The organism is Subdoligranulum sp. DSM 23681 (genome assembly GCF_057005535.1).
On sequence record NZ_CM168050.1, the window covers coordinates 1,953,119 to 2,067,661 of the forward strand.

At 58.2% G+C, this 114,543-nt stretch carries 111 protein-coding genes and 3 pseudogenes (2 of these 114 only partly in view); 75 read left to right on the forward strand and 39 right to left on the reverse strand.

Going from position 1 to position 114,543, the window contains the following annotated elements; all coding sequences use genetic code 11:
* From AC127K_RS08985 to AC127K_RS09025, 9 genes and pseudogenes are all read left to right on the forward strand, one after another.
* Positions 1-337, forward strand: partial view of a DNA cytosine methyltransferase gene (locus AC127K_RS08985; protein WP_483720308.1) — the final stretch only. It extends 584 nt beyond the left edge of the window; the window shows 337 of its 921 coding nt (coding positions 585-921); the start codon falls outside the window, past its left edge; its stop codon occupies positions 335-337.
* Positions 334-2,355, forward strand: a complete 2,022-nt coding sequence (locus tag AC127K_RS08990; RefSeq protein WP_483720309.1) for a C40 family peptidase — start codon at positions 334-336, stop codon at positions 2,353-2,355. Before AC127K_RS08985 ends, AC127K_RS08990 begins: the two co-directional genes overlap by 4 nt.
* A 22-nt stretch (positions 2,356-2,377) precedes the next feature.
* On the forward strand, positions 2,378-2,632 hold the full coding sequence (locus AC127K_RS08995) for a DUF4315 family protein (protein ID WP_483720310.1): 255 nt from the start codon (positions 2,378-2,380) through the stop codon (positions 2,630-2,632).
* Positions 2,622-3,893 (forward strand): CD1107 family mobile element protein, encoded by a 1,272-nt coding sequence (locus tag AC127K_RS09000; RefSeq protein ID WP_483720311.1) that lies wholly within the window; start codon positions 2,622-2,624, stop codon positions 3,891-3,893. The genes AC127K_RS08995 and AC127K_RS09000 overlap by 11 nt, the downstream gene beginning before the upstream one ends.
* Positions 3,890-5,980 carry a DNA topoisomerase 3 gene (locus AC127K_RS09005; protein WP_483720312.1) on the forward strand — a complete coding sequence of 697 codons (2,091 nt, stop codon included), beginning with the start codon at positions 3,890-3,892 and terminating at the stop codon, positions 5,978-5,980. Before AC127K_RS09000 ends, AC127K_RS09005 begins: the two co-directional genes overlap by 4 nt.
* A 151-nt stretch (positions 5,981-6,131) precedes the next feature.
* A pseudogene (locus AC127K_RS09010) lies at positions 6,132-6,350 on the forward strand (hypothetical protein); the annotation flags it as partial.
* A gap of 198 nt (positions 6,351-6,548) precedes the next feature.
* On the forward strand, positions 6,549-10,448 hold the full coding sequence (locus AC127K_RS09015; protein WP_483722187.1) for an LPD25 domain-containing protein: 3,900 nt from the start codon (positions 6,549-6,551) through the stop codon (positions 10,446-10,448).
* Between the two features lie 3 nt (positions 10,449-10,451).
* Positions 10,452-11,396, forward strand: coding sequence for a hypothetical protein (locus AC127K_RS09020; RefSeq protein ID WP_483720313.1), 945 nt, complete (start codon positions 10,452-10,454; stop codon positions 11,394-11,396).
* 2 nt (positions 11,397-11,398) lie between these two features.
* Positions 11,399-11,599, forward strand: a complete 201-nt coding sequence (locus AC127K_RS09025) for a transposon-transfer assisting family protein (protein ID WP_483720314.1) — start codon at positions 11,399-11,401, stop codon at positions 11,597-11,599.
* A gap of 68 nt (positions 11,600-11,667) precedes the next feature.
* Here AC127K_RS09025 and AC127K_RS09030 read toward each other — a convergent pair whose 3' ends face one another.
* The 6 genes from AC127K_RS09030 to AC127K_RS09055 form a co-directional block, all read right to left on the reverse strand.
* Complete coding sequence (locus AC127K_RS09030; RefSeq protein WP_177310995.1) at positions 11,668-11,862, reverse strand: helix-turn-helix domain-containing protein; 195 nt, start codon at positions 11,860-11,862, stop codon at positions 11,668-11,670.
* Between the two features lie 274 nt (positions 11,863-12,136).
* Positions 12,137-14,641, reverse strand: coding sequence for an ABC transporter permease (locus AC127K_RS09035; RefSeq protein WP_483720315.1), 2,505 nt, complete (start codon positions 14,639-14,641; stop codon positions 12,137-12,139).
* 14 nt (positions 14,642-14,655) lie between these two features.
* Positions 14,656-15,321 carry an ABC transporter ATP-binding protein gene (locus AC127K_RS09040; RefSeq protein ID WP_483720316.1) on the reverse strand — a complete coding sequence of 222 codons (666 nt, stop codon included), beginning with the start codon at positions 15,319-15,321 and terminating at the stop codon, positions 14,656-14,658.
* A 119-nt stretch (positions 15,322-15,440) separates the two neighbouring features.
* Positions 15,441-16,472 (reverse strand): sensor histidine kinase, encoded by a 1,032-nt coding sequence (locus tag AC127K_RS09045; RefSeq protein ID WP_483720317.1) that lies wholly within the window; start codon positions 16,470-16,472, stop codon positions 15,441-15,443.
* On the reverse strand, positions 16,469-17,152 hold the full coding sequence (locus AC127K_RS09050; protein ID WP_483720318.1) for a response regulator transcription factor: 684 nt from the start codon (positions 17,150-17,152) through the stop codon (positions 16,469-16,471). The genes AC127K_RS09045 and AC127K_RS09050 overlap by 4 nt, the downstream gene beginning before the upstream one ends.
* Positions 17,153-17,913: 761 nt before the next feature.
* Positions 17,914-19,122: an IS110 family RNA-guided transposase gene (locus tag AC127K_RS09055; RefSeq protein ID WP_483720319.1), complete on the reverse strand. Its 1,209-nt coding sequence runs from the start codon at positions 19,120-19,122 to the stop codon at positions 17,914-17,916.
* A gap of 329 nt (positions 19,123-19,451) precedes the next feature.
* On the opposite strand from AC127K_RS09055, the gene AC127K_RS09060 reads away from it, so the two are divergent.
* The 7 genes from AC127K_RS09060 (at position 19,452) to AC127K_RS09090 (ending at position 25,395) form a co-directional block, all read left to right on the forward strand.
* A complete protein-coding gene (locus AC127K_RS09060; protein WP_483720320.1) occupies positions 19,452-19,886 on the forward strand; it encodes an RNA polymerase sigma factor in 435 nt (144 codons plus the stop codon).
* Positions 19,883-20,122, forward strand: a complete 240-nt coding sequence (locus AC127K_RS09065; protein WP_238317063.1) for a helix-turn-helix domain-containing protein — start codon at positions 19,883-19,885, stop codon at positions 20,120-20,122. Before AC127K_RS09060 ends, AC127K_RS09065 begins: the two co-directional genes overlap by 4 nt.
* A gap of 696 nt (positions 20,123-20,818) precedes the next feature.
* Complete coding sequence (locus AC127K_RS09070; protein ID WP_483720321.1) at positions 20,819-21,493, forward strand: response regulator transcription factor; 675 nt, start codon at positions 20,819-20,821, stop codon at positions 21,491-21,493.
* The gene (locus AC127K_RS09075) at positions 21,481-22,662 is read left to right on the forward strand and encodes a HAMP domain-containing sensor histidine kinase (protein WP_483720322.1); all 1,182 of its coding nucleotides are present in this window, start codon (positions 21,481-21,483) and stop codon (positions 22,660-22,662) included. Before AC127K_RS09070 ends, AC127K_RS09075 begins: the two co-directional genes overlap by 13 nt.
* A gap of 129 nt (positions 22,663-22,791) precedes the next feature.
* Positions 22,792-23,859: an ABC transporter permease subunit gene (locus tag AC127K_RS09080; RefSeq protein ID WP_483720323.1), complete on the forward strand. Its 1,068-nt coding sequence runs from the start codon at positions 22,792-22,794 to the stop codon at positions 23,857-23,859.
* The gene (locus tag AC127K_RS09085) at positions 23,856-24,509 is read left to right on the forward strand and encodes an ABC transporter permease (protein WP_483720325.1); all 654 of its coding nucleotides are present in this window, start codon (positions 23,856-23,858) and stop codon (positions 24,507-24,509) included. Before AC127K_RS09080 ends, AC127K_RS09085 begins: the two co-directional genes overlap by 4 nt.
* 4 nt (positions 24,510-24,513) lie before the next feature.
* Positions 24,514-25,395 carry an ABC transporter ATP-binding protein gene (locus AC127K_RS09090; RefSeq protein WP_483720326.1) on the forward strand — a complete coding sequence of 294 codons (882 nt, stop codon included), beginning with the start codon at positions 24,514-24,516 and terminating at the stop codon, positions 25,393-25,395.
* Positions 25,396-25,693: 298 nt separating this feature from the next.
* Here the strand turns inward: AC127K_RS09090 and AC127K_RS09095 are convergent, their stop codons facing one another.
* The 4 genes from AC127K_RS09095 to AC127K_RS09110 all read right to left on the reverse strand — a co-directional run bounded on the left by AC127K_RS09095 (position 25,694) and on the right by AC127K_RS09110 (position 28,315).
* Complete coding sequence (locus AC127K_RS09095; protein WP_483720327.1) at positions 25,694-26,062, reverse strand: cysteine-rich VLP domain-containing protein; 369 nt, start codon at positions 26,060-26,062, stop codon at positions 25,694-25,696.
* Entirely contained in the window at positions 26,059-27,393 is a 1,335-nt protein-coding gene (locus AC127K_RS09100; protein ID WP_483720328.1) for a relaxase/mobilization nuclease domain-containing protein, read from the reverse strand. The genes AC127K_RS09095 and AC127K_RS09100 overlap by 4 nt, the downstream gene beginning before the upstream one ends.
* Entirely contained in the window at positions 27,360-27,683 is a 324-nt protein-coding gene (locus AC127K_RS09105; RefSeq protein ID WP_483720329.1) for a plasmid mobilization protein, read from the reverse strand. The genes AC127K_RS09100 and AC127K_RS09105 overlap by 34 nt, the downstream gene beginning before the upstream one ends.
* A gap of 260 nt (positions 27,684-27,943) precedes the next feature.
* The gene (locus AC127K_RS09110; RefSeq protein WP_076778922.1) at positions 27,944-28,315 is read right to left on the reverse strand and encodes a helix-turn-helix domain-containing protein; all 372 of its coding nucleotides are present in this window, start codon (positions 28,313-28,315) and stop codon (positions 27,944-27,946) included.
* Positions 28,316-28,496: 181 nt separating this feature from the next.
* Here AC127K_RS09110 and AC127K_RS09115 point away from each other — a divergent pair, with 181 nt between their 5' ends.
* From AC127K_RS09115 to AC127K_RS09175, 13 genes are all read left to right on the forward strand, one after another.
* A complete protein-coding gene (locus AC127K_RS09115; protein ID WP_082669688.1) occupies positions 28,497-28,712 on the forward strand; it encodes an AbrB/MazE/SpoVT family DNA-binding domain-containing protein in 216 nt (71 codons plus the stop codon).
* 163 nt (positions 28,713-28,875) lie between these two features.
* A complete protein-coding gene (locus AC127K_RS09120) occupies positions 28,876-29,109 on the forward strand; it encodes an AbrB/MazE/SpoVT family DNA-binding domain-containing protein (protein WP_204444609.1) in 234 nt (77 codons plus the stop codon).
* A 17-nt stretch (positions 29,110-29,126) separates the two neighbouring features.
* Positions 29,127-29,870 carry an ABC transporter ATP-binding protein gene (locus AC127K_RS09125; RefSeq protein WP_483720330.1) on the forward strand — a complete coding sequence of 248 codons (744 nt, stop codon included), beginning with the start codon at positions 29,127-29,129 and terminating at the stop codon, positions 29,868-29,870.
* Positions 29,863-30,504 (forward strand): ABC-2 transporter permease, encoded by a 642-nt coding sequence (locus AC127K_RS09130; RefSeq protein WP_483720331.1) that lies wholly within the window; start codon positions 29,863-29,865, stop codon positions 30,502-30,504. The genes AC127K_RS09125 and AC127K_RS09130 overlap by 8 nt, the downstream gene beginning before the upstream one ends.
* Positions 30,505-31,019: 515 nt before the next feature.
* The gene (locus AC127K_RS09135) at positions 31,020-31,454 is read left to right on the forward strand and encodes an RNA polymerase sigma factor (protein ID WP_483720332.1); all 435 of its coding nucleotides are present in this window, start codon (positions 31,020-31,022) and stop codon (positions 31,452-31,454) included.
* Positions 31,451-31,690 (forward strand): helix-turn-helix domain-containing protein, encoded by a 240-nt coding sequence (locus AC127K_RS09140; protein ID WP_483720333.1) that lies wholly within the window; start codon positions 31,451-31,453, stop codon positions 31,688-31,690. The genes AC127K_RS09135 and AC127K_RS09140 overlap by 4 nt, the downstream gene beginning before the upstream one ends.
* A 500-nt stretch (positions 31,691-32,190) precedes the next feature.
* Positions 32,191-32,415 (forward strand): helix-turn-helix transcriptional regulator, encoded by a 225-nt coding sequence (locus tag AC127K_RS09145; protein WP_087257715.1) that lies wholly within the window; start codon positions 32,191-32,193, stop codon positions 32,413-32,415.
* On the forward strand, positions 32,415-32,738 hold the full coding sequence (locus tag AC127K_RS09150; RefSeq protein WP_087372152.1) for a hypothetical protein: 324 nt from the start codon (positions 32,415-32,417) through the stop codon (positions 32,736-32,738). The genes AC127K_RS09145 and AC127K_RS09150 overlap by 1 nt, the downstream gene beginning before the upstream one ends.
* Before the next feature lie 158 nt (positions 32,739-32,896).
* The gene (locus tag AC127K_RS09155) at positions 32,897-33,088 is read left to right on the forward strand and encodes a DUF6440 family protein (protein WP_087372155.1); all 192 of its coding nucleotides are present in this window, start codon (positions 32,897-32,899) and stop codon (positions 33,086-33,088) included.
* A gap of 693 nt (positions 33,089-33,781) precedes the next feature.
* Positions 33,782-34,216 carry a sigma-70 family RNA polymerase sigma factor gene (locus AC127K_RS09160; RefSeq protein ID WP_157888439.1) on the forward strand — a complete coding sequence of 145 codons (435 nt, stop codon included), beginning with the start codon at positions 33,782-33,784 and terminating at the stop codon, positions 34,214-34,216.
* Positions 34,217-34,222: 6 nt separating this feature from the next.
* Complete coding sequence (locus AC127K_RS09165) at positions 34,223-34,462, forward strand: helix-turn-helix domain-containing protein (protein ID WP_076778959.1); 240 nt, start codon at positions 34,223-34,225, stop codon at positions 34,460-34,462.
* 460 nt (positions 34,463-34,922) lie between these two features.
* Positions 34,923-35,186, forward strand: coding sequence for a DUF6870 family protein (locus AC127K_RS09170; protein WP_483720334.1), 264 nt, complete (start codon positions 34,923-34,925; stop codon positions 35,184-35,186).
* 57 nt (positions 35,187-35,243) lie between these two features.
* Positions 35,244-36,959: a recombinase family protein gene (locus tag AC127K_RS09175; protein WP_483720335.1), complete on the forward strand. Its 1,716-nt coding sequence runs from the start codon at positions 35,244-35,246 to the stop codon at positions 36,957-36,959.
* Here the strand turns inward: AC127K_RS09175 and AC127K_RS09180 are convergent.
* The 5 genes from AC127K_RS09180 to AC127K_RS09200 all read right to left on the reverse strand — a co-directional run bounded on the left by AC127K_RS09180 (position 36,878) and on the right by AC127K_RS09200 (position 42,781).
* Positions 36,878-38,515 (reverse strand): ABC transporter ATP-binding protein, encoded by a 1,638-nt coding sequence (locus AC127K_RS09180; protein ID WP_483720336.1) that lies wholly within the window; start codon positions 38,513-38,515, stop codon positions 36,878-36,880. The two genes, AC127K_RS09175 and AC127K_RS09180, sit on opposite strands and share 82 nt — an antisense overlap.
* The gene (locus AC127K_RS09185; protein WP_483720337.1) at positions 38,515-40,317 is read right to left on the reverse strand and encodes an ABC transporter ATP-binding protein; all 1,803 of its coding nucleotides are present in this window, start codon (positions 40,315-40,317) and stop codon (positions 38,515-38,517) included. The genes AC127K_RS09180 and AC127K_RS09185 overlap by 1 nt, the downstream gene beginning before the upstream one ends.
* A gap of 93 nt (positions 40,318-40,410) precedes the next feature.
* Complete coding sequence (locus AC127K_RS09190; protein ID WP_483720338.1) at positions 40,411-41,028, reverse strand: TetR/AcrR family transcriptional regulator; 618 nt, start codon at positions 41,026-41,028, stop codon at positions 40,411-40,413.
* A 132-nt stretch (positions 41,029-41,160) separates the two neighbouring features.
* Positions 41,161-41,970 carry a class I SAM-dependent methyltransferase gene (locus AC127K_RS09195; RefSeq protein ID WP_483720339.1) on the reverse strand — a complete coding sequence of 270 codons (810 nt, stop codon included), beginning with the start codon at positions 41,968-41,970 and terminating at the stop codon, positions 41,161-41,163.
* A 28-nt stretch (positions 41,971-41,998) separates the two neighbouring features.
* Entirely contained in the window at positions 41,999-42,781 is a 783-nt protein-coding gene (locus tag AC127K_RS09200) for a ZIP family metal transporter (RefSeq protein ID WP_483722188.1), read from the reverse strand.
* A 393-nt stretch (positions 42,782-43,174) separates the two neighbouring features.
* Here AC127K_RS09200 and AC127K_RS09205 point away from each other — a divergent pair, with 393 nt between their 5' ends.
* The 5 genes from AC127K_RS09205 to AC127K_RS09225 all read left to right on the forward strand — a co-directional run bounded on the left by AC127K_RS09205 (position 43,175) and on the right by AC127K_RS09225 (position 46,912).
* Positions 43,175-43,450: a metal-sensing transcriptional repressor gene (locus AC127K_RS09205; RefSeq protein WP_087180278.1), complete on the forward strand. Its 276-nt coding sequence runs from the start codon at positions 43,175-43,177 to the stop codon at positions 43,448-43,450.
* A 103-nt stretch (positions 43,451-43,553) separates the two neighbouring features.
* The gene (locus tag AC127K_RS09210) at positions 43,554-45,428 is read left to right on the forward strand and encodes a heavy metal translocating P-type ATPase (RefSeq protein WP_483720340.1); all 1,875 of its coding nucleotides are present in this window, start codon (positions 43,554-43,556) and stop codon (positions 45,426-45,428) included.
* A 355-nt stretch (positions 45,429-45,783) separates the two neighbouring features.
* Complete coding sequence (locus tag AC127K_RS09215) at positions 45,784-46,470, forward strand: class I SAM-dependent methyltransferase (protein WP_483720341.1); 687 nt, start codon at positions 45,784-45,786, stop codon at positions 46,468-46,470.
* Positions 46,471-46,476: 6 nt separating this feature from the next.
* Positions 46,477-46,722 carry a heavy-metal-associated domain-containing protein gene (locus AC127K_RS09220; RefSeq protein WP_193537366.1) on the forward strand — a complete coding sequence of 82 codons (246 nt, stop codon included), beginning with the start codon at positions 46,477-46,479 and terminating at the stop codon, positions 46,720-46,722.
* Positions 46,715-46,912, forward strand: coding sequence for a hypothetical protein (locus AC127K_RS09225; protein ID WP_483720342.1), 198 nt, complete (start codon positions 46,715-46,717; stop codon positions 46,910-46,912). Before AC127K_RS09220 ends, AC127K_RS09225 begins: the two co-directional genes overlap by 8 nt.
* Before the next feature lie 287 nt (positions 46,913-47,199).
* Here the strand turns inward: AC127K_RS09225 and AC127K_RS09230 are convergent.
* A pseudogene (locus AC127K_RS09230) lies at positions 47,200-47,599 on the reverse strand (metal-dependent transcriptional regulator).
* 261 nt (positions 47,600-47,860) lie between these two features.
* Positions 47,861-48,262 carry a metal-dependent transcriptional regulator gene (locus AC127K_RS09235; RefSeq protein WP_483720343.1) on the reverse strand — a complete coding sequence of 134 codons (402 nt, stop codon included), beginning with the start codon at positions 48,260-48,262 and terminating at the stop codon, positions 47,861-47,863.
* Positions 48,263-48,515: 253 nt separating this feature from the next.
* Between AC127K_RS09235 and AC127K_RS09240 the strand changes: the two genes are divergently transcribed.
* The 11 genes and pseudogenes from AC127K_RS09240 to AC127K_RS09290 all read left to right on the forward strand — a co-directional run bounded on the left by AC127K_RS09240 (position 48,516) and on the right by AC127K_RS09290 (position 57,593).
* Positions 48,516-48,728 (forward strand): FeoA family protein, encoded by a 213-nt coding sequence (locus AC127K_RS09240; protein ID WP_071432102.1) that lies wholly within the window; start codon positions 48,516-48,518, stop codon positions 48,726-48,728.
* A 136-nt stretch (positions 48,729-48,864) separates the two neighbouring features.
* A complete protein-coding gene (gene feoB / locus AC127K_RS09245; protein WP_483720344.1) occupies positions 48,865-50,871 on the forward strand; it encodes a ferrous iron transporter B in 2,007 nt (668 codons plus the stop codon).
* 388 nt (positions 50,872-51,259) lie between these two features.
* Positions 51,260-51,811: a DUF3793 family protein gene (locus AC127K_RS09250; protein ID WP_483720345.1), complete on the forward strand. Its 552-nt coding sequence runs from the start codon at positions 51,260-51,262 to the stop codon at positions 51,809-51,811.
* A 44-nt stretch (positions 51,812-51,855) separates the two neighbouring features.
* Positions 51,856-52,278, forward strand: a complete 423-nt coding sequence (locus tag AC127K_RS09255) for a flavodoxin (RefSeq protein WP_483720346.1) — start codon at positions 51,856-51,858, stop codon at positions 52,276-52,278.
* Between the two features lie 404 nt (positions 52,279-52,682).
* Entirely contained in the window at positions 52,683-53,309 is a 627-nt protein-coding gene (locus AC127K_RS09260) for a helix-turn-helix domain-containing protein (RefSeq protein WP_483720347.1), read from the forward strand.
* Positions 53,310-53,478: 169 nt separating this feature from the next.
* Positions 53,479-53,751, forward strand: coding sequence for a DUF6110 family protein (locus tag AC127K_RS09265; protein WP_006575244.1), 273 nt, complete (start codon positions 53,479-53,481; stop codon positions 53,749-53,751).
* A 52-nt stretch (positions 53,752-53,803) separates the two neighbouring features.
* Positions 53,804-55,918, forward strand: a complete 2,115-nt coding sequence (locus tag AC127K_RS09270; RefSeq protein WP_483720349.1) for a heavy metal translocating P-type ATPase — start codon at positions 53,804-53,806, stop codon at positions 55,916-55,918.
* An 83-nt stretch (positions 55,919-56,001) separates the two neighbouring features.
* Entirely contained in the window at positions 56,002-56,211 is a 210-nt protein-coding gene (locus tag AC127K_RS09275) for a hypothetical protein (protein ID WP_483720350.1), read from the forward strand.
* Positions 56,212-56,565: 354 nt separating this feature from the next.
* Positions 56,566-56,646 (forward strand): annotated as a pseudogene (locus AC127K_RS09280) (hypothetical protein); the annotation flags it as partial.
* A 136-nt stretch (positions 56,647-56,782) separates the two neighbouring features.
* The gene (locus AC127K_RS09285; protein WP_483720351.1) at positions 56,783-57,283 is read left to right on the forward strand and encodes a low molecular weight protein-tyrosine-phosphatase; all 501 of its coding nucleotides are present in this window, start codon (positions 56,783-56,785) and stop codon (positions 57,281-57,283) included.
* A gap of 37 nt (positions 57,284-57,320) precedes the next feature.
* Entirely contained in the window at positions 57,321-57,593 is a 273-nt protein-coding gene (locus tag AC127K_RS09290; RefSeq protein WP_483720352.1) for a hypothetical protein, read from the forward strand.
* A gap of 714 nt (positions 57,594-58,307) precedes the next feature.
* Here AC127K_RS09290 and AC127K_RS09295 read toward each other — a convergent pair.
* Together AC127K_RS09295 and AC127K_RS09300 are read right to left on the reverse strand one after the other, a co-directional pair.
* Positions 58,308-58,514 carry a hypothetical protein gene (locus AC127K_RS09295; protein ID WP_294542348.1) on the reverse strand — a complete coding sequence of 69 codons (207 nt, stop codon included), beginning with the start codon at positions 58,512-58,514 and terminating at the stop codon, positions 58,308-58,310.
* A 114-nt stretch (positions 58,515-58,628) separates the two neighbouring features.
* Positions 58,629-61,646: an AAA domain-containing protein gene (locus AC127K_RS09300; protein ID WP_483720353.1), complete on the reverse strand. Its 3,018-nt coding sequence runs from the start codon at positions 61,644-61,646 to the stop codon at positions 58,629-58,631.
* A gap of 243 nt (positions 61,647-61,889) precedes the next feature.
* Here AC127K_RS09300 and AC127K_RS09305 point away from each other — a divergent pair, with 243 nt between their 5' ends.
* Together AC127K_RS09305 and AC127K_RS09310 are read left to right on the forward strand one after the other, a co-directional pair.
* Positions 61,890-63,671: a S41 family peptidase gene (locus AC127K_RS09305; protein ID WP_483720354.1), complete on the forward strand. Its 1,782-nt coding sequence runs from the start codon at positions 61,890-61,892 to the stop codon at positions 63,669-63,671.
* 156 nt (positions 63,672-63,827) lie between these two features.
* Positions 63,828-66,068: a glycoside hydrolase family 95 protein gene (locus AC127K_RS09310; RefSeq protein ID WP_483720355.1), complete on the forward strand. Its 2,241-nt coding sequence runs from the start codon at positions 63,828-63,830 to the stop codon at positions 66,066-66,068.
* Positions 66,069-66,130: 62 nt separating this feature from the next.
* On the opposite strand, the gene AC127K_RS09315 is transcribed toward AC127K_RS09310, so the two are convergent.
* Positions 66,131-66,310: a DUF2798 domain-containing protein gene (locus tag AC127K_RS09315; RefSeq protein ID WP_483720356.1), complete on the reverse strand. Its 180-nt coding sequence runs from the start codon at positions 66,308-66,310 to the stop codon at positions 66,131-66,133.
* Between the two features lie 383 nt (positions 66,311-66,693).
* On the opposite strand from AC127K_RS09315, the gene AC127K_RS09320 reads away from it, so the two are divergent.
* Both AC127K_RS09320 and AC127K_RS09325 read left to right on the forward strand, forming a co-directional pair.
* On the forward strand, positions 66,694-68,826 hold the full coding sequence (locus AC127K_RS09320) for a M56 family metallopeptidase (RefSeq protein ID WP_483720357.1): 2,133 nt from the start codon (positions 66,694-66,696) through the stop codon (positions 68,824-68,826).
* A gap of 13 nt (positions 68,827-68,839) precedes the next feature.
* Complete coding sequence (locus AC127K_RS09325) at positions 68,840-69,232, forward strand: BlaI/MecI/CopY family transcriptional regulator (protein WP_483720358.1); 393 nt, start codon at positions 68,840-68,842, stop codon at positions 69,230-69,232.
* A gap of 63 nt (positions 69,233-69,295) precedes the next feature.
* Here AC127K_RS09325 and AC127K_RS09330 read toward each other — a convergent pair whose 3' ends face one another.
* The 10 genes from AC127K_RS09330 to hypA all read right to left on the reverse strand — a co-directional run bounded on the left by AC127K_RS09330 (position 69,296) and on the right by hypA (position 79,161).
* Positions 69,296-70,579, reverse strand: coding sequence for a hypothetical protein (locus AC127K_RS09330; protein WP_483720359.1), 1,284 nt, complete (start codon positions 70,577-70,579; stop codon positions 69,296-69,298).
* A 61-nt stretch (positions 70,580-70,640) separates the two neighbouring features.
* A complete protein-coding gene (locus tag AC127K_RS09335) occupies positions 70,641-71,336 on the reverse strand; it encodes a hypothetical protein (RefSeq protein ID WP_483720360.1) in 696 nt (231 codons plus the stop codon).
* Positions 71,333-72,742, reverse strand: a complete 1,410-nt coding sequence (locus AC127K_RS09340; RefSeq protein WP_483720362.1) for a sensor histidine kinase — start codon at positions 72,740-72,742, stop codon at positions 71,333-71,335. The genes AC127K_RS09335 and AC127K_RS09340 overlap by 4 nt, the downstream gene beginning before the upstream one ends.
* Positions 72,739-73,404: a response regulator transcription factor gene (locus tag AC127K_RS09345; protein ID WP_483720364.1), complete on the reverse strand. Its 666-nt coding sequence runs from the start codon at positions 73,402-73,404 to the stop codon at positions 72,739-72,741. Before AC127K_RS09345 ends, AC127K_RS09340 begins: the two co-directional genes overlap by 4 nt.
* A 126-nt stretch (positions 73,405-73,530) precedes the next feature.
* Positions 73,531-74,541, reverse strand: a complete 1,011-nt coding sequence (gene hypE / locus AC127K_RS09350) for a hydrogenase expression/formation protein HypE (RefSeq protein ID WP_483720365.1) — start codon at positions 74,539-74,541, stop codon at positions 73,531-73,533.
* 13 nt (positions 74,542-74,554) lie between these two features.
* Positions 74,555-75,670: a hydrogenase formation protein HypD gene (gene hypD / locus AC127K_RS09355; protein ID WP_483720366.1), complete on the reverse strand. Its 1,116-nt coding sequence runs from the start codon at positions 75,668-75,670 to the stop codon at positions 74,555-74,557.
* The gene (locus tag AC127K_RS09360) at positions 75,660-75,884 is read right to left on the reverse strand and encodes a HypC/HybG/HupF family hydrogenase formation chaperone (protein WP_294542030.1); all 225 of its coding nucleotides are present in this window, start codon (positions 75,882-75,884) and stop codon (positions 75,660-75,662) included. Before AC127K_RS09360 ends, hypD begins: the two co-directional genes overlap by 11 nt.
* Positions 75,885-75,917: 33 nt before the next feature.
* Positions 75,918-78,155, reverse strand: coding sequence for a carbamoyltransferase HypF (gene hypF / locus AC127K_RS09365; protein WP_483720367.1), 2,238 nt, complete (start codon positions 78,153-78,155; stop codon positions 75,918-75,920).
* Positions 78,152-78,817: a hydrogenase nickel incorporation protein HypB gene (gene hypB, locus AC127K_RS09370; protein WP_483720368.1), complete on the reverse strand. Its 666-nt coding sequence runs from the start codon at positions 78,815-78,817 to the stop codon at positions 78,152-78,154. The genes hypF and hypB overlap by 4 nt, the downstream gene beginning before the upstream one ends.
* 2 nt (positions 78,818-78,819) lie before the next feature.
* Positions 78,820-79,161 carry a hydrogenase maturation nickel metallochaperone HypA gene (gene hypA, locus AC127K_RS09375; protein ID WP_294542391.1) on the reverse strand — a complete coding sequence of 114 codons (342 nt, stop codon included), beginning with the start codon at positions 79,159-79,161 and terminating at the stop codon, positions 78,820-78,822.
* A gap of 205 nt (positions 79,162-79,366) precedes the next feature.
* Between hypA and AC127K_RS09380 the strand changes: the two genes are divergently transcribed.
* From AC127K_RS09380 to AC127K_RS09455, 16 genes are all read left to right on the forward strand, one after another.
* On the forward strand, positions 79,367-81,259 hold the full coding sequence (locus AC127K_RS09380) for an NADH-quinone oxidoreductase subunit 5 family protein (RefSeq protein ID WP_483720369.1): 1,893 nt from the start codon (positions 79,367-79,369) through the stop codon (positions 81,257-81,259).
* Positions 81,256-82,119 (forward strand): respiratory chain complex I subunit 1 family protein, encoded by an 864-nt coding sequence (locus AC127K_RS09385; RefSeq protein ID WP_483720370.1) that lies wholly within the window; start codon positions 81,256-81,258, stop codon positions 82,117-82,119. The genes AC127K_RS09380 and AC127K_RS09385 overlap by 4 nt, the downstream gene beginning before the upstream one ends.
* An 18-nt stretch (positions 82,120-82,137) precedes the next feature.
* Positions 82,138-82,581: an NADH-quinone oxidoreductase subunit B family protein gene (locus AC127K_RS09390; RefSeq protein WP_294542395.1), complete on the forward strand. Its 444-nt coding sequence runs from the start codon at positions 82,138-82,140 to the stop codon at positions 82,579-82,581.
* A gap of 2 nt (positions 82,582-82,583) precedes the next feature.
* On the forward strand, positions 82,584-82,931 hold the full coding sequence (locus AC127K_RS09395) for an NADH-quinone oxidoreductase subunit C (protein WP_294542396.1): 348 nt from the start codon (positions 82,584-82,586) through the stop codon (positions 82,929-82,931).
* A gap of 4 nt (positions 82,932-82,935) precedes the next feature.
* Positions 82,936-84,015, forward strand: a complete 1,080-nt coding sequence (locus AC127K_RS09400) for a hydrogenase large subunit (RefSeq protein WP_483720371.1) — start codon at positions 82,936-82,938, stop codon at positions 84,013-84,015.
* Between the two features lie 7 nt (positions 84,016-84,022).
* Positions 84,023-84,475, forward strand: a complete 453-nt coding sequence (locus AC127K_RS09405; protein WP_483720372.1) for a 4Fe-4S binding protein — start codon at positions 84,023-84,025, stop codon at positions 84,473-84,475.
* A 150-nt stretch (positions 84,476-84,625) separates the two neighbouring features.
* Positions 84,626-86,980 (forward strand): ferrous iron transport protein B, encoded by a 2,355-nt coding sequence (feoB, locus tag AC127K_RS09410; RefSeq protein ID WP_483720373.1) that lies wholly within the window; start codon positions 84,626-84,628, stop codon positions 86,978-86,980.
* A gap of 319 nt (positions 86,981-87,299) precedes the next feature.
* Positions 87,300-88,661 carry an ABC transporter substrate-binding protein gene (locus AC127K_RS09415; RefSeq protein WP_483720374.1) on the forward strand — a complete coding sequence of 454 codons (1,362 nt, stop codon included), beginning with the start codon at positions 87,300-87,302 and terminating at the stop codon, positions 88,659-88,661.
* Positions 88,662-88,754: 93 nt separating this feature from the next.
* Positions 88,755-89,606 carry a carbohydrate ABC transporter permease gene (locus AC127K_RS09420; RefSeq protein WP_483720375.1) on the forward strand — a complete coding sequence of 284 codons (852 nt, stop codon included), beginning with the start codon at positions 88,755-88,757 and terminating at the stop codon, positions 89,604-89,606.
* Positions 89,606-90,454 carry a carbohydrate ABC transporter permease gene (locus AC127K_RS09425; protein WP_483720376.1) on the forward strand — a complete coding sequence of 283 codons (849 nt, stop codon included), beginning with the start codon at positions 89,606-89,608 and terminating at the stop codon, positions 90,452-90,454. The genes AC127K_RS09420 and AC127K_RS09425 overlap by 1 nt, the downstream gene beginning before the upstream one ends.
* A 63-nt stretch (positions 90,455-90,517) precedes the next feature.
* Complete coding sequence (locus tag AC127K_RS09430; protein WP_483720377.1) at positions 90,518-91,531, forward strand: LacI family DNA-binding transcriptional regulator; 1,014 nt, start codon at positions 90,518-90,520, stop codon at positions 91,529-91,531.
* Positions 91,532-91,559: 28 nt separating this feature from the next.
* Entirely contained in the window at positions 91,560-93,038 is a 1,479-nt protein-coding gene (gene malQ / locus AC127K_RS09435) for a 4-alpha-glucanotransferase (RefSeq protein ID WP_483720379.1), read from the forward strand.
* Positions 93,039-93,166: 128 nt separating this feature from the next.
* The gene (locus AC127K_RS09440) at positions 93,167-93,490 is read left to right on the forward strand and encodes an ArsR/SmtB family transcription factor (protein ID WP_294541960.1); all 324 of its coding nucleotides are present in this window, start codon (positions 93,167-93,169) and stop codon (positions 93,488-93,490) included.
* Positions 93,491-93,586: 96 nt separating this feature from the next.
* Positions 93,587-94,591, forward strand: coding sequence for a permease (locus AC127K_RS09445; RefSeq protein ID WP_483720380.1), 1,005 nt, complete (start codon positions 93,587-93,589; stop codon positions 94,589-94,591).
* Between the two features lie 21 nt (positions 94,592-94,612).
* A complete protein-coding gene (locus tag AC127K_RS09450; protein ID WP_483720382.1) occupies positions 94,613-94,942 on the forward strand; it encodes a thioredoxin family protein in 330 nt (109 codons plus the stop codon).
* 1 nt (position 94,943) lies between these two features.
* Positions 94,944-95,351 (forward strand): arsenate reductase ArsC, encoded by a 408-nt coding sequence (locus tag AC127K_RS09455; RefSeq protein WP_483720384.1) that lies wholly within the window; start codon positions 94,944-94,946, stop codon positions 95,349-95,351.
* A gap of 3 nt (positions 95,352-95,354) precedes the next feature.
* On the opposite strand, the gene AC127K_RS09460 is transcribed toward AC127K_RS09455, so the two are convergent.
* Together AC127K_RS09460 and AC127K_RS09465 are read right to left on the reverse strand one after the other, a co-directional pair.
* Positions 95,355-96,095, reverse strand: coding sequence for a M23 family metallopeptidase (locus AC127K_RS09460; protein ID WP_483720386.1), 741 nt, complete (start codon positions 96,093-96,095; stop codon positions 95,355-95,357).
* A gap of 115 nt (positions 96,096-96,210) precedes the next feature.
* The gene (locus AC127K_RS09465; protein WP_483720388.1) at positions 96,211-97,269 is read right to left on the reverse strand and encodes a PTS sugar transporter subunit IIC; all 1,059 of its coding nucleotides are present in this window, start codon (positions 97,267-97,269) and stop codon (positions 96,211-96,213) included.
* A gap of 155 nt (positions 97,270-97,424) precedes the next feature.
* Between AC127K_RS09465 and AC127K_RS09470 the strand changes: the two genes are divergently transcribed.
* From AC127K_RS09470 to AC127K_RS09480, 3 genes are read left to right on the forward strand one after another with little or no spacing between them, the layout of a single operon-like run.
* Positions 97,425-98,195, forward strand: coding sequence for an alpha/beta hydrolase (locus AC127K_RS09470; protein WP_483720390.1), 771 nt, complete (start codon positions 97,425-97,427; stop codon positions 98,193-98,195).
* Positions 98,192-98,581, forward strand: coding sequence for a hypothetical protein (locus AC127K_RS09475; RefSeq protein WP_483720391.1), 390 nt, complete (start codon positions 98,192-98,194; stop codon positions 98,579-98,581). The genes AC127K_RS09470 and AC127K_RS09475 overlap by 4 nt, the downstream gene beginning before the upstream one ends.
* A gap of 27 nt (positions 98,582-98,608) precedes the next feature.
* Positions 98,609-99,166, forward strand: coding sequence for a DJ-1 family glyoxalase III (locus AC127K_RS09480; RefSeq protein WP_483720392.1), 558 nt, complete (start codon positions 98,609-98,611; stop codon positions 99,164-99,166).
* A 351-nt stretch (positions 99,167-99,517) separates the two neighbouring features.
* Here AC127K_RS09480 and AC127K_RS09485 read toward each other — a convergent pair whose 3' ends face one another.
* Positions 99,518-100,978: an alpha-N-arabinofuranosidase gene (locus AC127K_RS09485; protein ID WP_483720393.1), complete on the reverse strand. Its 1,461-nt coding sequence runs from the start codon at positions 100,976-100,978 to the stop codon at positions 99,518-99,520.
* A 227-nt stretch (positions 100,979-101,205) separates the two neighbouring features.
* Here AC127K_RS09485 and AC127K_RS09490 point away from each other — a divergent pair, with 227 nt between their 5' ends.
* From AC127K_RS09490 to AC127K_RS09500, 3 genes are all read left to right on the forward strand, one after another.
* Entirely contained in the window at positions 101,206-101,916 is a 711-nt protein-coding gene (locus AC127K_RS09490; RefSeq protein WP_294541746.1) for an L-ribulose-5-phosphate 4-epimerase, read from the forward strand.
* A 13-nt stretch (positions 101,917-101,929) separates the two neighbouring features.
* Positions 101,930-102,589, forward strand: coding sequence for a fructose-6-phosphate aldolase (gene fsa, locus AC127K_RS09495; RefSeq protein WP_483720394.1), 660 nt, complete (start codon positions 101,930-101,932; stop codon positions 102,587-102,589).
* Between the two features lie 146 nt (positions 102,590-102,735).
* Positions 102,736-103,482: a M23 family metallopeptidase gene (locus tag AC127K_RS09500; RefSeq protein ID WP_294541753.1), complete on the forward strand. Its 747-nt coding sequence runs from the start codon at positions 102,736-102,738 to the stop codon at positions 103,480-103,482.
* A 45-nt stretch (positions 103,483-103,527) separates the two neighbouring features.
* Here AC127K_RS09500 and AC127K_RS09505 read toward each other — a convergent pair whose 3' ends face one another.
* The 5 genes from AC127K_RS09505 to AC127K_RS09525 form a co-directional block, all read right to left on the reverse strand.
* The gene (locus AC127K_RS09505) at positions 103,528-105,393 is read right to left on the reverse strand and encodes a heavy metal translocating P-type ATPase (RefSeq protein WP_483720395.1); all 1,866 of its coding nucleotides are present in this window, start codon (positions 105,391-105,393) and stop codon (positions 103,528-103,530) included.
* 39 nt (positions 105,394-105,432) lie between these two features.
* On the reverse strand, positions 105,433-105,648 hold the full coding sequence (locus AC127K_RS09510) for a cation transporter (protein WP_294541759.1): 216 nt from the start codon (positions 105,646-105,648) through the stop codon (positions 105,433-105,435).
* 45 nt (positions 105,649-105,693) lie between these two features.
* Entirely contained in the window at positions 105,694-106,077 is a 384-nt protein-coding gene (locus tag AC127K_RS09515; RefSeq protein ID WP_294541762.1) for an ArsR/SmtB family transcription factor, read from the reverse strand.
* A 210-nt stretch (positions 106,078-106,287) separates the two neighbouring features.
* A complete protein-coding gene (gene glpK / locus AC127K_RS09520) occupies positions 106,288-107,778 on the reverse strand; it encodes a glycerol kinase GlpK (protein WP_483720396.1) in 1,491 nt (496 codons plus the stop codon).
* Positions 107,779-107,797: 19 nt separating this feature from the next.
* Positions 107,798-108,370, reverse strand: a complete 573-nt coding sequence (locus AC127K_RS09525; RefSeq protein WP_483720397.1) for a glycerol-3-phosphate responsive antiterminator — start codon at positions 108,368-108,370, stop codon at positions 107,798-107,800.
* A gap of 381 nt (positions 108,371-108,751) precedes the next feature.
* Between AC127K_RS09525 and AC127K_RS09530 the strand changes: the two genes are divergently transcribed.
* The 4 genes from AC127K_RS09530 (at position 108,752) to AC127K_RS09545 (ending at position 113,869) form a co-directional block, all read left to right on the forward strand.
* Positions 108,752-110,596, forward strand: coding sequence for an alpha/beta hydrolase (locus AC127K_RS09530; RefSeq protein WP_483720398.1), 1,845 nt, complete (start codon positions 108,752-108,754; stop codon positions 110,594-110,596).
* Between the two features lie 177 nt (positions 110,597-110,773).
* Complete coding sequence (locus tag AC127K_RS09535) at positions 110,774-112,222, forward strand: FAD-dependent oxidoreductase (protein WP_483720399.1); 1,449 nt, start codon at positions 110,774-110,776, stop codon at positions 112,220-112,222.
* Position 112,223: 1 nt separating this feature from the next.
* Positions 112,224-113,519: an NAD(P)/FAD-dependent oxidoreductase gene (locus tag AC127K_RS09540; protein ID WP_294541772.1), complete on the forward strand. Its 1,296-nt coding sequence runs from the start codon at positions 112,224-112,226 to the stop codon at positions 113,517-113,519.
* Entirely contained in the window at positions 113,516-113,869 is a 354-nt protein-coding gene (locus AC127K_RS09545; RefSeq protein ID WP_294541775.1) for a DUF1667 domain-containing protein, read from the forward strand. The genes AC127K_RS09540 and AC127K_RS09545 overlap by 4 nt, the downstream gene beginning before the upstream one ends.
* A 449-nt stretch (positions 113,870-114,318) precedes the next feature.
* On the opposite strand, the gene gdhA is transcribed toward AC127K_RS09545, so the two are convergent.
* Positions 114,319-114,543, reverse strand: partial view of an NADP-specific glutamate dehydrogenase gene (gene gdhA, locus AC127K_RS09550; protein ID WP_483720400.1) — the 3' portion only. It continues 1,122 nt past the right edge of the window; 225 of the gene's 1,347 nt are visible here — the last part of the coding sequence; its start codon lies beyond the right edge, outside the window; its stop codon occupies positions 114,319-114,321.

Here is a 114,543-nt window from a genome sequence, read left to right on the forward strand (position 1 = left end):
ACAACCCCAGCGGGGCCGCATGGACGGCGCGGCTGTCATGGGCGGTCTACCGATTGGTAGGGCGCCCGCCCGGCGACGTGAAATTAAATCCCGACTGGGTGGAATGGCTGATGGGCTTCCCCCAGAGATGGACGGACATACCATGTGGGCAGAAGAACCCAAGGACATCCCATACCTAATCAGCGACCCGCCGCAGAATGTGGCGAAACGATTAAAGACGTTAGGCAACGCCGTTGTCCCGCCGCAGGTGTATCCCATCCTGCGGTATATCTCCGACATTGAAACCGGGCGCTGCCTTAACTGGTGTACTTCATCGAAAGGAGGTGATTTACCATGAAGCCCTTAAAACCCCGTGACAAGGTGACGCAGCGCATGACCCGCGACGGCCTGACGCTGGATAACCAGACCACCGGCGAGAGCGTCAACGTGTCCAGCCGGGAAGCCGAGCCGGAATATTCTGCCGCCGAGCCGGGCGGCGCTGCGGAAAAGGTACTGGAACGGGCCGGGGACATCCGCGACCGCCGCAAGGCGAAACGGGCGGCCAAGGACGCCGGGGACGTGGTGACGGAGGCAGGCGAAGCCCTGCACCGGCCATCTTCCCGGCTGCAATTTACCGCCGAGGAACGGGCTGACCCCCAGCTTTCCAAGTACATCCACAAGGCAGAGAAAAAGGCGGATAAGCTGGACGCCGCCAAAGACGCGCTGCCCAAAAAGCGCGTTGTCACCACCGAAACCGTCTACGACGAGGCATCCGGCAGGGCCAAGACCAAGCTGCGCTTTGACAAGGTGGAGAAACCGGCCCCCAAGCTAAAGCCCAATCCCATGAGCCGCCCGGTTCAGGAAGCCGGGCTGTTCGTCCACGGCAAAATCCATGAAGTCGAGGGCGAAAACGTGGGCGTGGAGGGCGGCCACAAGGGGGAGGAACTTGCCGAACGGCAGGCGGGCAAGGCCATCCGCAGCGGTATCCGGCACCATAAGCTCAAACCCTACCGGGCCGCAGCCAAGGCGGAACGGAAATCCATTGCCGCCAACGCCGAGTATGTCTACCAGAAATCTTTGCGGGATAACCCGGAGCTGGCGCAGGCGGTGAGCAATCCCGTGTCCCGGTTCTGGCAGAAGCAGAAAATCAAGCGTGACTACGCCAGAGCAGCGAGGGCCGCAGGCCAGACGGCACAGGGCGCGGCGGGAGCCGCCACCAAGACGGCGCAGGCCAGCGCCGCAGCCGCCAAGAAAGCCGCCAAGGAAAGCAAAAAAGGAGCGTCGTTCCTTGTCCGTCACTGGAAAGGGGCGCTGCTGATCGGCGGCGTGGGCCTCATGCTTATGCTGATTATGGGCGGCCTGCAATCCTGTACCGCCATGTTTGGCAGCGCCGGGACGGGGCTTGCGGCCACGTCCTATCTGTCCGAGGACGACGATATGCTGGGGGCCGAAGCCGCCTACGCGGATTTGGAGGCTGACTTGCAGCATGAATTGGACAACTACGAAAGCCTGCACCCCGGCTATGACGAATACCGCTATGATCTGGACGACATCAGCCATGACCCCTATGTGCTGACTTCCATCCTGTCGGCGCTTCATGGCGGGGCCTATACGCTGGATGAAGTACAGGGCGACCTTGACCGGCTGTTTGGGCTGCAATACACCCTGACACAGACCATTGAAACGGAAACCCGCTACCGCACCGAAACCCGGACGGGGACGCGCACCGTCACCGACCCGGAAACCGGCGAAACCACCACGGAGGAATACGAGTACGAGGTGGAAGTGCCGTACACCTATTACATTTGCAACGTGGAGCTGGTAAACAACGACCTGTCCCACCTGCCCGTTTCCATTATGAGCGAGGAACAGTTGAGCTTGTATGCCGCCTATATGCAGACGCTGGGAAACCGGCCCGATTTGTTCCCAAGCGGCAGCTATCCCAATGCTTCCACCGTCAAGGAGCCGACCTACTATGAAATCCCGCCGGAGGCTTTGGAGGATGAAACCTTTGCGGCCATGATTGCGGAGGCAGATAAATACGTCGGTTATCCCTATGTGTGGGGCGGTTCCAGCCCGTCTACTTCCTTTGATTGCAGCGGATTTATTTCATGGGTAATCAATCATTCCGGCTGGAACGTGGGACGCCTGACGGCGCAGGGCCTTTACAACATCTGCACCCCTGTCACGGCGGAGCAGGCCAAGCCCGGCGACCTTGTGTTTTTCGTCGGCACCTACGACACCCCCGGCGTGTCCCATGTGGGGCTGTATGTAGGCAATTCCGTCATGTTGCATTGCGGCGACCCCATTTCCTACACGAACTTAAATTCAAGCTATTGGCAACAGCATTTTTACTGCTATGGGCGTCTGCCTTGACGCCAGAAAGGAGCGTTTTTCTATGGCAACCAACAAACTTGACCGTATCGAACGGGATATTCAGAAAACCAAGACCAAGATTGCGGAACTGCAAAAGCAGCTTCGGGAACTGGAAGCGGCAAAGACCGAACAGGAAAATTTGCAGATCGTCCAGCTTGTGCGGGGCCTGAACATGACGCCGGAGGAATTTGCCGCTTTTGTACGCGGCGGCGCATTGCAGGCACCCCCGGCACCGCTGCCGGATTTTGAACAGGAGGACAACGCCGATGAAGAATAAGTTTTTCCGCACCTTTGCCGTGACGCTGGCCGCCGTGCTGTGCCTCACGGCCTTTTCCACCACCGCATTTGCCGGGGGCGCTGACCCTGACCCGGCACCGCTGCCGGAGGAAACGGGAACCCCTACCACCGGCGGCATTGAGCTGGACACCGAGGACGCCGAGGGTGGCAACGGCACATCCAGCACCACCGAGGACACCGACGCCAGCGACAAAGAAAGCACCGGCGCGGCGGAAACCATGACCGACGAGGAAATGGCCGCCCTGCTTTCTTCCCTGCTGGGATCGCAGGTGGATGTTACCATCACCGACGAGGGCATCCGGCTCACCAACAAAGACGACGGCACCCCCAACCAGACCGGCACTGTCGTCACCAACGGCGGAAACCTAAACGTCCGTACCGGCGCGGGGACAGACAACCAAGCCTTTACCCAGCTTCCCAACGGGACGCAGGTGGAAGTGATCGGCACCGAGGATAACGGCTGGGTGAAAATTCTCCTGCCGGAGCGCGAGGGCTACGTCTGCGGCGACTATCTGACCGTGAGCGACGCCGCCACCGGCGACGGCGATTTTTCCCTTACCCTGAATGGGGAGGAACTTTCCGCCCTGCTGGAACAGTTTGGCGGATCAGTTGGCGGCAGCGCCGCCCTGACCCCGGACGGCAACCTATCGCTGATTGACGACATCGGAACCACCGGCGGCAAGCAGTTTATCACGCTGCAAACCAAGGCGGGCAACACCTTTTACCTGATTATCGACCGGGACGACGAGGGCGAGGAAACCGTTCATTTCCTGAACCAAGTGGATGAAGCCGACCTGATGGCCTTGACCGAGGATGGCGAAACCGCCCCGGCGACCTGTACCTGTACGACCAAGTGTGAGGCCGGGGCCGTCAACACCGCCTGCCCGGTATGCAAAAATAACCTGACCGCCTGCGTAGGCGCAGCGCCGGAAGCCGAGGAACCGGCAGAAACCACCGAGCCGGAAGAAGAAGCCGGGAACAGCATGGGCGGTTTGATTGTGTTCCTTGTGGTGCTGCTCATTGGCGGCGGCGCGGCTCTCTACTTCTTCAAGTTTAAGAAGCCCAAGGCCGACGTGAAAGGCAGCGACGATCTGGACGAATACGACTTCGGGGAGGACGAGGACGACGACGAGGACGAACCGGCCCCGGAGGTGGACGACGACACCGGCGAGGTAGAGGCCAGACCGTTAGACGACTATCTGCTGGATGAAGATGAACCGAAAAAGGAGGATGAAGTATGAGTTATCAGCTTGTAATTGCAGAGAAGCCGAGCGTCGCCCGCAGCATTGCGGGCGTGATCGGAGCCAACAAGAAACAGGACGGCTACATGGAGGGGAACGGCTATCTGGTGAGCTGGTGTATCGGCCACCTTGTTTCCCTTGCCGACGCCGGGGCTTATGACCCCCGTTATAAGAAATGGGCCTATGACGACCTGCCGATTTTGCCGCAGGAATGGCAGTACATTATCCCGGACGAAAAGAAAAAGCAGTTTGACATCCTGCGTTCCCTGATGGAGCGCCCCGACGTGGACGGCCTTGTGTGCGCCACCGACGCCGGACGCGAGGGAGAACTCATTTTCCGTTTCGTCTACCAGATGGCGGGCTGCCAAAAGCCGTTCAAGCGGCTGTGGATTTCCAGCATGGAGGACGCTGCCATCAAGGAGGGCTTTGCCCACCTGAAACCGGGGACTGACTACGACAACCTGTATCAATCGGCCCTGTGCCGGGCGCAGGCCGATTGGCTGGTGGGGATCAACGCCACACGGCTTTTCTCCATCCTCTACCACAAGACCCTGACGGTGGGCCGGGTGCAGACGCCGACCTTAAAAATGCTGGTTGACCGGGAGGCCAAGATCAGTGATTTCAAGAAAGAGAAATATCACATCGTCCATATCGCAGCGGGCGGCATGGAGGCGGCCAGCGACCGCGTTTCCAGTGCTGCCGACGCCGACGCCACCAAGACGGCCTGTGCAGGAGGGCAGGCCGTTTGTGTATCGGTGAAGCGTGAGAAAAAGACGGAGCAGCCGCCCCGCCTCTACGACCTCACCACCTTGCAGCGGGAGGCCAACCGCCTGTTTGGATTTACCGCCAAGCAGAGCCTTGACTATGCCCAACAGCTCTACGAAAAGAAGCTGCTGACCTATCCCCGCACCGACAGCCAGTATCTTACCGACGATATGCAGCCTGCGGCGGAAAGCATCGTGTCCGGCCTGTGGCCCCTGCTTCCCTTTGCGGCGGGCCTTGACATTGCCCCGCAGTTTGGCCGGGTGCTGAACAGCAAAAAGGTGAGCGACCACCACGCCATCATCCCCACGATGGAGTTTGTGCAAAAAGGCTTTGACGGGCTGACCGAGGGCGAAAAGAAACTGCTGTCCCTTGTCTGCTGCAAGCTGCTGTGTGCTGTGGCCGCGCCCCATGTGTTTGAGGCCGTCACCGCCACGTTCACCTGCGCCGGGAAAGAATTTATCGTCAAGGGAAAAACCATCCTGACGCCGGGCTGGAAAGAGATTGACCGTCGTTTCCGTGCTTCCTTTAAGGCCGACGCCGACGAGGACGCCCCGGAGCTGGCGCGGGAGCTGCCGGAGCTGGCCGAGGGCCAGACCTTTGACAAGGTGGAGGCTTCCGTAACCGAGCATTTCACCACACCCCCGAAGCCCTACACCGAAGATACGCTTCTGTCGGCTATGGAACGGGCCGGGGCCGAGGATATGCCGGAGGACGCCGAGCGCCAAGGTTTGGGAACCCCGGCCACCCGCGCTTCCATTCTGGAAAAGCTGGTACAGATGGGATTTGTGGAACGGAAAGGCAAGCAGCTTCTTCCCACCAAGGACGGCCACAACCTTGCCTGCGTCCTGCCGGATGTGCTGACTTCTCCCCAGCTCACCGCTGAATGGGAAAATACGTTGACGGCCATTGCCAAGGGCGAGGCTGACCCGGACGGCTTCATGGCTGGTATTGAGGAAATGACGCGGGGTCTGATTTCCGGCTATTCGCAGATCAGCGAGGACGCGCAGAAATTGTTTCAGAAAGAGCGCGTGGTTATCGGCAAGTGTCCCCGCTGCGGCGAAAGCGTCTACGAGGGCAAGAAGAACTACTACTGCGGGAACCGGGCCTGCCAGTTTGTTATGTGGAAGAATGACCGATTTTTTGAGGAACGGGGCAAGGCGTTCACGCCGAAAATCGCCGCCGCATTGCTCAAAGACGGAAAGGCAAAGGTAAAGGGCCTGCGTTCCATGAAAACCGGGAAAACCTACGACGGGACGGTGCTTTTAGCCGATACCGGCGGGAAATACGTCAACTATCGCATTGAACGGAGGGACAAAAACTAAAAAACAGCAAGCATAGGAAGTGTAGCCACACTTCCGGCAAATCCCTGACCCGGCCACCCCTGCCGGGCCGGGGATTTTGCTTTTTGGGGCATATCCCCAAACCCCTTGATTTTTTCAGAAAGGAGGGCTGCCGATGGCAAGTCTTAGGGACATGGTATCAGAGTATCAAGACGACCTTAGAAACGGAATTGCATGGCTGGCGTTCTGGCGTGAGGGCCGGAGCTGGCAGGCAGAGGCGTTTCACCTTGATCTGGACGACACCCTTTATCCAGAGGACAGGGCGCGGCTTGCAGAGATACAGGCCGCCGACCCACGGGCCGTTGTGGTAAACGGCTATTATTCCGGCTATCTGGGAGAGGAAATGAACGTGGCGGAGCTGGCTGCCGGTGTGCGCCACCACTACGACAACGGCCTGAACAATATTGCCTCATTCATGGAGGCCCACAGCGACGAGCTGCCGCCGGATGTGTTGGAGGCGGCGCGGGAAAAAGCCCATGCTGCCGGACTGCCGTTCTATGAGCGCCCCTACCGTGGGGACGACATCGACCCGTACACTTATGACGGCCACATGAGCATTGAGGACTACGAGCTAATGCAGAAATTGATGGAGCAAGACCAAGAAAGGAGGGAACCCGTGAGCGAAGTCTTTTCGATTATGATTGACAACCGCACCGAGGCGCAGAACGATGGGCCGCATGGTTATTGGCTGGATTTGCCGACCACCGCCGAGAAGTTACAGGATGCCATGCGGGAAATCCATATCAGCACTGACAATCCGCAGGATTTTTTCATTGCCGGATTTTCCTACCCGGAGGACAGACGCCTTGCCATCCCCTATGACATGGTGCTGGCCGCCGATGTGGACGAACTGAATTTCCTTGCCGCAAGGTTGGACACGCTGGACGCTGCCGCCCTTGCGGAACTGAACGCCGCCCTGCAAAATCCAAGGGGCGGCTTTGAAAATATCGGGCAGATTATCGACTACGCCGACAACGTGGACTACTTTGTGCATCTGCCGGATGTGCAATCCCCCGGCCAGTTGGGGGACTACTACCTGAACCGTTCCGGCATGGTGGATATGCCGGAAGAATGGAAAACCGGGATTGACGCGGCCCGGTTCGGGGAGCATATCGCCCGGCAGGAACAGGGCACGTTTACGCCTTATGGCTATCTGGTGCGAAGCGGCGACGAATGGCAGCGCGTCCATGAGGGACAGCCGGTGCCGGAGGAATACCGGGTGATGGGCTTTCCCCAGCCGGACGTGCTGCGGGAAGCTGTGCAGACCCGACAGGAAACCGCCCCTACCGCCGAGGCCCCGGCCCAGCCGCAGGTGATCCCCATTATCTTAAACAGCAAGAACAGCGCCGACCGCATGAAAGAGATTACCGACAAACTGGAAACCGGCATCATGGATTTGTTTGAAAGCGACCGCTTCCAAGCCTACCTTGACACAATGGCCCGCTTCCACAATTACAGCTTTAACAACACCATCCTCATTGCCATGCAGGGCGGCCAGCTTGTGGCGGGCTACAACAAGTGGCGGGATGAATTTCACCGCAACGTCAAAAAGGGTGAGAAAGGCATCAAGATATTTGCCCCGGCCCCCTATAAGGTGAAAAAGGAAGTGCCGAAGCTGGACGAACAGGGCCAGCCGGTCAAGGACAAGGACGGGAACACCGTCACCGAGCAGAAAGAAATCCAAGTCCCGGCGTTCAAAATCGTGTCTGTCTTTGATGTGAGCCAGACCGAGGGCGAACCGCTGCCGTCGCTGGGCGTGGAGGAATTGGCCGGGGACGTGGAGCGGTATCAGGACTTTTTCAAGGCGCTGGAACAGACTTCCCCCGTCCCGATGGCTTTTGAGGATATTCCGGGCGGTTCCCACGGCTACTACCACCTGACGGAAAAGCGGATCGCCATTCAGGAGAACATGAGCGAGCTGCAAACCTTAAAGACGGCCATTCACGAAATCGCCCATGCCAAGCTCCATGCCATTGACCCGGAGGCCCCCGCCGCCGAACAGCAGAACCGGCCTGACAGCCGTACCCGCGAGGTGCAGGCCGAGAGCGTGGCCTATACCGTCTGCCAGCACTACGGGCTGGACACGTCCGACTATTCCTTTGGCTATGTGGCCGGGTGGAGTTCCGGCAAAGACCTGAAAGAGTTGCGGGCGTCCCTTGAAACCATCCGGGCCACCGCCCATGAATTGATTACCACCATTGACGGCCACCTTGCCGAGCTTCAAAAACAGCGGCAGGCCCAGCAGGAACAGACACCGGCGCAGGAACAGCCGCAGGCCGCCGAGCAGCCAGCGCCGGACAGTGTGTTTTCCAAGATGCCCCCGGAACAGCAGCAGGAAATGGCCGACAGTGTGAAAGCCATGCTGCAAACCCTGATTGACGCCGATGTGAAATCCACCGGCGAGGTGACGCAAGGCACGTTGGACGCCATTCAGACACAGGGCTTTGTCCTCTCTGACGACGGGACGCTGCAACGGGCCGGGGCCAGCCAAACGCCGGAGCCGCAGACCGAAGCACCGGCCCTTGGCCCGGCAGCGGAGCCGGTTGTGACGATCCTGTTCAGCGAAAGCCCCCATCTGGAAACCGGCCAGCAAATGCCGCTGCATGAGGCCGACGCCCTCTTTGCCAAGCTGGACGCCGAACACCAAGGCGGCGGCTACTACGATAAGATCGACTTCCGCATTGACTTTACTTTTCAAGGTGAGGCCCACAGCTATTCCGGGCGGCAGGATTTTGGCGACCGGGACGGTTCCCTGATCGAGCATATCCGGGGCTATCAGGAATTTTACCTGCATGATGAACAGTGGAAAAACCATGTGCTGAAATACCGGGGGCCGGAGGCGTTGGCCGAGGATCAGGCCAGCCGGGAAGCCTTTGTATCTGAAATCATCCCGTACATGGAGCTGCATTGCAACCTGTCCCGGCTGGAACAGGAGGCGCAAACCCGTTTGGCGTCTGGCGATACCCTGACGCCGGAGGAAACAGCCTACTATGGGGCGCTGGAAAACTACGTCAAGGAGTGCCGCCCGCTTCTCAATCAGGGCCAGTATCAGTTGCCGGAGCCTGAAACGGCGCAGGAAGATGTTTCTGCCGACGAGCCGCAGGCCAAGCCAGCCGATAAGCCCCTGACCGATTTGCAGAAAAAGGCGGTGGAAATCGCTGACCGCTACAAAGACCTGCCCCTGCAAGGCAAGATTGATATAATCGCGCAGGCGTTTGGCTGCAAGACCGGCGAAATCCGCACGTCCCCCTGTACCGGCAAATGGCGCGGCACCAGCGATATGTCCATCCACTTTGACAACGGCGCATCCCTGTTCATCGGCAACCACCTGACGCCAAAGGCCAAAACCGTAAAGGTACAGACGGAATGTGTCAACAGTGCGTTGGTACGGTATAACCCGGAAATCGTGCAAGCCACCAAGGAAGCGGCCCTGCCCGTGCTGTTGCAGCGGGAGGCCAAGGACAACGAGATTGCCGCCCAAAAGGGATTGAAGCCCTACACGCTGCTGAATGTGGAGTTCAACGACGGAGCCGACGAGCAGACCGGCGGCTATATGGGCTGGTACTATGTGACGCTGGCCGTGGACGGGAAAATCTGCACCCATCTGGAAACAGGATTGAACTATGACATTGCAGACGGCAAGGTAAGCGACACCCACACACGGGCCGACTACTATCCGGCGGGAGCCTTGAAAGAAACCGATGTGGACTATGTTTTCAATAACGTGGGATTTTCCTCTGCATCCACCCTTTATACGGTGCCGCTGCGGGAGGATGTGCGGGAACGGGCGGAACAAACGCTGGCCCAGCGCAGCGCCGACCAGCCGGAACGGGATACCTTTTCCATCTACCAAGTGCCTGCTGGCCCGGATGGACGCGATTTCCGTTTCCGTTCCTATGAGGAATTGCAGGCCGCAGGGCTGGCCGTGGACAGAAAAAATTATGAGCTTGTCTACACGGCCCCGCTGGACGGTAAGACCACGTTAGAGAATATTTACCGCACGTTTAATACCGACGACCGGCCTGCCGACTTCCGGGGCCACAGCCTATCCGTTTCGGATGTTGTTGTGATAAATCGTGGCGGCAAGGAGGAAGCCCATTACTGTGACAGCATCGGCTTTACCCCTGTGCCGGAGTTTATGCGGGAAAGCCCGATTAAGACCGCCGAAATGTCCACCGAGCAGAATTACAACATGATTGACGGCACCCTGAACAATGCCCCGTCGATGGGCGAACTGGAAGCCAGAGCAAAGGCCGGGGAACAGATTTCCTTGTTTGATGTGGCCGAGGCAGCAAAAGCGGAGGCCAAGAAGCCGAAGCAGACCCGCCCTGTAACCAAGACCGCCCAGAGCCAGAAAAAGCCGTCTATCCGGGCACAGCTTAAAGCCGCCAAGGAGGAACAGGCCAAAAAGCCGCCGCAGCGGGAAAAATCAAAGGAATTGGAGGTGTAGGCCGTGAACAGATTTGAAAATGTGGATGTGCTGGCCGCGCTGGAACAACTTATGCGCCAGAACACCGCCTTTTACCGCAATGATTTTGAAATTGACAAAGAGATGATCCGGCAGGCCGCCGCCAGCGACAGGGCCGAGGACAAAACGCTGCTGTGGATGTCCCGCCCGTCCGGGACGTACTGTTTCCGGGAGCGCGACGTTTTCCTGCAAGATACCCGGCAGCATAACACATGGCGTTTTTATGGGGAGCAGACCCGTGACCGTATTCTGGCCTACGCCGTGGAGCTGACTGGCAAGGTGGGCGGAAAGATACGGGGCAATCTCTATGAGCTGGACTATCCCCAGCATTTCCGGCACGTCGCAGTCGAGGCGGTACAGGCCGACACCATCACCCTGCACTATGAAAAGGGCGACCGGGAACAGCCTGCCAAGCTGTACTTTGACGGTCATCCCGACCCCAAGCTGGGGGCGTTCCTGCGGTATGAGGCAAAACCCAATGAGCCGGAAAACCTGCGGGAAGTGCTGCGGCAGGAACAGAAAGGCCGGGAGCAGCTTCAACCGGGCGACTTCAAAGCCCATGTCACGGCGCTGCATGACAGCCTGATCCGGGACGAGGCGCAGCGCATTGTTGCGGGAATGAAAGAGCTGTCCACCCCGAACAGCCCCAACAAGACGCATTTCATGGTAGAATTATCCCCATACTTTACGCAGATCGCGTCCAGCAAGGATACTGACCGCCTCTTTTCCATGCTGCCTTATAAATCTCTGGTTTTTACGGGCATCAAGGACAGGCACGGGATATATGCCATGATAGGCAAAGACGAGAACCGGGACAAGGAAGTGCGGCAGCCCCGCGCTTCCATCCGAAAGCAGCTATCCGAAAATAAGCAGGCCCAAGTCCCGAAAAAGGCCCCGGCCCGCACCAAGAAAAACGAATTGGAGGTATGACAATGCAGTTTAATGTGGAGGAAGAAAACCTGATCTGCCTGTATCACAATGCCGACCGGCGCAGGACGATGGCGAAGCTCCATGCCGCGCTGCCGGATATGGACGGGGAAATGGCGGCGCTGGCCCGCCAGACCCTTGCCAAGCTGGATAGCATGACCGACGCCGACTTTGAAGCGCAGAAGTTCCATTTCACAGACGAGTAAATAAAGCATAACGAAGCGCCGGACGCGGGGGCTGTATGGCCTCTGCGTCCGGCGCTATTTTTTTGCCTTTATGCCTGCTCCATTGGGAAATTCGGCAGGGCTTCCAACAGTTTCATAATCAAGTGCTGTTTCATATCCTCGTCAACGGCCAGCTCGTCGATCATCGGGGCATAGTGTTCAATCACTTTTTCCGTAGCCCACTTCTCACCCGCGACGGCGGCCTTGATCGTGGCGCTGTCCAGCAACATTTCCTGTTCGGCCATCCCTTAAACACTCCTGTCATAGTTTTTATTCAGCATACCACAGAAGCGCCGGGAATACCACCATCAGAAAAATTTTCCTACGCATTTAGAAGCCCTCTCTGGCCGGGATTGGATAATCTGTCCCGCCTACTTGCCGACCATGCCGGAAAAGCCTTGAAATGGCTGGCTTATTACCGGCCTAAATGCGTAGAGAACGAGGCTTATTCCGCTGTCCGCAGGCGTTCTACGACAGTACCCTTGTTGAAGAAAGCGCAGGGGATTTCCTATATTGCTATCACTCTGTCTCCCTTAATCGCTCCGTTATTGTTTCTCTACTAAGAGAGCGATACATCCTCTCCGGTGTTATAAAACAAATTATCATTATTACCAGAATAATGCTGGCCGCCGGAATAAACGGATAGGTAAATACCGCGAAGCTCACTTGTTGCTGGAATAGTTTGAAGATACCGTATGCGATCAGATTGCCAGCGGATAAGACAAGAATCAGGGTGATTATTGCATAGTAAAGTCCTTCACTTATCAGCATTTTCCGAACCTGCTTATGGCTCATTCCAATAGATTCAAGCGTTGCCAATTCGCGCTTGCGGGCCACAACACTAACCGACATGACATTAACAAAATTGAGTATTCCAATAAGAGCGATGACAAACGAAATGCTTCCACCAAGAACCAGTACGGCCATTTTTGCACGATTCAGTTCTTCCATAGACTCAATTCTTGAGGTCAAAGAAATTCCAGAATTGTTTCCTATAATCTGCTTCAATGCAATGAAAGCATTTTTCTCATACCCGCTGGCAACATTCATGTCAAGCTGTTTTACGGCCGGTTCTCCAAACCATTCCTGCATAATAGTATTTGACACAATCACGGTTGGCGCAAGGCTGGAGCCAATGCCTTTATAGCTGAACGGAACAAAGCCACCAAGAACAAATTTGTATTCTTGCTGATTGGAAACGCTGTTTTCTTCTCGATAAGAAGGGGTAATATTCAGCTCTTGAACATTTGAGAATAATTCGGGATTATCGGTGGCAATCAAAGCAATTTCTCCTCGATCAAATGCTTCAATATCAATGGGGTTTCCAAGTCTGTCACGATATTTTGTTAGGGTTTCTCCATCAACTCCAATGAGAAATCCATTGAAATTGTCCTCAATATCTTGCTCTGACAAAGCGGAAATCTGCTCTTGCATGGGATGGTTAGCAATATATCCTCTAAACGCATCCGAGTAATCCAACCGCATTTCTTCCCACGTTGTAGCGTGTATATTTTCAACTCCGGGAATTAGCATGAGCTGTTCCACTAATGAATCATCCAACGTCTGCGCGGGCCAAGTCTCATTATCCAGTACCAAATCACTTTCAAAAGCAGAATCAATATACTTTGAAACATCCGTGCTAAAAACCAATGTTGTCACTGATAGAAAGGTCGTCACTCCTAAAAACAAACTGAACAATACCACTCCTGCACGTTTTTTATCCCGGAAAATATTCCGCCAAGCCATACGATACGGTTTGCCGTGTGCCAGTGTTCGGATGTGTTTCACAGTGCCTATAACTCCCGTATATTTTTGCGCTTCTATGGGAGAAATACTCGCGGCTTTTCTTGCAGGTTTTGATGCGGCTAATATAGCAGTAAGCAAAGGAAAGAACACTGCTCCTACATAGATAATCGGTGAGAATGATACAACGGCTTCTTCTGTGGAAATGGCTCCAAGTTCTGAAATCAAGAATGGAACCACCCCTAAAGAAAGCAGCAATGATAGGATAATGCCAACGGGTATTCCAATAAGGCAAAGGCGTATAACCTGCCGAATAACAATACGCTTGATCTGTTTTGGCGTCGTCCCAATCGTTTTGAGAAGCCCATAAAACTGCACATCATGGGAGATGGAAATATACAGGATATTATAAATCAGCAGATAGCCTGTAAAAATGAGGAAAACCACAATAGCACATAGGGAAATCAAAGCAGCAGTTCCCTGACCAGCATCTGCTTCATAAAGCTGTACCATTGCAACAGGTTGATTTTCTGCTAACCCTAAATCGGCCACTAATGCGTTACAATATTCTGAAACTCTGGACTCATCTGCAAACAGAATCGAAGCAGAACCATCTTTTTCCACGGTCTTTCCATATCTTTGTGATAACGCATGAGAAACGAAAATCACATCGGCAGTCTCCGTTGATTGGACAAACGCATAGCTTGTGAACCACCCCGACAAGGTAAAAGTTTCCTGAATTATGGAATCTCTGTTTTCGCTATCTGTGTAATAGTTGAGGGGTATCTCCATGCCAATAGATGGGGTATCAATTCCCATCCGTTCCAGCACTCCACGAGAAACCATGATCTCATTTTCTTTTTCAGGATAGTTCCCTACTATATCAACATAGGCGGGGGCGCGCAGTTCTTCCCATTCGGTCTTGTCGAAATAGTGAAGGGTCAAACTGATATTTCCCATATCTGCTGTATTTTGAACAACGCCAACGCTGTTACCAGTACCAACTTCTTTTACATAGTCCAATGTGTGAAGCCGCTTGATCTGCTCCGTCGTCGGATGACCTACGGCAGCGTGCGCCATTGTACCTGCAAATCTTATCTGCTCCATTTTTACAGACTCAACAAGGCTCATGCCAACGCTGAAAACAGAGCCGATCAGTAAGGTGGTAAGCATGATTGCCATAACAAGAAAAAAGTTTCGCCGTTTATTGGCTTTCAAACTTCTTTTTGTCAATTTTTTAAGAATCGGGCCATTATTGTTGCCAAATAAAATGTCGTTCATTCTTTTTCACCACCTTACTCTGAAATTCTGCCGTCCTCAATACGGATAATACGATCCGCAAGCTGGGCAATCTCGTTGTTATGAGTAATCATGATAAGAGTTTGATGAAATCTGTGGCTGGTAGCTTTCAGCAGGCCAAGAACATCATTACTCGTCCGGCTGTCCAGATTACCCGTCGGCTCGTCCGCCAAAACAATAGCTGGTTTTGAAATCAGGGCACGGGCAATAGCGACGCGCTGCTGCTGGCCGCCGGAAAGATTGTTCGGCATATTGCTTAGTTTATCGTCCAAAGCCAGCATACGAACTACATCGTCCATAAACGCTTTATCCACGGTATCTCCGTCCAGTTCAACCGGGAGAGTGATATTTTCATACACATTCAGAACGGGAACAAGGTTGTAATTTTGAAACACAAATCCGATTTTTCGCCTGCGAAAAATCGCAAGGTGTTCCTCATTCAATGTGGATAAATCTTTACCATCCACAATAACCTTGCCGGAAGTAGGAACATCCAGCCCGCCCATCATATTCAGCAGCGTGGACTTGCCGCTGCCGGATGTGCCGATAATGGCAACAAATTCCCCCGGCTCAATCGAAAGGGAAACGCCGTCCAGAGCCTTTGTAATGTTCGGCTTGACCCCATAGTATTTTTTCAAATCTGTTGTCTGTAAAATAGGCATAAGTTCTACCACCTTTCTTTTTGATGGTTCCATTGTAAAGGGGAAACCTCGCAGAAATGTCACGGCAGGCCTTGAAATTCCCCTTAAAATGCCTTGAAATGTCACAATCCTGTGACATTTCAAGAATGGGGCAGGAACACCGAAAAGGTGGAGCCGATGCCGACTTCCGAGGTAACGCGGATAAATCCCCCTTGCCGGGTAATAATTTCACGAGTAAGATATAGGCCGATCCCGATGCCGGGAGCGTCATGCACACTGTCCTCACGGTAGAACCGCTTGAAAATCGTCCCTTGATGTTGTTCTGGAATACCAATGCCTGTATCGGAAATATCAATCTTCACATACATTTCCCAGCACACCACAGCCACATGGATTTTCCCGCCCTCTGGCGTGTACTTCACCGCATTATCCAGAATGTTGAACAGGGCTTCGGTTGTCCATTTCCGATCATGGGCCGCAGATACCGTTTCCGGGCAATCTACCGTGACCGCAATCTTTTTCTGTTCTGTGTTCAGCAGAATACCGCCCAGCGCCGCAGCAAGGGTATCATAGATGGCCTGTGGCTTCGGCTCCAAAGCAATTACACCGGCTTCAAGCCGTGACGTTTTAATCATTGCCTGCATGAGAAAATCCAGCTTGTCTAACTGGCTGTCCATAGCCAGAAGAAATTCTCTCTGCTTTTCCGGCGATACATTTTGCTCCAACAAAGTGGCGTCCAGCATTTTCAGGTTTGCAATCGGCGTTTTGACCTGATGGGAGATGTCCGAAATCAATTCCTGCAAGTCGGCTCGTTCCTTTGCAATACTGCTTTTGCTTTCCCGCAGCACTTCATAGAGCCGGGAAAGCCGGTGCTGGATTTTATAAAACAGGTTTTCTTCCTCTGTGTACTGCGGCGGGGCCTGATCTGCTGACATCATATCGTCCAGCAGCTTGCACAGAGCGTCCGAAAACAGCGTTAATTTCCGGCGCACAAAGGCCAGAAAAACAGCCATGCACCCGGCGACGAAAACCGCATAGAGTAACCCACAGCATAGCGCCAATACGTTCTGCGTCAAAAAGTAAATGGTACATGACATGGCAACCGAAAGCAGGAAAAGGGCTGCACACACGACCATGCACACTTTATTGACCGAGAGTTTTTCCGTCCTCATTTGTTACCGCCCCCAATCCACATATAGCCCATGCCATAGACGGTTTTAATATAGGCATGATCTGGATTTTCAATTTTGTTTCGTACCCGGCTGATTGTAGAAGTCAGGGCGTGTTCATCAACAAAGTTCCCGTCAATATCCCATAGCTTTTCCAATAGCACCTGCCGGGTCAAAACGATCTGCGGATTTTTCGTCAGCACTTTCAAAAGCCGGTATTCCATCGGGGTAAAAGAAATGCTTTCCCCGCCCCGCGTTGCGGTCATTTCCGTAAAGTTGATAAACAGGTTGCCGTCATTGTAAAAGTCACCGCCAGATTGCTTCCTGATCCGGGCCAGCAGCGCAGCCACCTTTTTCTGAAATACGCTCATAGGGAAAGGCTTTGTCACATAATCATCGGCCCCCAGCTCGTATCCTTTGAGCATATCGCTTTCCATATCGTTTGCCGTCAGGAAGATTACAGCAGTGTCCGGGTGACTTTCCTTAATATCCCGGCAAAAATCAAACCCGTTGCCGTCCGGCAGATTGATGTCAAGGACAATCAAATCATATTCCTGTTTTCTGCAAAACCGTTCGGCAACGCTTTTCGTCAGGGCAGCATCTACTTCATAGCCTGCGGCAGACAGGTTATAGCAAAGGGTATTATTCAAAAGGCGGTCATCTTCAACCACTAAAATTCTCATTCGCTCACATCCTTTTCTTTATAGAGTATCAACCAAATGTCACAGAAACCTCACGATGAAGTGCTTTTTTGAATTTCTTTTATCATATCTTTTGCTGGCATGAGTGACAAGCTATCATTCGGAAAATTTGAAATGTCACAAACTTGTGAGATTTCAAGGGGTGTATTTTGTCAAAATTCGTTTTCCTGTGAGATTTCTGCGAGAATTGGGCCTTAAAATAATGACAGAATAGAGATACCACAAATCCTGCCGGACGACGGCAAAGAAAAAAAGCCGTCGTGCAGCAGCCCTTTTCCCGTGCCTGACTAAAACGCGGCGGCTTTGAACACATCAAGGCCGCCGTACTCTTTGCCCTCATACAGAACGACGCCCTGACGCTGGCGGGATCGGTGGCCCACGGAGGGAGCCGCCATGAAGCAAAGAGCGTTTCGACAAATTCAGACAGGCTATGTACTGTCAAAAAAAGCCTGTTCCTAAAGGCGGGGAAAAGCGCCTATCAATATGTATTATACCATGTAAATCAAGTGCATAGCACTTCCTGTTTCGCCCGGTGGGTCTGCGACCTACCGGGCGAAATTTGTTGTTTTCTGCGGTTTCCCGGTGCGGGCCGGGGCCGCTATATTGCTGCCAGTGAAAGACCTGCTAACAAAAGTCAAGTAGAAATTTCAGATTTGTGGGAGCGGCAAAAAGGCAACACAAAATCAAGCCGCTGAGCATCTCAAAATCGAAACGGCGGCCAGCCAGATGGTATGACACGAAAATTAGTTGTGCTCCAGAGAATCCAAGTAGGCTTTCACAGAAGCGTAGTAGATGCGCAGGAACTTGTTGGCGGATGCCATCATGTAGACACGGTATGGCTTGCCCTCAGAGCGTTTCTTGTTCATGAACTGGTAGACCGGCTCATCCATTGGAGCGCATTGCAGGAGGACGCCCATCACAAGGAATAGTGTCCGGCGTAAAGCAGCGGAACCACGCTTGGAGATGCTGCGGCTACGGACATCCATTTGTCCGGATTGGTAAGGTGGGGCGTCAATGCCCGCAAAGGCGACCAAAGCCTTCTTGGAGTGGAATCGGCGCACATCGCCGATTTCAGCCATGAGTTGAGGTCCGAGGGTTGGACCAACACCAAACATCTCCATCACCACAGGATACTCCGGCAGAGAAGCCGCCAGGGACTGCATCTCCTGCTTGAGAGCAGCTAATGCGGCAGAAGTTGCCCGGAGTTGGAAAATGGCCTGTTCTACCAAAAGTTTTGCTGTATCCGTTTTCGGCATAACTCCGAAGTGTCCACAGGCGGAGGCATAAATGTCCAGCGCCTTATCTTCGCTGAAATGGTAGCCGTGCTTTCTGCACCACTTCTGGTACTTGGCGGCAAAGGCCTTCTCAGACAGGCCACAGACGCACTCGCAATGCCAAAAAGCAGCCACAAAGTCTACCCATTTCTCACTGCCATCGGTGCGGGGCGGACTGGTAAACAGGCGGTTTGCATCTGGAAAAGTAGTGTCCAGCAGGGAGATTAAGTTATTCTTCAGCATGGTCTGTACTTTGGAATACTGCTGGTACTGCCGGTAGCAGGTCTTCAGCATGAGCCGGGTGTCCTCTTCCGGGACATATCTCGGCAGTGTGAGCCAGTGGTCAAGGCCGTAGTTGGCCAGCTTCACGGCATCCTTCTTGTCGGTCTTGCCACGTCTTAAACTGTTGTTCCCGTAGTCATGCACCAGCATTGCATTGACTACGGAGACATAAAGCCCCGCGTCGTGGAGCAGCCAGGCCACCGGCGCGTGGTAATTACCCGTGGATTCCATCACCACACGGGTCTCACCGTCCAGGCTTTTGAGCAACCCTGCCAGCTTGCTCAGTTCACTGGCGGTGTGGCGCACTTCAAAGGGTGAAACCACTACCTCTCCGAAGGGCCGCATGACTGCAATCATGCTCTTACCCTTGGAAACATCGATGCCAACGCAGTTCATTCACATTCCTCCAATACAAAGAATCTGCAACCGGAATCCATCTTTTCTCGCTGCCGATTCAATCTATTGTGTGACACGAACTCTCCGACATCCGGTGGTTCAACCTGCTTAAATCGAACGCTGCAACGAGAGGATGGCTAACAGTCTTTCACACGGACATACAAGCCCAAGGAGTGATTGGTCAGCCAGTTGCTCCTCTCATTGTAGCTTAGGCACGAGATGGAGGGAAAGCCGGACTGGCTGTCCGGCTTTCCTGTCCAAATTTATTGTAATAGGAGTGGAATAAGCAGCTTTTACTTCTCACTCTCCCGCAGATCGGGGGTGAGAAGATGAACGAATACACCTTTGACTATGTGGAACGGAACCGGCTGGACGCTTTCTGCAAAACCGTTCTCCGTAACGAGGCCATCAACTACCTGTCGGAGCTGGCCCGCCGTCGTGACCGGGAAAAGCCGCTGGACACCTTGCCGCAGGCGGAAATGGACAAGCTCTGTACGCTGGACGAGTACCCCAGCGACAGCTTTAAGTTCTCGGCCTTTAGCTATGACCTACATATCCGGGACGAGCTGGTGGCCGGAGCCTTTGCCACCTTGCCGGAACAGGAGCAGCAGATTTTAATTCTGCACTTCGTTGTGGCTATGGCGGACGGCGAAATCGGCGGCCTTGTGGGGATGTCCCGCAGCGCCGTCCAGCGCCACCGCACAAAGACCTTGAACGAATTGCGGCAGAGATTGGATGATAATGGAGGGAGGAACGCGAAATGAAGCAGCCCACATTCCACGGCAGGGTGCTTCTGCCCCTGTCTGTATTTGCCGATGCCCGCGCCGGTGATCCGCTGGCAATGGAGCGCATCTTGCGGTACTATGACGGCTACATGAATAAGCTGTGTACCCGGACACTCTACGAGCTGGATGGTACGCCTCATGTGCGGGTGGACGAGTACATGAAACACCGCTTGCAAAACAAGCTGATCCGGGCCATCCTAAAGGACAGCCTATGAGAAAACGCGGGCGCAGGGCCAGCAGGCCGCCGCGTCCGGCGCTTTCTCACGGGTTTTCCTCTACGCATTTAGAAGCCTGTTTTGGAGGGGATTGGATAATCTGTCCCGCCTGCCTGCCGACCATGCCGGAAAAGCCTTGAAATGTCTGGCTTATTACCGGCCTAAATGCGTAGACAGGAGGCATATTCAACCGGGCCATACCCGGCTACCACAACAGAATTGTGATTTGAAAGCACAGGCGGAAACGCCTTTTCCATATCTTCACGCTTTGTTACCCCTTTTCCGGCCTCTATTTTGCGTACTTCCGCAACGGCCTTGCGTGCATTATACGGAATTGTTCGTCGGATTTGTAGGACGCTCATTAACCAAACCGGCGTAGATCGTTGACATATTTTTATCTGCATGGGATTTTTCATGTGTGTTCATTTCCGGGCGGCCAAAGGCAGGTATCTTTGTTGCTGCCGTTCTGCCTCTTTCTTCTGGTGCATGGCTGCCTCTGAATACGACCTGTACTTACACTCTATTATTCATATTTCCTGCCTTGTGTTCTTTGGGCGAATGAAATATAATAAAAAATGTTATCAGAGGCATGAACATGGCTGGTGTCTGGCTGATCCACAAGGAGGAAGCCAAGCCCGCTGATGAACGATGTAACCCCAAATTTGCAAAATCAGAAAATAGGTAAAGGTATTAGAAATGGCTTATAAAATATTGATTATTGATGATGATAGCGAATTGCAGAAAATGTTGAAAAGCTATCTGGAAATAAAAAAATATGAAGTGATTAGTGCGGAAAATGGTATGGATGGCTTAAAAAAGGTTGAGGCAATGCCGGATATTATTTTGCTGGACATAAATATGCCAATGTTGGATGGTATCGAAGTATGCAGAAGAATACGCGACAAGGTATCCTGCCCTATCCTATTTCTTACCGCAAGAGTGGATGAGCAAGATCGAGTGAACGGCCTTATGTCAGGCGGTGACGATTATATCCTAAAGCCTTTCAGCTTAAAAGAACTGGAAGCAAGAATTATCGCCCACCTGAAACGTGAAGAACGGCATCGGGGAAAATCCACCTATCGCTTTCAGGGAGATTTATCTATTGATTACACATCCAAAACTATTCAAATTGGCGGCGTAAATATTGAATTGACTAAGTTAGAATACGGAATTGTGGAGTTTCTTTCTATGCATCCGGGCCAAGTTTTTGATAAAGAACGGATTTATGAAAAAGTCTGTGGGTATGATGCCGAAGGGGATAGCCGGGTTATCACAGAACTTATTCGGAGGATACGGAGAAAAATCCAAGAACATACGACAACAGAATATATTGAAACGGTTTGGGGGATGGGATATAAATGGATAAGCTGAGAAATCTATCTTTAAAAAAGACAATTATACTTTATTTATTGACATCGCTGTTGATTAGTTTTTTGCTTTCTGCTTTTCTCATTCAGATTGCCACAAATATACAGCAGCAAATTACATGGAAGTATGTAGACGAAACGGCATATTTGCAGGAAATGAATATAGAAAATCAGAACTATGAACTACCAATGCCAAAAGTCAAAGCAGATCGGTTGAATACTACGGATCGTTACCTCTATGAAATTTGCGATTTTTTAGACACCTATATTATTTTGATTTTTTCTGTCTGTGGAAGTGGTCTGGCGGTAGCCTTTTTTTATCGCAACAAACTAAAGCCGCCCATTGAGGAACTTTCTAAGGCTGCGGATTTAGTAAGTAAAGAAAAATTAGACTTCCATGTGGTTTATGAAAATAAAGACGAGTTGGGACAGTTATGTAAAGAGTTTGAAAATATGCGGAAGCAATTAGAAGAAAATAACCGTGTTGTCTGGCACATGATGGAAGAAGAAAAAGCGTTACGAGCTGCAATAGCCCATGATATTCGCTCTCCCTTGTCCGTTCTGAAAGGGTATCAGGAAATGTTGTTGGAATTTGTGCCGGAAGATACGCTGGACAAAGCGCAGCTCCTTTCAATGCTTGAAAAAGGCATGGAACAAATTGAACGGATGAATGGTTTTGTGGAAACGATGCGGCAAATGAGCAGTTTGGAGCAAAGAACAATCCACGCAGAAAATATCCAGCTCTTAGACTTTGTAGAACAGGTTGACAATGAAATTCGTATACTTAGTAAAGCATCGGAAAAGAAGTATAAAATTCAGACAGAATTAGTGGAAACTTCTTTCAGCGGGGATAGGGATATAATTTTAGAAGTGATGGAAAATCTGCTATCCAATGCGTTGAGGTATGCGAAAGAGGCAGTAAGTATAAAAATATCTTGTAGCAATAAAGAACTTGACATTACCATCTCCGATGATGGACAGGGTTTTTCAGACAGTGCAGAAAAAGTAACACAGGCATTTTATCATTCAAATCCACAGGATGATTTAAAACATTTTGGATTGGGAATGTATATCAGCAAACTGTATTGTGAAAAGCATAACGGAATACTTTTATTAGGAAATCAGAAGAACGGAGGCGCTTTTGTTAAAGCTGTTTTCAAAGCGGTCAAATAGCCCGGAAGCCGGATGATCCAGAGAATGGATTGTCTGGCTTCTTTTTTTGAGGAATTTTTTACCCATTGTCTTTTTGTTGTGAATTGGCAGGTATCCTATTCTTAACAAAGATGAAAGGCGGTAGTGATTATGAAAGCGATAATCAAGCGGGAAATCAAAAATTTTTTGAAAAACCCTGTATTTTGGGCAGGTCTTATCATTATGTTAGCTGGAATTTACCAAATCTTACAGCCCTATCTGAACCTCCACTATTTTGCTTCCAACGAGGAAATTCAAAATATTTCTGTTGCATCTTTGGAGGACGCAGATGTAATGGACGGTTATATTCCCATTAGTGATGAAGAACGCAGGGAAAATGGATATGCGGAAATCCACCAAACAATGACAGACGAAATGCAACTGACGACAGAAGAAGCGGATGCGGCAATCAACGCGATCCGAGGAATGACTACGGAAGAAGCCTGTTCCTATTTGGAAACAGAATACAGGTATTTTGGCGCAGAATATAGCCTTGAAAATTCCAGATATAAGCAAGGTGATGTCAGTGAAGTGAATACTTATATTCAGGAAAAGATGCAGGAGCATACGTATTCCTATTACTTTGCGAGAAAATACGCCGACTTTGCCGGACTTTTTATGGCATTTTTCGCCACGATCCTTTTGGCATTTCTCTTTTTGAGAGATACAAGAAAAGATACCTATGAATTACTTCATACAAAGCCCATTTCCGCATGGCAATATATTTTGGGTAAAGTTGGAAGTGGTTACATCATATTGATGATGGTCTTAGCTGTTTTGACAATCGTTTTCGGAGGACTTTGTATTGCAAATGGAGTGACGCAGGGCTTTTCTGTAAACCCGTTGGATTTTCTTATCGCAGATGTACTTTACATTATGCCTAATATGCTGATGATCGTTTGTGTTTATGCCATTGCAGCACTAATTTTTAAAAATCCTTTGCCTGCAACTCCTTTGCTGTTTCTTTATATCATTTATTCCAATATGGGAGGAACGGCGGCAAACGGTCAATATGGCTATCAGGGCAGGTTATTGTCAATTATAGTACGTTTTCCGGGAAGATTTTTTGATACGGAAATGCCGCCCATGCTGTTGCTCAATCAGACATTTTTGATTTTGGCATCTGTTAGCATTATATGTATCGCAATTTATGTGTGGAACAGGAGGCGAGTATATTGAAAAAAGAAATAAAAATCTGCCTTCCCATTTACAAACTTATTTATTCCATGAGCTTTATCCTGATATTGAGCTTTGTAAGAGGAATTGAGTCCGTAAATGAGATTGGGGCAGTTATTCAGGCTCCAATAGCATTATTAGCTGTTATTTTTTGTGCGGATACTTATTTGACAGAAGTGCAGAACCACAGAGCAGAGATTTTTCACCTGTATGATACAAAACGTAAAAGTAAAGTCATTATCCGTCGGCTCATGCTGCAAAATATATATTTATTCGGCATTTCCCTTATTGGGTATGGCTTCTTTTATCTGCAAAAACCCATTGTTTTAAATGGAACCCCACAGGGCCTTTTGTTTTTCTTATTTGCTTTAGCAATGATTGGAACGCTTCTATTTTGGAGCATATTATCTATGACGATTTGCAATTTATGGAAAAATATGTGGGCTGGGATTGGTACAACATTGCTTCTATGGATTTTTTTCAGTTCCCAGTTTGGGGCACAAATATTCGGTAAATGGAATGTATTTTCCTATACGTTTCGTCCTATTGAATACATCAGTGATATGGGATGGCTATGTGGGGAAATGTTGAGTGTGGCATTGGCGATGTTGATGGTAGCTTTGGTTCCAGTAATTATAAAGAAAAGAGGGTAATAATATGAGTATTAAGATTAGTGATTTAACGGTTTCTTTCAAAAATGGTGTAACAGCAATCAATCATGTGGATTTGGAAATTCCCAATGGCATCTTTGGACTTTTAGGAGAAAACGGAGCCGGGAAAACAACATTGATGCGGGTGTTGACAACCGTATTAAAGCCCACCAGTGGAGCCGTAACTTTAGATGGCATGATTTACAGTGAGTGCAATTATCCCAAAATTCAGAAGAAAATTGGATATTTGCCGCAGGAACTGGATCTATATCCTAATTTAACGGTGGAAGAATGTCTGGAATACATGGGCGAACTGGCGGGAATTGAAAAGAAAGGATGTCAACAGCGTATCAAATACTATCTTGAAAAAACCAGTTTGACGGAACACAGGAGAAAGAAAATTCGGCAGCTTTCCGGTGGAATGAAGCGTCGAGTGGGCCTGATCCAAGCCCTTTTAAATGAACCTGAATTTCTGATTGTGGATGAACCCACAACTGGCTTAGACCCAGAGGAACGCATCCGTATACGCAACCTTCTGGTGGATTTCTCTGAAAACCGTACTATCCTGTTTTCAACTCATGTTGTTGAAGATTTGGCGGCTACCTGCAATCAACTTGCCGTAATGAAAAAGGGGCAGTTTCTCTATTCTGGAAGTATGCAAGAATTACTGAATATAGCAAAAGGCCATGTATGGATTTGCAAGGTAAAGGATGAATTTCAGGCAAGAGAATTGGAAAAGATGTATCACGTTTCAGCAAAGCAATATGTAGATGGTGGTCTGCAAATGAAAATTCTCTGTGAAACACAGCCGGATGTTCCGTGTATTCCTTGCGAGATTACATTGGAAGATGCTTATATCTATATTTCCAATAATGCGAAAACTAAGTAAATTGATGGTTTCATCTTAAAGCGCCGGACGCGGCGGCCTGCTGGCCTCGCGCCCGGCATTTTTCAACCGGGCTATCCCCGGCTACCACAACAGGATTGAAATTTGAAAGCACAGGCGGAAACGCCTTTTCCATATCTTCACGCTATGTCACCTCTTTTCCGGCCTGTGTTTTGCGTACTTTTGCAACGGCCTTGCGTGCATTATACGGAATTGTTCGTCGGATTTGTAGGACGCTCATTAACCAAACCGGCGCAGATCGTTGACATATTTTTATCTGCATGGGATTTTTCATGTGTGTTCATTTCCGGGCGGCCAAAGACAGGTATCTTTGCCGCTGCCGTTCGGCCTCTTTCTTCCGGCGCATCCGCACCGCGCAATCCGGGCAGTATTTGGCCCGGTTGGATTTCGGCGTGAACACGGCTCCGCATACGGCGCAGCGTTTCACCTCGTCCCGGCTCTTGCTGATCTCGGCGTACAGGGCCGCGTCCAGCGGGAGGACGGCGGCCTTAAACCACCGGCATAGCAGCGAATAGGAAATGCTCTGGACGCACACACATTCCTCTCCATCGTCCAAAAGCAGGCAGTTCCCGTCACAGTAATTGCAGCACTCATGCGTCAGCTTCCGGGCCTTGCGGTACTGCCGGTAATTCATTCTCGGTATGCTCATAGCTCTTGTGTCCTTTCTTGATGGGGCGTCACCCGCAAAATGCTGTCCACATTCTGCTTGATGATACCGTAGTCGGCCAGTTCCTTTTTCACTTCGCCATACTTCTGGTACAGCCGTTCCTTTTCCTCGTCCAGCTTTCGGTATTCGGCTTTCAGGGCGGCCAGATTGGGGAGCTTCGTCACGCCCGCGTCCTTGATGGCCTTTGCCGCCGCCTCGTACAAGATAAGCTGGCTTTCATGTTCGCGCCGGTACGCAGCCTTGTCTTTGGCCGTTCTGTATTCCAGCGCCACGGGCCTTGTCTGCCGGTAGGTGGAAATATTCTTTATCAGCACCGCCATGTCGGACAGGCGGCGTTCCACCGCTTTCAGCGCAGCGGCGGCCTCGTCGTTGGCCGCACTGATCTCAGCCACCTTGCTTTCCAGCGCCGCATAGTCGTCTATGCCGTGTTCGGTCAGGAAGTTCAGCGTCCGGGCGGCCTGCTTCAAGTTGTGGACTTTCGCCCACTTTGCATATCCCGCGCTCTGCTGGGCCTTGATGCTGTTCTCCAAATCAATCCGCAGGGTGATTTCCTTTGTGGCTTTCCGTTTCGGGCCTCTGTCCACGGCCAGCCCCTTGATCCGGCGGGTAATGGCTTCTTCCGTGTAGTCCTCACCCAGCGTCTTGCAGCGGGTGAAGCGTTCCTGTCCGGGGGCGCGGAAAGAAACGAATTTGCCCTGTTTGATTTCATAGCCCTGTGCCTGCATGAGCCGCAGGAAGTCGTCAAAGTCTTTGGCCTGCGGGATGGCCGCGTCGATGGCGATTTTCAGTTTAGCTTTCCAGCTCTTGCCTTTGCGCTGGGCGTCCCATTCGGCGTAGGACTTGCCCTTGTCCTTGCCCGGCTTCACGACAGACAGGCCGTTTTCCTTGCACAGCCGGTCACTGGTTCGCCGGATATAGGCGTAGCTGCGCCGGTTGGAAATGTACTTGCGCTGCTGTACCATATCCACGGCGCAAAAAATGATGTGGTTATGCAGATGGCCCTTGTCTATGTGGGTAGTCAGTACATAGGGGTATTTGCCTTGCAGCACTTCGTCGGCAAGCTGTCGCCCGATCTCATGGGCCTGCTCCGGCGTGGTTTCCCCCGGTTCAAAGGCTTGTATCAGGTGATGGGCCAGATTGTTGCCTTTGTTGAACGCCTGCGCCAGCAGCATTTGAAATTCAATGTCCGCCGTTTCGTAAGAACAGCCAAAGGACGATACCAGCATTTTATCGTCCGTCTTGTCCGGGTTTTCGATGTAGTCAAGGGCCGCTTTCAAATTTACCTTGATAGGATGGATCTTTGTAACTGCCATATTTGTGTAAGCGCCCCCTTGATGTCCTCAACGTCCTGCGCGTACACAGCCCCGGTACTGTTGATACGCCGCGCAATCTGGTTGATGTTGACGCCGATTTTTTGCAGCTCTGCGGTCTGCGCCCGGATGTCGCTGGTGTCCATGTGGACGATATACCCGTCAATCAGCATTTTCCGGGCATAGGCCGAGAAATTCCTTGTGCCGAGCTGGGCCATTTTCTGCTGGATCAAGGCCCTTTCTTCCGGCGTCACCGGGACGCGCAGCACGATTTGACGCTTTCGGTTTGCCATTGCGTTTCACGCTCCTTTCCGGCAAAGGGGTTTGGGGATTTCCCCAACAAGCAAAACGGACGGCCCGCAGGGGCGGGACGGTGCGTTTTTCGGAAGTGTGGCTACACTTCCTATGCTTGCTGTTTTTGTTCTTCTCCGCTATAAGTACCTTCGCAAACCCTCAAACTACCCGCAAAACAGGAACTTTCCAGAAAAAAAGCGTAAAAAAATAAAGGACGCTTCCGCGTCCCTCGCAAACAAAAGAAAACAGAGGATGGTTTTCAGGCATCCCCCGTTTCTTTCTTCTTTGGCTGTTCAATTTTTATAGCCCCGTCAATCGCGCCCTCGATAATCGGCAGGTATTCTTCGGGACAGAGTTTCAGCTTGTGGCCGACCCGCTGGCGCTGCTCACTTTCCGAGCGCAGCACTTCGGGATTGAAATACCGTTCCACAGGAAGCCCGCAGGTCTTGATAAGCTGGATCACGACCGGGAGGCTGGGGATCGTCCCTTTATTCTCAATGTTGGCGAGATACCGCCACTCAATACCTACCATTTCCGCCAGCGCCTTACGCGCCAGACGCCGGGCTTTCCGCGCAGCCTTTACATCCGCGCCGAAAGTTTCAAAGCCGGGGCAATCTTCTACTTTTGCCATATAACATCACCCATTTACATTGTATAATTCATATTTGCCCGATGGAATGTTGCTATATGCAGGCTTCTTACATTTTATAATTCATATTCAGATCGGACGGCGCGATTGACTTTGCGTGAGTTGTGTGGTAAAATTTTTTCTACAAGTAAAACTACGTTCCCCCCGGAAAGGAAGTGAAACAATGGGAAAGGAAAAGCCAGTAGAGGGAAAATTTGTTACTTCGGTCAAAGTCGGGCCGAAAGGACAGATCATTGTCCCGAAAGAGGTTCGGGATATGTTTAATATCCAGCCGGGAGATATGCTGTTGATGTTGGCCGATGTCGAACAGGGTATTGCTATCCAAACATTCAATACCACGAATGAAATGTTTGAAAATCTGTTTCCGGGAAAGAAATAATTATGGAGAATATATTACCGCGCTTCATTTCGAGGCGCGGTGTTTTTTTGTCGCAAAAGTAAAACTTGTAAAACTTATATTGACTTTCACTACTTCACGCGCTATAATGCAAGTATGGTGTTACAAGTAAAACTCGTAACACTAATAAAAAGGAGGAAACCGGATGACAGAAGAAAAAAAGAATAGTACATCTGTCGGGAAAAACCGTTACATGGCTACCGTCAAAGTCGGTTCAAAAGGTCAGATTGTCATACCGCAAAAGGCACGACAGCTTTTGCACCTTAAACCGGGCGATATGCTCCTGATACGAGCTGATAGCTCCCTCGGTATTGCCATTCAACCGCTTGATATGGTTGGCGATTTGTTTGACGATCTTTTCCGCACATCACCTGACTAATTTTTAAGGAGGATTTTATGAGATTGCTTGAAGTAGAGGGGTTGACGAAGAAGTACCCCAAATTTACATTGAAGAATGTTTCGTTTTCTTTGGAACAAGGGCGAATTATGGGCCTGATCGGTAAAAACGGCGCTGGCAAAAGTACAACGCTTAAATCCATGCTCAACATGGTTTGCCCGGACAAGGGGACAATTAAAATGCTCGGTCACGATTTCCGGCAGGATGAAGAAAGCTGCAAACAAAATATCGGTGTGGTTTTAGGGAGTATTCAGTTTTACCAAGACAAAAAACTGCAAACGATTACCGGCGTGACGAAGCGTTTTTACCAGAACTGGGATGATGCTGCATACCGAAAATATATGTCCATGTTTGAACTCGACGAGCAAAAGCAGGTAAAGCAGCTTTCCGAAGGTATGAAGGTAAAATATTTAATTGCGCTTGCACTTTCGCACGACGCCAAACTGCTTATTTTCGATGAACCGACCAGCGGCCTTGACCCTGTGGCCCGTGAGGATTTGTTGGAGCTTTTTCAGCAGTTGGTAAAGGACGGGAAAAGAAGCATTTTATTTTCCACGCATATCACCTCGGATTTGGACAAATGCGCTGACGATATAACCTATATCAAAAATGGTGAAATTATCGCCAGTGCGGATAAGGCTTCTTTTGTTCAGACTTTCCAATCCCTGAAAGCTCCCGGCGAAGATAGCCTGAATTTGGAGGAAATCATGGTGAGAAATGAAAGGGGGACTTATAATGTCTAATTTACTCTATAAAGAGTGGCACCTTGCCGTACATTCCGTTGTTTACCTGTTCCTGTTGATCGGGGCGCTGCTTCTGGTTCCCGCATATCCGTATGGCATGATCTTTTTCTTTGGCTGCCTCGGACTATATTTTACTTCCCAATTTGCCAGAGAAAATTCCGACGCCTTTTACACAGCCACGCTTCCCATCAAAAAGCGCCATGTGGTAAAAAGTAAATGCCTGTTGTTCGTGAGCATCGAGATTGCACAACTTATCATCTGCATACCGTTTTCGATCATCCGCTTGTGGACGCTCCCTGACGGCAATCCTGTTGGCATTGAGGCGAATGTGGCATACTTTGGATTTGGCCTGATTGTCTATGCAATATTTAACTTTCTGTACCTAACTGTGCTTTTTCAGTCTGCATACCAAGTAGGCAAGGCGTTTGTAATTGCCATTATCCCGGCAACTGCGATAATCGCATTGATGGAATACAGCGTACATCTGCCGTCCTTTACATGGCTTGACAGCTTACAGACAGGCGATTTGATAAGGCAGCTTCCCATATTGGGCATCGGCATCTTGATCTACATTGTCGGCAACATTTTGACCTATCGCGTTGCATCGAAGCGTTTTGAACACGTTGACCTCTAATGCACTGACATCCATATTAGGATTTTGATTTAGGCCATAAACGCTTGATACACAATTCATTCCATAATCATCTGCCGGACGACGGCAAAGAAAAAAAGCCGTCGTGCAGCAGCCCTTTTCCCATGCCTGATTAGAGTGCGGCGGCTTTGAGCAAATCAAGGCCGCCGTTCTCTATGCCCTCATACTGACGACGCCCTGACGCTGGCGGGATCGGCGGCCCACGGAGGGAGCCGCCATGAAGCAAAGAGCGTTTCGACAAAATCCGACGGGGTATAAACCGTTAAAAAAAGCCCGTCCCCGGCAGCGGGGACAAGCGGCCATGAGTATGTACTATACCATATAAATCAACTGCATATCACTTCTTCTTTCGCCCGGTGGGTCTGCGACCTGCCGGGCGAAATTTGTTGTTTCCTGCGGTTTTTCGGTGCGGGCCGGGGCCGCCATGTTGCTGCCAATGAAAGGAGTGGCGTAAGCAGCTTTATCTTCTCACTCTCCCGCAGATCGGGGGTGAGAAGATGAACGAACACACCCTTGACTATGTGGAACGGAACCGGCTGGACGCTTTCTGCAAAACTGTTCTTCGCAACGAGGCCATCAACTACCTGTCGGAACTGGCCCGCCGCCGTGACCGGGAAAAGCCGCTGGACACCTTGCCGCAGGCGGAAATGGACAAGCTCTATACGTTGGACGAGTACCCCAGCGACAGCTTTGTGTTCTCGGCCTTTGGTTATGCCCTACATATCCGGGACGAGCTGGTGGCCGGGGCCTTTGCCAGCCTGCCGGAGCAGGAGCAGCAGATTTTAATTCTGCGCTTCGTTGCGGCTATGGCGGACGGCGAGATCGGCGGCCTTGTGGGGATGTCCCGCAGCGCCGTCCAGCGCCACCGCACAAAGACTTTGAACGAATTGCGGCAGAGATTGGAGGATAACGGAGGGAGGAACGCGAAATGAAGAAGCCCACATTCCACGGCAGGATGCTTCTGCCCCTGTCTGTCTTTGCAGAGGCCCGCACCGGTGATCCGCTGGCAATGGAGCGCATCTTGCGGTACTATGACGGCTACATAAACAAGCTGTGTACCCGGACGCTCTACGAGCTGGACGGTACGCCTCATGTGCGGGTGGACGAGTACATGAAACACCGCTTGCAAAACAAGCTGATCCGGGCCATCCTAAAGGACAGCCTATGAGAAAACGCCGGGCGCAGGGCCAGCAGGAGCAGGCCGCGTCCGGCGCTTTCTCATGGGTTGTTTTCTACGCATTTAGAAGCCTGTTCTGGCGGGGATTGGATAATCTGTCCCGCCTGCCCGCCGACCATGTCCCAAAAGCCTTGCTATGGCTGGACTTTCACCGCCCTAAATGCGTAGACAGGAGGTATTTCAACCGGGCCATCCCCGGCTACCACAATAAAATTTGAATTTGAAAGCACAGACGGAAACGCCTTTTCCATATCTTCACGCTATGTCACCTCTTTTCCGGCCTGTTTTTGCGTACTTTTGCAACGGCCTTGCGTGCATTATACGGAATTGTTCGTCGGATTTGTAGGACGCTCATTTTCCGGCGCATCCGCACCGCGTCCAGAGGGATGACGGCGGCCTTAAACTACCATAGACATATTGAAAATATCTTTTACAAATAGCAAGAAATATGTTATACTGAAAAGCAGATTTTCGAGGAAGGCGGTGAGTAGATGGCGGGAAAAAGCAAATACACTTTTGAGAGCAAAATCCATGTGTACCGAGCAACCAAGCGAATGACCCAGCAGGAACTTGCCGATTTAGTCGGTGTGTCCCGCCAAACCATTATGCAGCTTGAAAGAAACCGTTATAACCCATCTATGCTTTTGGCATATAGCATTGCGAAAGTATTTGATGTAACGATTGAAGATTTGTTTGAGTTTCGGGAGGGAGAATAATGCAGAATTTTCTTGAACTATTATTCGATAGTCAAATTGCTCTAAGAGGTAATGTCATATTGGGATGTATATTATTAGCTATTTTCATTTTCTATTTTTTCTCTAAAGAAGGCCGTGATGAACGGGGACGAAAAATTATTGCAATCGCGGCTCTATGTTCATTTGTAACGCTTTTTGTTGTTCTTAATATGATACCTTTTTTTGTTACATGGATGATGGATAATGAAATTCGCCTTGCCAATGTAATACAATCCGCTTATACGATAGTTCTTTTAGTCGCGGATATAGCTATATTGATCGTGCGAAAACTGAAATTAAACTAAGAATTGAAACGCACACCCATAAAATCGGATTATTGGGCGTGCGTTTTATTCCTTGCTTAAAGTATGAAATACTTGACATACGGAAAGAAATATGATATATTTTGGGTATGGCATGAAAGGCCAATCACGATTTTTGTTCAAGGAAAGGAGCGCACAAAATGGCTAAAGAGCGATTTGTAGAAACCTACTCACAAGGAGTAACCAATGTACGGAAAATCATCGTTGATACGGAAACCGGCGTGAATTACCTGCTGATTTCTTCCAATATGACAACTGGCTGCGGCATAGCCGTTCTTGTTGATAAAGATGGGAAGCCCATTGTTACACCTATTGACGCGGAAAATCAGTAATTTCAAAGAGGGTTGACGGTCATGGGGCGACAGCAAGGAGTGCTGCCGCCCCATGTGATTATAAATGCAACTCGTCTGCCATCAACGGCCTGTGTTGAGAAAAGGATTTGTTATCCTGCCTAACCCTAAAAAGTGCCGGGTGCGGCGGCCTGCTGGCCCTGCGCCCGGTACTTTTTGTAATTGAAGATACTACCAACCTGCCCCGCCTGACGGGGAAAGAAAAAAACCGTTGTCGGGCAGGTTGCTTTCGTGCGCTCATTCTATGTTTCTATCCAGCGGCGGTTTTGAACAAATTAAGGCCGCCGTTCTCTTTGCCCCTCAAACTGACGACGCCCTGACGCTGGCGAGATCGGCGGCTTACGGAGGGAGCCGCCATGAAGCAAAGAGCGTTTCGACAAATTAAGACAGTCTATGCACTGTCAAAAAAAGCCCGTCCCCAACTATGGGGACAAGCGGCCATGAGTATGCACTATACCATGTAAATCAACTGCATATCACTTCTTCTTTCGCCCGGTGGGTCTGCGACCTGCCGGGCGAAATTTGTTGTTTCCTGCGGCCCGCGCCACCGGCCAAAACTTTTTCAAGAAATTTCCCAAAAAGTGGCGTTTACCGGGTAGCTGGCGGCCTTTCATTTGTATCTTTGGCGGAAAGGGAGAGAACCACCGAAATCCCCCATAGAAAGGGGGTGAAAAGATGGAAACGATCCCCCGCAATGACTTTGATACGCGGAACCGCTATGACGCTTTCTGCAAGGCGGTACTCCGCAACGAGGCCAAAAACTACCTGTCGGAGATGGCGCGGCACCGCGACCGTGAAAAGTCGCTGGAAGCCCTGACCCAGCAGGAATTGGACAAGCTCTCCACCGTGGATCATTACCCCAGCGACAGCTACGTTTTTTCGTCGCATGGATATGACTTGCGGATCGACAACGAGCTTGTGGCCGAGGCTTTCGCCAGCTTGCCGGAACAGGAACAAAGCATTTTGATTTTGCACTGTGTTCTGGATATGGCAGACGGAGAAATCGGCAGCCTCATGGGAATGTCCCGCAGCGCCGTACAGCGCCACAGGACAAGTACCCTGAAACAGTTACGCGTGAAACTGATGGCGTTAATGCCGGGAGGGAGGTAAACGCGGATGAAGCAACCCACATTCAACGGCAAGGAGCTTCTTCCCCTTTCGGTGATGGAAGCTGCCCACGCTGGGGACGCAATGGCTATGGAACGAGTGCTGCGGTATTATGAGGGCTACATAAACAAGCTCTGCACCCGCACCTTGTACGACAGCAACGGCTTCCCTTATGTGTGCGTGGACGAGTACATGAAGCGCCGTCTGGAAATTAAGCTCATTCATTCCATCGTCGTTGCTTTAGAGTAACGGCACGGCTCCGGAAACGGAAATGTCTTTATTCTTCCTTTCCATGTTTCCGCTGACCCGGTGGCCGCTGGGTGTACCTTGACAAAAATGCCCGCAAGAGAACGGCGACGCATCATAGGGCAAAACGGACACTTTCCGTCTGTGCCGAGCCAAACGGCGGATGCGCCAAGAGGCTTTTCCCTACGGGAAAAGCGGAGCGAGCAACACCGCGCCGGAAAGCAAGTGTGGCAGCTTGCGGGCGACGACACACAGGCGGGCGATACTCCCTTATAGCCACAGTCCGAGCGTTAAAAGCGTCGCAGGCGATGGGTAGGGCCGCGTGAGAACCACGCGGGGGTGAAAGTCCCGTGGAGCTGCGCCAGCAGCCGTCCGTTATGGCCTATATTAAATGGCAACCTATTATTTTGGAAAACCGCTGTAAACTGTCTTTTTCAGGTACACAGTTTAGGAGGTTTGACCTATGGAATATGGTTTAGGGAAATTGGAAGAAATGAGCCGTATGGAATATGGGGCTGCGAACAAGGACGAACTGGTGGACATCGAAACCGTCCACATTGACCCTGACCTGCCCCCGGCTGAACGGCTATTGAATTATTTGGAACAGATTAAAAATCCGTACTGCTTCCGCTGTGGCGATACGGCGGTGCGGATCAGTTTTGCCGCTGATGGCGACAATCTGCAAAATATCCTGAAAAGGCACTTTGCAAGCGTAAAAGTAGGCTGATTTTTTCTTGTAACTATGGTATAATGATGCTGTGGTTATAGGGGATTGGAGGACAGTATGCCACGGAGAAAACAAAATCCACAATCCCTGAAACAGACAGTTAGCACAGCGATTAAAAAAATAGTTTGGAGGGTTGCAATCTATATCAGGCTTTCCAAGGACGACGGCAACGACGAAAGTTATAGCGTCAAGAACCAGAGGGAACGCCTGAACGACACATTAGAACAGCTCATGCTTGACGAGGACGGTATTGAATTTGTCGGTTATTATATCGACGATGGATTTACCGGAGTTGACAGCGACCGCGACGATTTCCAGCGGCTTTTGACGGATATTCACAATGGGAAAGTAAATTGTGTGCTTGTCAAAGACCTGTCCCGCCTCTCCCGTAATGATTGGGAATGTAAGTATTACCTGCAAATGCTCTTTGTGAAAATGAATGTCCGCTTTATCTCTTTGGAACTGCCGAAGCTGGACAGCTTCAAACGGCCCGAAGGAGTTTACGAGCTGGATGTTTCTTTCCAGAGTATGTATAACGAAAACCATTGCCGGGAAACTTCCATCAAAGTGCGGGGAACCTTAGACAAGAAACGCGAAAAGGGCCAGTTTATCGGAGCCTTTGCCCCATACGGGTATCTGAAAGACCCGGAGGACTACCATCACTTAGTTGTCAATCCAGAAACCGCCCCTGTCGTCAAAGACATTTTCCGCTGGTACATGGAGGGGATGTCAAAATCAGCAATCACAAAAGAACTGATTAGATTGGGTATTTCCAGCCCCTATGAGTACAAAAGGCAGCATGGAATGAAGTGCTTCAATCCACAGGCCGTAAAGAAAGGCGGTGTCGTCTATTGGTCTACCCGAACCGTAGACCAGATTTTGCACAATCCCACTTACATAGGGGATATGGTGCAGGGACGGCATAAGGTGACAAGCTACAAAATCCACGACATCATCCCCGTTGATGAAGCAGATTGGTTTTGGGTGGAAGGAACGCATGAAGCGATCATTGACGCCGATACCTTTCAAAAGGTACAGGATTTAATGAGCCGCAACACCCGCGTTTCTCCAAAGCGCAATAACCTGTATCTGTTTTCCGGCTTTCTCCGCTGCGCCGATTGTGGCCGGGGTATGGTACGGAACAGCGCACACGGCTATACTTATTATAGCTGCCGTACCTATCGGACACTATCAAAGGATTTATGCACCGGCGGGAGCCACAACATCAAAGAGGACATTATCGCAGAAGCGGCCCTGAAAGCCATTCAAGCCCAGATTGCCCTTGTGGAGAACATGGCGGAAGTGATTAAGGAAATCAATTCTGCCCCGACCCGTATCAGCCGGACGATCTTCATTGATAATCTTCTGAAAGACAAGGAACGGGAATTGCAGAAAACAGCCGGTATTTCCGACAGCCTGTATATGGACTGGAAGAACGGCGACATTACCCGCGAAGAATATCACCGAATGAAAGCCCGGTTCCAGACGGAAGCTGAACAGCTCAAAAAAGCGATTGCAAACCTGCAAGAAGAACGCAAAGAGTATGAAAAGGAAGTCACGACCGACGACCCTTACCTGACCACTTTCCTAAAATATAAGAACATCAAGGAACTGGACAGGAATATCGTGGTTGACCTGATCGACGTGATTTACATTCATGCTGACAAAGGCGTTGAAATCCACTTCAAATTTCAAGACCAGCATAAACGCCTGATGGAGTTTATCGACAACAACCTTGCCGCCGCACGGCGGTCAAAAATTAAAGCCGTCTGATTGGCGGCCTGCGGTTTTCTAATCTTTTTATTTCCCTTTTGTGTATAAATACATGAAGCGGTGGCCTCATCCAGCAACACGATGGGCGCATCCTTGAGCAACGCCCGGGCGATGGAGATGCGCTGCCGCTCGCCGCCGGAGAGCTTGGCGCCGTTTTCTCCGATGGGCGTCTGATAGCCCTGTGGCAGTTTACTGACAAACTCCTCGCAGTTGGCGGCCCTGGCCGCAGCCATCACCTCCGCGTCGGAGGCACCTCGCCTGCCCAGGCGGATATTCTCCATCACCGTGTCGTCAAACAGCACCACATCCTGAAAAACCATGGAGTAATCGGTCAGCAGCACCTCCGGGTCCACCGTGGCGATATCCACCCCGCCCACTTTAATCGTACCCCCGGTGATATCCCACAGGCGGGCGGCCAGCCGGGCGCAGGTGCTTTTGCCGGAGCCGGAGGGCCCCACCAGCGCAGTGATCTCGCCTTCTTTGGCGGTAAAGCTGACATCATGCAGGACGGCGTCTTTATCATAGGCGAACTCCACATGGTCAAAGACAATGTCGTGTCCCTTGGGCCGGAAGGTTTCCGCCCCTTCGGCGATGGGCGTGTCGAACAGAGCGTTCATCCGGTCTGCCGACACCTGGGAGACAAACAGCTCGGCGATCAGTGCCAGGCTCTGATCGAAGGGCGCATAGATCCGGGTGATGACCATCAGGAACAGAAACAGCAGCATGAAGTCGATCTGTCCGGACAAAATCAGCCCCGCGCCCACAAGGATCGTGGTGGCCACACCCAGCCGCATGATGACGCTGGCCCCGTTGACAAACAGGCCGGTGACCAGTTCGCCGCGGATCATGATCTGTTCATGCTCGTCGATCTTCCGGTACAGTCCGGCAAGGTAACGCTCCTCCTGATTGGTGGCACGGATCTCCCGCACATTTTCCAGCGCCTCCTGCATCCCGTCCGAGACCCGCACAGCGGCGCGCTTGGTCCGCTCCGCCTGACGCTCAGTGAGCTTCCGGCTCCCAAACAGCAGGCCGAAGGCCACCGGCACCCCCCAGAGGCAGGCAAGGGCCAGCCGCCAGTCATACCAGAGCAGGCACACCGCGATCACGGCGGTGGATATATAGGAGCCGTACAAGTAGCCCAGCACATGGCTCCAGACATGCTCCATGCGGTTGACATCGCCCATCAGGGTCTCCGTCAGGTCGGCCAGATCCCGCTTGCCGAAAAAGCCGAGAGGCAGCTTGCGAAGCCGCTCCGCCAGACGCAGGCGGGTGGCCTTGACCTCACCGTACACCAGGCCGTAGGTGGCCTTGTACTGCTGGAGATGCGTGAGAAAGGAGAGAAGTACAAATATCACGAGGCCAGCCAGCACCGGCAAAGCCGCAGGCAGGACACCGCCGGCCAAAGTTTCCATCAGGCCGGACATCACAAGGTACAAAATGCTGACTCCGCCCATGACTACCAGATTGACGATTACCGTCCAGAAGGTTCCCTTTTTGGTGTTCTGTACACCCTGATCCGTCAGGGCATATTTCCGTTGAAAGCTTGCTCCGAACATTACCGTTCCTCCTTGCCACTTTCCATTTTCCACTGGATTGCCCGATTGTAGTCGGCCCACATCCGTGTGTACAATCCTCCTGCCGCGATCAGTTCCTCATGGGTGCCTTGCTCCGTCACCCTGCCGCCCTCCAGAACCAGGATCTTGTCCGCGCCCACCACCGTGGAGAGCCGATGGGCGATCATGATGACGGTGCGGTCCTTTGTCAGCCGTGCGAAGGCTTTCTGAATCAGCGCCTCATTTTCCGGGTCGGCAAAGGCCGTGGCCTCATCCAGCACTACGATAGGTGCGTCCTTCAAAATGGCCCGGGCCAGGGCGATGCGCTGGGCCTCGCCGCCGGAGAGATAGGTTCCCTCGGTGCCGATCACGGTGTCCAGTCCCTGGGGCAGCTTTTCCAGAATGTCGCCGCACTGGGCGGCCTCCAGGGCGGCCAGCACCTGCTCCCGGCTGGCGTCGGGCCGGGCGGCCCGAACATTTTCCAGAATGCTGGCTTTGAACAGCCGGTTGTTCTGGAACACGAAAGCCACCTGCTCCATCAGAACATGGGGATCGAGCTGGCGCACATCCACGCCGCCCACCTCTACCGTGCCAGTATCCGCATCCCAGAACCGGGGGATCAGGCTGGCGGCAGTGGTCTTGCCGCCGCCCGAAGGCCCCACCAGCGCCACCGTCTCTCCGGGCTCGGCGGTGAAGGAGACATGGGACAGGGCGGGGGACTGCGCGCCGTCGTAGGTAAAACTCACATCCCGGAAAACCACCCGATTGTCCTTGGGCGTCTGGGGATGCTCCGGTACCGCCAGTGTCGGCGCGTCCATGACCGGCTGGATGCGGCCCAGAGCGGTGTCGGCCAACATCATGCCGGAGGCCGCAAACATGATTTTGGCCAGCGCGGTGGAAATGATAGCGGAGAACACGGCGTAAAAAGCAAAGTTCGTTACAAATCCCGCATAATCACCGGAAGCCAGCGCACCGGGAGCCAGGAACAGCACCACCGGCACCAGAAACAGAAAGGCACCCTCGGTGAATGTCAGGTTGATGGACTGGGGCACACGGCACACATCGCCCTGATAGTGCTCCGCCTTGGCGCTGTAGTCCTCGATGGCCTGCTGAAAGGCCTTGAAGGAGTAGACGGTCTGCTGAAAGATCTTGACCACCGGAATGCCGCGCACATACTCCGTGCCGGATTTGGTCATGCGGTCCTGAGCCGCCTGGTATTCCGCCATCAGTGCGGCATTCTTGCCGCCCATCATGCTGCACATGGCGAGGATGGAAATCACCGCCGCCAGCAGGCAGGCCGCGCCCATGCGCCAGTCAAACACAAACATCAGCACCAGCATGGCGAGAAACAATGTAATCGTGCCTACAATGTCCGCCAGATTGTGGGCCAGCAGCGTTTCCGTGTCGGCGGCCGCCGCATCCAGCCGGCTGCGGATCAGACCGGAGGCGTTGGCGTCAAAGTAGCCCAGAGGCGCCTGCATCACATGGGCCATGCCCTGCTTGCGGATGTTGGCCGCCGTGCGGAACGCCGCCAGATGAGTACACATCAGGCCCAGAAAGTAGATGAGGATACCGCCCACCGCAAAAGCGAAGGCGATCCAACCGTAGTCCGTCACGCTCCGGGCCTGCGTCCAGTCCGGCGCCACGGCAATCAGATCCCGTGCCGCCAGCCAGATGCAGAGGTACGGGATCATGCTGCACACCATGGACACCGCCGACAGCCCCAGCCCCAGAAAGGTGAGCCGCCGGTGGCTGCCTGCATATCCCAGCAGGACAGACAGCGCGTTTTGCTTCTTTTGCTTCACAAATACTCCTCCTTTTAAGGTTAGCGATCGCTAACCTGTTGTGTAAAAAGAAAGGGGGCAAGCCCCGATCTTACGAAAAAGATTGGCGGTACGTTACTGGCCGATCAGCTTCAGCCATCCGGCGGTGTAGAAATCCCGCAGCTGATCCACATAGCGCATGGCCTGCTCCTTGGGCATGTCGTGGACGACGATCTCAAAGATGCCGTTGAACATCCCGCTGGCGATGATGTGACACAGCTGTGCATCCAGCTGGGGGCATTCATGCCCCAGACGGTGCAGCACCTCCAGGTATTGGAGGGTGTATTCCACTTCGACCTCCACCATATTGTGAACAAAATGCTCGTAGCTGGTGCCCTCGGCCTTGCACAGCAGCAGCTTCACCGGCTCCCGGTGGTCGCAGATGTAGTCCACCATCCAATGGACGCACTGGCTGGACTCCAGCCCCATATGTTCCGGCTGCTCCTTCTCGGGCATCTCGGCAAAGGTAGTCTGAGCCTCCATGAACCGGCCCATCAGCGCGGCGGCGTGGGGCTCCACGATGGAGGCAAAGAGCGCCTCTTTGCTGGAAAAATAGCCGTAAAATGCGCCGGTGGTGACGCCGGCCTGTTTCACAATCTGCCGCAGGGAGGCACCCTGAAAGCCTTTCTCTGAAAACTCCTCCATGGCGGCCTGCTGGATCTTTTCCAGCGTGGCAGTCGTTTTCTCTTCCATAAGCGCACCTCATATAACGGTGTTATATATAACACTGTTATAATAGAGCCCGTGGGATGATTTGTCAAGGGGAAACGGCCGCCTCCGTGCAAAAGCCGACTGGAAAACACCGGCCAACTTTTGGCGAAGGCATCATTCGGCTGCCAGATGGACCATCTTGACCATCCAAAACTGGTCCGAAACTGACATACTGATCTTGGTGGACAGTTTCAATCCGGTTCGGGGGAGATGGTGGTAATAAGGCTCCTCAGCCAGCACCCTGACCCCACTGCCGATTTTTCCGGCCAGCACCGATGCGGAATCCACATAGAAAAACATCTGAGCATCCCCGTGGCCCACCTGTTTCATGTATTTCTTTCGCATCATGGCCATGCCGCTTTTACTCACGGAGTCAAAGATGATTTCGATTTCTCCAAACCCCGTGAGCATTCGCAGGAGTCCGACAACCTTGCTTTCCTCAAAATAGTGGAACAGACCGCCAGCTGTGACCAGGATGGGAGTCTCAGGCACATCCGCACGGATCTGCCTGATCCAGTCCCCGGCAAAGGCATCCCCGGCGAGGTAAGTCTCCCGCTCCGGCTCCGGCAGCAGCTCTCGCCGGTACTCCACCACATGTGGCAGATCCACGGCATACCAGTGCGACTTTCCATTGTCGCAGCGGTAATAGACCGTCTCCAGGCCACAGCCGAGCTGGACGATCACACCGTCCGGCCTGCGCTCCAGAAAGGCCCGGATGATCCGGTCCATATTGGCAGACCGAGCGGCGGAGGCCAGCAGGGTATACTGACTCAGGCGGCCCTGCGACAGCAACTCGGACGGCAGCTTCTCCTTCAGCTCCAGCGCCTTCCCATCGTATAAGATCTGCGGGCAGTGCTCGCTGGCATAGAGCCTGCCCAGCATGGGGATAAACAATGTGTCCTCCACAACGCCCAAGCGGGACATTTCAATTCCTCCTTCCAAGTCGCCTGCCTCAGCCCAGCGCCACATCCAGCGTCATCATAAGGGTAAAACCGACTGCAAACAGAATGGTTCCCACATTGGAGTGTTTCCCCACGGACATCTCCGGGATCAGTTCCTCTACTACCACATAGACCATCGCTCCGGCGGCAAAGCTCAGGGCGTAAGGCAGTACCGGAACCAAAATTCCCGCCAGAAGGATGGTCAGAATCGCACCTATGGGCTCCACTGCACCGGAAAGCGTCCCGTACAGAAAGGATCGGGATTTGGAGAATCCCTCCGCTTTCAGGGGCATGGATATGATCGCACCTTCTGGGAAGTTCTGAATGGCGATCCCCAGAGAAAGGGCCAGAGCCCCCGCCAGAGTGATACCGCTGTCTCCATAGAGCCACCCAGCATAGACTGCCCCGACCGCCATTCCTTCCGGAATATTGTGCAGTGCCACAGCCAGAGTCAGCATGGTCGTCTTTCCAAAATTGCTTTTGATGCCCTCGGCCTCCGCGCTGCCACGATGCAGATGCGGGATCAGCCGATCCAATCCCAGCAAGAAAAGGATGCCAACCCAGAAACCTGCAACGGCGGGGACAAAGGACCACCGCCCCATGTCCGCCGCCTGTTCCATTGCGGGCAGCAGCAGACTCCAGATGGAAGCTGCCACCATGACCCCCGCTGCAAAGCCGGTCAGGGCGCGCTGAACCAGCTCGCTCAAGTTGTTCCGCATAAAAAAGACACAGGCCGCTCCCAGCGTCGTCCCGGCAAAGGGAATCAGCAGTCCTTGCCATAGTTCAATCGGCATAATCTGCTCCAATCTAACCGCAGTGGTTTTCTGTAAAGTCTATCCGGATGCTCCGGAGGCACATAGGTCCGTCGTCCAGCAATACCAGGGCTGACGGAAATGATAGAACGCTGGATGAGGAACGCCTGTACGGAACCCATTTTGATTTCGCGCTTCTGCATAGTCCGACTTTTTAAGGGGAGGTACTCTATCTCAATTATAGTTAGCTATTGCTAACCGGTCAAGTCATTTTCTCTATTTATAAATCATTTTCCCTCTCAGTCGCTTTTCCAGATTTATGAGTACATGGAACCAATCGCTTTTTATACCCCTTCCGATCCAGCTGCAGATTGACAATACACTGCAAGTTCGATATACTTTACGTATACCCCTAATGGTATGGAGGCGACTATTGTGAGACAGTGCATGGATGCGGATAATCTGCACCGCAGACTCAAGAAAATCATTGGTCAGGTTCAGGCGATTGACCGAATGATAGATGAAGATGTCCCCTGTGAGGATGTTCTTGCTCAAATCAATGCTGCCAAATCTGCGCTTCACGGATGTGGAAAGGTGGTTTTGGAGGGGCATATTCGCCACTGTGTCCGGGATGGCATTGAGCACGGGGATGCGGATAAAACAATCGAAAGTTTTACAAAAGCTGTAGAACGATTTTCCAACATGGGTTAATACCAAATGAGGCAGCCGAAAGGCTGCTTTATTTCTTGACAAAATATACCCCCATGGGTATAATATACATATACCCCCTACCGTATGAAGGAGAGGAACAATCATGAAAGTGCTTGTCAAAAGGCTCGAATCGTTATTGGAATTGGGCGGCATCAAAAAGGATATTATCTTTTTAATTATCTCCGGAGCTGCAGTGCTGCTTAGCCTGCTGGATGTCCGTCCATTTCCTTTTGATATGGCATGGATTGCGATTATCCTGTGTGGTATTCCGATTATTTTAGAGGCGATTATTGGTCTGGTCACCTCCTTCGATATAAAGGCGGATGTGCTGGTATCATTGGCTCTGATTGCCTCTGTTGCGATTGGTGAAGATTTTGCCGCAGGTGAAGTGGCGCTTATCATGCAGCTTGGCAGCCTACTGGAGGAACTGACTGTAGCCAAAGCCCGCGCCGGGATTGAAAAGTTGGTGCATCTGACACCCCAAACGGCTCGGGTGCTGCGCAATGGAAAGGAAAACATTGTTCCTGCTGAACAGGTGCAGGTTGGAGATCTGCTCCGCGTTCTGCCGGGAGAAAGCGTGCCGGTGGATGGCAGAATCGTATCTGGGCAAACCTCGATCAATCAGGCTGTGATGACTGGTGAATCACTGCCCGTAGACAAGACAGTGGGGGACGAAGTGTCCAGCGGCACAGTGAATCAGTTCGGCGCTTTTGAGATGGAAGCCACAAAGGTGGGTGAGGACAGTTCGATTCAGCGTATGATCCGTCTGGTGCAGAGTGCAGATGCAGGAAAAGCCAAAATTGTAGGGCTTGCCGATCGTTGGGCAACCTGGATCGTTGTGATCGCCTTGAGTGCCGCAGCCATCACTTGGCTTATCACAGGGGAGATCATCCGTGCCGTAACCATTCTGGTGGTATTTTGCCCCTGCGCTCTGGTGTTGGCTACCCCTACCGCAATCATGGCCGCCATCGGAAACGCCACAAAACACGGCTTTTTGGTGCGCGAGGGGGATGCGCTGGAGCGGCTCGCAAATGTAAAAGTAATAGCCTTTGACAAAACAGGCACGCTTACATACGGGAAGCCAAAAGTCATGGATGTTGTAAGCGTATCCGATCAATATACAAAAGAACAGATCTATCGTTTGGCCGCTTCTGTTGAACTGCTGTCAGAACACCCTCTGGGCAAAGCCGTAGTAAACTGCTATAAAAGCGAATACGGTGCGGAACTGGAACCAGTGCATCATTTCCAGATGATTCCCGGCAGAGGAGTTTGCGCACAAACAGAGGCAGCAGAACTCCTGGCAGGTAATCTGGAACTTTTGAATGAACATGGCGTCTTTATGGAATCGGTTCCCACAGTGGATGAAACGATCTGCAAGGGCGGGACTATTATCTATCTTTCGGCAGACGGTATGCTTGCCGGCTATCTCACTCTCTCCGATACGCTGCGGAAAGAAAGCGCAGATATGATCCATACGCTTTTTGAACTAAATGTACAGCCGGTATTGTTGACCGGAGATCATGAGAGTGCCGCAAACGCCATTGCAGGTCAGCTGGACATTCATGAAGTACACGCCAATTGCTTACCAGAGGACAAGCTGAATTCCATTGGCGCATATCAGGAAACAGGGAAACCCGTGTGCATGATCGGGGACGGCATCAATGATGCTCCAGCCTTGAAAAAAGCAGATGTGGGCATCGCTATGGGCGGCGTTGGCAGCGACATTGCTGTAGACGCAGCAGATATTGCGCTGGTAGATGACGAAGTAAAGGAACTGCCGCATTTGGTTGCGCTTTCCAAGCGAATGATGACAACGATCAAGTGCAATCTGACATTTTCTATGACTCTTAATTTTTTGGCCATCATTCTCGCTATCAGCGGGACTTTGAACCCTGTAGTCGGAGCGTTAGTACATAATGCAGGCTCAGTACTTGTTATAGCAAACTCTGCAATTTTATTGAATTGGAAAAAAAGATAAAGCTATTTCAAATTAAAAAATATATTAATCCAAAAGAGACTCTTTACCGGTCGGACACAAAGACTCGATACACCCTCTCCTATGTCATGCGCTGGATATGGAAACCCTAAGTAGTGTATCTACCGCCGCTTCATCACCGCCCGCTCCAATCCCACCGGTTGGTGCCGGTAAAGGCAGAGGCGCGAAAGAAAAGAATGACCGGGATACATGTCCCGGTCATTCTTCGTTCCAGCCTCTTCTCGTGATTTATCCCAGAGAATATGCAAAACCAATATGGCGGCATCTTGCAATTTCATGCGACAAAGAGTATGATGTAGTTAGCAAACGCTAACCAACATTGAGGTGACCATATTTCATGGATGACAACAAGCAGTTTTGGGAGCGGTTTTCACGGCATTACACTGGCTTCATGTGCCGCTCTCGGGCGACCTATCGGCAGATCTGCAAAGCAATGCGCCCTTTTCTGAAACGGGATATGGATGTGCTGGAGTTGGCCTGTGGAACAGGTCAGCTGTCCGTCCCGCTGTCGCCGTGTGTCCGGAGTTGGGAGGCAACCGACTTTTCATCTGAGATGATCCGTCAGGCCAAAAAGCAGATTTGTTCGTCCCGGCTCCATTTCTCCGTCCAGGATGCCACCAAGCTGCCCTACGGTCCAGAGAGTTTCGATGCGGTTGTGATCTCTAATGCTCTCCATGTCATGCCGCACCCGGAAAAGGCTCTGGCGGAGGCCTGGCGGGTTCTGAAGCCGGGGGGATGGCTGTTTGCCCCCACCTTTGTCTGGGGCAAAAGCCGAAGCGCCAGACTCCGGCTCTGGTTCATGAGGCTGTCAGGCTTTCGGGTGTACCATGTCTGGACTGCCGGGGAGCTGATGGCATACCTGTCCGAGCGCGGCTATTCCATCGTTCGCCATCCGCTTCTCGGAAGTTCGTTGGCGCCGCTGTGCTGTCTGATGGCCAGGAAGATCCCGGATGAACGGACTGCGGCACGGCAGGCTACCGTCCGGTCCGCACAGCACGATGATCCAAAAGTCAAGAAGGAGTGATAGAACATGTGGAAGTACACAGTGGAAGTCAATGGAATGATGTGCGGGATGTGCGAGGCTCATGTCAATGACGCCATACGCAAAGCCTTCCCGGTCAAAAAGGTGAATTCTTCCCGCAGCAAAAACCAGACTGTGATTCTCTCTGAAACAGAGTTGGACACGGCGACTCTTATGAATGCCATTCGCAGCACGGGATATGAGGTCGGAGCGATCCAGAAGGAGCCGTACAAAAAAAGAGGATTATTTGGATGAGTTTCTTGGCGGCAGCGGTCAGAAAAGAGGCATGAACATGAACACGGCAATGCAGTCGTTTGGATATGGATTAGCAGCCTTGCTATTTTGCATCGCTATTCTTGGCGTGTGCCATAAAATCAAAAAAGCTGCCCGAAAAGCTTTGAAAAGCCAGCAGCCACATAAGAGCGATCTATCGCAAAAGTTTTGATTTATGGCACAGGATTGCTTAGTTGTGAACTTATCCCTATCAAAATAAGCGGTGGATGCGTTGTTGCATCCACCGCTTTATATGTTGCTTATCATCCTTCCCGGTGGCGTTATCCACGCGCTTGCCGGATGTTGCACTGCTGCCATTATCATTCCAGTAACTCCAGCGGCACCACGCAAAGCTAAAAAGCCGCCTTTGATCAATCTGTTCTTAATAGCCTCCTGATAAAAACATGATCGGTATCGAATGTCATTTCAACGCAGAGGACAAGCAGCCCTTTCCACAGTTTAATCGGCACAGGTTCCCCCAGTCAAATGGTTGGTATATTCTTTTTTGAGTCGCTTTAATCTCTCAAAGGATTCCGTGCTGATTGCGTGTTCGATGCGACAGGCTTCCTTTTCCGCGCTTTTGGGGTCAACACCAGCCTCCATCAGCATCGCAGAAAAGAATTGGTGCTTTTCCAGTGTGATTTCGGCGATAGAACGGCCAGCTTCTGTCAAAATCAGGAAACGACGCTCATCCATTCGCAGAAATCCTTTTGCACGCAGAGAGGCAACCGCGTGGCATACACTTGGCTTCGATACCTCCAGATGCTGTGCTACATCCACAGAACGTACCACCCCCCATTCTCCTCTGAAGGAGTAGGATAGCTTCCAGATAATCTTCCGCTGACGCACGCACTTCCAATCCCATCACTCCTTGTCCATCCGGCAACCGCTATGGTTTTGAGCCAAGTCCAGACCTTCTTTTCATGGGTAGGCTATTGTCTGAATTCAATGTAAGCAAAAGAATCCAAGTGGTTAGCAAATGCTAACCACTTGGATTCTATCATACCCCGATACTGTTATCAATATGTGTATCTCGTCCGCAACCCCTTGCCCTCTCGGCAGGGGGCGGCCTGTACCCTGAGCGCTCGGATCTCCTGTCGGCGGTGTAGCTTTCTGAAGATCAGTCCTGTGCTCCTGAGGACTCGACATCTGATGTTTTTGCCTGATTCAGGTGCGCCTGCATGGCGGCGAAGGATTTTTCGCTGATCACATGCTCGATCCTGCAGGCATCCTCTGCGGCTGTTTTTTCGTCCACGCCAAGACCCTTGAGCATTTCTGTCAGTACTGTGTGCCGGGTGTACATGGTCTCAGCAATGGCGAGACCTTTTGGCGTCAGGGTGATTGCGCCCTCTCCGTCCACCTCCACATAACCGTCTTTTTTCAGAATAGACAAGGCACGGCTGACGCTGGGCTTGGTATAGCCCATCTGTTCTCCCACGTCAATGGCCCGCACAAAGGAGTTTGTTTGCCTTAAAATATAAATGGTCTCCAAATACATCTGACCAGATTCATGGATTGCCATACAAGACCTCCATTGGATAAAGCATTTTGATTATTATAGCATAGTCCAGAAAAATGAACCAGCCTGTTTATCAGAAACGAAAATTTTCTTTGTTAAACATAGGTTCCCGCTTGACAATTGATTAGGCATGGTATATTATAGCAGAGGGTTAGATGTTGCTAACCTAATTTTTTCGCGGTCTGGTTTCCTATTGCTAACCAGACTGCGAGCAATGCGAGCAAATAATTGAATCAACTCTGAAAAGGTGATGGATATGACATTGTTGGATGCTCTGGACGGTCAGGAATATATCATCAAGCAAATCAATACGGATGATGAGGAGCTGAATGCGTTCCTTTTTTCTTTGGGTTGCTATGTGGGAGAGCCGGTGACCGTGGTGTCCCACCTCAAGGGTGGCTGCGTGGTTTCCATCAAGGATGGCCGCTATAATATCGATAACCAGCTGGCCTCAGCCGTTGAGATATAAGATCTGGAGCCTTAGTGCGCCCCGGAACCCCAGATCTAAGGTATTCATTCATGTTTATTCTGCCCGACGGTTAGCATAGGGCAACCGCTGAGTTGTGAATAAAGTACATCGCACACATAGAGAAGGAGGAAATGTCATGCGTATTGCCTTGACTGGCAACCCGAACTCCGGCAAAACCACCATGTACAACGCCCTCACCGGGCGAAATGAGAAGGTGGGCAACTGGGCCGGCGTGACGGTTGAAAAAAAGGAACACCACATTAAGAAAGCCTACTGCAGTGGAACGGAAGATTTGATCGCCGTGGATTTGCCCGGCGCCTACTCCATGTCCCCGTTCACATCGGAGGAGAGCATCACCAGTTCCTATGTAAAGCACGAACACCCCGATGCCATCATCAACATTGTGGATGCCACCAACCTGAGCCGCAGTTTGTTCTTCACCACCCAGCTGCTGGAACTGGGCATCCCCGTGGTGGTCGCCCTGAACAAGAGCGACATCAATGTCAAAAAGCAGACCACCATCGACACTGCCGCCCTCTCCGCCAAGCTGGGCTGTCCCGTGGTGGAAACCGTCTCCACCGCTGCGGAAGGGCTGAAGGCTGTGGTGGATGCCGCTGTTGCACAAAGCGGTAAAATCCAAAGAGCTCCCTATGTCCAGGGCGACATCGATCTGACTGACAAGAAGGTTGTGGAGGAGGCTGACCGCAAGCGTTTCGCCTTTGTCGATTCTCTGGTCTCCCAGGTGGAGAAGCGGAAGGTCCTGACCAAGGACAAGGGCACGGGGGACGCCATTGACGCCGTGCTGACCAACAAGTTCCTGGGCATTCCCATCTTTGCCGTGGTCATGTTCCTGGTGTTCCAGATCTCGCAGGTCTGGGTGGGTCCGCTGATTGCGGACACGCTGGTGGCCTGGATCGAGACCTTCCAGGGCTACGTCGGCGAGGTGCTGCTGGCTGACGCCAACCCTCTGCTGACCGCGCTGCTGGCCGACGGCATCATCGGCGGCGTGGGCGCCGTGGTTGGTTTCCTGCCCCTGGTGATGATCATGTATTTCCTCATCGCCCTGCTGGAGGACTGCGGCTATATGTCCCGCGTGTCCGTAGTGCTGGACCCCATCTTCAAAAAGGTTGGCCTGTCCGGTAAGTCTGTGATTCCTTTCGTCATCGGCACCGGCTGCGCCATTCCCGGCATCATGGCCAGCCGCACCATCCGCAACGAGCGGGAGCGCCGGGCCACCGCCATGCTGACCCCCTTCATGCCCTGTGGCGCCAAGATCCCCGTCATCGCCCTGTTTGCCGGCGCTTTCTTTGACGATGCCGGCTGGGTGAGCTTCCTCATGTACTTCACCGGCATCGTGCTTATTTTCCTGGGCGCCCTGCTGGTCAACAAGATCGCCGGCTACAAGAACCGCAAGTCCTTCTTTATCATCGAGCTGCCGGAGTATAAGGTACCCTCTCTCTGGTTCGCCTTCAAGGCCATGTGTGCCCGTGGCTGGGCCTACATCGTGAAGGCCGCAACTATTATTCTGCTGTGCAACACCGCTGTGCAGATCATGCAGACCTTCACCTGGAGCTTCCAGGTGGCGGAGACCGCCGACAGCTCCATTCTGGCCTCCATCGCTCATCCCTTTGCCTATCTGCTGGTGCCCGTCGTGGGCGTTCTCAGCTGGCAGCTGGCAGCCGCCGCCGTCACCGGTTTCATTGCCAAGGAAAATGTGGTGGGCACGCTGGCCGTCTGCTTTGCGGGCCTTGAGAACTTCATCGACACCGACGAGCTGGCCATGATGGAAGGTGCTGGTGCTGATGTGGCCGGTATCATTGCCATCACCAAGGTGGCCGCTCTGGCGTACCTGATGTTTAACCTGTACACACCTCCCTGCTTCGCCGCCATCGGCGCCATGCACTCTGAGATCAAGAGCCGCAAGTGGCTGTGGGGCGGTATCGGCCTCCAGCTGGGTACCGGCTACACAGTGGGCTTCCTGGTCTACCAGATTGGCACCCTGATCACCACCGGTTCCATTGGTGCCGGCTTTGTCCCCGGTCTCATCGCTGTAATTGTGTTCGCCGCAATTCTGGTGTGGTTGTGCCTGAAGGCGGATAAGGATCTGAAGCAGGAGTATGCGCTGAATGGAGCGAGAGCCTAATGATCGACTATATCGTAATTGGCATTCTTGTGGTAATCATTGCAGCCGCCGCATTCTATGTCTATAAGGCAAAGAAGAGCGGCAAGAAGTGTATCGGCTGCCCGGATGGATGCTCTTGCAGTTCCAAAAAGGCAGACCAGCATCACTGCTGCTGCAGTACCCATGAGAAATAGAAAAGATGCGGGGGCCTTCCGTTTGGATGGCCCCCGCTAATCATTTCATGCATCCATGAACTTTCCTATTGACAAACATGATGTGATATATTAAAATCAGAACACAGGTTAGCTATCGCTAACCTCCGGGAGAAATCCCGAATATTTTTTGAATATAAGTTAGCTATTGCTAACCATCTGCTTTGGGAGTGACTCACTATACAAGGAGGCGTGTTATGTCAGAGGATCTGCTGATTCGTCACTGCTCTCCCACCCTGGCGGGAATCAAGACGGGAAATCTTTTTTCCTGTGCCTGCCCCAGCCGGAAGGATCTGACGAAAGACTTGTGTCGGCTGAACAAGAAACTGGTGCCCAAGGGCATCCGCGTCCTTCCGCTTCGGGTTCGCAAAGGCCGCGCTTTGATCTACGCCTACCGGCCCAATGCACTGGAGAGCGATCTGACCGATTACCGCGCCAGAGCCTTGCTTCTCAAATACGGCTATGTGCCGGAAAACCCCAATGGCTGCGTGGTTCACCTGATCCACCGGCTCCGGAGCGAAGGGGAATTCCCCCATGAGATCGGCCTGTTTTTGAGCTATCCCCCTGAGGATGTGCTGGGCTTTATTTGCAACCGGGCGTGCAATCACAAATGCGTGGGCTGCTGGAAGGTCTACGGCGACGAGCAGGCCGCCAGAAACCTCTTTGAGAAATACGAGATGTGCAGCAAAATCTACTCCCAGCAGTGGCAGCAAGGGAAATCCATCGAGCAGCTCACCGTGGCTGGTTGATGTTTCTACCATATCAAATCCAGAAAGAAAGGTCGTTGAGTCTTATGAGTAAAGTTGCAGTTGTGTATTGGAGCGGCACGGGAAACACCGAGGCCATGGCCATGGCGGTGGCCGAAGGAGCCAAGGGCAAGGGCGCCGAGGTATCTGTGATCACCGCCGCAGAGTTTTCCCCGGAGCAGGTCAGCGAGTATTCCGCCATCGCTTTCGGCTGCCCCGCCATGGGGGCGGAGCAGCTGGAGGAGAGCGAGTTCGAGCCCATGTTCACCGCCTGTGAGGGCAGGCTGAGCGGGAAGAACATCGCTCTGTTCGGCTCCTACGGCTGGGGCGACGGCGAATGGATGCGCAGCTGGGAGTCCCGCTGCAACGACGACGGCGCCAATCTGGCCTGCGAAAGCGTGATCTGCAACGAGGCTCCGGACGATGACACTCTGGCGGCCTGCCGCGAGCTGGGCGCGTCGCTGGCCTGACAAAAGCACCGCAGAAGGCAGGAGGCGCTCGTCTCCTGCCTTCTGCCTGTATCCCCAGTCAGCATAGGCAAAACCATTTCCGAACCCAGAGAAACAGGTCGTGAGAAATCATGCTGAAAGAATATTTATCGAGCCAGGACTCCGGCACAGGCCGTTGGAGCAGCAGTATGCCAGGGGTGCAGATCTGCCGGTTTTCCCTGCCGGAGCCGGAGCAGGAACCTCTGCGGTCTGTCCCGGTGTGCGGCGCACCGCTCCAGTTTGAGGTGCTGTTCTGCCTGACCGGCCGCCTTACTGTCCGAACGTTACAAGGTACCTCCTGCACGGTGGAGGCGCCGGGGATTTTCCTGCTCTCCGACAGCTCCGCTCTCCGCTCGTGTCGGTACAGCGGAAACCTGAGCGGTGTTTTGATTGCCGTTGACGCCAAAGCCGCAAAGGAAAGCCTTGTGACGGTCTGCTCCACTTTGGGTATGAAGCTGGACACCAGGATTGTCAAGAAAAAGATGACGGCAAGAAACGGCTGCACGGCCCTGTGCAGCACACCTTGGACGCAGTCATTTTTTGAAACCGTTCGCTGTCTGACAGAACAGGAGCAGGAACGCTACTGTGTTTTCAAGTCGGTGGAACTGCTGTATCTGCTCTGCACCGAGGTATCTGAATCGAATGGCTCTCTCTCCGGCTCAGGCTGCCCAGTATCCCACAGTCTGTTGGAAGTCAAGGCATACATCCAGACGCATCTGTCTGATAAGCTTACCATTGCGTTCCTCTGCAAACAGTTTTCGCTTTCCCCGACCTTCTTGAAAGAAGGGTTCCGCCGCGCCTATGGCATGCCGATTCACAGCTTTTTGGTTCAACAGCGCCTCCGACGGGCACAAGAGCTGATCTGCACCACCCGGATGCCCATTCAGCAAATTGCGCAGGCTGTGGGGTATGAGGGGATGAGCCAGTTCAACGCAGTGTTCAAGCGGGAGTATGGCATGACTCCCGGCCAGTACAGAAAAATGTCGGAAACCGCAACTCCGCGTCCGTTTTGACAGCGACAAACACCCACGGTTTCTGCTACAATAATCAGACATTCCGAAGCATTCAGAAGGAGTGACAGCGATGAAACAGCATCGTTTTTGGGCCTGGGGCGCTGTGATCTGCATGATTATGGTCATGGTCACCGGCTACAAACGGAAATAAGGGAAAGGAAGGATCACAATGAGCGTTTATACGAAACTTGCCTGCTTTGCGGGTGGTGCGTTGTTTGGTTCTTTTGGCATCAAGCTGCTGTCCAGCAAGGACGCCAAGAAAGCCTATGTCCATGTCACGGCCGCCGGCCTGCGGATGAAGGATTCGGTCATGGGGACTGTGACCACGGTGCAGGAAAACGCCGCGGACATTCTGGCCTCCGCCAAGGAGCTGAATGAGGACCGGGCTGCGAAGGAAGCGGAGGAAGCCGCCGCTGCCAATCTGGAGAGCGAAGAAGCCTGATTGACCCAGAGGGAGCCGCCAGCGGCTCCCTCTTTTCGTGAAGGAGGAACCTATGAACGCAACCATATTGCACGAGAGCCGGGGGCGCATCCGGTTCCGGCTGCGGCAAAAACAAATGACACTCGCTCAGGCGGATCTGCTGGAGGCATGGATTCAGGGAAAATCATGGTGCCGGCAGGTCACCGTCCATGAGCGCACCTGCTGCGTCATCCTGTACTACGATGGGACTCGCCAAGCCGTGCTGAACGAAATTCGGCATTTTTCCTGGCAGGAGGCGGAGCGGACCACCGCACTGCCCGCCCACAGCAGCCGGGCGCTGAACCGGGAATTCGAGGAGAAACTGGTAACTAAGGTAGTGTGCAAAGCTGCCTGTACCCTGTTTCTCCCACCTCCATTGCGGATTGCCCGCATACTCTGGCACATGATCCCCTTTGTACGGCGGGGACTGCGCTGCCTGCTGCGCCGCCGCATCAAGGTGGAACTGCTGGATGCCCTGTCTATTTCCATTTCCGCCTGCAGAAGGGACTTTGGAACCGCCGGAATGGTCATGTTCCTGCTGGAGGTAGGTGAACTGCTGGAGGAGTGGACAAGGAAGAAATCTGTGGCGGATCTGGCCCGGTGTATGTCGCTGAATGTGGACCGGGTCTGGCTGCGCACAGCCCAAGGCGAAGTGCTGGTTCCTGTGTCCCAGATCCAGCCGGGGGATGCGGTAGTCGTCCGCGCCGGCGGCATCGTCCCCGTGGACGGGCTGGTGCTGGAGGGGGAGGTCACCGTCAATCAGGCGTCCCTCACCGGCGAATCCATCCCGGTACCCAAGCGCCCCGGAGGCGCAGTCTATGCCGGCACCGTGGTGGAGGAGGGCGAGTGTATGCTGGAGGTGAAGCAGGCCTCCGGTCAGAGCCGCTATGACCAAATCGTTCACATGATCGAGCAGTCGGAGCAGATGAAGTCGGAGGCTGAGAGCAAGGCTGCCAATCTGGCGGACAAGCTGGTGCCCTATACCTTTGCCGGGAGCCTGCTGAGTTTTGCCCTTACTCGGAATGTGACACGGGCTCTGTCGGTACTGATGGTGGACTTCTCCTGCGCACTGAAACTGGCTATGCCTCTGGCCGTCCTCTCCGCCATGCGGGAGGCGGGACGGGCCCATATCACCGTCAAGGGCGGCAAATTTCTGGAGGCCGTGGCCGCCGCCGACACCATCGTTTTCGACAAGACCGGCACCCTGACCCACGCCTGCCCCCGGGTGGCTCAGGTGGTGTCCTTCGGTGGCAAAGAGGAGGCCGAAATGCTGCGGCTGGCCGCCTGTCTGGAGGAGCACTTCCCCCATTCCATGGCCAACGCCGTGGTGGAGGAGGCCAAACGCCGGGGCCTGCGCCACGAGGAGTACCACTCCAAGGTGGAATATCTGGTGGCCCACGGCATCGCCAGCGCCGTAGATGGGGAGCGGGTCCTCATCGGCAGCGCCCACTTCGTCTTTGAGGATGAGGGCTGCGTCATTCCGGAGGGCGAACAGGATCGCTTTGACGCCCTGCCGCCGGAGTATTCTCACCTGTACCTGGCCGTAGGCGGGCAGCTGGCCGCCGTGATCTGCATCTCCGACCCGCTGCGGGAGGAGGCGGAGGAAGTCCTCTCTGCCCTCCGCACTTTGGGGATTACCAGCACCGTTATGCTCACCGGAGACAGTTACCGCACCGCCGCAGCCATTGCCGCCCAGGTGGGAGTGGATGACTTCCGCGCCGGAATCCTTCCGGCGGACAAGGCGGAGTATGTGGCACGGCTCCGCCGGGAGGGACACACCGTGTTGATGGTAGGCGACGGCATCAACGACTCACCGGCCTTGTCCGAGGCGGATGCAGGCATTGCCATCAGCGACGGCGCCGCCATTGCCCGGGAGATTGCGGACATCACCATTGCCGCCGACAGCCTCTGGGAGCTTGTAGAGCTGCGTCGGATCGCCATGGCGCTGATGGCGCGCATCCACTCCAACTATCGCTTTGTCATCGGCTTCAACGGCACCCTGATCGCTCTCGGCGTGGCCGGTGTCCTGCCGCCTGCCACCTCCGCCACGCTGCACAACCTCTCTACTCTGGGTGTCAGTCTGCGGAGTATGAGCCGGTTGACTACTCAGACACAGTCCGCTCGGGGCAACGATTCGCATAATGGATAAAAAAAGAATCCTTTCCGCTTGGTAGCTTGTGCTTTTTGCGCGGTTGCACATAGCTAACTCGATATGCTATAATTCACTACGAGATGGACTATGTGATCACACACTGCGCCCCAAACAGCATCGTGGACATACTGGGAAACGGTGGATATGTTCACGACCACCTGACCGACTTCCTGGAGGAAGTCAAAGAACGGGCCAAGTTCCACTACTGGCTGTTCGGACATTACCACGACAACAAAATCATCGACGACCGCTTCGTCCTGCTCTGGGAGCAGATGGTACAAGTGGTGTGAACAGGCCAAAGAGAAACGCAGGAGGCGCCTCCTGTGCTTCTCTTTGGCCTGTTTCTAAATAAGGCAGGTTCTGCCGGAAAGGAGAAGCCATGAACATCCGCAAAAATATCGATTATTCCGCCATGTTTGCGGCTCTGGACGCTGCGCTGAACGCTGAGCTGCCCCGGATGAAACTCTGCTGCGAACTGGGCCGCATCGTCTGCTCCAAGCCGGAGAAAGGCGCGGCTGTGGCCGCAGCCGAACACCTGCACAGCCGTTTCCCCGATGCTTCCGGCTTCTCCCCGCGCAACCTTCGCCGGATGCGGGAGTTCTATCGGATGTATGAGGACACCCCCCGAGTTGCTGACCCTGGCCATGGAAATCAGTTGGACGCAGAATGTAGTCATTTTGGAAGCAGACATGGAGCCGGATGAGCGGCGCTGGTATCTTCGTGCCGCTGGTCGTTTCGGCTGGTCAAAGGTGGAACTCCAGAGAAAAATCGATTCTGACGCCCATCTGGAAATCCAACTCGACGAATCTGAGATTCAGTGCTATACTGAGTGCGATAGCAACGAGTTGGAGTGTACGGAGCATGATCAGGATACTTTTTCTCTGCCACGGCAATATTTGCAGAAGCCCGATGGCCGAGTTTATCATGAAGGATCTGGTGAAGAAAGCCGGTCTGGAGCAGAGCATTCAAATCGAGTCGGCAGCTACCAGCACCGAGGAGATTGGCAATCCGGTGTACCCGCCGGCTCGCCGCAAGCTGTCCGAGCATGGCATCGACTGTTCTGGCAAACGAGCCCGGCAGCTCCTGAACAGCGATTACGAGAAGTACGACCTTCTGATTGGCATGGATCGGGCCAACCTGCGGAGTATGTACCGGATCTGCGGTGGCGATTTTGCCGACAAGATGCACCTGCTGATGGACTTTACCGACCGCCCCGGCGAGGTAGCCGATCCGTGGTACACCGACGATTTCGACGAGACCTGGCGGGATGTGGAGGAAGGTTGTCGGGGATTGCTCCAAAAAATAATCAGCAAAGAGGTTCGGACGAGCGGACAAGCTGGTTGTCAAGGGAGCGGAAATTAGTGTACAATGGAATTCCGAGCGAGATGACTTTATCAGCTTGACTGACATCGCCAGGCTGAAGGACAGCGACAATCCTCGCTACATTATCCAAAACTGGCTGCGGAACCGGAATACGATTGAGTTCCTGGGTGTTTGGGAATCTCTATACAACCCGTCTTTTAACCGTGTCGAATTCGATGCGTTTAGGAATCAGGCCGAGCGGCTGGCAAAGCTCAATGCCATCGCCATCAGCCAGATGGAAATCTTGATACAGGATCACCACATCGAAGCTCTGGAGGCTCATAGCGGAGAACTATCTCCTATGGAGTAAAAAATAATAGGCAGGACGCTTGCGAACGGGCGAAGGCCGTGGCATCTATAGTGTTGCGATGTTCCAAAAAGAAGCCTTGCTGGAAAGCAGGGCTTTTTTATTTGTTCAGCCTTCGGGAAAGCAGTACCCGGTGCGCCATCGGGGACGAGAACAGCACGTCCGGCCGGTCAGCGTCCCGGCCGGTTCCAACAGTCCAGTGGACTGTTGGAAAGTGCGCGGGTCCCTCTGGTGCCTGATTAGTAGGAAAGGGGGCTGGGGCCTCCCCACTGATGGTGCACCAAAGGCAGCCTTGCACAGTGTACAGGGCTGTTTTGCTTGCTGCATCCCGGGACGTTACGATCCGGTGTGCCATCGGGGACGAGAACAGCTCGGGCCTGCCGCTTGCTCCGGCGGGCAAAAAAGGTCCAGTGGACCGTTTTTAGAGCGCGGGTCTGGTGCCTGATTGGTCAGAAAAGGGGCTGCGCCATCCCCTGCGGGGCGGCTTCACGCATCACCTGCGGCTCGCGTTCAGCTCGCGGGGACTGGTCACTAAAAACGTTCCGCAGGAACGGTTTCTTAACGCTCCCACTGATGACGCACACAAAAAAGTCTTATGGAATTCTGTGACTTTATCCTTTTCGACAAAGAAAAAAACAGCTTTACACCGTGTGTAGAGCTGCTTTTTAATTACGATAATCCGAAAGCAAAGCCGGTGCGGTCGGGCTTCCGTCTACCTCAATGGGACCAGATGTTGTTTTCCAGATCCCGCAGACGGGCTTTGTAGTCTTCCACCATCTTGTCCGCGTTTTCTACATCGGGAAAGGTGAGAAGATAGTCGTCCCCTGCGGTGTGGAATCCAACCACCCCGGCCAGACCTGCCATTTCGGCCACCTTGACCAGGGTATGAAAGTCATACTCCATGGAACTGATCAGCACATTCATGGATAAGCACTCCCTTGCAATAAATCCTTTTATAAGGGTAGCACAGAATCCCGGCAAAGTGCAACGGGAAAAATGTTTCCAGATTTTGCGGTACGGTTCCCGGAGGAAAGAGCCTCACCGACGGTTGAAGTACTGGATCAGGATCTCCTTGATGTAGTGGTAACGGCGGGCGTAGGTGTTGTCCACCCGGATCAGCTCAAATCCGTGCTCCCGGCAGATCTGCGCTTTCTTGCGGTCCCGCTCCTGCACCACCGGGTCTTCCCGGTGTGCCTGTCCATCCAGTTCAATGGCTAGAATGGGGTCCAGGCGGCGGCCTTCCCGCTGGTACACCACAAAGTCGAACTGGTCGGTGCAGAACAGGTCGATGGCGCCGGGATTGTTCTCAAATACCTGGGCAATGGGTACTTCCCGGCGCACCACGCAGCGGCTTCCCGCCGTGAAGACGTTGTCCAGGGCGTGATTCAGATTTTCCAGAAACGCATCCTCGGTCCGGGCGCTGTAGGGTTTGATGCCCAATGCCCGGGACGCCGCCGGTTTGGGCACCACCTCCGACACGCCGCAGGTCTGCACATACCGGTACAGGTCGTACAGGTCGTCATCGGTCTGGCCGGTGTGCAGGCGTTCCAGGGCCTGGGAGCTGCACAGCAGGATCAGCTGTTCCCGGGCCCGGGAGGTGGCCACATTGATGAGCTCCTTGTTGTTTTTCAGCCACTGGTAGGTTTTGGGGCCGGTCTTGTCGGTGAGCGCCAGGGAAAACAGCACCACGTCCTTTTCGTCGCCCTGAAAGACATGCACGGTGCCGCAGCTGACGTTTTCGTAGCTGCGTTCCTTCAGCATCTCTTCAATCAGGTCGCGCTGCCTCACAAAGGGGGTGATGATGCCCACCGAAACGCCGGGATGTTCGGCCAGATACTGGTCGATGACCGCCACCTCGGCGGGAGCGGTGTTCTTTTCGCGGGTGGTGTCCTCGGGAATGTCCAGGTAGACCAGCGGCTGGGGATTCTCTCCCCGGCTGGCAATTTCCAGCTTGCCGTTGTAGTATTTCCGGTTGTTGAACCCGATGATCTTGGGATCGCAGCGGTAGTGGTAGCGCAGCAGGACCTCGTCGCTGACGGCGTCACAGGCCAGAAAACACTTGTAGATGGAATTCTGGATGTAGTCGTATTCCTCGCTCACATGGTAGCGGCGGCGCAGCAGGGCGTTGTCATGGGGGTCCAGCAGGATCACCGGCTGCAGCTGCTGGGGGTCACCCACCAGCATGAGGGATTCTCCCCGCAGGATGGGCACCAGGGACACAGCGGTGTTGCACTGGCTGGCTTCATCCATGATGACCATGTCGAACACCGGTTCCGGGGCGCCCAGGCGCTGGGCGGAAATACAGGTGGTGGCCACAAAAGGAAAGATGCGCAGGAACTTTTTCAGATTTTCGGTTTTGGACAGGTACTGGTTGAAAGCGTTGATCCGTTCCTTCCCGTCTGCCTCACTGTACACAATGTCCAGCAAATCCTTGTTCTTCGGCTCCCCCAGCCGGCGGATGTACCGGGCGGAGGTGTAGTACAGATATTTGAGAAACCCCTCGGTGTCCTGGTCCAGCAGGGCCAGGGCGTCCCCGGTGGTCACGGTCCCCCGGCTTTTGAGCTTCGCCTCCACCTGGGGCAGCTGTCCGGCCTGCAGCTCATACTGGAAATTCAGGTGGCTGCGGGCTTCCAGCAGGCGGCGGATGGTCTCCTTCCGTTCCTGCAGGTCCAGGATCTCCTCGTACCGTTCCAGCAGTTCGGTCAGGCGTCGGGCCTGCTCGGCCCGGCGGGCATGGTTGCGGTCCAGCGTCTTTTCGTAGATGGTCAGGTTCCGGCAGGCCTCATACATCTGCCGGATGTCATCCAGGGCCTTCCCCACACAGCCGCGGTTGCCCAGCCGTACCAGGGGAAAGGGGATCTTCTGGCCCCGGTAGGTCAGATTCCGCAGCTTTTCCACCACACCGTCAATGGGGTGGTTGTTGTAGGAGGCAAACAGCACGGTGCGCTCATTGAAAAAGGCGGTGGTCATGGTGTTCACGATGGTGCTGGTTTTGCCGGTACCCGGCGGGCCCTGCACATAGGCCAGGGGATAGCGCATGGCGTTGTTGATGGCCAGCAGCTGGTCCAGATTGGCCTGGTTGTTGAGCAGTGCCAGGGGAAAGGACTTGTGCCGGCGCGGCCGGACGGTCATCTGGCCGAAAAAGGCCCGGATGGGCGGGGTGGGGCCGGTGCCGTCGGCATTTTCAAACAGATCGGTGATGCCCTTGTATTCCTGTTCCAGGTCCACCAGACAATCCCGCCCGATGGCCAGCAGATAGGGCATGTCATTGACCCGGCAGCGGTTACGGCTGGTGCAGGTGATGCGGTCCTTGATGGCCTCGGCGTTGCGGTCGAAATCTTCCAGCAGGGCATAGTCGTCCGCGTCCAGAAAGCTGTGGGCGCTGATCTTGGCCCCGTCGATGGTGAACTCCCGGCAGATGACGGCGTCCTCGGCGGCCCGCAGCCGGCGGTTGGCCACGTCCAGCAGCAGCGGCCGGTACGCCAGCACATACAACCCCTGGGGTGTGTCCACGCTGAGCAGGTTCATGGCCAGCTGGCGCAGCTGCATGGGCTTGCCGTCCTTCGGGCCCTCCGGCCGGTGCTGAAACTGCCGGACAATGGCGGCAAACTGCGCATCGGTCAGGGCCATGTCCCCGGTGGCCAGCCTGTCCCCGTCCAGATACCGGATCAGGGCGTAGTCGGTCTGATAGGGGGTGTTGTCCAGCTTGTTGCACAGCGCCAGATAGTTCAGCACCCGCAGATTGGCGGCGTTGCCGAACCAGGCCTCATACCGGTGGGGATGTTTCAGGATATCCTTCACCAGGGTTTCGTTCACCGGACACCAGGACCCCTCGATCACCTCGGCCGACAGGATCCCCTCAATGCGCACCAGCAGTTCCTGCACCGTGTGCCGGCCCAGATGCAGCCCGTCCACCGTCATCTGGCCGGTGCGGGGGTTCAGCCCTTTGATGGCCAGCCAGTACCGGGTGGTCTGGCCGCTTTGGTTCCTGTATTCCACCTGCAGCCATTTTCCCTCATGGATGGCCTTGAAGATTGCCCGACAGATCCCGGTCACGGTTGCTGCCTCCTTTTCTGGATGAATCCACGGCAGGGCCGTGTTTCCTTCCATTATAGGAAATATCCCGGAATTTCACAAGGGCCGGCAGCCTGCATAAGAAGCTTTCCACACGGTTATGCAGACTGCCCATTGCCTGTGCCCGGAAAAGAGAATACACTGAAATTGCGGGAGAATCCCGGAAAAGGAAAGCCGGAACAGGCGCTCCGGCGTATACCATGCCCTGCCAAGGAGGGACCGACCATGAAAAAGACCATCCGCAAGTATCTCTGGCTGATTCTGTGCGGAGTGCTGCTGGCTGTCTGCATCGGGGTGCTGGCGGCGAAGGGAGGCGACCCCAACGCCGGGATGCTGCCCCGGGACCTGGACCGGGAATTCGAACACGGGTCCGGCTTTGTGCTGGATGACGCCACCGACTTCCAGAAAGACTCCCTGTACAAGCTGGCCAAGGTGTGGGGGTATGTGAAATACCGCCACCCCTCGGTCATTGCGGGGCAGATCAACTGGGACGCGGAACTTTTCCGGGTACTGCCCTTGGTGGTGCAGGCGGAAAGCGAGGAGGCGGTCAACGCCGTTCTGCTGGACTGGCTGAACCAGTTCCCCTTTGAGCAGGCCACCGCCGAGGCGGCCCGGCCGGAACTGGAGATGCTGGCCAGTGCCCCAGGCACCCAAAACGATATGAGCTGGATCTCCGACCGGGATTTTCTGGGCGAGGAGCTGTGCACCTGGCTGGAAAACCTGTCCCACACCCACGCGGGGGACTGGACCTACGCCTATACCGCCCAGCAAGACGGCCGGGTGGATTTCTCCAACGAAGATCCCTGGCCGGACTTTGACGGCACCGACGACGGCCTGCGGCTGCTGGGGGCCTTCCGGTTCTGGAATGCCTTCGAGTATTTCTCCCCCAACGTGGACATCACCCGCATGGACTGGGACCAGGCCCTGCGCAGCGCCATCGGCGACATGCTGGCGGCACAGGACAGGACCGGCTATGAGCGGGCGCTGGGCCTCCTCACCGCCCAGACCGGCGACAACCATGTGATGCTGGAGACCCCCAACCTGAGCCTCCTGCGCTTTTACGGCAGCTATTGCCTGCCCTGCACCTTCCTTTCCATCGACGGGGAAGTGGTGGTGAAAGCAGTGCCCGCGGACTGCACCGCCCTGCAGCCCGGGGATGTGCTGCTGGCGGTGGACGGGATGACCATGGCCGACCGCATTGCCGAACTCAGTGCGTATTTCCCCCTGCCGGAACCGGACAAGTTCGTCAACGCCCTGTTTTACCCCCTGATGAGCGCGGCGGGGGAGACCTCCCGGGTTACCCTGCGGCGGGACGGGGAGGAAATGACGGTGGAGGTGCCCAACCGGGAAAGCTATTACGGCGGCCCCGCAGACAGGGAAAGCGCCCTGATAGAGGATGGGCGCATCGGCTACATTGCCCCCGGCACCCTGCAGGAGGGGGATCTGGAACAGCTGATGGACACCTTTGCCCACACCGACGGCCTGGTGGTGAACCTGCGGCAGTATCCGTCGGTGGACATCCGCTTCCTGCTGGCCGAATACCTGAACCCCACCCCCACGGCGTTTGCCGTTCTGGAAATCCCCAGTCTGGCCGACCCGGGGCGTTTTTCCCGGATGACCTTCAGCAGCGGGGCGGGGAGCATGGCCCAGCTGGGCTTGTCCGACAGCACGGAACCCTATCCCCTGTACACCGGCAAGGTGGTGCTGCTCATGGATGAGACCAGCCAGAGTCAGGCGGAGTTCACCATCATGTCCCTGCGGCAGGCCCCCGGGGCGGTGGTGGTGGGCAGTCCCTCGGTGGGGGCGGACGGCGATGCCCTGTACATCAGCCTTCCCGGCGGATGCCGCACCCGGTTCACCACCATTGGGGTGCTGACCCCCGAAGGGAAGGAGACCCAGCGGGTGGGATTGCAGCCGGATGTGCTTTGCTATCCCACCGTGGAGGGCATCGCCGCAGGCCGGGACGAACTGCTGGAAAAGGCGGTGGAACTCATCCTGGAACGCTGAGAACAGCTGCTCTTCTTGCCCTGCAAAAAAATGTTGCAGGCCTCGTTGACAAGGGCTGTGCGGCGGCTTATACTCGAATCAAAGGGACAGAACCGGTCGGGCAGGACAGGAGGCCCGACCGGTTTTTTGTGAAAATTCCACCCAAGGAGGAAGCATATGGAACTTTGGTACCGCCAGCCTGCCCGGGTCTGGGAGGAAGCCCTGCCCTGCGGCAACGGGCGTCTGGGCTGTATGGTGTTTGGGCATCCGACGGAAGAGCGGGTGCAGCTGAACGAGGAGAGCGTCTGGAGCGGTCCGCCCATGGATCGCCTGAACCCGGACAGCAAGGCCGCGCTGCCCCAGGTGCGCCGGCTGCTGCGGGAAGGCCATGTGCACCAGGCGGAACAGCTGGCCCTGCAGGCCTTGTCCGGCACGCCGGAGAATGCCCGGGCCTACCAGACCCTGGGGGACTGGTTCCTGGACTTTGCGGACCTGGAAGAACCGGTGGAACAGTATCGCCGCGCCCTGGACCTGGACCGGGGCGTGCAGACGGTGTCCTTTGTCAGCGGCGGCACCGCCTATACCCGGGAGATCTTCTGCAGTGCGCCGGACAACGTCATCGCCCTGCGGCTGAAAGCCGAAGGGGAGGGCCGGCTGCATTTCCGCTGCCGCCTCACCCGTCCGGCGGGGCTGGACAAGGTGGGCCGGGACAAGGCCGCCATCTGGATGGAGGGCAGCACCGGCAACGGTGCCGTGACCTACTGTGCCATGCTCACCGCCGCCGAATGTGACGGCCGGGTGGGGGTGACCGGAGAGTTCCTGACGGTGGAGGACGCTGCCACAGCGGTGCTCTACCTCACCGCCGCCACCGGTTTCCGCACCCCGGACCCCCGGGCTGCCTGCGCCGGGACCCTGGCCGGTGTGCGGGAAAAGGGCTTCGGGAAAGTGGAGGCCGACCACATCGCCGACTACCGGAAATTCTACGATACCATGCACCTGTACCTGGGGGACGGCATCCGGGACGCCATCCCCACCGACGAACGCCGGCAGGCCTGTGCCGACGGGGCCTGCGACCCCGGGCTGGAAGCGCTGTACTTTGCCTACGGGCGGTATCTGCTGCTGTGTTCCAGCCGACCGGGCAGCCTGCCCGCCAACCTGCAGGGCATCTGGAACGAGGAGCTGACCCCGCCCTGGGGCGCCCGGTTCACCATCAACATCAACATCGAAATGAACTACTGGCCGGCGGGCCCCTGCGGCCTGGGCCCCTGTGAGCAGCCTCTGTTTGACCTGCTGGCCCGGTTGGACGCCGACGACACCGGCCGCCGCATGGCCCGGGAAATGTACGGCTGCCGGGGCTTTGTGGCCCACCACAACACCGATCTGTACGCCGACGCCGCGCCCCAGGACCAGTATATCCCCGCCTCCTACTGGGTCATGGGGGCCGCCTGGGCCTGCACCCACATCTGGCGGCATTATGCCTATACCCGGGACCGGGCCATGCTGGAACGGTATTATTTCATTCTGGAAGATTCCGCCCGGTTCTTTGCGGACTTCCTGGAGACTGACGAGGAAGGGTACGCGGTGACCAACCCCTCCGTCTCCCCGGAAAACACCTACATCCTGCCCGACGGCACCCACGGCTGCATGTGCATCGGTCCCACCATGGACAACCAGATCCTGCGGGACCTCTTTGACGGGTTCCTCAAGGCCAGCCGGACCCTGGGCCGGGACAATGACCTGACCCGGCAGATCGCCGGCCTGCGTGACCGGCTGCGTCCCACCCAGATCGGCCCGGACGGCCGCCTGCTGGAATGGCGCCGCCCCTGGGACGAGGCGGAACCCGGCCACCGGCACATCTCCCACCTGTATGGGCTGTACCCCGGGCAGGAGATCACCCCCGATACCCCGGACACCTTTGCCGCCGCCCGCAAGACCCTGGAGACCCGCCTTTCCTACGGCGGCGGGCACACCGGCTGGAGCCGCGCCTGGATCATCGGGCTGTGGGCCCGCCTGCGGGACGGGGAAAAGGCCCACGAGAACCTGCAGGTGCTGCTGAAGAACTCCACCTTCCCCAACCTGATGGACAGCCATCCCCGGCGGGACGGCGCCACCTTCCAGATCGACGGCAACTTCGGCGCCACCGCCGCCATGGCCGAGATGCTGGTCTACAGCGCCGAGGACAAGGCGGTGCTGCTGCCCGCCCTGCCCGCCGCCTGGGCGGACGGCCGGGTGGATGGTCTGCGCCTGCGGGGCAACGCAGGGCTGTCCATGATCTGGCAGGCCGGAACCCTGCAGCAGGCCGTGCTCACGGCGGATTCCCCCCTGCATCTGACCCTGTGCTGCCGGGACAAGACCCGCACCGTGGAACTGGCCGCAGGCCAGACCCTGCGCCTGAACGGGGAACTGGAGACCCTGTAACTCCCACTGACAAACAAAAGCCCCGTACCGTGGCGGTACGGGGCTTTTTGTTTGGCTTTCCCTCAGTGCTTGGCGGCGGATTCGGCCAGCTGCTTGCGGAAGATGGCGCGGAAGATCAGCCGGGTCAGGGGACCGGCGAACAGCAGCTGCCAGATCAGGGCGGTGGGCATGTTCAGCCCCCAGGTCTGCACCCAGGTGCCGAAGCTGGGCTCCTTGAACAGCAGGGTGGTGATCGGGCTCACCCCAGGGAACTGATGAACAGCCCCACCAGAAACACAAGATACCGCTTTGCTTTTTCCAACATCTGCATCTACTCCTTTTTTAACCACACGTCTCGTCTCGTCGGAAAAAAGAGCGCAAAAAAACAAGCCGGCAAAAACGCGGCGGGCCGCGAATTTGTCTGACTTGCAGTTTCAGAAACCAAATTTGTTGCGCTCTGAAAAATATATTTTTATTGTAACGCCGCCGTCCCGGTGCTGTCAAGGGAAAAATTGGCATCCTGACCAAAAGAAAGAGGACTTTCTTGGGCAAAGAGCGGATTGACAGAGGATTCTCTACAAATGTAGAATGAAACCAAGGAAACCTTCTACTGTTGTAGAATATACCGGAAGGGAGGCATCCCCCTATGACATCCGCACTCCGCCAGCTGTTTTTGAATTACCTGGTCCAGGGCTGTGTACTGGGCCTGGGGGCGCTGGCCCTGATGGGGGCAGCCCCCGGGCTGCTGCGGCGGTATTCGCCCCGGTGGTTCTGCCGGGTGTGGGCCGTGCTGGCTGTGCTGCTGGTGCTGCCCCTGGGCAGTCTGCCCGTCCGGCGCCCGAGCGCCCCGGTACAGCTGCATACGCCCGCAGTCTGGCAGGAACCGCTGGCTGCCCCGGCATCCCCGGTGCAGCAAGACTTACACACGATGGAAGCGGTGGAACCGGCCCCGGCACAAGCTGGCGAACCATCCGCCCCGGCGGCCCCCAAGGTTCCGTCCCTGCCCGACCCCCTGACCCTGCTGGCCGGGGTCTGGCTGGGCGGTGCAGGCCTGTTTCTGGTCTGGCAGGGGAGCGGCTACCTTGTCTGGCGGCGTCGGGCTTTGCACGCCGCTCGTCCGGCGGAGGGCAGCTGGGCCGATGCCTGGGCCCTTGCCTGTGAAGCCGTGCCCCTGGGCCGCCCGGTGCCCCTCTGGTGTACGCCTATGGTACGGGGGCCGGTCACGGCGGGACTATGGCGGCCGGTGGTGCTGGTGCCGGAGCAGGACCCCGGGCCGGCCGCCGCCGGGATGATGCTTCTCCATGAGCGCACCCACCTGCAGCGCCGGGACCTGTCCCTGAAAGCCCTGCTGCTCCTGGCCCGGGCGATCCACTGGTACAACCCGGCGGTGGGCTTTCTGACCCGGCGGGCTGTCCGGGACATGGAGGCTGCCTGTGACGCCCAGGTGGTGGCAGGGCGTGACGCGGTCTGGCGGGGGGCCTACGGCGAAGCCCTGCTGACCGCTGCCCGCATGGAAAGGACCCCGGCCCTCACCACCGGGTTTTCCTGGAATGGCCGGGCGCTGCGCTTCCGGTTTGCCCGTCTGTGGGACCGGGCACCCCGCCGCCGGGGCCGGCTGGCCCTGGCGGCCGTGGGGCTCTGCGGGGTGCTGGGGGTGGGGCTCATCGCCTGTACCCCCGCCGAGACCGAATCCACCGCCGCTGAGACCGCCCCCGCTGTTGTGTCTGCGGCCACCCCGGCGCCCACCCCCACCCCGGTGCCAGACCGCAGCGGCCGGGTGGAGCGGGACCCGGCGCTGCTCTCAGCCACCCGGACCTTGCTGGCGGCCCCGGTGCCCGGGGAGCTGGAAAAGGTTTCCTACCGGCTGTACAGCGGCACCCAGCTGGGAGACCGGGTGGACCTGGCCATGGCGGACGGGGAAGGGGGCGTCAGCTTCTGGCACAGCGAGGACCGCGGCGCCAGCTACACCCAAAGCTCCCTGGACCTGACCCCGCTGCTGGGGGACGGGCCTTTCCGGGTGGCCAACTATGAGTGCCTTGCCCCGGACACCGCCTTTCTGGTGATTGCCCGGGAAGCGGAACCTACCCCCGGATATATAACCGACGTCAACCTCTGCTTTTTGCGGAAAAACGGCGGGGACTGGCAGCTGATGAGCGAACAATCCTGTCCGGCGGACACCGACCTGGGCGGGTGGCACACCCAGCCTTTCTTCTGGATGAACGAGAATGTGGGCTTCTGGACGCCCCACACCGACTACCACGCCCTGGACCTGTGGCGGACGGTGGACGGCGGGGCCAGCTGGGAGCGGCTGGACCTTTCGGCCCTGGAATCCGCCATCCCTTATACCGATATCCCCGGCCTGCACACCTGCTGGGCGGGGGCGGACCAGGAAAATCCCGGCCCCGGGCATCTGCGGGTGCACTGCAACGCCGTGGAAGGCAACAACACCATCGACCAGCTCTTCTGGCTGGTGAGTGAGGACTACGGCGAGACCTGGCAGATCCGCCCCGACGGCGAGCAGGCCACGGCCGAAGCCACGCCCGCCGCGCTGCCTGCCCTCTGCCCGCTGTGCGGCGGCCCGGTGGAGACCCGGGCGGTGGATACCCGGGAAGGCGGTCTGGAAAAGCGCCCCTGCATCCATAAGGTGTACGGGGAGGATTATATCTACCCGAATTACACCGTATATCAGGGAATTTGTACCCAGTGCGGTGAGTGGCAGAGCGACACCTGGCAGGAGCCCAACGGCAGCCAGCGGCTGGTCTGCCACGGATACCAGTGAAAGGAGCATCAGCATGAAACAGCAGCCCAAGCGTCTGCCCGACGCGGAACTGGAAGTGATGAAAGCCCTGTGGCAGGCACAGTCCCCCCTGACCCGGGCGGAACTGGAGGCGGCTCTGGCCGCCAACGGCTGGGCGGGCACCACCCTGCTGACCCTGCTTTCCCGCCTGGAAGGCAAGGGATATGTGACCCGGGAGCGGGAAGGCCGGGGCTACCGGTACAAAGCGGCCCTGACCCGGCAGGACTACCTGCCGGTGGAGAGCCGCAGTGCCCTGGGCCGGATGTTTGCGGGCAGCGCCCGCAACCTGGTGGCGGCCATGGCCGAAAGCCACGACCTCACCGACGCCGACATCGACGAGCTGGCGGCCTACCTGGCGGAACTGAAACAGCGCCACGCCGCCGACTGAATCTTGCATAAAAAGGCCAGCCGCCCCCGCCGGAAACCCCGGCAGGGGCGGTTTTTGTTTCTGTTACAGGGCCATGGGCATGGCGCAGGTGATCTCCTCATAGTTGGGGTTCCCGGCCCAGAAATCGGCCAGGGAGAGCAGCCCGATGCGGGCCTGGGCCTGCTCCATCTCCACGGCGGTGCCGTCTTCGGCCACCGAGCTCACCGGCACATAGTTCACCGCAAAGGTGCACAGCACCTTGTCCCCCACCACGGCGGCCAGGTCCAGGGGGCGTTTCACATCTCCGGCCATGTAGGAGAGGGGCAGGGGCGTCAGGGTCCCGGTCTCCGGGTCCAGGGCGTAGCGGTCGGTGACCATCTCCGTGTGCCATCCGATGGCGTTGACCAGCAGCTTGCCGTCCAGCACCGGCATCCGGCTGTCCAGGCTCACCAGCTTTTCCTCGTCGCCGCTGCCCACCGCAAAGGGCCACTCCAGGCTGACCTGCCCGGAACTGCCGTCTGGTTTCAGCCATCCGGCGGCGCCGTTCTCTGCCATCCACAGGATGCGGTCCCCGTCCACCGCAAAGCTGCGGGCGGGGGCGGCGTCGGTCCAGCTCATCAGGTCGGTGTAGCTGCCGTCGGTGGCGTACAGCCGCAGGTGCCGGGCCCCGGCGCCGGAAGGATCGGTCAGGTCGTAGCAGACGCAGAGGATGCCCTCGTCCATCACCCCCACCATGGTGTGGTTGGTGGTGGTGAACAGCCGCTGGGCCTCGCCGCCGGTCACCGGGATCCGGTACAGCCCGCCGGACAGGGCCGGGTCCTCCGGGTCTTCCTCGGTAACGCAGAAATACACATACTCTCCGTCCCCCATGAGCAGGGTGTCCCCCACCGAGAGGTAGGCGGTGGCGCTGCCCTCATACAGCAGCTGCCGGTCGGAACCGTCCCGGGCGGTGGTGTACAAGACCGGCCAGTAATCCGGGGAACGGGCCGCCATAATAACCAGACGGTCCTCATTGAAGATCTTCACCCCGTACAGGGTCTGGCCTTCGGGCAGGCAGGCGGTGCAGGTATCGGAATTGTGGGTGCACGCCGGATCGGCGCACAGGGGCGCGGCGGTCAGGGTGGCGTAGTCCACATAGTTCAGCCGGGACAGCCCCGCGTCCAGGGAGGACCCGGCGGAGTAAAAGCCCTGGGCGTCCCCGGAATCCAGCACATGCAGCCCGGTGGAGGCAGCGGTTTCGGTGACCGTTGCCTCCTCTCCCTGGCCGGAGGTGGCTTGGGCGGTGTCGGGGGTAGTCCCGGATGGGGCGGCCCCGCAGCCGGTGAGCAGGGCGGCGGCCAGGACCAGACAGAACAGGCGTTGTTTCATGGGTGAACCCTCCTTGTGTTGATCTGCCCTTATTCTGACGCGGCCATGTGGCGAAGTTCTTTCAGAAGGTGGACTGTCCTTTCCGAAGTTCCAGATACACCCAGTCCTCCCCAGAGGTGCAGCAGACGGTGGCCCGGGCTTTGGCCGAATACAGGGCAGTGGTGTCCGGGACGTCGGTGTCCGCCGGTTCCCAGTCCCCCAGACCGTCCATCCCCAGCAGGGCCAGCCAGGTCCGCAGGCGGGTCTCGCCGTCCAGGTCCCCGCCCACCGGCAGAGAATAGGAAACATACACCCCGGTGGCCGCCTGCCGGGTCAGGTACAGTCCGGCGGTGGTGTTTTCCCCGAACCACAGCAGGCTCAGGGTCTGCTGGCTTCCGTCCGCCCCGCGGGAATATTGGTCCGGGGTCCGGGCCAGCAAGGCGTCCAGACCGGCCTTTTCCCGGTCAGAAATCACCCCCGCCTCCGCCAGCGCCGCCAGGGGTTCAGCGGCTTCGGCGCACAGTTCGGCGGGGTCCGGCTCGGGCAGCTCGGCAGGGGCGTCCGGGTCGGTGCAGGTACTGCCGGCGTGAAGCTCGTACAGCACCGGGATGGCCCGGGCGTCCTCGTCCAGGGCCCCCGCCGTCACCGGGCGGGCGGTGACCAGCTGGGTCCGGCGGGCATCCCCCAGTCGGGCCCACAGGGCCGGCCCACCCAGCAGGGCGGCGCAGACCAAAAGCGCCCCCACCGTGGGCAAAATCCCTTGTTTGTCCCGTCTCATTCCCGTCCCTCCTTCAGACAAAGCCCCACGGTGGTGCCCCGGCCCGGTTCGCTCACAAAGGTCAGGGTGCTGCCGTGGAGGCGGGCGATCTCGGCGCACAGGCTCAGCCCCAGGCCGCTGCCTCCGGCCCGACGGGCCCGACTCTTGTCCACCATGTAAAAGGGCTCGGTGATGCGGGGCAGTTCCTGGGCCGCCATACCGCAGCCGGTGTCGGAGACGGTCAGTTCCCAGCCGTCCCCCTGTCTGCGGCAGCCCAGATGCACCGCCCCGTCCTTGGGGCCGGCGTTGGCGGCGTTGAGTACCAGATTGCGCACCAGGTCCCCCAGCAGGGACCGCTGGGCCAGCACCACCGCCTGGGGGTCACAATCCGTGCAGATGGTGGCCGGAAAATCCTCCGGCAGGCTGCGGCGCACATCCCCGAACACCAGCCGCACCGCCACCGGGGCCAGGGTGATCTGCTCCTGTTCCAGGCCCAGCAATTGCAGCAGGCTGCGGCTCAGGGTCTCCAGCCGTCCGGCCTCGTGGTAGATGTAATCGGCAGCCTGCCGGCGTCGCTCGGCGGGCTGTTCTCCCATGCGCAGCAGGTCGGCGTACCCCAGAATGGAGGTCATGGGGGTCTTGAGTTCGTGGGTGAAGGCTGCCACGAACCGGCTCTGGCGGGCGGATTCCTGCCGCAGGGCTTCCATGCGGCTTTCCACCGCGTCGGCCATCTGGTTGAAATCCTGCCCCAGAGCGTCAAATTCCCGCTGCCCGCAGGGGAGCACCCGGCGGTCGTAGGCGCCTTCGGCCATGGAGCGGGCCGCCGTCTGCAGCGCCCGCAGGGGCCGGGTCATCCGGCGGGAGAAAAGGGCTGCCGCCGCCCCCGCCAGCACCAGGGCGGCGGTTTCCAGAAGAAAATACTGCCGCAGTTGCCGGTCCCGCTCGGCATACAGGGGGGCCACATCGTAGGCGCTCACCAGCCAGAGCCCGTCCAGGGACCCCTGCAAAGGGGAGGCCAGCAGCATGTAGCGGGCGCTGCCTTCGGCGGTGTAGGAAAGGCGCCGGGGACCGGCGGCGATGGCAGCCCGCTGGGCAGCGTAGCGCACCGCCGCGGGCAGGCTGGAATAGAGGGTGGTGCCCTGTTCGTCCAGCACCGAGAAGTAGAAGGGCTGGGCCCCCACGGCGCTTTGCAGCTCTGCGGCATAGTCCAGCACCGACCGGGCGGCGGCCACGGTGTCGCGGGCGCCGTCGGTGCGCAGGGCCTGTTCCAGGGCGCTGCGCTCCCGCTGGTGGAGGGCGGCGTTCTGGGTCTGGGCCCGCTGCAGGGCAAAGTCCAGGTTGCGGTCGATGGTCCACCCGCCCCCGAAGGACAGGGTCAGGCAGAGCAGCAGCAGTATGCCCAAAGTCAGTTTGCGGGAAAAGGTCATGGCGTTTCCTCCTCTTCCAGCATATAGCCCACCCGGGGCACGGTGCGGATGCGGTCGTCCCACCCCAGCTTGCGCCGCAGCCGGGACATGTGGATGTCCAGCGTGCGGTTGGAGGGCTCGGCGTCCATCCCCCACACCAGTTCCAGCAGGGCGCTGCGGTAGAGGGTGATGCCCCGGTTGTGCAACAGGGCCAGCAGCAGGTCAAATTCGTGGGGCGTCAGGGGTACCGGCACCCCGTTTTTGGCGGCGGTGCGGGCTTCCGGGTCCACCACCACGTCCCAGGCGCGGAGTTTCGTGTCCCGCCGTCCGGCGTGGCGCAGCACCCCCTCCACCCGGGCCAGCAGTTCGGGGGCGGCAAAGGGCTTGACAATGTAGTCGTAGGCCCCCAGTTTCAGCCCCCGCACCCGGTCGTCCACGGCGGTGCGGGCGGTGAGAAAGATCACCGGGGTGCCGGTGGGGCAGATATAGTCCATGAGTTCGAACCCGTCCACATCGGGCAGCATCACGTCCAGTAAGATCAGATCGAATTTCCGGGTCTCGATGAGGTCGGCGGCCTCGCTGCCGCTGTGGGCCTGCACGCAGGGCAGCCCGATCTGGGACAGGGTAATGGAGATGAGCTCCGCAATGGGGGCTTCGTCGTCCACCACAAGCACCGGGTACATGGTCATTCCTCCTTGTCGGGATAGGTACACCCAGTATGGGCGTGGGATGTTGCGGGAATCTTTCGGGCCGATAACAAAAAAGAGGGAACAGACCTGGGCAGGGTCCGTTTCCTCCTTGATGCAAATTCAGCAGATGCGGGGCAGCTGGGCGCCGGTGAGCTTGCCCAGGATCCGGCTGCCGCCCAGAGCGGTGTGCAGCACCACCTTGCCCGGGCGCCCGGTGCCCACGGTGCCGATGCGGCAGGCGCCTTCGCCCCCGGGCAGGGCCCGCAGGGCCCCCAGCACGGCCTCGGCATCGCCGGGGGCCACCACTGCCAGCATCCGGCCCTCACAGGCGGCGTACAGCGGGTCCAGGCCCAGCAGGTCGCAGGCGGCGGCCACCGGCTCGTCCACCGGGATGGCCTCTTCCTCCAGGTCGATGCACAGCCCGCTGCCCTCCACAAATTCGTTCAGGGTGGTGGCCACACCGCCCCGGGTGGGGTCCCGCAGAATGTGCACCTCCCCGGCTGCCAGGGCGGCGGCGCTCAGTTCATGCAGGGGGCGGCAGTCGCTGCGCAGGTCTCCTTCCACCGGCAGGTCTCCCCGGGCCATGAGCACTGCGGCGCCGTGGCAGCCCACGCTGCCGCTGATGAGCACCGCATCCCCCGGGCGCAGGGCCCGCCGGCCCAGACCGGGCGCCCGCAGTACCCCGATGCCTGCCGTGTTGATGTACAGCCCGTCGGCGCTGCCCCGTTCCACCACCTTTGTGTCCCCGGTGACGATCTGCACCCCCGCTTCCCGGGCGGTGCGGGCGATGGAATCCACCACCGTGCGCAGATCGTCCATGGGCAGGCCTTCCTCCAGAATCAGGGAAAGGCTCAGGTACAAGGGCTTGCCCCCGGCCATGCACAGGTCGTTGACGGTGCCGCACACCGCCAGCTTGCCGATATCTCCGCCCGGAAACTTCCAGGGGGTGACCACAAAGCTGTCGGTGGAAAACACCGGCTGACCGCCCAGGTCGGGCAGCACGGCCCCGTCTCCCAGGTCGTTGAGGGCGGCGTTGCCGAAAGCGGGCAGCAGAATCTCGTCAATGAGCTGGGCGGTGCGCACCCCGCCGCTGCCGTAATCCATGGTAATGATCGATTGCATGGGGTTCATCTCCTAAACAAAATCAGACATCGGCGGAAGGGTATTTCCAGGCCGCCGCACAGGCGCCTTCGCCGGAAACCATGCAGGGGCCCACCGGGTCCTCCGGGCGGCAGAGCCTGCCGAAGAGCGGGCACTCTTCCGGGTGCAGGAGTCCCCGGATGACCTGCCCGCACCGGCAGCCCGGGGGCTCGGTACCTGCCCGGCAGGCAAGGCTGTACCGGGCGGCGGCGTCATAGCGGGCATACTCCGGCCGCAACACAAGGCCGCTGTCCGGGATTTCCCCCAGCCCCCGCCACAGGCTGTCCGCAGGCTGAAAGACGGCGTTTACAGCGGTCCGGGCGGCGGCGTTGCCGCCGGCGGTGACCAGCCGGACATACTCGTTTTCCAAAGCCGGGGTGCCGTCGCAGACCATGCACACCATCCGCCAGACGGCGTACAGCACGTCCCCGGCCTCAAACCCGCCCACCACGGCGGGCAAGCCGTATTCCCGGGGCAGAAAGGCAAAGGCGTCCGCCCCGGTAATGGCGGCCACATGCCCGGGGCAGAGCAGGGCGTCCACCCCGCAGTCGGGGGCGTTCAGCAGAGCCCGCAGGGCAGGCTCGGTGCGCTTGAGCAGGCAGAACACCGAAAAATTGTCCAGACCGTCCCCGGCGGCATCCAGCACGCAGGCGGCGGTGCCGGGGGCGGTGGTCTCAAACCCCACCCCCAGAAACACCACCTCCCGGTCCGTGTTGGTCCGGGCCAGGTCCACCGCGTCGGCGGCGGAGTAGACGGTGCGCACATCCGCCCCTTCGGCCCGGCGGCGCAGCAGGGTATCCCCCCGCAGGCTGCCCGGTACCCGCAGCAGGTCCCCGTAGGTGGCCAGGGTCACACCGGGGCGGGCGGACAGTTCCAGGGCTGCGTCAATGTCCCCGGCGGGGGTCACGCACACCGGGCACCCGGGGCCGGAGATCAGCTCCACCCCCGGGGCCAGCAAGCTGCGCAGCCCCGCCTTGGCGATGGCCATGGTGTGGGTACCGCAGATCTCCATGATCCGAACCGGGGCACGGTCCTGGGTGCGGCGGCGGATGTCCTGTACCAGCCGCGCGGCTCCGGCGGGATTGCGGAAGGCTTTCAGCCAGGAATCCTCACAGGGCATGGATGGCCTCCTCAATGCAGGCCAGATTTTCGGCGGCCTGCTCCGGGGTGAGCTTTTCAATGGCGAAGCCCGCGTGGACCATCACATAGTCCCCCACGGCGATGTGGGGCAGAAAATCCACCCGCAGATTCTGGGTCAGTCCGGCGGCTTCCCCTACAGCGTGTTTGCCGTCTCCTTCCAGGGAGACGATCTTCAGCGGAACTGCAAGACACATGCAGCAACCCTCCTTCATATATAAAGAAACCGGTCATGTCCCGGCGGCAATGGCCAGCTGGCCCAGGGCCAGCCCTTCGTCGGAAGGGGAGACCCGTTTGTGGGTGTATACGGTGTACCCGGCCTCTTCCAAAAGGGCGGTCACCCCTTCCAGCAGGGCCCGGTTGAGAAACACCCCGCCCGAAAGCACCACCGGCAGCCTGTCCGGGTTCAGGATCCGGCACTGGTCCAGGGCCATGCGGCACAGGGCCTGCTGGAACCCGGCGGCCAGTCCGGCAGCCCCGGCCCCGGCGTTTTTGCGCTGCCACAGGGCGCGGATCAGGGGCCGGGTGTCGAAAAAGCGCACCCCGTTTTCCTCGTAGAAGGCGGGGGTGTATACCTCCTCGGGGGCAGCGCCCTCGGCCAACGCTTCCAGCAAGGCGGGGGCCTGACCGTCGTACCCGGCCCGGGTGCAGCCGGTGAGCAGGGCATACACCCCGTCAAACAGCCGCCCCATGCCGGAGGACCGGGGGCAGCGCAGGCCGCTGTCCAGCAGCGCCGCCACGGCTTCCCGGCGGGCAAAATCGGGGGCAAAGGCGGGACATCCGGCATCCCTGGCCAGAGCCAGGGCGGTGCGGCCGATCTGAGCGGTGCACACATCCCCGCCCGCCAGAGGGATGGGCCGGACCGACCCCACCCGGCGGTAAGAACGGAAATCGCCCACAAGGCATTCCCCGCCCCAGACGGTCCCGTCCTCCCCCAGGCCGGTGCCGTCCCAGACCAGACCAAACACCGGCCCGATCAGCCGGTTGTCCGCCATGCAGGCGGCCATGTGGGCCCAGTGGTGCTGCACCTGCCGCAGGGGCAGGCCCCGTTCCCGGGCCATCTCCCGGGCCTCCCGGGTGGAGGCATAGTCCGGGTGCAGGTCGCACACCAGGGCCCGGGTCATCAGCCCGAACAGGTCCAGGGTGGTGCGCAGGGCGGTGCGGTAGTGGTCCAGCGTCTCGGCGTTTTTCAGATCGCCGATGTACTGGCTCACAAAGGCGTGACGGCCCCGTCCGGCGGCAAAGGCGCCTTTCTGTTCCGCCCCGAAGGCCAGAATCCCGGTGGCGTCCCGGTCCAGCAGGATGGGCTGGGGGGCGTACCCCCGGCTGCGGCGGAAAAAGACCGGGGCACCCCGCCAGACCATGGCCAGGGAATCGTCGCACCGGTTGGCGATGGGCCGGTCGTGGAGCAGAAACCCGTCCGCCACCCCCTGCAGCACGTCCACGGCCTCCTCATTGTCGGTGAGCACCGGGCAGCCCGTTCGGTTGGCGCTGGTCATGACCACCAGGTCCGGCCCGCCGGAATGTCCGTCCAGCAGCAGGATGTGCAGGGGGGTATAGGGCAGCATGACCCCCAGCCGGGTGGTGGCGCTGAGCCAGCTTTGCCCGGTGGGGTCCTTTTTGTCCAGCAGCAGGATGGGCCGGCGGGGACTTTGCAGCAGGGCGGCCTCGTCCCCGGTGATCCTGCACAGCCGTCCGGCGGCGGAAAGGTCCCGGGCCATCAGGGCCAGGGGCTTGTCCGGCCGCTGCTTGCGGCGGCGCAGGCGGGCCACCGCGTCGGGGTTGTCCGCCCGACAGGCCAGGTGGATGCCTCCGGTGCCCTTCACCGCCACGATCTGTCCGGCGGCCAGGGCCTGCTGGGCCAGGGCAAGGGGGTCCCCGTCCTGCACAGCTCCCCGGGCATCCCGGTACTCAGCCCGGGGCCCGCATACCGGGCAGCAGTTGGGCTGGGCGTGGTAGCGGCGGCTGGTGATGTCGGCGTATTCGGCGGCGCAGTCGGGGCACATGGCAAAACTGGCCATGGTGGTGGCGGGGCGGTCGTAGGGCAGGCGGCGGATGATGGAAAACCGGGGCCCGCAGTCGGTACAATTTATAAAAGGATACCGGTACCGCCGTCCCTGCGGGTCGTTCATCTCGGTCAGACAGGCGCCGCAGGGGGCCAGGTCGGGGGAGATGAGGGTGGCCGCCGCCCCCTGGCGGCTGGGCAGGATGGCAAAGCCGGTCTCCCCGGTGGGGGCCAGCTCTTCGGTGCGGATCTCCTCGATCACCGCCAGAGGCGGCGGGGCGGTGCGCAGGGTATGCAGAAAGTCGTCCAGGGCCGGGGCGGAGCCTTCCAGCTCCAGATCCAGGCCGGCGGCGGTGTTGCGGGCCCAGCCGTTCAGGCCCAGGCGGGCGGCCTGCCGGTGGACGAAGGGGCGGAACCCCACCCCCTGGACGATGCCCTCAATGAGAAACCGCCGCCGTGTCATGCGTCGGCAGCCAGGGCTTCCCGGATCTTGCCGGCCAGATGGGCGGCAAGATCCTCCACCCCGTCCCCGGTGCGGCTGGACACCCGGAACAGCGGGCCTTCCGGGTTCACCCCCTTGTAGTCGGCGGCGGCCCGGTCCACATTGAAATCAAAGTAGGGGAGCATATCACACTTGTTCAGCACCAGGCAGGAGGTATCGGTGAACATCAGGGGATACTTGGCCACCTTGTCGTCCCCTTCGGGGATGCTCAGCACGGTGATGCGCAGATTCTCCCCGATATCAAACTCCGCCGGACAGACCAGGTTGCCGATGTTCTCCACAAACAGCACATCCAGGCTGTCCAGGTCAAAGTCGGGCAGGATGTGCTGGATGCTCATGGCCTCGATGTGGCAGGCGCCGTCGGTGTTCAGCTGCACCGCCGGGATCTTCAGCGCCGCGATCTTCTCGGCGTCGATCTGCCCGGTGATGTCCCCCTCAATGACCCCGATGGCAAACTCTTCCCGCAGTTTGGCAATCAGGGCGGTGATCAGGCTGGTCTTGCCGGCACCCGGGCTGCCCATGACGTTGATCAGACAAACCTTGTGGTCTTTCAGGGTGCGGCGCACCTCGGCGCTCACGTCCTCGTTCCATTCCATGACCTGATGCAGCACTTTGATCTCCATATTCAGTCTACCTCCAGACTTTCCACCATGAATTCCTTGCCCGAAAGCCGCTTCAGCCGCAGGCTGCCGCAGTAAGGGCAGGCAATGTGGGCGCGGTCGATCTCACCCTCCCGGCCGCAGTCCCGGCACAGCACCTTCAAAGGCACCGTGGTCACCTTGATTTTGGCTCCTTCGGCGGGGGTGCCTTTGGCCAGCACGTCCAGGTACATCTGCACACACTCCGGCACCACCCCGGAAAAAGGCCCCATCCGCAGGCGAATTTCCCGAATATGGGAAGCGTTCTGCTGGGCCGCGGCCTGCAGGGAGATGTCCAGGATGCTCTGGGTGATGGATAGTTCGTGCATGGCAAAACCCCCGTTTCCGAAAGGGACAGAAACTGTCAAAAAGGGCGGTATTCCACCGCCGCACCATCTCATTGTAGCACCATCCGGCACAAAAATCCACAAAAGAGACGGACTTGTAAATCGGAAACAAGAGGACTATAATGATACTAATTTGTCAAAAAATCTGTATGATTGTCCGGGAATATTCCCCGAGGAGGTTGAAAATATGGCAATCATTCCAATTTTGATCGGGTGGCCTGCCCTGATGGCGCTGGTGATCCCCCTCCTGCGTGACCCCCGCGTGCGGGGGCGCGTGGTGTACGGGGGCGCCGCCGTTCTCATGGTGCTGGCCGCCTTTTTGCTGGGGGCATGGCTGCAGGGCGGCGGCGGGATCGTCAGCCTGTGCGGGTCGGTGCCCCTTATCGACCACCTGATGCTGGCCGGTGAGTTCGCCCTCATGATCCTCATCGTGGTGCTGAGCATCAAATACAAAAAGTACCCGGTGGTGCTGCTCTCGGTGGGGCAGACCGGGCTCATGGCCTGGTCGGAACTGACCTGCCCGGTGGAATCTCCCACCCACATCCAGCTGGACTGCCTGTCCATGCTGATGATCCTCATTGTGGCTTTGGTGGGCGGGCTCATCTGCATCTACGCCGTGGGCTACATGCAGGCCTACCACCAGCACCACAAGGACTACCAGGACCGCAGCGGGTTCTTCTTCTCCATGCTGTTCTTCTTCCTGGCGGCCATGATCGGCCTGGTTCTGTCCGAAAACCTCGTCTGGATGTACTTCTTCTGGGAGATCACCTCGGTCATCTCCTTCCTGCTCATCGGCTACACCCGCACCGAGGAAGCCATCAACAACAGCTTCCGCGCCCTGTGGATGAACCTGCTGGGCGGCTTCGGCTTTGCCATCGCCATTGTGGTGGCGGCCCATACCCTGCACACGGTTCAGCTGGGTGAACTGGTGGCGGCCAAGGCCACCATCCCGGTGGTGCTGCTGGCCATGGCCGGACTGACCAAGTCCGCCCAGCTGCCCTTCTCCAGCTGGCTGCTGGGCGCCATGGTGGCGCCCACCCCCTCCAGCGCCCTGCTGCACAGTGCCACCATGGTCAAGGCGGGCGTCTACCTGCTCATCCGGCTGGCCCCCGCCATGGCGGGCAACATGACCGGCATGACCGTGGCCTTCATCGGCGGCTTCACCTTCATTGCGGCCAGCATGATGGCCATTGCCCAGAACGACGGCAAAAAGGTGCTGGCCTTCTCCACCGTGTCCAACCTGGGCCTGATCGTGGCCTGCGCGGGCATCGGCGCCGAGGAGACCATCTGGGCCGCGGTGCTCCTGATGATCTTCCACTCGGTGAGCAAATCCATGCTCTTCCAGGCTGTGGGCTCCATCGAAAACTCCCTGGGTTCCCGGGATATTGAGGACATGCACGGCCTGCTGCTCCGCCTGCCCCGGCTGACCTACATCATGGGCATCGGCATTGCGGGCATGTACCTGGCGCCCTTCGGCATGCTGATCTCCAAGTGGGTGGCCCTGAAAGCCTTTGTGGATGCGGAAAACTACCTGCTGGTCATCTTTTTGGCCTACGGCAGCGCCACCACCATGCTCTACTGGACCAAGTGGCTGTGCAAGCTGGTGTCCTTGCACCACACCAAGGTGAAGGTCACCGACGCCACCCACCCGGACCAGTACCTGTCCATGTACATCCACGCGGCGGCCACCCTGGGGCTGTGCCTGCTGTTCCCCCTGGTGTCCTCCCGGGTGGTCACCCCCATCATCCAGGAACTGTACGGCACCGCCCATGAAGTGCTGTCCATGAGCGTGCTCACCACCATGGCCATCATGCTGGTCAGCGTGCTGTTCGTGCCCTCCCTGATGTTCCTGCTCACCCGGTCCACCCATCGCCATTATGTGCCCATCTACATGGGCGGCATCAATGAAGGGGACAACACCTACTTCACCAACAGCTTCGGGGAACCGGAACACCTGTATCTGAGCAACTGGTACCTGCGGTTTGAGTTCGGGCGCCGCCGCCTCATGCGGCCGGGTGTCATCATCTCTGCCGGGGTGCTCATCGTCATGCTCTGTGTGATCATAGGAGGTGCGGTATGATGCCGGTGGTTTCTGTTTTGGGGTATCTGCTGCTGGCGCCCCTGGTGGGCGGCCTGCTGGACGGGCTGGACCGCCGCGTCAGCGCCCGGATGCAGGGCCGTCAGGGCCCGCCCATGCTGCAGCCCTTTTACGATATCAAAAAGCTGTTTTCCAAACAGATGATCGCGGTCAACAGCGTGCAGATGCTGCTCAACCTGAGTTATCTGGTCTTTCTGGCCGTGGCGGGGTCCATGCTCTTTGCGGGGGCGGACATCCTCATGTGCCTGTTCATCCTGTCCACCGCCGATATGTTCCTGGTCATGGCGGCTTCCAGCGATTCTTCCCCCTTCGCCACCCTGGGCGCCGGACGGGAGATGATCCAGATGATGGCCTACGAACCCCTGACCCTGCTCATGGCCGTGGGCTTCTATCTGGCCACCGGCAGCTTCCATGTGGGGGACATCATCCGCATGCCCCACAGCGCGGTGCTGGTCATGCCCGGTTTCTTGCTGGGCTTCATGTTCATCACCGCCATCAAGCTGCGCAAGTCGCCCTTTGATCTGTCCACCAGCCACCATGCCCACCAGGAGATGGTCAAGGGCATCACCACCGAGATGGCCGGCCCCACCCTGGCCGTGATGAACATTGCGGAATACTACGAGATGGTGCTCATGCTGGGCATCGTGGCGCTCTTCTTCCTCAACGAACACTGGTGGAGCTGGCCCATCGCCATTGTGGCCTGCCTGGTGGTGTTCCTGCTGGAAATTCTGTGGGACAACGTTTCCGCCCGGGTCAAGTGGCGCACCCTGCTGGACGGCTGCTGGGTGGTCACCCTGCTCACCGGCGGGCTCAACGGCTTGATCCTCATGCTGGTACGCTGAAAAAGGGGGCAATACAAAATGAAAAAACTGGCAAAGTCCCCCTGGCTGCTGCATTACGACGCCAGCAGCTGCAACGGGTGCGACATTGAGGTGCTGGCCTGCACCACACCCAAATACGATATTGAACGTTTCGGCATCATCAACACCGGCGACCCCTTCCAGGCAGATATCCTGCTCATCACCGGCGGCGTCAACGCCCAGTGCGAAAGCGTGGTCAAGCAGCTGTATGAGCAGATGCCCAACCCCAAGGTGGTGGTGGCCGTGGGCATCTGTGCCTGCACCGGCGGGGTGTTCAAGGACTGCTACAACATCAAGGGCGGCATCGACACGGTGATCCCGGTGGATGTGTATGTACCCGGCTGCGCCGCGCGGCCCCAGGCCATCATTGACGGCGTGGTGAAAGCGCTGGAAATTCTGGAAGAAAAGCGCAGGAACTATCACGAAAACAAGGAGGAGGGCTGACAATGGAAGCTGCCAACACGATCGAGCCCATCACCATGGCCCGGTTCATGCCCCAGGTGATCCGCTTCAAGATGGACGGCTGGCGGGTGGTGCAGATCTGCGCCGCGCGCCTGCCCGACGGCTATGAGCTGAGCTACTCCTTCGCCAAGGGGTATGATATGCGCACCCTGCGCCTGACCGTGGCCACCGAGGAATCGGTGCCCAGCATCACCCAGGTGTACCCCGGGGCCTTCCTGCAGGAAAACGAGGCCGCGGAGCTCTTCGGGGTGAAGGTGGAGAGCATCCAGGGCGATTATCACGACAAGCTGTACCGCATCGCGCGGCCCACGCCGTTCAAGGAAAAGGGGTAAGACTATGGCAAAACGAAGCATTGTGCCTTTCGGTCCCCAGCACCCCGTCCTGCCCGAACCCATCCATCTGGACCTGGTCCTGGAGGATGAGGTGGTGGTGGACGCGGTGCCCAGCATCGGCTTTGTCCACCGTGGACTGGAAAAACTGGTGGAGACCAAGGATTTCAAGGAATACGTCTACATTGCAGAGCGGGTCTGCGGCATCTGCAGCTTCGGCCACGGGCTGGGCTACTGCCAGACCCTGGAACAGATCATGAACGTGGAAGTGCCTCCCCGGGCGCGGTATCTGCGCACCATCTGGATGGAGATGAGCCGGGTGCACTCCCATCTTTTGTGGCTGGGCCTGCTGGCCGACGCCATGGGCTTTGAGAGCCTGTTCATGGAAAGCTGGAAACTGCGGGAAAAGATCCTGGATATGTTCGACGCCACCACCGGCGGCCGGGTCATCTTCTCGGTGAACTGCATCGGCGGGGTGCTCAAGGACATGGACGAGACCATGCTCAAGAACATCGTGGACACCTGCAACGAGATGGAAAAAGAGCTCAAGCCCATCGCGGACGCCTTCCTGCGGGACTACACCACCGGCTCCCGCCTGCGGGGCCTGGGGGTGCTGACCCCCGAACAGGCCACCCTCATGGGGGCGGTGGGACCCATGCTGCGGGCCAGCGGCATCGCCTGCGACGCCCGCAAGCTGGGGTACGCCGCCTACGATGAGCTGGACCTGGAACCCATCACCTCCAACGATGGCGACTCCTACGCCCGGTGCGAGGTGCGCATCAGGGAGATCAGCCAGTCCTTCGACCTCATCCGGCAGGCGGCGGCCAGGATCCCTGCCGGCCCCATCGCCGTGCCGGTGAAGGGCTTCCCCAAGGGCGAGTACTTCACCCGCATCGAGCAGCCCCGGGGCGAGGCCATCTACTACGTCAAGGCCAACGGCACCAAGTTCATCGACCGGTTCCGCCTGCGCACCCCCACCACCAGCAACATTCCGCCCATGCTGAACATGCTCAAGGGCTGCCAGCTGGCGGATGTGCCCCTGCTGATCCTGACCATTGACCCCTGCATCAGCTGTACCGAGAGGTGAGACCAAGATGAGTTCATTGAAATTTATGCCCTTTGCGGGCACGGCGCTGCGCAACCTCTTCCGCAAACCGGTGACCACCAGCTATCCCTTTGCCCCGGCCCAGTACCCGGAGCGGATGCGCGGGCATATCGAGATCGACATCGAATCCTGCATCAGCTGCGGCATGTGTGCCCGCAGCTGCCCGCCCGGGGCCCTGACGGTGGACCGGGCCGCCGGCACCTGGACCATCCAGCGGTTCGACTGTGTCCAGTGCGGCAACTGCGTCAACGTCTGCCCCAAAAAGTGCCTGAAGATGGCTCCGGGCTACACCACCCCGGACACCACCCGCCACAGCGACACCTACACCCGCACCACCCCGCTGCCCAAACCGGCTCCCCGTCCGGCAGCCAAGCCCGCCGCCCCGGCTGCCCAGGCAGCCCCCGCCGCCGCGCCCCAGGCCCCGGCGGCAAAAACCGAGTAAAGAACCTTCGGCCGCACCCTGCGGGGTGCGGCTTTTTGCTTGGCCCCGTATTGTAGGAACAGGGGCTTTGTGCTACAATAAACTGGATTATAAGAGAAATTCCGTATTCTGCGGATTTGTGGGAAAGAAGCCAGGAGGCAAAGAGAAACAATGACATTGAAGGAACTTGCGATCGGCAAAGCCGCCACCATCGTGACGGTGGGCGGGGAGGGTGCTTTGCGCCAGCATCTGCTGGATATGGGCCTGATCCCCGGGGCCCGGGTCAGTATGGTGAAGTTTGCGCCCATGGGGGACCCTGTGGAGGTGCGCATCAACAGCTATGAGCTGACCCTGCGGCTGGCCGACGCCGAAAAGATCGAGATCAAGGACGTGGCCGACGCCGAAAAAGCCGCCGCAGCGGTGCGCCGCCGGGGCGTGCCGCTGCCCCACCCCGGCCTGGGCGAGAGCGGCAAATACCACAGCAAGGCGGACGAGAACCCCCTGCCGGAAGGCACGGTGCTCACCTTTGCCCTGGCGGGCAACCAGAACTGCGGCAAGACTACCCTGTTCAACCAGCTCACCGGCTCCAACCAGCATGTGGGCAACTTCCCCGGCGTCACGGTGGACCGCAAGGACGGCCCCATCCGCGGCCGTGCCAACACCAGCGTCACCGACCTGCCGGGCATCTACTCCATGTCCCCCTATTCCAGCGAGGAGATCGTCACCCGGAACTTCCTGCTCAATGAGCATCCCCGGGGCATCATCAACATCGTGGACGCCACCAACATCGAGCGCAACCTCTACCTGACCATGCAGCTCATGGAACTGGACATCCCCATGGTGCTGGCCCTGAACATGATGGACGAGGTGCGGGAGAACGGCGGCTCCATCCGGGTCAACGAGATGGAATCCGCCCTGGGCATCCCGGTGGTGCCCATCTCCGCCGCCAAGAACGAGGGCATCGACGAGCTGGTCTCCCACGCGTTGCATGTGACCAAGTACCAGGAACGCCCCGGCCGCCAGGACTTCTGTGACGTGAACGACCACGGCGGCGCGGTGCACCGCTGCCTGCACAGCATCATGCACCTGATCGAGGACCACGCCCAGGCCGAGGGCATCCCCCTGCGGTTCGCCGCCACCAAGATCGCCGAGGGCGACCAGCTGATCCTGGACCAGCTGAAACTCACCGACAACGAAAAGCAGATGCTGGAATCCATCATCCGCCAGATGGAGGACGAGCGCGGCCTGGACCGGGCTGCCGCCATCGCGGATATGCGGTTCACCTTCATTGAAAAGGTCTGCACCGGCACGGTGGTCAAACCCCACGAGAGCAAGGAACACCTGCGCAGCGTGCAGATGGACAAGATCCTCACCGGCCGCTACACCGCCATTCCCTGCTTCATCGGCATCATGGCCCTGGTCTTCTTCCTCACCTTCAACGTGATCGGCGCGGCCCTCTCCGCCGTGCTGGACTGGGGCATCACCGCCCTGACCAACGCGGTGGACGCGGGCATGACCGCCCTGCACGTCAACGAGGTGCTCCACTCCCTGGTCATTGACGGCATCTTCAACGGGGTGGGCAGCGTGCTCAGCTTCCTGCCCATCATCGTCACCCTGTTCTTCTTCCTGTCTTTGCTGGAGGACAGCGGCTACATGGCCCGGGTGGCTTTTGTCATGGACAAGCTGCTGCGCAAGATCGGCCTTTCCGGCCGCAGCATCGTGCCCATGCTCATCGGCTTCGGCTGCACCGTGCCCGGTGTCATGGCCAGCCGCACCCTGCCTTCGGAGCGGGACCGCAAAATGACCATCCTGCTCACCCCTTACATGAGCTGTTCGGCCAAGCTGCCCATCTACAGCTTCTTTGCGGCCACCTTCTTCCCCGGCAAGGCGGGCATCGTCATGTTTGCCCTCTATTTCGGCGGCATCGCCGTGGGTATCCTGGCGGCGGTGCTGCTGCGGGGCACCCTCTTCCACGGCGAGGCCGTGCCCTTCGTCATGGAGCTGCCCAACTACCGCCTGCCCGGTGCCAAGAACGTGGGCCAGCTGCTGTGGGAAAAGGCCAAGGATTTCCTGCAGCGCGCCTTCACCGTGATCTTTGTGGCCACCATCATCATCTGGTTCCTGCAGACCTTTGACACCCATCTGGCCATCGTCTCCGACTCCCAGCAGAGCATCCTGGCAGTGATCGCCGGCTGGATCGCCCCCATCTTCGCGCCTCTGGGCTTCGGCGACTGGCGCATCTCCACCGCCCTCATCTCCGGCTTTATGGCCAAGGAGAGCGTGGTTTCCACCCTGTCGGTGCTCTTCGGCTCCACCGAACAGCTGCTGGCCACCATCACCCCCCTGGCAGCCGCCAGCCTGCTGGCCTTCTGCCTGCTGTACACCCCCTGCGTGGCGGCCATTGCGGCCATCAGGCGGGAACTGGGCACTAAGTGGGCAGCCGCCGTGCTGGTGGGCCAGTGCGCCATCGCATGGCTGGCCGCCGGTGCGGTCCGCCTGGTGGGTCTGCTCTTCGGGCTGGTGTGATAGACCCCGCATCCTGAACCCCAAAAGGACATCCGCTGCCGGCGGATGTCCTTTTTTGTTGCGGCAGCGTAAAAGTTACAGAAAAGAAACGATTCTAATCAGCATTTCCCGGATTCCCGCAATAACTGCACAAAAGGGGAGTTGGCTCCTTGGCAATTTATACAAAAATCATGAAAAAGTGGAAAATTCCCTTGCAAATCTGGACAATGCGCGCTATGATATGGACAGAAAGAGGTTGGAAACGTTACCAACCGACAAAGCGGAACGACAGGGGGCAACGGAACCCCTTCCCAACGAAATTTGCAAGGAGGACAACACCATGAAAGCCAAGAAACTTCTTTCTCTGGGCATCGCCTGCACCATGGCCGCCGGCCTGCTGGTCGGATGCGGCGCTTCGTCCGGCAGCAGCGGCTCCGCCGCCACCGGCGATACCGGCACCGCTGCCACCGGCGATACCGGCACCGCTGCCGCCACCGACGGTGCTTCCGGCAAGGTCTATTACCTGAACTTCAAGCCGGAGCAGGATCAGCAGTGGCAGGACCTGGCCGCCGTCTACACCGAGCAGACCGGCGTGCCGGTCACGGTGGTCACCGCCGCTTCCGGTGAGTACGAGACCACCCTGATGAGCGAGATGGCCAAGAGCGACGCGCCCACCCTGTTCCAGGTCAATGGCCCCATCGGTCTGGCCAACTGGAAGGACTACTGCTACGACCTGACCGGCACCCCCATCCTCGGGGAGCTGACCAGCGACACCTACGCCCTGAAGGACGGGGACGCCACCCTGGGCATCGGCTACGTCATTGAATCCTACGGCCTGATCACCAACAAGACCCTGCTGGAAAAGGCGGGCTACACCATCGACGACATCAAGAGCTTCGCCGACCTGAAGAAGGTGGCTGAGGACATCACCGCCCGCCAGGATGAGCTGGGCTTTGCGGCCTTCACCTCCGCCGGCATGGATTCTTCCTCCGACTGGCGGTACAAGACCCACCTGGCCAACCTGCCCATCTACTTTGAGTACAAGGACGAGGGAATCACCTCCACCGACGCCATCAAGGGTACCTACCTGGACAACTACAAGAACATCTTTGACCTGTACATCAACAACTCCACCTGCGCGCCCACCGAGCTGGCCGGCAAGACCGCCGACGACAGCCGCAACGAGTTCCTGGCCAACGAGGCCGTCTTCTACCAGAACGGTTCCTGGGAGTACGTCAACCTGACCCAGGATGGCACCTTCACCGATGACGATCTGGCCATGATCCCCATCTACATCGGCGTGGGCGACGAAGCCAACCAGGGCCTGTGCACCGGCACCGAGAACTACTGGTGCGTCAACAAGGAAGCCCCCGAAGAAGACATCCAGGCCACCCTGGACTTCATCTACTGGTGCGTCACCTCGGAGGAAGGCACCAAGGCCATGGCCGACGACATGGGCTTTGTCATCCCCTTCAAGGGCGCCCAGGAATCCACCAACGTCTTCGTGAAGGAAGACCAGGAAATGACCGCGGAGGGCAAGGTGCCCGTGTCCTGGAACTTCACCACCATGCCTTCCGAAAACTGGAAGAACAACCTGGGCTCTGCTCTGACCGCCTACGCGGCCGGCACCGGCACCTGGGATGATGTGGTCACCGCCTTTGTGGACGGCTGGGCCACCGAAGCCGCGCTGAACGCGGGCTGATACCACCGTCTGTGACGGAATACGCGTAACCTAGCGGGAAGGGCGGGCGAGCACAGCGCCCACCCTTCCCGTTTCTTTATGGGGAACATCATTATGGAAAAAGCCATCAAAAAATACTGGCCGGTCTTTGTGCTGCCCACCCTGCTGGCCTTCATCATCGGTTTTATATGGCCGTTTATCTGGGGCATCGGGCTGTCCTTCTGCCAGTTCACCACCGTCAAGAACGTGACCTTTGTGGGCATCCAGAACTACATCAAGATCTGGGCCGACACCACCTTCCTCCACGCCTTCTGGTTCAGCACCGCCTTCACCATCGTGGCCACCGTGCTCATCAACGTGCTGGGCTTTCTGCTGGCGCTGCTGCTCACCCGGCATATGCGGGGTACCAACATCTTCCGCACCGTTTACTTCATGCCCAACCTTATCGGCGGCGTGGTGCTGGGCTATATCTGGAACACCCTGCTCAACGGCCTGCTCACCCTGCTGGAAAAGCCGTTGCTCCAGCTCAACGCCACCTACGGCTTCTGGGGCCTGGTCATCCTCATGTGCTGGCAGCAGATCGGCTACATGATGATCATCTACATCGCCGGACTGCAGAACGTGCCTCCCGACCTCATCGAGGCTGCCCGCATCGACGGCGCCACCGCCCGCCAGGTGCTGCTCCGGGTCAAGATCCCCATGGTCATGCCCAGCATCACCATCTGCACCTTCCTGACCCTGACCAACTCCTTCAAACTCTTTGACCAGAACCTGTCCCTGACCGGCGGCGAACCGGCCAAGCTGACCCAGGGGCTGGCCTACAACATCTACGATACCTTCTATGCCCGCAGCGGCGCCCAGTGGAAGGGCATCGGCCAGGCAAAGGCCGTGGTCTTCTTCCTGGCGGTGGTGGTCATCGCCCTGGTCCAGCTGCGGCTGACCCGCTCCAAGGAGGTGCAGCAGTAATGGAAAATTCCCAGAAGACCCGCCGCATCAACGGGGGCATCTCGGTCATCCTGGCCCTGATCTGCGTGGCTTATGTCTATCCCATCGTGCTGATCCTGCTCAACTCCCTCAAGACCGAGCGGGCCATCACCACCACCCGCATCTTTGAGCTGCCCACCGCCGAAACCTTCACCGGGTTGGCCAACTACATCTACGGCATCACCTCCATGAACTTCCTGGAATCCTTCTGGTACAGCCTGTTCATCTCGGTGTCGTCGGTGCTGCTGATCCTGCTGTGCTGCTCCATGTGCGCCTGGTACATCACCCGGGTCCACGGCAAGCTGTCCAGCGGCATGTACTACCTGTGCGTGTTCAGCATGGTGGTGCCTTTCCAGATGGTCATGTTCACCCTGGCCAAAACCGCCGATACCCTCAAGCTCAACAACCCCTACAACATCTGCATCATCTACCTGGGCTTCGGCGCCGGACTGGCGGTGTTCATGTTCACCGGCTTCATGAAATCCATGCCGGTGGAGATCGAGGAAGCCGCCATGATCGACGGCTGCAACCCGCTGCAGATCTTCTTCCGGGTGGTCTGCCCAATCCTGAAACCCACCATGATCTCCACCGCCATTCTGGAGACCATGTGGGTGTGGAACGACTACCTGCTGCCCACCCTGGTGCTGGACATCAAGAAGTACCGTACCATCCCCATGGCCATCCAGTATTTCCGCGGCAGCTACGGCAAGGTGGAGATGGGTCCCATGATGGCCTGCATCATGCTCACCGTCCTGCCGGTGGTTATCCTGTACCTGGTCTGTCAGCGCTACATCATCGAGGGCGTGGTTGCGGGTGCCGTAAAAGGATGATATACTTTTTAGCAGACTGAACACAATCCGGCGCTCCTGCGCCGGGAAAGGACGCTGTATGCCATGACCATCAAGGACATTGCCCGTGAATCCGGTTACGCGGTGGGGACCGTCTCCCGCGTGATCAACAACAACCCCAATGTCAGCCCTGCGGCCCGCGCCCGCATTCTGGAGGTCATCCGCAAATACAAGTTCCGTCCCAACTCCAACGCCAAACATCTGAAACAACAGGCCAGCCAGGGCATTGCCATGATCGTCAAGGGCACCCACAACATGCTCTTTGCCCCTATCCTGGAAAAGATGCAGACCGAGTGCACCGCCGCCGGCTACAGCGGCATGGTCTACTATATCGACGAGAACGACAACGAGGTGGACCGCGCCCGACAGATCTGCCGGGAACACAAGCCCTACGGGGTCATCTTTCTGGGGTCGGACAGCAACAACATCACCCCGGAACTCAGCGACCTGGGCGTGCCCTGCCTGCTCATGACCAACAGGGCCGCCAACGCCGAAATCGAAAACCTGTCCAGCGTCAGCGTGGACGACAGCGCCGCGGCGGCCCGGATGATCGACTATCTCTATGCCAAAGGCCACCGCCGCATCGGGCTTATCGGCGGCGACATCCGCCGCTCCCATCCCAGCTCCGCCCGTCTGGCGGGCTGCCTGGGGGCCTTCTCCCGCCTGGAACTGCCCTTTGACGCCGCCGCCTGCTACGCGGACGCCCGCTACACCATGCCCGACGGCTACAAGGCCATGGAACGGCTGCTGGACTCCTGCCCGGACCTGACCGCCGTCTTTGCCTTCAGTGATATCATGGCCATCGGGGCCATCCGGGCCCTGCGGGACCATGGACTGCAGGTGCCGGGGGATGTGTCGGTGTGCGGCTTCGACGGCATCGAGCTGGCCGATTACCTGAATCCCCGGCTGGCCACCATCCGCCAGCCCGCCGACCGTCTGGCCTCCCGGGGGGTGAGCATCCTCATCCGCTGCATCGAGGACGACGGCGACGCCGTTCATGAACTGGTCCCCTATGAGCTGGTGGAAGGGGAGAGTGTGCTGTGCCTGAACGGCCAATGACCATTTTTACCGAAAGGAGGAACTCTCCATGCGCGCAAGCGGTGTGCTGATGCACCTGTCCAGCCTGCCGTCTCCCTACGGCATCGGCACCATGGGCAGGGCAGCACGGGAGTTTGTGGATTTTCTTGCGGCGGCGGGACAGAGATACTGGCAGATCCTGCCCATCTGTCCCACCAGCTACGGGGACAGCCCCTACCAGTCCTTCTCCACCTTTGCGGGCAACCCCTATCTCATCGACCTGGACCTGCTGGCGGCAGACGGCCTGCTGCAGCGGGAGGAATACGCGGACATCGACTGGGAAAGCACCCCTGACCGGGTGAACTACGGCGCCCTCTACCGCAAACGGTGGGAGGTGCTGCGCAAAGCCTGCGGCCGTCTGCTGCAGGCGCCCCCCGCGGCCTATGCTGATTTCTGTGCCGAAAACGCCTTCTGGCTGCCGGACTACGCCCTGTTCATGGCCCTGAAGGATGAACACGGCGGCTGTGCCTGGACCCAGTGGGAGCCGGCCCTGCGCCGCCGGGACCCGGCGGCCCTGGACGCCGCCCGCACCCGCTGTGCCGGGGCCATCGGCTTCTGGCAGGCGGTGCAGTACCTGTTTTTTGCCCAGTGGAGGGCGCTGAAACATTATGCCAACCAGAAAGGCGTCTTCATCATTGGGGACCTGCCCATCTATGTGGCCGCCGACAGCGTGGATGTCTGGTCCGCGCCGGAAGCCTTCCAGCTGGGGCCGGACCTGCTGCCCACCGAGGTGGCGGGCTGCCCGCCGGACGGATTTTCCGCCACCGGCCAGCTGTGGGGCAACCCTCTGTACAACTGGGACGCCATGGCCCGGAATGACTATGCCTGGTGGGTGCGGCGCATCCGGGTGCTGTGCAGTACCTACGATGTGCTGCGCATCGACCACTTCCGGGGCTTTGCGGGGTATTACGCCATCCCCTACGGCAGCACCGACGCCTGCAACGGCCGCTGGCGCACCGGACCGGGCATCGCCCTCTTCCGGGCGGTGGAAAACGCCCTGGGCAAGCGGGACATCATTGCGGAGGACCTGGGCTTTCTCACCGACGATGTGCGGGAACTGCTGCGGGAGAGCGGCTATCCCGGCATGAAGGTGCTGGAATTTGCCTTCGACAGCCGGGACGGCGGGGACTACCTGCCCCACACCTACACCCGGCACTGCGTGGTCTACACCGGCACCCACGACAATGAACCGGTGAATGGCTGGTTCGATACCGCCCCCGCCGCCGATACCCGCAAGGCGGTGGACTACCTCAAGCTCACCCGGGAGGAAGGCTACCACTGGGGCATGATGCGGGCCGCCTGGGCCAGCGTGGCCGACCTGGCCATCGTCCAGGCCCAGGACTTGCTGGGACTGGGGCATGAGGCCCGGATGAACGTGCCCTCCACCCTGGGCACCAACTGGTGCTGGCGGGCGCTGTCCGGTGCCTTTGACGACGCTCTGGCCCGCAAGGTCCGCCACCACATGGAACTGTATGGCCGCCTGAACTGAACATCTTCCCCCGACCGGCCCCGCCCAAAAGCGGCGGCCGATTTTTTTCGGGAAAGGGCTTGACAGGGCAGGGGGGAGGGTGTATTATTTCACATAAAGAAATTTTGATGTGAGAGGAGGGCGCTTCCGTGGTACAGGACTTTCAGGCCGAGGCCAAGGTGTTCAAGGCCTTGTGTGACCCCAAGCGGCTGGCCATTCTGCAGCAGCTGCGCAGCGGGGAAAAGTGCGCCTGCGTATTGCAGGAGCCGTTGGACCTGACCCAGCCGGGACTTTCCTACCATATGAAGATCCTGTGTGAGTCCGGCCTGGTGGAAAGCACCCAGGTGGGCAAGTGGACCCACTACCGCCTGAGCGAGACCGGGCGGCAGCGGGCGCTGGACCTGCTGGCGGAACTGACCCGCCCCAACACCGAAGAAGAATCCTGTTCCGGCGGCTGCGCCTGCGGCCGCTGAACCCATGCGCCGTGTTGTGCGGCGCCCTTTTTTGGCAATACACATCAAAATATTTTTATGTATGGCTCTGCCGTACAAGACAAGGAGTGACCTGAAATGGCAATCTGGCAATGGATTCAGAACGAGCTGCTGGGCATGCAGTGGCTCAACCGGCTCATCGGCCGGGGACTGGCGGCCCTGGGGGTGGACGGTACCACCCGGCTGGGGGGCAGCCTGCAATTCTTCTTCTATGATGTGATCAAGATCACCATTCTGCTCTGTGTGCTGATCTTTGCCATCTCCTACATCCAGAGCTACTTCCCGCCGGAGCGGGGACGCCGGATCCTGGGGCGGCTCCACGGGCTGGGGGCCAACACCGCCGCCGCCCTGCTGGGCACCGTCACCCCCTTCTGCTCCTGCTCCTCCATCCCGCTGTTCATCGGCTTTACCGGGGCGGGGCTGCCTTTGGGGGTGACTTTCTCCTTCCTGATCTCCTCCCCCATGGTGGACCTGGGCAGCCTGGTGCTGCTCATGAGCATCTTCGGCGCCAAAGTGGCCGTGGTGTATGTGGTGTTGGGGCTGGTCATCGCGGTGATCGGCGGCTCCCTCATTGAAAAGCTCCACCTGGAAGACCAGGTGGAGGACTTTGTCCGCCATGCCGCCCGCCCGCCGGAACTGGACCTGCCCCGGCTGCGGGTGCGGGACCGGCTGGGATACGCCCGCAACCAGGCGGTGGGCACCCTGCGCAAGGTCTTCCCCTACATCCTCATCGGCGTGGGGGTGGGGGCCCTCATCCATAACTGGATCCCCGAAAGCTGGGTCACTGCCGTGCTGGGCAGCCGCAACCCCCTGGGCGTGGTGCTGGCCGTGCTGGTGGGCGTGCCCATGTACGCTGACATCTTCGGTACCATCCCGGTGGCCGAAGCCCTGCTGGGCAAGGGCGCCCAGCTGGGTACCGTACTCTCCTTTATGATGGCAGTCACCACCCTGTCCCTGCCTTCCCTCATCATGCTGCGCAAGGCGGTACGCCCTAAGCTGCTGGCCGTGTTTGTGAGCGTCTGTGTGGTGGGCATCGTCCTGGTGGGTTACCTGTTTAATACAATTCAAGTATTTTTAGTATAATATTACAAGGAGGAATATTTTATGGCATTTCTGTTTGGCAAGAAAAAATCCGAACCCGCTTCCTGCGGCTGCGCTTCCGGCTGCAGCACCCCGGCGGACAACACCGGCGCCGCCATTCTGATCCTGGGCGGCGGGTGCGCCAACTGTCAGGCCCTGGAGCGAGCGGTACGCGCTGCCATGGCGGAGCTGAACATCCAGGAAGAGGTGGGCCATGTGACCGACTTTGCCCAGATCGCCGCCTACGGCGTGCTGACCACCCCCGCCCTGGTGGTGGACGGCCAGGTCCTCAGCGCCGGCCAGGTGCTCAGTGTGGAGCAGGCCAAGGCCCTGCTGGCGAAAGCGAGGGGCTGAGATGGCGCACAAGCCTGTGGTGGCCTTTGTCTGCGTGCACAATTCCTGCCGCAGCCAGATGGCCGAAGCCCTGGGGCGGCATCTGGCCGCCGACGTGTTCACCAGCTGTTCTGCCGGCACCGAGACGGTGCCCCGCATCAACCCGGACGCCGTCCGCCTCATGCGGGACCTCTACGGCATTGATATGGAAAAGACCCAGTACAGCAAGACCCTGGACAAGCTGCCGCCGGTGGATGTGCTCATCACCATGGGCTGCAACGTCCAGTGTCCGGCCCTGCCCTGCAAACGGCGGGAGGACTGGGGCCTGGAAGACCCCACCGGCAAGAGCGACGCCGAATTCCGCCAGGTCATCGCCGCCATCGAGCAGAAGGTCCTGGCCCTGCGGGACAGCCTGCGGGGCGGGGCGTGAGGTTCAGCCCGCTGCTTCGCTTCTGAACAGCCCCTGGTCCACCAGGCCCAGGTAATCCGCCAGCAGGTAGGCCATCTGGGCATCCCCGGCGGAGATGCCGTCCAGCACCACCACCCGGGTGCCGTTGTCGTAACTTTCCACCGAGTACATCCTCAGCAGATTCAGCCACTCCGCAAACTTGCGGAAGATCTCCGCATCCCCGGCCGATACCGGCCCGATGACCACGGTCTTCTTCTCCACAGCGGGGGCGGCGGGGCGCTGCACCGGGCCCTCTCCGGGTCCGTAGGTGTACACGGCGGCGGACGCGGTGTTGAAATCCCCGTCCAGCCATACCAGCGGGTTGCGGCGCACTCCGTCCCAGATCACCTCAAAGTGCAGATGGGGACCGCTCACGTTGCCGGTCTGCCCGCTGTACCCGATGAGCTGGCCTTCCGCCACATTGGTGCCCGCGGCCACCGCCAGCCTGGACAGATGAGCGTACCGGGTCTGCAGGGTCTTGCCCTGGGCGTTGGCGTGGCGGATGCGCAGGGCGGTGCCGTAACTCTGGTTGCCGGTGGTGGTGCGCCCGTCCCACACCTGGGTCCAGTCCACCGTGCCGGGTTCCGCCGCGTACACGGGGGTGCCCACCGCCGCCCGCATATCAATGGCGCCGTGGTAGCTGCCGTTGTTGTAGTAGTAACCGGCTGTCAGGGTATGCTGTGCCAAAGGCCAGCTGAGCAGCACGGTGCCGTTGGAAAGTCTCATGGGACCATCGCCTCCTTGCCCCAGCATACGCAGGGCAGGGGAGCGGTGTGCATAAACCGACAAAAAAACAGCCCCGGCAGGCCGCAAGGCCGCCGGGGCTGTCCTTGTATGGTTGTCAGGAAAGGGTCAGGTCGCCGTCCTTGATCCAGCCGGCCCTGCGCAGGGGCATGGCCGCCAGCGGGGTGAGCACGGCGGGCAGGACGATGCAGATGAGCAGCAGCCCCGCCCAGTCAAAGGCGGACACCGCCGGACGTAGGCCGGCGGCCGCATCGGCCACCCAGCCGGTGTACACCCCGATGGGCCCCACCAGCCCGCAGGTGCCCATGCCGCTGGACACGGCGGGGCCGTTCTGCTCCAGCCGGAACAGGCAGGTGGCCAGGGGTCCGGTGATGGCCGAAACCACCGTGGGCGGGATCCACACCCGGGGATTGCGCAGGATGTTGGGCATCTGGAGCATGCTGGTGCCCAGGCCCTGGCTGACCAGGCCGCCCACGCCGTTTTCCCGGTAGCTCATCACCGCAAAGCCCACCATCTGGGCGCAGCAGCCCGCCACGGCGGCGCCGCCGGCCAGTCCGGTCAGGCTCAGGGCGGCACAGATGGCCGCCGAGGAGATGGGCAGGGTCAGGGCCACGCCCACCAGCACCGACACAATGATGCCCATGAGCAGGGGCTGGAGCTCGGTGGCCCACATGATGACGCTGCCCACCGCCGAGGCCGCCGCCCCGATGGCCGGGGCAAACAGCACCGAGAGCCCCACCCCCGCCAGGATGGTCACCGCCGGGGTCACCAGGATGTCGATGCGGGTCTCCTTGCTCACCAGCTTGCCCAGTTCCGCCGCCACGATGGCGATGAGGTAGACGGCCAGGGGGCCGCCCGCCCCGCCCAGGGTGTTGGCCGCTCCGCCCACCGCAATCAGGCTGAACAGCACCAGCTGGGGCGCCTTCAGGGCGTAGCCGATGGAAGCTGCCATGGCCGGCCCCGCCACCGCCGTGGCATAGGTGCCCGCGTCCACCAGAAAGGCCAGACCGGTCTGTTCGCCCAGCGTCTTGATGATGGTGCCGATGAGCAGGCTGGCAAACAGGCCCTGGGCCATGGCGCCCATGGCGTCGATGCCGTACCGGTGGGCCGAGAAGATCACGTCCTTGCGCTTGCAGAATTCCTTGATACTTGCCACAAAAATTCCTCCTGTTTTTGAGCGATTTCACCAAAACCCCAACAGGTTGAAAGCATTGTAGCACGCTCCCCGGCCCATTGCAACCACCTTGCGAAAAAACAGCGGTTGCGGTACAATGGTTCACGGAAGCCAATACAAAGGAGTCTGATCTGACCATGGTCGAAACCTTTACCACCCGCATCACCCCCTATGGGCTGGACCGCCGGGTGTTCATCCATCTGCCCGATGACTGGCGGACTTCCGGGAAAAAATACCCGGTGATCTACATGTTCGACGGGCACAACCTCTTTTTTGATGAAACCGCCACCTTCGGCACCTGCTGGGGCCTGAAGGCGTATTACGACGCCCATCCCAACTATATCGTGGTGGGGGTGGAGTGCAACCACGAAGGCAACAAGCGTCTGGAAGAATACTGCCCCTATGACAGCGACTGGTTCAACGGCATCCGCGGCACCGGCAAGGTGTATCTGGACTGGCTGTGCGGGGAGTTCAAGGCCTATGTGGACAAGACCTGGCCCACATTGCCCGACCGTTCCCACACCGCCATTGCGGGCAGCAGCATGGGCGGGCTGATGAGCCTGTATGCCGCTGTGGCCCACAATGATGTGTTTTCCAAGGCGGGGTGCCTGTCGCCCTCGGTGCGGCTGTGCATGGACCCCCTGATGGCCGACCTGAAAAAGGCCAAACTGCGGGGCTACACCAACATCTTCTTCAGCTGGGGCGAAAAGGAGTCCAAGGGCCAGCACGGTCTGGCCCAGTATACCGACAACGCCCTGCAGGTGACCCGCGCCCTGCAGAAAGCCGGTGCCGCCGTCTACCCCTACCTGCAGATGGGCGGGTCCCACTGTGAGGCCTCCTGGGCCCTGCAGGTGCCCTTGTATATGAATGTGCTTTTCGGTGAACCCTGCAAGGAGGACCAGGCATGAGCAGCCGCGCCAAACGCAAGCAGGCCGCCCGGGCGGCGGCCACCCGCCCCCCCGAACCCCAGCGGCCCCAGGAACCCGAAGTGCCCGCCGCCGCCCGGTGGATGGGCGCACTGTGCTATCTGAACATCCTCATTCTGATCCCTGCCTGCAGCCGGTGGCGGCACCATGACTTTGTGCGGTTCCATCTGAACCAGGGTCTGGTGCTGCTGGCCATGATCGTGGTGTTCGCGGCCATCGGGTTTGTGCCCTATTGCTACGAGTTCTCTGTCAGCTGCGGCATTCTGGTGGAAGTGATGTCTCTTGTGGGGCTGGTGACGGCCCTGCGCCGCAAAACCGATCCCTTGCCGGTCATCCGCAACGTGACCCGCAATTTTCATCCGTTCTGAACCCATTACCAAAAGGAGTGACAAACCATGAGCAAAGCTGTGATCTTTTTTGCCCCCGGCCTGGAAGAGTGCGAGGGCCTTCTGTGTGTGGATATCCTGCGCCGTGCCGGTGTGGAGGTGACCATCGCCGCCGTGGGCGGGGAAAAGGTGGTCCGTTCCGCCCGTCAGGTGAACGTGGTGGCCGATGCCCTGGCCGAGGAGCTGGATTATTCCCGGTTTGACGCGGCCATCCTGCCCGGCGGCATTCCGGGGGTGAACAACCTGAAAGCCAGCCAGACCGTCAAGGACGCCTGCACCCGCATGGCCGCCGACGGCAAAATCGTGTCCGCTATCTGCGCCGCCCCCACCGTGCTGGCCGCCTTCGGCCTGCTCAAGGGCAAGCGCGCCACCGTCTACCCCGGCATGGATGAAGCCCTCACCGCCGGCGGCGCCGAGTATACCGGCCTGCCCCTGTCGGTGGACGGCAACATCATCACCGGCGAAGCCCTGGGCGCCGCCATCCCCTTCGCCCTGGCCCTGGCTTCCCGTCTGGCCGGACCGGATGCCTCCGCCACTGTCAAGAACGCCATCGTCTACCGCTATTGATGCCCCTGTGAAACACAAGACCGCCCGCCGGACGCAGCTGCCCGGCGGGCGGTCTTTTCTTTTGTATGCTTTAGCGAAATGAGAACCCCCAGCTCTGCTGGGGAGAGTAAAAAAGCTTTAGCTTCAAGCATCGAGCGAAGCGAGAAGGGATCAGCAACTTTACCATTGTCAAGAAAGCTGATCTTGGATAGACAGCGCCCGTTTACGGGCTGTAGGGCAAGTGATGCAAGTGGCGGATTTTTCAGTGCCTCTTGAGAGGCTTGCCGGTACGATGCCCTTCTAGGGCTTACACAAGCCCCCGGCTTAGCCGGGGGTCTTGACTTTGCGCGGGAACAGCCGGCCGCGGGGCGGTTATTCCGTCCTGACCCGGAAGGCAGTCACGCTGCAGGGCGGCAGCTGGGCGGCAAACCCGCTGTCGGTGCAGCGGACTTCCAGCGGCAGGGGATGCACGTTGTCCGGGGTGGCAAAGGTGTTGTGGGCAGCGGGGGCTCCGGCCAGGGTCTCGGCGGTCACCGCGCCGGCTTTCCGGCCGCTGAGCAGGACCTGTGCCGGACAGACGTCGGTGTCACTCAGGTTCACCGCCGTCACCAGCAGGGTGCCGTCCGCCCCTTCGCTGGCCGATACATGCAGGTCGGGCACCGGCTCCGCCTCGCTGCCCAGCAGCAGGGTCTCGGCGTAGGTCTCCAGCTGGCGGGCGTCCTGGTGTTCCCGGTACATCCGGAACACATGGTAGGTGGGGGTCAGCAGCAGCTTGTCCCCGTCGGTGAGCACCATGGCCTGGAGCACATTGACCATCTGGGCAATGTTGGCCATGATTACCGTGTCGCAGTGATTGTTGAAGATGTTCAGGTTGACAGCCGCCACCAGGGCATCCCGCATGGTGTTCTGCTGGAACAGGAAGCCCGGGTTGGTACCCGGCTCCACATCGTACCAGGTGCCCCACTCATCCACCGCCAGACCGATGTCCCGGCCTTTGGCGAACCGGCGGATGATGCGGCTGTGGTTTTCGATGAGCTCCTCCATCCACAGGGTACGGTACAGGGTGTGGTAGAAGATGTCCCGGTCAAATTCGGTGGCGCTGCCCTTGACGCCCCAGTTGTCCCCGGGGATGGTGTAGTAGTGCAGGCTGATGGCATCTATGACCCGACCGGCGCTCTCCACCACCCGGCGGGTCCAGTTGTAGTCGTCCTCGCTGGCGCCGCAGGCGATGCGGAAGGGCTTCAGGTCGGGACTGTAGCTGCGCAGGAAGGAGGAATACTGCCGGCACAGGTCGGCGTAAAATTCCGGACGCATGTTGCCCCCGCCGCCCCAGGTCTCGTTGCCGATGCCCCAGTACCGCACGTTGAAGGGGGCTTCCTGGCCGTTTTTCCGCCGCAGGTCGGCCATGGGGGAGCGCCCGGGCATGTTGCAGTACTCCACCCAGTCGGAAAACTCCTGCACCGTGCCGCTGCCCACATTGCCGGAAATGTAGGGCTCGCACCCCAGTTCCCGGCACAGGGCCATGAATTCGTGGGTGCCGAAGGCGTTGTCCTCGGTCACGCCGCCCCAGTTGGTGTTCACGATGGTCTTGCGCTGTGCCTTGGGCCCGACGCCATCCATCCAGTGGTAGGTGTCCGCAAAGCAGCCGCCGGGCCAGCGCAGCACCGGCACATGCAGTTCTTTCAGGGCGGCGACCACGTCGGTGCGCAGGGTGCCGTCGGCATTGGCCAGCCCGCCGTAGATGCACCGGCCCAGGTGCTCGGAAAAATGGCCGTAGATGTTTTTGTTGATGACGCCCGCCGACCGGTTGGCGTTGACGATGATGTGGGACATGATAGGACCTCCTGACAAACGTTCCCGCCCTTGGCGCCACAGGCCCGGGGCGGGAAGACTTCTGTTTCGATTATACGGGAAGCGCGGCCCGCGCACAAGAGGCTTTTTGTGCACAGACCATAGAAAAAACACGGAAAAATCTGATTTATTTGACAAAACAGTGGAAATTGTCCGTCCGCTGCGCTACAATAAAAACCAGAAATATGAAAATGCACAGGGAGGGCCCCATGCTCAAACATCTGAAACAGCAAGTGTATGAAGCCAATATGGAACTGCCCCGCCGCGGGCTGGTCACCTATACCTGGGGCAACGTGTCGGGCATCGACCGCAGCCGGGGGCTGGTGGTCATCAAGCCTTCGGGGGTGGCGTATGAGGACCTGCGCCCCGCTGACCTGGTGGTGGTGGATCTGGACACCGGTGTGGTGGTGGAAGGGGACCTGAACCCCAGCAGCGACACCAGGACCCATCTGGAACTGTACCGGGCCTTTCCGGCACTGGGGGGCATCGTGCACACCCACAGCCCCTATGCGGTGGCCTGGGCCCAGGCCGGACGGGACATTCCCTGCTACGGCACGACCCATGCCGATTACTTCTACGGTCCGGTTCCCTGTGCGCGGCAGCTGAGCACCGCCGAGCTGGAATCGGACTATGAGGGCAACACCGGCAAGGTCATTGTGGAGACCTTCCGCACCCGGAACATCGACCCGGCGGCGGTGCCGGGGGTCATCTGCCGCAGCCATGGTCCCTTCACCTGGGGCAAGGATGCGGCCCAGGCGGTGTACCATGCGGTGGTGCTGGAAGAGGTGGCCAGGATGGCCCTGCTCACCCGGCAGGTGGACCCCAACGCCGCCCCGGCGCCCCAGAATCTGCAGGACAAGCACTACCTGCGCAAGCACGGTCCCCATGCCTACTATGGTCAGAAAAAGGAAAAAGACTAAGGAGTGAATCAGCATGAAACTGTACATTGATACCGCCAATGTGGAGGAGATCCGCAAGGCCAACGATATGGGCATCATTGCCGGGGTCACCACCAATCCCAGCCTGATCGCCAAGGAAGGGCGGGACTATGCCCAGACCCTGGCCGAGATCGCCACCATCGTGGACGGCCCCATCTCCGGGGAAGTCAAGGCCACCACCACCGACGCCGAGGGTATGATCGCGGAAGGCCGTGCCATCTATGCCCTGGACCCCGGGCATATGGTGGTCAAAATCCCCATGACCGCCGAAGGCCTCAAGGCCATCAAGGTCCTTTCCGGGGAAGGCATCCCCACCAACTGCACCCTGATCTTCTCCGCCAACCAGGCGCTGCTGGCGGCCCGGGCGGGCGCCACCTATGTCAGCCCCTTCCTGGGCCGGCTGGACGACATCGGCCAGCCCGGTATCGACCTGATCGAGACCATCCACGATATGTTCCTGAACTATCCGGATCTGCAGACCCAGATCATTGCGGCCAGCGTGCGCAACCCCATCCATGTGACCGACTGTGCCCTGGCCGGGGCGGACATTGCCACCGTGCCCTACAAGGTCATCCTGCAGATGCTGCACCATCCCCTCACCGATGCGGGCATCGAAAAATTCAAGGCCGACTACACCAAGGTGTTCGGCGAATAAGCACCGGCATGGTACGGGCGGCGCGCAAAACTTTTGCGCGCCGCCCGTTTTGTCTGTATAAACCCCCGCGCCCTGTGCCACACTAACCGTAAATCGAACCGCGGGCGCCGCCCGCGGGTGTATCTTGCAGCAAAGGACGGGGGAAGATGAACAGCTTCAAAGCATTTTTCAAGCAAAGAGGATTATACCTGATCTGTCTGGCCCTGCTGCTGGTGGCCACCATCACCGGGGTACTGGCCATCCGCAGTGTGGTGCGCAATGTGGCCGATCTGACCGAATCACGCCAGAACGCCCTGGAGGAGGATGCCCAATGGAACCAGCCGGATACCATCGTAACCAATCCCGCCGAGGATGTGCCGGTGCAGACGCCTGTGCCGTCGCCGCAGGTCTCTGCACAGCCCTCCGAGTCGCCTGCTTCCTCCTCGGCGCAGCAGCCGTCTGGGGCAGTGTCCGCCGGTGGGGCCGCCTCTGGCGATTCTTCGGTGTCCTCGGCCGCCTTGCCCGTATCGCCGGCGGATGCTGAGCCCATCCGGGCCTTCAGCGGGGATGAGCTGGTGTACAGCGAGACCCTGGGCGACTGGCGCACCCACAACGGTGCCGACTACGCCGCCGACAAGGGGGACAAGGTCCATGCGGTGACCGCCGGCACGGTGGCATCTGTCACCGAGGATGCCCTGTGGGGCACGGTGGCCGAGGTCAAGACCCTGGACGGGGGCACCTGGCGGTACTGCGGCCTGGACAAGGCGGATGTGAAGACCGGGGACGAAGTCCACCGGGGGGACGTGCTGGGCACAGTGGGCACCATCCCCAGTGAGGGGGAGGATGCTTCCCACCTGCACCTGGAATACCTGGACGAAAACGGGGCCTACCAGGACCCGGAAGACAACAAATAAAAAAATCCCGGACTCAGCCAGAGTCCGGGATTTTGTGTTGTGATATTACTTGTGGTAGGCGCGGATGGAGAGCATCCGGGTGGCGTTGAGCACGGCCAGCACCATGACCCCCACATCGGCAAACACCGCCCACCACATGTTGGCGATGCCCACGGCGCCCAGCAGCAAAAACAGCAGTTTGACGCCCAGGGCAAAGACGATGTTCTGGTAGACGATGGACATGCACCGGCGGGCCATGCGCATGGCCAGACCGATCTTGGCCGGGTCGTCGTCCATGAGAACCACGTCGGCGGCCTCGATGGCGGCATCGCTGCCCAGGGCACCCATGGCGATGCCGATGTCCGCCCGCATGAGCACGGGGGCGTCGTTGATGCCGTCCCCGACAAAGGCCAGGTTGCCCCGGCTCTTGTCCGCCAGCAGTTCCTCCACCCGGCGGACCTTGTCGTCGGGCAGCAGCTCGGCGTGGAAGTCGTCCATGCCCAGCTGGCCCGCCACCCCGGCGGCTACAGCCTTGCTGTCACCGGTGAGCATGACGGTGCGCACCCCCTGGCTGTGCAGGCTGTCCATGGCCTGACGGGCGGTGGGTTTCACCTCGTCGGAAATCAGGACTGAACCCCAGAAGGCGCCGTCACAGGCCAGGTAGACCACCGTGCCCACCCCGTCGTCGGGGGTGTAGGGGATTTTCTTGGCTTCCATGAGCTTGGTGTTGCCCGCCAGCACCGTGTGGCCGTCCACCTGGGCGGACACGCCGTGGCCCGCGATCTCCAGGGCGGTGGTGGCCTGCAGAGTGCAGGCAGGGCAGGCTTCCCGCAGGCTCTTGCTGATGGGATGGCTGGAGTAGCTTTCCGCCGCAGCGGCCAGTTCCAGCACTTCCTGTTCGGTGCGGCCCGGAGCAGGGGAGACCCGGCTGACTTTGAACACCCCTTTGGTCAGGGTGCCGGTCTTGTCAAAGACCACCGTGCCCGTATGGGCCAGGGCTTCCAGATAGTTGCCGCCCTTGACCAGGATGCCGCAGCGGGACGCCCCCCCGATGCCCCCGAAGAAGGTGAGGGGGATGCTGATGACCAGGGCGCAGGGGCAGGAGATGACCAGGAAGGTCAGCGCCCGCTTGATCCACATGGCCCAGCCGCCGCCCAGCACCAGGGGCGGCAGCACCGCCAGGGCCAGGGCCGCAAAGCAGACGGCGGGGGTGTAGTACCGGGCAAATTTGGTGATGAAGTTTTCCGCCTTGGCTTTCTTCAGGCTGGAATTCTCCACCAGGTCCAGGATGCGGGCCACGGTAGACTGGCCGTAGGGTTTGGTCACCTGCACCCGCAGCACCCCGTCCACGTTCACGCTGCCGCTGATGACCGCATCCCCCGGGCGGGCGGAGCGGGGACGGCTCTCCCCGGTAAGGGCGGCGGTGTTCAGGGAACTTTCGCCCTCCAGCACCGTGCCGTCCAGGGGGATCTTCTCCCCGGGGCGCACCACAATGACCGCCCCCACCGGCACTTCCTCCGGGTCCACCGTGCGCAGACCGCCATCGGCCTCTTCCAGGTTGGCGCTGTCGGGGCGGATGTCCATCAGCCCCGCAATGCTCCGGCGGCTCTTGCCCACGGCGTAGCTCTGGAACAGCTCGCCCACCTGGTAGAACAGCATGACAGCCACGCCCTCGCCGTATTCACCCAGGCACATGGCGCCCACCGTGGCCACAGCCATGAGGAAGTTTTCGTCAAACACTTCCCCGTGGACCACGCCCAGCACGGCTTTGCGCAGCACATCATACCCGATGATGAAATAGGGGATCAGATAGAGCACCGCCTGCGCCGGCCAGGGCAGGCCGGCAAATACCTGGCACAGGACCGCTGCCGCCGCATACAGCACCGCGGCCAGAATGATACGGCGCAGCATTCGTTTCTGCTTTTTGGTCATACAAACCATCCCTCCTGCTTCGGATACCGCCAAGGACCTTTACAGTTCGATCTCGAAATCCGGCTCAATCTTCTTGGCCGCCTTCACGGCCTGCTTCAGGATGGCGTCAAACTGGCTGTCCTCCGCTTCCAGCAGCATCTTCTGGGCCATAAAGCTCACGCTGGCGCTCTGCACACCGGGCAGGGCCTTGACGGCGTTCTCAATCTTGGCGGCGCAGTTGGCGCAGTCCACTTCAATGTTGAATTTCTTCTGCATGGTACATTCTCCTTTTCACTCTCAGATATAGGGATTACAAATGGGTCACTCTTCCACGTGCTCCATGCCCAGGGCGATCATGGTACGCACATGGTCATCGTCCAGGCTGTAGAACACCGTCTTGCCGTCCCGGCGGAACTTGACCAGCTTGCTGGCTTTCAGCACCCGCAGCTGGTGGCTCACCGCACTCTGGGAAAGCCCCACCGCCTGGGCGATGTCGCTGACGCAGAGCTCACTTTCAAACAGGGCGTACAGGATCTTGATGCGGGTGGTGTCCCCGAACACCCGGAACAGCTCGGCCAGGTCGTACAGCACCTCGTCGTCGGGCAGATCGGCGCACACCCGGGCCAGGGCTTCCGGGTCCCCGGGGCAGCCGGGGTCACACACCGGCACAGCGTCGGGGCGGGGGATCTCGTTGGGTAAAGCCATTGTCAGACATCCTTTCATATGAGCAGTTGTTCATATGTCTATATAATAGTCCCCTCTCCGACCTTTGTCAATAGGGAAAAGTGTCTTCTCCGGATTTTTTCCAAAAAAATCCGCCGCCCCGGCCAAGGAGCGGCGGAAAAGGTCTGTATGAAATGCAAAAGAGAAAACCCGGCCGTTTTTTCCACAAAAGAAAGCTGTTTTGTGGAAAGCTCAGTCCTCGGCCCAGCCCCGGGCCCGGTCCACGGCCTTGTGCCAGCCCGCCTGCAGGCGGGTGCGGGTGGCCTCGTCCATCTCGGGTTCGTACAGCCGGTCCAGGGTCCACTGGCGGCGGATGTCTGCCAGGTCCTGCCAAACCCCGGTGGCAAGACCCGCCAGATAGGCGGCGCCCAGGGCGGTGGTCTCCCGGATCATGGGGCGGCGCAGGGTGCGGCCGATGATGTCCGCCTGGAACTGCATGAGGAAGTTGTTGGCCGAAGCCCCGCCGTCCACCCGCAGCTCCCGCAGGGGCATGCCGGCGTCCCGCTCCATGGCCCGGAGCACATCCCCGGTCTGGTAGGCGATGGATTCCAGCGCCGCCCGGATGATGTGGTTGCGTCCGGCACCCCGGGTCAGGCCCACCAGGGCGCCCCGGGCGTACATGTCCCAGTAGGGGGCGCCCAGCCCGGTGAAGGCGGGCACCAGGTACACCCCGGCGCTGTCCGGCACTTTTTTGGCAAAGTATTCGGTGTCCGCAGCCTCGGTGATGAGGTGCAGCTCGTCCCGCAGCCACTGGACCACCGCCCCGCCCACAAAGACGCTGCCTTCCAGGGCGTACTGGATGCGGCCGTTCACCCCCGAGGCGATGGTGGTGATGAGGCCGTTGCGGCTGCGGACAAGGGTCTCCCCGGTGTTCATGAGCAGGAAGCAGCCGGTGCCGTAGGTGTTCTTGGCTTCCCCGGCCTCAAAGCAGGTCTGGCCGAAGAGGGCGGCCTGCTGGTCCCCCGCAATGCCGGCGATGGGCACCTCCACCCCCTGGATGTTCACGGTGCCGTACACCTCGCTGCAGGAGCAGACCTTGGGCAGCATGGCCATGGGAATGCCCAGCCGGTCGCAGATGGTCTTGTCCCAGCAGAGATGCTCAATATCAAAGAGCATGGTGCGGCTGGCGTTGGTGTAGTCGGTCACATGGGCGGCGCCGCCGGTGAGCTTCCAGATCAGCCAGGTGTCCACCGTGCCGAAGAGCAGCCGGCCTTCCTCCGCCCGCTGCCGGGCCCCGGGAACGTTGTCCAGGATCCACTTGATCTTGGTGGCGGAAAAATAAGCGTCGATGAGCAGCCCGGTGCGCTTTTGTACATAGTCGGTGAAGGCGGTGTCCTGTTTCAGCTCCTCACACAGGGCGGCGGTGCGGCGGCACTGCCACACGATGGCGTTGTATACCGGGCGGCCGGTCTCCCTGTCCCAGACGATGGCGGTCTCCCGCTGGTTGGTGATGCCGATGCCCGCGATCTCCTGCACATCCACCCCGCTCTTGGCCAGCACTTCCATCAGGACGCCGTACTGGCTGGAATAGATCTCCATGGGGTCGTGTTCCACCCAGCCCGGATGGGGGTAGTGCTGGGTGAATTCCCGCTGGGCCAGATCCACGATGTTCTGGTCCTTGTCGAACAGGATGCAGCGGCTGCTGGTGGTGCCCTGGTCCAGGGCGATCACATATTTTTTCATGGTGGGCCTCCCGTATGACTTACATCTCCCAGACCGCAGGGCTGGAGGTGGAAACGGCCACCGCTCCGGCGCGGATGGCGGCCATGACTTCGTCTTTGTACTTGACCAGTCCCCCGGCAATGATGGGGGTGCGGGTCTTCTGGGCCAGCTCGGCAATGACCCGGGGCATGATACCGGGTAAAATCTCGATGAAATCCGGCTTGCCCACGCCCAGCTGGGCGGGCAGGTTGTCCAGGGACAGCGAATCCAGGATAAAGGCCCGCTGTACCGTCAAAAGCCCCAGATGCCGCGCCCGACGGATCAGGGGCGGCCGGGTGGAGATGATGCCGTCCGGGCGGCACAGCCCCTGCAGGGCATCCACCGCCACTTCCCGGGCGGAAAGGCCCTCCACCAGGTCGATGTGCACAATGGCCAGCTTGCCGCTCTGACGGACTTTTTCCACCAGGGCGGGCACGCTGACGATGGTGCCGAACAAAAGAAAAACCACTTCACACTCACTTTGCAGCGCCTGCTCCAGCCCGGCCTCGTCTTTTACGGCGGCGATCACCGGACAGTCCAGCAGGCGGGCGCGCTTGCCTTCCAGAGACTCCATTTTGGCAAAATCCTCCTGCCGCCGCGGCGGCCAAATAAAAAGAGTGGGACGCGCCTTGATCCGTCCCACTCCCTACTCTTGTGAACAAGCCCATTATGGCAGGTTTACCGGAAAAAGTAAAGCCGTTTGCACAAAAATAGCTGTTCTGCCAAAAACGACCCTGGGCTTTTGTTGGAAACTGACAATTTGTTTTTTGACTCTTGACACAAATCTGTGCAAGGTGGTAGAATGAGGTCAATGCGGATACGCCAAGGAGCAGGAGCAAGAGCGTAAAGTCTGGGAACCCCGGTCTTTACGCCTTTTTTATTGCCTCTTTGTGCAAAAAGTGTCTTTTTGGTTCGGAAACAGGCGGGGAGCCCCCGCTAAAAAGGAGGAATAGATATGAAAAATACCCACAAGGCACGCTCTGCCAGGTTCTGGCTGTGCATAGCCCTGGTCATCTGCCTGATCAGCTGTATCGGTGCCAGCCTGGTACAGACGGATTTCGGCAAGGTGACCATCCGGGACCTGCGGTTTGAAACGGCCAGCGGTCACCAGATGAGTGCTTTGCTGCTGGTTCCGGACACCGCTACCCCCGACAACCCCGCCCCGGCCATCGTGTGCAGCCACGGCTGGTACAACAACCGGGAAATGCAGGACCTGAACTATGTGGAATATGCCCGCCGGGGCTTTGTGGTGCTGTCCATCGATATGTATGGTCATGGCAATTCGGACAATCTGGAAACCGGTACCTGGTGGGATGAAAGCAACAATGCCAACGGCATGTATGATGCGGTGCAGATGGTGGCCGGGCTGCCTTTTGTGGACAAGACCCGCATTGGTGTGACGGGCCATTCCAACGGTGCTCTGGCCAGCCGCACGGCGGTCCTGCTGGACAACGAAGCCGACGAGCAGCTGATCGCTGCGGCGCTGCTGGTGTCCAACGATGCCGTGTATACCGATGAGGACGGCGCCTACTTCAACATGTTCGGCAGCCGCGATGCCGGTATCGTGGCCTGCCAGTACGACGAATTCTTCCACCGCGTCAAGCAGGAGGACGGCTCCCGCAGCGCGCCCCGGGATTATATCCATCAGAACACGGCCCAGTCCTTCCTTTATTTCGGGCAGGACCCCGCCGGTCAGGAAGAACGCACCAGCTACACTATGTATACCCAGTCCATCGACGGGGAAGAGGCCATCCGTGTGATCTACAACCCGCCCATCACCCACCCCTGGGCACACTTCTCCAAGCGGGTGGTGACTTCCAGCATCGAGTTCTTTGACGCTGCCCTGGGCGCGCCCAAATCCATCGCCCCCACCAATCAGGTGTGGCAGGTCAAGGTGTTCTTCAACGCCATCGGTCTGGTTGGCTTTATGATGTTTGCAGTCAGCCTGGCCATCGTACTGCTGGACACCCGTCCCTTTGCCGTTGTCCGCGCCGAGGATCACGTCCAGCCTGCCCCGGCATTGACCGGACGTGCCAAAGGCTGGTTCTGGGGCAGCAACCTTCTGGCAGCAGTGTTCTCCTTTGTGGTATACATGATCGGGTATACCATCATCGGCGGCTCCATGCCGGACTTCTTCCCGCAGGCCCCGGTGTATTTCATCGGTATGTGGAGCCTGCTGTGCGGTCTGTTTGCCCTGGTGCTCATTGCGGTGAGCGGCCGTGTTACCGGGCAAAAAGCTGACCGGGATACCGGCGTGCGCATCAGCGGCCGGCGTCTGGGCATGACCGTGGTGCTGGCCCTGGTGGTGGCGGTGGCCTCCTATGGACTGGTGTTCCTGGCCGACTATTTCTTCAAGACCGACTTCCGTCTGTGGGTGCTGCCGCTCAAGGCCTTTACCGCCGACAAGCTGCCCATCATCCTGCTGTATCTGCCCTTCTTCCTGGTGTATTACATCTGCAACAGCATCTCCATCAACTGCTACAATTATTTTGAAATGGGCAAAAAGCCCTGGGTCAACACGGCGGTCATGGCGGCATTCAACGCGCTGGCACCGGTGGTCATGGTGCTGGCGATGTACATCTGCTTCTTTGTCACCGGCCATCTGCCCAATGAGTTTGTGCCCTGGTTCGGCGGCAGCATCATCGGTATCTGGCTGTATCCCATCATTGTGATCCTGCCGGTGGCGGCAGTGGTGTCCCGCATCCTGTACAAGCGGACCCGCAATCCCTATCTGGCGGGCATCCTCATGGCGCTGCTTGTCACCACCATGAGCTGCACCAACACGCTGACCCAGCTGTGACGGGCAGAATGAAAAAATCTCTGATTCCGGAACAAAAAATCTTGCAATCCGCGCGGGATATGCTATTATAAAGAAAAAGGAGTTTCTGCTCGAGTAATTCAGAGTGAAGCAGATGCCGGCCCAAGGGGCGCGGTGTTTGCTTCACTCTTTTTTTGTAACCAAAACGGGAGGCAATGTATGTACGACGTCATCATCATCGGCTGCGGCGTGATCGGCGCGGCGGCGGCCCGCCGTCTGGCGCGGTGCCGGCTGAACGTGGCGGTGCTGGAAGCCCAGAACGATGTGGCCAATGGCACCACCAAGGCCAACAGCGCCATCGTCCATGCGGGATACGACCCGGAGCCGGGAACGCTCATGGCGCGGCTGAATGTGGAGGGCAACCGGCAGATGGGCGACCTGTGTGCCGAACTGGATGTGCCTTTCCGGCGCACCGGCTCTTTGGTGCTGGCCTTCGGGGCGGATCAGCAGCCCAGGCTGGAAGAACTCTACCGCCGGGGCACCGCCAACGGAGTGCCCGGGCTGCGGCTGCTCACCGGGGAAGAAGCCCGGGAACTGGAACCCAACCTGTCTCAAGCCGTGACCGGGGCGCTGCTGGCGCCCAGTGCGGGCATCGTGGACCCCTGGGGACTGGCCCTGGCCCTCATGGAAAACGCCGTCACCAACGGGGTGGAACTCTTCCGCGGCTGCCCTGTCACCGCCGTGCGGGAGGAGGACGGCCATTTTGTGCTCACCACTCCCAAGGGCGAGTTCACCGCCCGGTATGTGATCAATGCGGCGGGGGTGGACGCCGACAAGGTCCGCGCCCTGCTGGAGAGTCCCGACTTCACGGTGCATCCCAGCCGGGGCGAGTATTACCTGCTGGATAAAAGCGAAGGCAAAACGGTCAGCCGGGTGATCTTCCAGTGTCCCGGCCCCGAGGGCAAGGGTGTTCTCGTCGCTCCCACCGTCCACGGCAACCTGCTGGTGGGCCCCAACGCCGAGGCGGTGACCGACCGCCGGGACCTGGGCAACACCGCCGACGCCCTGGACTTTGTCCGCCGCCGTGCCATGCAGAGCGTGCCGGGGCTGAATCTGCGGCAGAACATCCGCAATTTCAGCGGCATCCGGGCCAACACCGACCGGGGGGACTTCGTCATCGAGACGAGCAAAGCCCACCCCCACTGGCTGGACCTGGCGGGCATCTGCTCCCCGGGGCTGAGCAGCGCCCCGGCCATCGCCGACTATGCGGCGGAGCTGCTGGCGGCGGAAGGGCTGTCTTTGGAGGAAAAGCCGGACTTCAACCCCCGCCGGCAGGCCGTGCCCCGCTTCCGGGAGCTGAACGCCCAGCAGCGGGCGGAACTGATTCGGAAAGACCCCCGGTTCGGCCGGGTCATCTGCCGGTGCGAGACGGTCACCGAAGGGGAGATCGTGGCGGCCCTGCACAGCCCGGTGCCTGCCTGCACCATCAACGGGGTCAAGCGCCGGTGCAACGCGGGCATGGGCCGGTGCCAGGGAGGCTTCTGCGGGCCCCGGGTGCAGGAGATCATTGCCCGGGAACTGAACATTCCCATGACCGATGTCCTCATGGACCAGGACGGCACCTGGGTGCTGGCCCGGGAGACCAAGACCGGAAAGGAGGCGCGCTGAGATGGCAGCCTATGAACTCATCGTGGTCGGCGGCGGCCCCGCCGGACTGGCGGCGGCCTGTCAGGCCTGGGAGAACGGCCTGCGCCGCATCCTCATTCTGGAGCGGGACTCCGAACTGGGCGGCATCCTGAACCAGTGCATCCACAGCGGCTTCGGGCTGCAGCGCTTCCGGGAGGAACTCACCGGCCCGGAATACGCCGGACGGTTTATTGAGATGCTGGGTGACACCGGCGTGGAGACCCGCCTGGACACCATGGTCTTGCAGATCGTCCCCGGCAAAGACGGTGCACCCCACCAGGTACACGCCGTCAGCGCCAGAGACGGATATCAGGTGCTGGAAGCCCAGGCTGTGGTGCTGGCCATGGGCTGCCGGGAACGCACCCGGGGGGCCATCTCCATCCCCGGGGAGCGGCCTGCCGGCATCTTCACCGCGGGGGCAGCCCAGCGGTATCTGAACATCGAAGGGTACATGGTGGGCCGCCGGGTGGTCATCCTGGGCTCCGGGGACATCGGGCTCATCATGGCCCGCCGCATGACCCTGGAAGGAGCCAAGGTGCTGGCCTGTGTGGAGCTCATGCCCTATTCCGGCGGGCTCATGCGCAACATTGTCCAGTGTCTGCAGGACTTTGATATCCCTTTGTATCTCAGCCACACCATCACCGACATCAAGGGCCACGACCGGGTGGAGCAGGTGACGGTGAGTGAAGTGGGCCCCGACCGCCGTCCCATCCCCGGCACCGAGATGGTCTTTGACTGCGACACCGTGCTGCTCAGTGTGGGTCTCATCCCCGAAAACGAGCTGACCCGGGCCGCGGGGGCGGACATGGACCGCCGCACCAGCGGCGCCCGGGTGTATGAGAACATGGAGACCAGCATCCCCGGCATCTTTGCCTGCGGCAACGTGGTGCATGTGCATGACCTGGTGGACTATGTCTCCGCCGAGAGCGAGCGGGCCGGCGCCGCGGCGGCGGCCTATGTGCAGGGCAAGCGGGCCGGTGCCGCCGCCCGCACCCTGGAACTGAAGAACGGGGACGGGGTCAGCTACACCGTGCCCCAGACCGTCCGCCCCGATGAGGCGGGCAAAACGGTGGAGGTGTTCTTCCGGGTGAACCGGGTCACCGGGCCCGCCGCCATCGCGGTGCGGGACGGGGAGGGCAACTCCCTCACCGGGTTCCGTCGGGCCCATCTGGCCCCCGGCGAGATGGAGCACATCCTGCTGCCGGGGGACCTGGTCCGGAGCGCCAAGGGGCCTGTGACCATTTCCATTGAAGAGGACAAAGGGGGTGCGGCAAGATGAAAGAACTGGTGTGCATCGTCTGTCCCCGGGGCTGCCGCCTGCAGGTGGACGAGGACAACGGTTACGCCGTCACCGGCAACAGCTGTCCCCGGGGGGCCGAATACGGCAAAAATGAGCTGCAGCATCCCACCCGGGTGCTGACCACCACCGTGCGGGTCACCGGGGGCGTGCACCGCCGTCTGCCGGTCAAGACCAGCACCGCCATCCCCAAGGACCTGCTCTTTGAGGCCATGGAGGTGGCCAACGCCGTCAGCGTGGCGGCGCCGGTGCAGCCCGGGCAGGTCATTGTGGAAAACCTGCTGGGCACCGGGGCGGACCTCGTCGCGGGGCGGGGGATCGAGAAGGGGTGAGCTTTTCTAATCATAACCCTTCCGCCGCTGCGCGGTACCTCCCCAACCACAGGGGAGGCATGAGGCAGAGTCGTAGCTGAACCAGCCACGCTTTCCCGTTTTACCAACGGCTTTTCTGGCATGCCATTTCAAATCATTTTCCTTGCTCACCGGCCCCAGCCGGTGAGAAGGCCGTCGTCAGGTGGCCGCATCTCCGGGTCCAGGGCCGCAGCCCTGGTCGGCGTCCACCGCATCGAAACGGTTGCGCTTTTTCGCTTCCTTTTTGGCGACAAAAAGGAAGGACACTCCGGCGAGATGCCGCTATCCTCGCAAGCCGGACGGACTGACCAACTCCTCGGTCAGTGACCCTTACACAGGGAAACCGTTCTCTACCGCAGCAAGCAAAAACCCCGCCGGTTCCTTACGGGAACCGGCGGGGTTCTTATCTTGTTACGGAGTGATCGTCACAATCAGACGATGCCCTGCATCAGCATGGCGTCGGCCACCTTGGTGAAGCCGGCGATGTTCGCACCGGCGACCAGGTTGCCCTTCATGCCGTAAGCCTCGGCAGCGTTGGCCGCGTTGGCGTAGATGTTCTTCATGATGTTCTTCAGGCGTTCGTCCACTTCCTCGAAGGTCCAGGACAGACGCAGGGAGTTCTGGCTCATCTCCAGGCCGGAGGTGGCCACGCCGCC

Coding starts and splice junctions, on each gene's coding strand:
- AC127K_RS08990 (WP_483720309.1), top strand. CDS start 334: ATGAAGCCCTTAAAACCCCGTGACAAGGTGACGCAGCGCATGACCCGC.
- AC127K_RS08995 (WP_483720310.1), top strand. CDS start 2,378: ATGGCAACCAACAAACTTGACCGTATCGAACGGGATATTCAGAAAACC.
- AC127K_RS09000 (WP_483720311.1), top strand. CDS start 2,622: ATGAAGAATAAGTTTTTCCGCACCTTTGCCGTGACGCTGGCCGCCGTG.
- AC127K_RS09005 (WP_483720312.1), top strand. CDS start 3,890: ATGAGTTATCAGCTTGTAATTGCAGAGAAGCCGAGCGTCGCCCGCAGC.
- AC127K_RS09015 (WP_483722187.1), top strand. CDS start 6,549: ATGAGCATTGAGGACTACGAGCTAATGCAGAAATTGATGGAGCAAGAC.
- AC127K_RS09025 (WP_483720314.1), top strand. CDS start 11,399: ATGCAGTTTAATGTGGAGGAAGAAAACCTGATCTGCCTGTATCACAAT.
- AC127K_RS09030 (WP_177310995.1), bottom strand. CDS start 11,862: ATGGCCGAACAGGAAATGTTGCTGGACAGCGCCACGATCAAGGCCGCC.
- AC127K_RS09035 (WP_483720315.1), bottom strand. CDS start 14,641: ATGAACGACATTTTATTTGGCAACAATAATGGCCCGATTCTTAAAAAA.
- AC127K_RS09040 (WP_483720316.1), bottom strand. CDS start 15,321: ATGCCTATTTTACAGACAACAGATTTGAAAAAATACTATGGGGTCAAG.
- AC127K_RS09045 (WP_483720317.1), bottom strand. CDS start 16,472: ATGAGGACGGAAAAACTCTCGGTCAATAAAGTGTGCATGGTCGTGTGT.
- AC127K_RS09050 (WP_483720318.1), bottom strand. CDS start 17,152: ATGAGAATTTTAGTGGTTGAAGATGACCGCCTTTTGAATAATACCCTT.
- AC127K_RS09055 (WP_483720319.1), bottom strand. CDS start 19,122: ATGAACTGCGTTGGCATCGATGTTTCCAAGGGTAAGAGCATGATTGCA.
- AC127K_RS09060 (WP_483720320.1), top strand. CDS start 19,452: ATGAACGAATACACCTTTGACTATGTGGAACGGAACCGGCTGGACGCT.
- AC127K_RS09065 (WP_238317063.1), top strand. CDS start 19,883: ATGAAGCAGCCCACATTCCACGGCAGGGTGCTTCTGCCCCTGTCTGTA.
- AC127K_RS09070 (WP_483720321.1), top strand. CDS start 20,819: ATGGCTTATAAAATATTGATTATTGATGATGATAGCGAATTGCAGAAA.
- AC127K_RS09075 (WP_483720322.1), top strand. CDS start 21,481: ATGGATAAGCTGAGAAATCTATCTTTAAAAAAGACAATTATACTTTAT.
- AC127K_RS09080 (WP_483720323.1), top strand. CDS start 22,792: ATGAAAGCGATAATCAAGCGGGAAATCAAAAATTTTTTGAAAAACCCT.
- AC127K_RS09090 (WP_483720326.1), top strand. CDS start 24,514: ATGAGTATTAAGATTAGTGATTTAACGGTTTCTTTCAAAAATGGTGTA.
- AC127K_RS09095 (WP_483720327.1), bottom strand. CDS start 26,062: ATGAGCATACCGAGAATGAATTACCGGCAGTACCGCAAGGCCCGGAAG.
- AC127K_RS09100 (WP_483720328.1), bottom strand. CDS start 27,393: ATGGCAGTTACAAAGATCCATCCTATCAAGGTAAATTTGAAAGCGGCC.
- AC127K_RS09105 (WP_483720329.1), bottom strand. CDS start 27,683: ATGGCAAACCGAAAGCGTCAAATCGTGCTGCGCGTCCCGGTGACGCCG.
- AC127K_RS09110 (WP_076778922.1), bottom strand. CDS start 28,315: ATGGCAAAAGTAGAAGATTGCCCCGGCTTTGAAACTTTCGGCGCGGAT.
- AC127K_RS09115 (WP_082669688.1), top strand. CDS start 28,497: ATGGGAAAGGAAAAGCCAGTAGAGGGAAAATTTGTTACTTCGGTCAAA.
- AC127K_RS09120 (WP_204444609.1), top strand. CDS start 28,876: ATGACAGAAGAAAAAAAGAATAGTACATCTGTCGGGAAAAACCGTTAC.
- AC127K_RS09125 (WP_483720330.1), top strand. CDS start 29,127: ATGAGATTGCTTGAAGTAGAGGGGTTGACGAAGAAGTACCCCAAATTT.
- AC127K_RS09130 (WP_483720331.1), top strand. CDS start 29,863: ATGTCTAATTTACTCTATAAAGAGTGGCACCTTGCCGTACATTCCGTT.
- AC127K_RS09135 (WP_483720332.1), top strand. CDS start 31,020: ATGAACGAACACACCCTTGACTATGTGGAACGGAACCGGCTGGACGCT.
- AC127K_RS09140 (WP_483720333.1), top strand. CDS start 31,451: ATGAAGAAGCCCACATTCCACGGCAGGATGCTTCTGCCCCTGTCTGTC.
- AC127K_RS09145 (WP_087257715.1), top strand. CDS start 32,191: ATGGCGGGAAAAAGCAAATACACTTTTGAGAGCAAAATCCATGTGTAC.
- AC127K_RS09150 (WP_087372152.1), top strand. CDS start 32,415: ATGCAGAATTTTCTTGAACTATTATTCGATAGTCAAATTGCTCTAAGA.
- AC127K_RS09155 (WP_087372155.1), top strand. CDS start 32,897: ATGGCTAAAGAGCGATTTGTAGAAACCTACTCACAAGGAGTAACCAAT.
- AC127K_RS09160 (WP_157888439.1), top strand. CDS start 33,782: ATGGAAACGATCCCCCGCAATGACTTTGATACGCGGAACCGCTATGAC.
- AC127K_RS09165 (WP_076778959.1), top strand. CDS start 34,223: ATGAAGCAACCCACATTCAACGGCAAGGAGCTTCTTCCCCTTTCGGTG.
- AC127K_RS09170 (WP_483720334.1), top strand. CDS start 34,923: ATGGAATATGGTTTAGGGAAATTGGAAGAAATGAGCCGTATGGAATAT.
- AC127K_RS09175 (WP_483720335.1), top strand. CDS start 35,244: ATGCCACGGAGAAAACAAAATCCACAATCCCTGAAACAGACAGTTAGC.
- AC127K_RS09180 (WP_483720336.1), bottom strand. CDS start 38,515: ATGTTCGGAGCAAGCTTTCAACGGAAATATGCCCTGACGGATCAGGGT.
- AC127K_RS09190 (WP_483720338.1), bottom strand. CDS start 41,028: ATGGAAGAGAAAACGACTGCCACGCTGGAAAAGATCCAGCAGGCCGCC.
- AC127K_RS09195 (WP_483720339.1), bottom strand. CDS start 41,970: ATGTCCCGCTTGGGCGTTGTGGAGGACACATTGTTTATCCCCATGCTG.
- AC127K_RS09200 (WP_483722188.1), bottom strand. CDS start 42,781: ATGCCGATTGAACTATGGCAAGGACTGCTGATTCCCTTTGCCGGGACG.
- AC127K_RS09210 (WP_483720340.1), top strand. CDS start 43,554: ATGAAAGTGCTTGTCAAAAGGCTCGAATCGTTATTGGAATTGGGCGGC.
- AC127K_RS09215 (WP_483720341.1), top strand. CDS start 45,784: ATGGATGACAACAAGCAGTTTTGGGAGCGGTTTTCACGGCATTACACT.
- AC127K_RS09220 (WP_193537366.1), top strand. CDS start 46,477: ATGTGGAAGTACACAGTGGAAGTCAATGGAATGATGTGCGGGATGTGC.
- AC127K_RS09235 (WP_483720343.1), bottom strand. CDS start 48,262: ATGGCAATCCATGAATCTGGTCAGATGTATTTGGAGACCATTTATATT.
- AC127K_RS09240 (WP_071432102.1), top strand. CDS start 48,516: ATGACATTGTTGGATGCTCTGGACGGTCAGGAATATATCATCAAGCAA.
- feoB (WP_483720344.1), top strand. CDS start 48,865: ATGCGTATTGCCTTGACTGGCAACCCGAACTCCGGCAAAACCACCATG.
- AC127K_RS09250 (WP_483720345.1), top strand. CDS start 51,260: ATGTCAGAGGATCTGCTGATTCGTCACTGCTCTCCCACCCTGGCGGGA.
- AC127K_RS09255 (WP_483720346.1), top strand. CDS start 51,856: ATGAGTAAAGTTGCAGTTGTGTATTGGAGCGGCACGGGAAACACCGAG.
- AC127K_RS09265 (WP_006575244.1), top strand. CDS start 53,479: ATGAGCGTTTATACGAAACTTGCCTGCTTTGCGGGTGGTGCGTTGTTT.
- AC127K_RS09270 (WP_483720349.1), top strand. CDS start 53,804: ATGAACGCAACCATATTGCACGAGAGCCGGGGGCGCATCCGGTTCCGG.
- AC127K_RS09275 (WP_483720350.1), top strand. CDS start 56,002: ATGGACTATGTGATCACACACTGCGCCCCAAACAGCATCGTGGACATA.
- AC127K_RS09285 (WP_483720351.1), top strand. CDS start 56,783: ATGATCAGGATACTTTTTCTCTGCCACGGCAATATTTGCAGAAGCCCG.
- AC127K_RS09295 (WP_294542348.1), bottom strand. CDS start 58,514: ATGAATGTGCTGATCAGTTCCATGGAGTATGACTTTCATACCCTGGTC.
- AC127K_RS09305 (WP_483720354.1), top strand. CDS start 61,890: ATGAAAAAGACCATCCGCAAGTATCTCTGGCTGATTCTGTGCGGAGTG.
- AC127K_RS09310 (WP_483720355.1), top strand. CDS start 63,828: ATGGAACTTTGGTACCGCCAGCCTGCCCGGGTCTGGGAGGAAGCCCTG.
- AC127K_RS09320 (WP_483720357.1), top strand. CDS start 66,694: ATGACATCCGCACTCCGCCAGCTGTTTTTGAATTACCTGGTCCAGGGC.
- AC127K_RS09325 (WP_483720358.1), top strand. CDS start 68,840: ATGAAACAGCAGCCCAAGCGTCTGCCCGACGCGGAACTGGAAGTGATG.
- AC127K_RS09330 (WP_483720359.1), bottom strand. CDS start 70,579: ATGAAACAACGCCTGTTCTGTCTGGTCCTGGCCGCCGCCCTGCTCACC.
- AC127K_RS09335 (WP_483720360.1), bottom strand. CDS start 71,336: ATGAGACGGGACAAACAAGGGATTTTGCCCACGGTGGGGGCGCTTTTG.
- AC127K_RS09340 (WP_483720362.1), bottom strand. CDS start 72,742: ATGACCTTTTCCCGCAAACTGACTTTGGGCATACTGCTGCTGCTCTGC.
- AC127K_RS09345 (WP_483720364.1), bottom strand. CDS start 73,404: ATGTACCCGGTGCTTGTGGTGGACGACGAAGCCCCCATTGCGGAGCTC.
- hypE (WP_483720365.1), bottom strand. CDS start 74,541: ATGAACCCCATGCAATCGATCATTACCATGGATTACGGCAGCGGCGGG.
- hypD (WP_483720366.1), bottom strand. CDS start 75,670: ATGCCCTGTGAGGATTCCTGGCTGAAAGCCTTCCGCAATCCCGCCGGA.
- AC127K_RS09360 (WP_294542030.1), bottom strand. CDS start 75,884: ATGTGTCTTGCAGTTCCGCTGAAGATCGTCTCCCTGGAAGGAGACGGC.
- hypF (WP_483720367.1), bottom strand. CDS start 78,155: ATGACACGGCGGCGGTTTCTCATTGAGGGCATCGTCCAGGGGGTGGGG.
- hypB (WP_483720368.1), bottom strand. CDS start 78,817: ATGGAGATCAAAGTGCTGCATCAGGTCATGGAATGGAACGAGGACGTG.
- hypA (WP_294542391.1), bottom strand. CDS start 79,161: ATGCACGAACTATCCATCACCCAGAGCATCCTGGACATCTCCCTGCAG.
- AC127K_RS09380 (WP_483720369.1), top strand. CDS start 79,367: ATGGCAATCATTCCAATTTTGATCGGGTGGCCTGCCCTGATGGCGCTG.
- AC127K_RS09385 (WP_483720370.1), top strand. CDS start 81,256: ATGATGCCGGTGGTTTCTGTTTTGGGGTATCTGCTGCTGGCGCCCCTG.
- AC127K_RS09390 (WP_294542395.1), top strand. CDS start 82,138: ATGAAAAAACTGGCAAAGTCCCCCTGGCTGCTGCATTACGACGCCAGC.
- AC127K_RS09395 (WP_294542396.1), top strand. CDS start 82,584: ATGGAAGCTGCCAACACGATCGAGCCCATCACCATGGCCCGGTTCATG.
- AC127K_RS09400 (WP_483720371.1), top strand. CDS start 82,936: ATGGCAAAACGAAGCATTGTGCCTTTCGGTCCCCAGCACCCCGTCCTG.
- AC127K_RS09405 (WP_483720372.1), top strand. CDS start 84,023: ATGAGTTCATTGAAATTTATGCCCTTTGCGGGCACGGCGCTGCGCAAC.
- feoB (WP_483720373.1), top strand. CDS start 84,626: ATGACATTGAAGGAACTTGCGATCGGCAAAGCCGCCACCATCGTGACG.
- AC127K_RS09415 (WP_483720374.1), top strand. CDS start 87,300: ATGAAAGCCAAGAAACTTCTTTCTCTGGGCATCGCCTGCACCATGGCC.
- AC127K_RS09420 (WP_483720375.1), top strand. CDS start 88,755: ATGGAAAAAGCCATCAAAAAATACTGGCCGGTCTTTGTGCTGCCCACC.
- AC127K_RS09425 (WP_483720376.1), top strand. CDS start 89,606: ATGGAAAATTCCCAGAAGACCCGCCGCATCAACGGGGGCATCTCGGTC.
- AC127K_RS09430 (WP_483720377.1), top strand. CDS start 90,518: ATGACCATCAAGGACATTGCCCGTGAATCCGGTTACGCGGTGGGGACC.
- malQ (WP_483720379.1), top strand. CDS start 91,560: ATGCGCGCAAGCGGTGTGCTGATGCACCTGTCCAGCCTGCCGTCTCCC.
- AC127K_RS09445 (WP_483720380.1), top strand. CDS start 93,587: ATGGCAATCTGGCAATGGATTCAGAACGAGCTGCTGGGCATGCAGTGG.
- AC127K_RS09450 (WP_483720382.1), top strand. CDS start 94,613: ATGGCATTTCTGTTTGGCAAGAAAAAATCCGAACCCGCTTCCTGCGGC.
- AC127K_RS09455 (WP_483720384.1), top strand. CDS start 94,944: ATGGCGCACAAGCCTGTGGTGGCCTTTGTCTGCGTGCACAATTCCTGC.
- AC127K_RS09460 (WP_483720386.1), bottom strand. CDS start 96,095: ATGAGACTTTCCAACGGCACCGTGCTGCTCAGCTGGCCTTTGGCACAG.
- AC127K_RS09470 (WP_483720390.1), top strand. CDS start 97,425: ATGGTCGAAACCTTTACCACCCGCATCACCCCCTATGGGCTGGACCGC.
- AC127K_RS09475 (WP_483720391.1), top strand. CDS start 98,192: ATGAGCAGCCGCGCCAAACGCAAGCAGGCCGCCCGGGCGGCGGCCACC.
- AC127K_RS09480 (WP_483720392.1), top strand. CDS start 98,609: ATGAGCAAAGCTGTGATCTTTTTTGCCCCCGGCCTGGAAGAGTGCGAG.
- AC127K_RS09485 (WP_483720393.1), bottom strand. CDS start 100,978: ATGTCCCACATCATCGTCAACGCCAACCGGTCGGCGGGCGTCATCAAC.
- AC127K_RS09490 (WP_294541746.1), top strand. CDS start 101,206: ATGCTCAAACATCTGAAACAGCAAGTGTATGAAGCCAATATGGAACTG.
- fsa (WP_483720394.1), top strand. CDS start 101,930: ATGAAACTGTACATTGATACCGCCAATGTGGAGGAGATCCGCAAGGCC.
- AC127K_RS09500 (WP_294541753.1), top strand. CDS start 102,736: ATGAACAGCTTCAAAGCATTTTTCAAGCAAAGAGGATTATACCTGATC.
- AC127K_RS09505 (WP_483720395.1), bottom strand. CDS start 105,393: ATGACCAAAAAGCAGAAACGAATGCTGCGCCGTATCATTCTGGCCGCG.
- AC127K_RS09510 (WP_294541759.1), bottom strand. CDS start 105,648: ATGCAGAAGAAATTCAACATTGAAGTGGACTGCGCCAACTGCGCCGCC.
- AC127K_RS09515 (WP_294541762.1), bottom strand. CDS start 106,077: ATGGCTTTACCCAACGAGATCCCCCGCCCCGACGCTGTGCCGGTGTGT.
- glpK (WP_483720396.1), bottom strand. CDS start 107,778: ATGAAAAAATATGTGATCGCCCTGGACCAGGGCACCACCAGCAGCCGC.
- AC127K_RS09525 (WP_483720397.1), bottom strand. CDS start 108,370: ATGGAGTCTCTGGAAGGCAAGCGCGCCCGCCTGCTGGACTGTCCGGTG.
- AC127K_RS09530 (WP_483720398.1), top strand. CDS start 108,752: ATGAAAAATACCCACAAGGCACGCTCTGCCAGGTTCTGGCTGTGCATA.
- AC127K_RS09535 (WP_483720399.1), top strand. CDS start 110,774: ATGTACGACGTCATCATCATCGGCTGCGGCGTGATCGGCGCGGCGGCG.
- AC127K_RS09540 (WP_294541772.1), top strand. CDS start 112,224: ATGGCAGCCTATGAACTCATCGTGGTCGGCGGCGGCCCCGCCGGACTG.
- AC127K_RS09545 (WP_294541775.1), top strand. CDS start 113,516: ATGAAAGAACTGGTGTGCATCGTCTGTCCCCGGGGCTGCCGCCTGCAG.